This window comes from Micrococcus luteus (assembly GCF_014138885.1).
GTDB lineage: Bacteria > Actinomycetota > Actinomycetes > Actinomycetales > Micrococcaceae > Micrococcus > Micrococcus luteus.
On record NZ_JACJIK010000001.1, the window covers coordinates 401,178 to 514,560 of the forward strand.

Annotated in this window: 100 protein-coding genes, 6 tRNA genes and 1 pseudogene (2 of these 107 only partly in view); 27 read left to right on the forward strand and 80 right to left on the reverse strand. The window is 71.9% G+C overall.

Features of this window, described 5'->3' with window-relative positions; genetic code table 11:
* The 4 genes from HDA34_RS01740 to HDA34_RS01755 all read right to left on the reverse strand — a co-directional run.
* A protein-coding gene (locus HDA34_RS01740) for an HIT family protein (RefSeq protein ID WP_044659662.1) crosses the window boundary here: on the reverse strand, nt 1–331 show its beginning. It extends 350 nt beyond the left edge of the window; only the first 331 of its 681 coding nucleotides appear in the window; its start codon is at nt 329–331; its stop codon lies off the left edge, out of view.
* A complete protein-coding gene (gene thrS, locus HDA34_RS01745) occupies nt 328–2,346 on the reverse strand; it encodes a threonine--tRNA ligase (RefSeq protein ID WP_044659661.1) in 2,019 nt (672 codons plus the stop codon). The genes HDA34_RS01740 and thrS overlap by 4 nt, the downstream gene beginning before the upstream one ends.
* A 109-nt stretch (nt 2,347–2,455) precedes the next feature.
* A complete protein-coding gene (locus HDA34_RS01750; RefSeq protein WP_044659660.1) occupies nt 2,456–6,154 on the reverse strand; it encodes a DNA polymerase III subunit alpha in 3,699 nt (1,232 codons plus the stop codon).
* The gene (locus HDA34_RS01755) at nt 6,151–6,477 is read right to left on the reverse strand and encodes a DUF6504 family protein (RefSeq protein ID WP_036338972.1); all 327 of its coding nucleotides are present in this window, start codon (nt 6,475–6,477) and stop codon (nt 6,151–6,153) included. Before HDA34_RS01755 ends, HDA34_RS01750 begins: the two co-directional genes overlap by 4 nt.
* A 444-nt stretch (nt 6,478–6,921) precedes the next feature.
* Here HDA34_RS01755 and HDA34_RS01760 point away from each other — a divergent pair, with 444 nt between their 5' ends.
* Entirely contained in the window at nt 6,922–7,641 is a 720-nt protein-coding gene (locus tag HDA34_RS01760) for a DUF6318 family protein (RefSeq protein ID WP_082067620.1), read from the forward strand.
* A 215-nt stretch (nt 7,642–7,856) separates the two neighbouring features.
* Entirely contained in the window at nt 7,857–8,576 is a 720-nt protein-coding gene (locus HDA34_RS11900; RefSeq protein ID WP_230278125.1) for a PKD domain-containing protein, read from the forward strand.
* A gap of 68 nt (nt 8,577–8,644) precedes the next feature.
* Here HDA34_RS11900 and HDA34_RS11905 read toward each other — a convergent pair whose 3' ends face one another.
* From HDA34_RS11905 to HDA34_RS01780, 3 genes are all read right to left on the reverse strand, one after another.
* Nucleotides 8,645–9,361: a hypothetical protein gene (locus HDA34_RS11905; protein WP_230278124.1), complete on the reverse strand. Its 717-nt coding sequence runs from the start codon at nt 9,359–9,361 to the stop codon at nt 8,645–8,647.
* 213 nt (nt 9,362–9,574) lie between these two features.
* Nucleotides 9,575–10,426, reverse strand: coding sequence for an SOS response-associated peptidase (locus HDA34_RS01775; protein WP_044659658.1), 852 nt, complete (start codon nt 10,424–10,426; stop codon nt 9,575–9,577).
* Nucleotide 10,427: 1 nt separating this feature from the next.
* A complete protein-coding gene (locus tag HDA34_RS01780; protein WP_044659657.1) occupies nt 10,428–10,697 on the reverse strand; it encodes a hypothetical protein in 270 nt (89 codons plus the stop codon).
* A gap of 205 nt (nt 10,698–10,902) precedes the next feature.
* On the opposite strand from HDA34_RS01780, the gene HDA34_RS01785 reads away from it, so the two are divergent.
* The 3 genes from HDA34_RS01785 to HDA34_RS01795 are packed head-to-tail and all read left to right on the forward strand — an operon-like array spanning nt 10,903 to nt 13,306.
* Complete coding sequence (locus tag HDA34_RS01785) at nt 10,903–11,997, forward strand: S-(hydroxymethyl)mycothiol dehydrogenase (RefSeq protein ID WP_044659656.1); 1,095 nt, start codon at nt 10,903–10,905, stop codon at nt 11,995–11,997.
* Complete coding sequence (locus HDA34_RS01790) at nt 11,997–12,653, forward strand: MBL fold metallo-hydrolase (RefSeq protein WP_004167600.1); 657 nt, start codon at nt 11,997–11,999, stop codon at nt 12,651–12,653. Before HDA34_RS01785 ends, HDA34_RS01790 begins: the two co-directional genes overlap by 1 nt.
* 32 nt (nt 12,654–12,685) lie before the next feature.
* Complete coding sequence (locus tag HDA34_RS01795) at nt 12,686–13,306, forward strand: uridine kinase family protein (protein WP_020628074.1); 621 nt, start codon at nt 12,686–12,688, stop codon at nt 13,304–13,306.
* A 31-nt stretch (nt 13,307–13,337) separates the two neighbouring features.
* Here the strand turns inward: HDA34_RS01795 and HDA34_RS01800 are convergent, their stop codons facing one another.
* From HDA34_RS01800 to nrdH, 9 genes are all read right to left on the reverse strand, one after another.
* A complete protein-coding gene (locus HDA34_RS01800) occupies nt 13,338–14,108 on the reverse strand; it encodes a lipoate--protein ligase family protein (protein ID WP_044659655.1) in 771 nt (256 codons plus the stop codon).
* Nucleotides 14,105–14,971 (reverse strand): thioesterase family protein, encoded by an 867-nt coding sequence (locus tag HDA34_RS01805; protein ID WP_134377148.1) that lies wholly within the window; start codon nt 14,969–14,971, stop codon nt 14,105–14,107. Before HDA34_RS01805 ends, HDA34_RS01800 begins: the two co-directional genes overlap by 4 nt.
* An 85-nt stretch (nt 14,972–15,056) precedes the next feature.
* Nucleotides 15,057–15,734: a methionine ABC transporter permease gene (locus tag HDA34_RS01810; RefSeq protein WP_134377147.1), complete on the reverse strand. Its 678-nt coding sequence runs from the start codon at nt 15,732–15,734 to the stop codon at nt 15,057–15,059.
* On the reverse strand, nt 15,731–16,825 hold the full coding sequence (locus tag HDA34_RS01815) for a methionine ABC transporter ATP-binding protein (RefSeq protein WP_134377146.1): 1,095 nt from the start codon (nt 16,823–16,825) through the stop codon (nt 15,731–15,733). The genes HDA34_RS01810 and HDA34_RS01815 overlap by 4 nt, the downstream gene beginning before the upstream one ends.
* 3 nt (nt 16,826–16,828) lie before the next feature.
* The gene (locus tag HDA34_RS01820; protein ID WP_123244148.1) at nt 16,829–17,734 is read right to left on the reverse strand and encodes a MetQ/NlpA family ABC transporter substrate-binding protein; all 906 of its coding nucleotides are present in this window, start codon (nt 17,732–17,734) and stop codon (nt 16,829–16,831) included.
* Nucleotides 17,735–18,241: 507 nt separating this feature from the next.
* The gene (gene nrdF / locus HDA34_RS01825) at nt 18,242–19,225 is read right to left on the reverse strand and encodes a class 1b ribonucleoside-diphosphate reductase subunit beta (RefSeq protein ID WP_152743901.1); all 984 of its coding nucleotides are present in this window, start codon (nt 19,223–19,225) and stop codon (nt 18,242–18,244) included.
* Between the two features lie 249 nt (nt 19,226–19,474).
* Complete coding sequence (nrdE, locus tag HDA34_RS01830; protein ID WP_180537555.1) at nt 19,475–21,601, reverse strand: class 1b ribonucleoside-diphosphate reductase subunit alpha; 2,127 nt, start codon at nt 21,599–21,601, stop codon at nt 19,475–19,477.
* Nucleotides 21,602–21,648: 47 nt separating this feature from the next.
* Nucleotides 21,649–22,116, reverse strand: coding sequence for a class Ib ribonucleoside-diphosphate reductase assembly flavoprotein NrdI (nrdI, locus tag HDA34_RS01835; RefSeq protein WP_004167610.1), 468 nt, complete (start codon nt 22,114–22,116; stop codon nt 21,649–21,651).
* An 11-nt stretch (nt 22,117–22,127) separates the two neighbouring features.
* On the reverse strand, nt 22,128–22,373 hold the full coding sequence (gene nrdH, locus HDA34_RS01840) for a glutaredoxin-like protein NrdH (RefSeq protein ID WP_036313172.1): 246 nt from the start codon (nt 22,371–22,373) through the stop codon (nt 22,128–22,130).
* 411 nt (nt 22,374–22,784) lie between these two features.
* Here nrdH and HDA34_RS01845 point away from each other — a divergent pair, with 411 nt between their 5' ends.
* A complete protein-coding gene (locus HDA34_RS01845) occupies nt 22,785–23,090 on the forward strand; it encodes a GNAT family N-acetyltransferase (protein ID WP_095354181.1) in 306 nt (101 codons plus the stop codon).
* Between the two features lie 9 nt (nt 23,091–23,099).
* Here the strand turns inward: HDA34_RS01845 and HDA34_RS01850 are convergent, their stop codons facing one another.
* The 5 genes from HDA34_RS01850 to HDA34_RS01870 form a co-directional block, all read right to left on the reverse strand.
* Nucleotides 23,100–24,143, reverse strand: a complete 1,044-nt coding sequence (locus HDA34_RS01850; RefSeq protein WP_036338930.1) for a hypothetical protein — start codon at nt 24,141–24,143, stop codon at nt 23,100–23,102.
* Nucleotides 24,144–24,348: 205 nt separating this feature from the next.
* A complete protein-coding gene (locus HDA34_RS01855) occupies nt 24,349–25,419 on the reverse strand; it encodes a DUF305 domain-containing protein (RefSeq protein ID WP_036338927.1) in 1,071 nt (356 codons plus the stop codon).
* 122 nt (nt 25,420–25,541) lie between these two features.
* The gene (locus HDA34_RS01860; protein WP_134377145.1) at nt 25,542–26,447 is read right to left on the reverse strand and encodes a class F sortase; all 906 of its coding nucleotides are present in this window, start codon (nt 26,445–26,447) and stop codon (nt 25,542–25,544) included.
* A 289-nt stretch (nt 26,448–26,736) separates the two neighbouring features.
* Nucleotides 26,737–27,660 carry an Ig-like domain-containing protein gene (locus tag HDA34_RS01865; RefSeq protein ID WP_127435148.1) on the reverse strand — a complete coding sequence of 308 codons (924 nt, stop codon included), beginning with the start codon at nt 27,658–27,660 and terminating at the stop codon, nt 26,737–26,739.
* Nucleotides 27,661–27,791: 131 nt separating this feature from the next.
* The gene (locus tag HDA34_RS01870; protein ID WP_127435147.1) at nt 27,792–28,700 is read right to left on the reverse strand and encodes a LysR family transcriptional regulator; all 909 of its coding nucleotides are present in this window, start codon (nt 28,698–28,700) and stop codon (nt 27,792–27,794) included.
* A 145-nt stretch (nt 28,701–28,845) separates the two neighbouring features.
* On the opposite strand from HDA34_RS01870, the gene gabT reads away from it, so the two are divergent.
* Complete coding sequence (gene gabT / locus HDA34_RS01875; protein WP_127435146.1) at nt 28,846–30,168, forward strand: 4-aminobutyrate--2-oxoglutarate transaminase; 1,323 nt, start codon at nt 28,846–28,848, stop codon at nt 30,166–30,168.
* 81 nt (nt 30,169–30,249) lie between these two features.
* On the opposite strand, the gene HDA34_RS01880 is transcribed toward gabT, so the two are convergent.
* Nucleotides 30,250–30,561 carry a hypothetical protein gene (locus HDA34_RS01880; RefSeq protein WP_127435145.1) on the reverse strand — a complete coding sequence of 104 codons (312 nt, stop codon included), beginning with the start codon at nt 30,559–30,561 and terminating at the stop codon, nt 30,250–30,252.
* 311 nt (nt 30,562–30,872) lie between these two features.
* Here HDA34_RS01880 and HDA34_RS01885 point away from each other — a divergent pair, with 311 nt between their 5' ends.
* On the forward strand, nt 30,873–32,186 hold the full coding sequence (locus HDA34_RS01885; RefSeq protein WP_233437073.1) for an APC family permease: 1,314 nt from the start codon (nt 30,873–30,875) through the stop codon (nt 32,184–32,186).
* Between the two features lie 81 nt (nt 32,187–32,267).
* Here HDA34_RS01885 and HDA34_RS01890 read toward each other — a convergent pair whose 3' ends face one another.
* The 3 genes from HDA34_RS01890 to HDA34_RS01900 are packed head-to-tail and all read right to left on the reverse strand — an operon-like array spanning nt 32,268 to nt 36,870.
* Nucleotides 32,268–33,653, reverse strand: coding sequence for an NAD-dependent succinate-semialdehyde dehydrogenase (locus tag HDA34_RS01890; protein WP_134377144.1), 1,386 nt, complete (start codon nt 33,651–33,653; stop codon nt 32,268–32,270).
* Nucleotides 33,650–35,311 carry an APC family permease gene (locus tag HDA34_RS01895; RefSeq protein ID WP_036316957.1) on the reverse strand — a complete coding sequence of 554 codons (1,662 nt, stop codon included), beginning with the start codon at nt 35,309–35,311 and terminating at the stop codon, nt 33,650–33,652. Before HDA34_RS01895 ends, HDA34_RS01890 begins: the two co-directional genes overlap by 4 nt.
* Nucleotides 35,312–35,337: 26 nt before the next feature.
* Nucleotides 35,338–36,870, reverse strand: coding sequence for a flavin monoamine oxidase family protein (locus tag HDA34_RS01900; protein WP_041103003.1), 1,533 nt, complete (start codon nt 36,868–36,870; stop codon nt 35,338–35,340).
* A 161-nt stretch (nt 36,871–37,031) separates the two neighbouring features.
* Between HDA34_RS01900 and HDA34_RS01905 the strand changes: the two genes are divergently transcribed.
* Nucleotides 37,032–37,724: a TetR/AcrR family transcriptional regulator gene (locus tag HDA34_RS01905; RefSeq protein ID WP_036381598.1), complete on the forward strand. Its 693-nt coding sequence runs from the start codon at nt 37,032–37,034 to the stop codon at nt 37,722–37,724.
* 96 nt (nt 37,725–37,820) lie between these two features.
* Here the strand turns inward: HDA34_RS01905 and HDA34_RS01910 are convergent, their stop codons facing one another.
* Nucleotides 37,821–38,900 carry a hypothetical protein gene (locus tag HDA34_RS01910; protein ID WP_036340945.1) on the reverse strand — a complete coding sequence of 360 codons (1,080 nt, stop codon included), beginning with the start codon at nt 38,898–38,900 and terminating at the stop codon, nt 37,821–37,823.
* Nucleotides 38,901–39,143: 243 nt separating this feature from the next.
* Nucleotides 39,144–39,219, reverse strand: a tRNA-Ala gene (locus HDA34_RS01915).
* Nucleotides 39,220–39,390: 171 nt separating this feature from the next.
* Here HDA34_RS01915 and HDA34_RS01920 point away from each other — a divergent pair.
* On the forward strand, nt 39,391–40,521 hold the full coding sequence (locus tag HDA34_RS01920) for an oxidoreductase (protein ID WP_127434962.1): 1,131 nt from the start codon (nt 39,391–39,393) through the stop codon (nt 40,519–40,521).
* 86 nt (nt 40,522–40,607) lie between these two features.
* Here the strand turns inward: HDA34_RS01920 and HDA34_RS01925 are convergent.
* The 11 genes from HDA34_RS01925 to HDA34_RS01975 all read right to left on the reverse strand — a co-directional run bounded on the left by HDA34_RS01925 (nt 40,608) and on the right by HDA34_RS01975 (nt 51,304).
* Nucleotides 40,608–40,683, reverse strand: a tRNA-Ala gene (locus tag HDA34_RS01925).
* A 121-nt stretch (nt 40,684–40,804) separates the two neighbouring features.
* A complete protein-coding gene (locus HDA34_RS01930; RefSeq protein ID WP_123244144.1) occupies nt 40,805–41,470 on the reverse strand; it encodes a histidine phosphatase family protein in 666 nt (221 codons plus the stop codon).
* Nucleotides 41,471–41,483: 13 nt separating this feature from the next.
* A complete protein-coding gene (gene rsfS / locus HDA34_RS01935) occupies nt 41,484–41,909 on the reverse strand; it encodes a ribosome silencing factor (protein WP_002853902.1) in 426 nt (141 codons plus the stop codon).
* On the reverse strand, nt 41,906–42,553 hold the full coding sequence (gene nadD / locus HDA34_RS01940; protein ID WP_123244143.1) for a nicotinate-nucleotide adenylyltransferase: 648 nt from the start codon (nt 42,551–42,553) through the stop codon (nt 41,906–41,908). Before nadD ends, rsfS begins: the two co-directional genes overlap by 4 nt.
* A 74-nt stretch (nt 42,554–42,627) precedes the next feature.
* A complete protein-coding gene (locus HDA34_RS01945) occupies nt 42,628–42,852 on the reverse strand; it encodes a hypothetical protein (RefSeq protein WP_036316935.1) in 225 nt (74 codons plus the stop codon).
* A gap of 79 nt (nt 42,853–42,931) precedes the next feature.
* Nucleotides 42,932–44,281: a glutamate-5-semialdehyde dehydrogenase gene (locus HDA34_RS01950; protein WP_134377143.1), complete on the reverse strand. Its 1,350-nt coding sequence runs from the start codon at nt 44,279–44,281 to the stop codon at nt 42,932–42,934.
* 73 nt (nt 44,282–44,354) lie between these two features.
* Complete coding sequence (gene proB, locus HDA34_RS01955; protein WP_020622078.1) at nt 44,355–45,560, reverse strand: glutamate 5-kinase; 1,206 nt, start codon at nt 45,558–45,560, stop codon at nt 44,355–44,357.
* 3 nt (nt 45,561–45,563) lie between these two features.
* Nucleotides 45,564–47,111 carry a GTPase ObgE gene (gene obgE, locus HDA34_RS01960; RefSeq protein WP_020622077.1) on the reverse strand — a complete coding sequence of 516 codons (1,548 nt, stop codon included), beginning with the start codon at nt 47,109–47,111 and terminating at the stop codon, nt 45,564–45,566.
* 169 nt (nt 47,112–47,280) lie between these two features.
* A complete protein-coding gene (gene rpmA, locus HDA34_RS01965) occupies nt 47,281–47,538 on the reverse strand; it encodes a 50S ribosomal protein L27 (protein WP_002853915.1) in 258 nt (85 codons plus the stop codon).
* A gap of 51 nt (nt 47,539–47,589) precedes the next feature.
* Entirely contained in the window at nt 47,590–47,895 is a 306-nt protein-coding gene (gene rplU / locus HDA34_RS01970; protein ID WP_002853919.1) for a 50S ribosomal protein L21, read from the reverse strand.
* Nucleotides 47,896–48,127: 232 nt separating this feature from the next.
* Nucleotides 48,128–51,304 (reverse strand): Rne/Rng family ribonuclease, encoded by a 3,177-nt coding sequence (locus HDA34_RS01975; RefSeq protein ID WP_233437072.1) that lies wholly within the window; start codon nt 51,302–51,304, stop codon nt 48,128–48,130.
* Between the two features lie 397 nt (nt 51,305–51,701).
* Between HDA34_RS01975 and HDA34_RS01980 the strand changes: the two genes are divergently transcribed.
* Nucleotides 51,702–52,361: a vitamin K epoxide reductase family protein gene (locus tag HDA34_RS01980; protein WP_134377141.1), complete on the forward strand. Its 660-nt coding sequence runs from the start codon at nt 51,702–51,704 to the stop codon at nt 52,359–52,361.
* A gap of 86 nt (nt 52,362–52,447) precedes the next feature.
* Here the strand turns inward: HDA34_RS01980 and ndk are convergent, their stop codons facing one another.
* From ndk to HDA34_RS02055, 15 genes are all read right to left on the reverse strand, one after another.
* A complete protein-coding gene (ndk, locus tag HDA34_RS01985) occupies nt 52,448–52,870 on the reverse strand; it encodes a nucleoside-diphosphate kinase (RefSeq protein ID WP_012750845.1) in 423 nt (140 codons plus the stop codon).
* Nucleotides 52,871–52,945: 75 nt separating this feature from the next.
* Nucleotides 52,946–53,446: a DUF4233 domain-containing protein gene (locus HDA34_RS01990; protein WP_036316917.1), complete on the reverse strand. Its 501-nt coding sequence runs from the start codon at nt 53,444–53,446 to the stop codon at nt 52,946–52,948.
* Nucleotides 53,443–54,996 carry a bifunctional folylpolyglutamate synthase/dihydrofolate synthase gene (locus HDA34_RS01995; protein ID WP_098092957.1) on the reverse strand — a complete coding sequence of 518 codons (1,554 nt, stop codon included), beginning with the start codon at nt 54,994–54,996 and terminating at the stop codon, nt 53,443–53,445. The genes HDA34_RS01990 and HDA34_RS01995 overlap by 4 nt, the downstream gene beginning before the upstream one ends.
* Nucleotides 54,996–58,412, reverse strand: coding sequence for an isoleucine--tRNA ligase (gene ileS, locus HDA34_RS02000; RefSeq protein ID WP_095695639.1), 3,417 nt, complete (start codon nt 58,410–58,412; stop codon nt 54,996–54,998). Before ileS ends, HDA34_RS01995 begins: the two co-directional genes overlap by 1 nt.
* A gap of 278 nt (nt 58,413–58,690) precedes the next feature.
* Nucleotides 58,691–59,326: a TIGR03085 family metal-binding protein gene (locus tag HDA34_RS02005; protein WP_134377140.1), complete on the reverse strand. Its 636-nt coding sequence runs from the start codon at nt 59,324–59,326 to the stop codon at nt 58,691–58,693.
* Nucleotides 59,327–59,387: 61 nt separating this feature from the next.
* Nucleotides 59,388–60,821, reverse strand: coding sequence for an FAD-dependent oxidoreductase (locus HDA34_RS02010; RefSeq protein WP_134377139.1), 1,434 nt, complete (start codon nt 60,819–60,821; stop codon nt 59,388–59,390).
* Entirely contained in the window at nt 60,818–62,086 is a 1,269-nt protein-coding gene (gene cobA, locus HDA34_RS02015) for a uroporphyrinogen-III C-methyltransferase (protein ID WP_101967219.1), read from the reverse strand. Before cobA ends, HDA34_RS02010 begins: the two co-directional genes overlap by 4 nt.
* The gene (locus tag HDA34_RS02020; protein ID WP_044659090.1) at nt 62,083–63,006 is read right to left on the reverse strand and encodes an ABC transporter permease; all 924 of its coding nucleotides are present in this window, start codon (nt 63,004–63,006) and stop codon (nt 62,083–62,085) included. Before HDA34_RS02020 ends, cobA begins: the two co-directional genes overlap by 4 nt.
* Entirely contained in the window at nt 62,996–63,721 is a 726-nt protein-coding gene (locus HDA34_RS02025; RefSeq protein WP_010078844.1) for an ABC transporter ATP-binding protein, read from the reverse strand. Before HDA34_RS02025 ends, HDA34_RS02020 begins: the two co-directional genes overlap by 11 nt.
* Nucleotides 63,722–63,752: 31 nt before the next feature.
* Nucleotides 63,753–65,093 carry a sulfate adenylyltransferase subunit CysN gene (locus HDA34_RS02030; RefSeq protein WP_041104782.1) on the reverse strand — a complete coding sequence of 447 codons (1,341 nt, stop codon included), beginning with the start codon at nt 65,091–65,093 and terminating at the stop codon, nt 63,753–63,755.
* On the reverse strand, nt 65,093–66,028 hold the full coding sequence (gene cysD, locus HDA34_RS02035; RefSeq protein ID WP_060974121.1) for a sulfate adenylyltransferase subunit CysD: 936 nt from the start codon (nt 66,026–66,028) through the stop codon (nt 65,093–65,095). The genes HDA34_RS02030 and cysD overlap by 1 nt, the downstream gene beginning before the upstream one ends.
* Before the next feature lie 32 nt (nt 66,029–66,060).
* On the reverse strand, nt 66,061–66,786 hold the full coding sequence (locus HDA34_RS02040) for a phosphoadenylyl-sulfate reductase (RefSeq protein WP_041104785.1): 726 nt from the start codon (nt 66,784–66,786) through the stop codon (nt 66,061–66,063).
* Nucleotides 66,783–68,498, reverse strand: a complete 1,716-nt coding sequence (locus HDA34_RS02045; protein WP_101967217.1) for a nitrite/sulfite reductase — start codon at nt 68,496–68,498, stop codon at nt 66,783–66,785. Before HDA34_RS02045 ends, HDA34_RS02040 begins: the two co-directional genes overlap by 4 nt.
* Before the next feature lie 117 nt (nt 68,499–68,615).
* Complete coding sequence (locus HDA34_RS02050; RefSeq protein ID WP_060973643.1) at nt 68,616–69,365, reverse strand: sirohydrochlorin chelatase; 750 nt, start codon at nt 69,363–69,365, stop codon at nt 68,616–68,618.
* A 43-nt stretch (nt 69,366–69,408) separates the two neighbouring features.
* Entirely contained in the window at nt 69,409–70,203 is a 795-nt protein-coding gene (locus HDA34_RS02055) for an SDR family oxidoreductase (protein WP_044659094.1), read from the reverse strand.
* Nucleotides 70,204–70,342: 139 nt separating this feature from the next.
* Here HDA34_RS02055 and valS point away from each other — a divergent pair, with 139 nt between their 5' ends.
* Nucleotides 70,343–73,027 (forward strand): valine--tRNA ligase, encoded by a 2,685-nt coding sequence (gene valS / locus HDA34_RS02060; protein WP_049146115.1) that lies wholly within the window; start codon nt 70,343–70,345, stop codon nt 73,025–73,027.
* 360 nt (nt 73,028–73,387) lie between these two features.
* Nucleotides 73,388–73,723, forward strand: a complete 336-nt coding sequence (locus HDA34_RS02065) for a DoxX family protein (protein WP_036316984.1) — start codon at nt 73,388–73,390, stop codon at nt 73,721–73,723.
* 83 nt (nt 73,724–73,806) lie between these two features.
* On the opposite strand, the gene HDA34_RS02070 is transcribed toward HDA34_RS02065, so the two are convergent.
* The 7 genes from HDA34_RS02070 to HDA34_RS02100 form a co-directional block, all read right to left on the reverse strand.
* Nucleotides 73,807–74,424: a mycothiol-dependent nitroreductase Rv2466c family protein gene (locus HDA34_RS02070; protein WP_036316880.1), complete on the reverse strand. Its 618-nt coding sequence runs from the start codon at nt 74,422–74,424 to the stop codon at nt 73,807–73,809.
* A gap of 62 nt (nt 74,425–74,486) precedes the next feature.
* Nucleotides 74,487–75,785, reverse strand: a complete 1,299-nt coding sequence (gene clpX / locus HDA34_RS02075) for an ATP-dependent Clp protease ATP-binding subunit ClpX (RefSeq protein ID WP_036316877.1) — start codon at nt 75,783–75,785, stop codon at nt 74,487–74,489.
* Between the two features lie 167 nt (nt 75,786–75,952).
* The gene (locus HDA34_RS02080) at nt 75,953–76,618 is read right to left on the reverse strand and encodes an ATP-dependent Clp protease proteolytic subunit (RefSeq protein ID WP_041104792.1); all 666 of its coding nucleotides are present in this window, start codon (nt 76,616–76,618) and stop codon (nt 75,953–75,955) included.
* A gap of 41 nt (nt 76,619–76,659) precedes the next feature.
* Nucleotides 76,660–77,274 (reverse strand): ClpP family protease, encoded by a 615-nt coding sequence (locus tag HDA34_RS02085; RefSeq protein ID WP_169577765.1) that lies wholly within the window; start codon nt 77,272–77,274, stop codon nt 76,660–76,662.
* A gap of 267 nt (nt 77,275–77,541) precedes the next feature.
* Nucleotides 77,542–78,996, reverse strand: a complete 1,455-nt coding sequence (gene tig / locus HDA34_RS02090; RefSeq protein WP_036316981.1) for a trigger factor — start codon at nt 78,994–78,996, stop codon at nt 77,542–77,544.
* Between the two features lie 42 nt (nt 78,997–79,038).
* Nucleotides 79,039–79,112: transfer RNA gene (locus HDA34_RS02095), tRNA-Pro, on the reverse strand.
* Nucleotides 79,113–79,195: 83 nt separating this feature from the next.
* Nucleotides 79,196–80,089, reverse strand: a complete 894-nt coding sequence (locus HDA34_RS02100) for an SDR family oxidoreductase (protein WP_036316872.1) — start codon at nt 80,087–80,089, stop codon at nt 79,196–79,198.
* Nucleotides 80,090–80,165: 76 nt separating this feature from the next.
* On the opposite strand from HDA34_RS02100, the gene HDA34_RS02105 reads away from it, so the two are divergent.
* Nucleotides 80,166–80,236 (forward strand) — tRNA-Gly (locus HDA34_RS02105).
* A gap of 122 nt (nt 80,237–80,358) precedes the next feature.
* Here the strand turns inward: HDA34_RS02105 and HDA34_RS02110 are convergent.
* The 4 genes from HDA34_RS02110 to HDA34_RS02125 form a co-directional block, all read right to left on the reverse strand.
* Entirely contained in the window at nt 80,359–81,270 is a 912-nt protein-coding gene (locus HDA34_RS02110; RefSeq protein WP_041104798.1) for an Fpg/Nei family DNA glycosylase, read from the reverse strand.
* Nucleotides 81,271–81,744: a ribose-5-phosphate isomerase gene (locus tag HDA34_RS02115; protein ID WP_060974239.1), complete on the reverse strand. Its 474-nt coding sequence runs from the start codon at nt 81,742–81,744 to the stop codon at nt 81,271–81,273.
* A gap of 86 nt (nt 81,745–81,830) precedes the next feature.
* Entirely contained in the window at nt 81,831–83,396 is a 1,566-nt protein-coding gene (locus HDA34_RS02120; RefSeq protein WP_049146108.1) for a flavin-containing monooxygenase, read from the reverse strand.
* Nucleotides 83,397–83,410: 14 nt separating this feature from the next.
* Nucleotides 83,411–84,265, reverse strand: a complete 855-nt coding sequence (locus tag HDA34_RS02125) for an alpha/beta fold hydrolase (RefSeq protein WP_060974240.1) — start codon at nt 84,263–84,265, stop codon at nt 83,411–83,413.
* Between the two features lie 183 nt (nt 84,266–84,448).
* Here HDA34_RS02125 and HDA34_RS02130 point away from each other — a divergent pair, with 183 nt between their 5' ends.
* The 4 genes and pseudogenes from HDA34_RS02130 to HDA34_RS11855 all read left to right on the forward strand — a co-directional run bounded on the left by HDA34_RS02130 (nt 84,449) and on the right by HDA34_RS11855 (nt 89,205).
* Nucleotides 84,449–85,219, forward strand: a complete 771-nt coding sequence (locus HDA34_RS02130) for an IclR family transcriptional regulator (RefSeq protein WP_060974241.1) — start codon at nt 84,449–84,451, stop codon at nt 85,217–85,219.
* A gap of 155 nt (nt 85,220–85,374) precedes the next feature.
* Entirely contained in the window at nt 85,375–87,996 is a 2,622-nt protein-coding gene (pepN, locus tag HDA34_RS02135) for an aminopeptidase N (RefSeq protein WP_220482185.1), read from the forward strand.
* A 135-nt stretch (nt 87,997–88,131) separates the two neighbouring features.
* A pseudogene (locus HDA34_RS11850) lies at nt 88,132–88,563 on the forward strand (OsmC family protein); the annotation flags it as partial.
* A 168-nt stretch (nt 88,564–88,731) separates the two neighbouring features.
* Entirely contained in the window at nt 88,732–89,205 is a 474-nt protein-coding gene (locus HDA34_RS11855) for a globin (protein ID WP_158184944.1), read from the forward strand.
* A gap of 37 nt (nt 89,206–89,242) precedes the next feature.
* On the opposite strand, the gene HDA34_RS02145 is transcribed toward HDA34_RS11855, so the two are convergent.
* Nucleotides 89,243–89,953, reverse strand: a complete 711-nt coding sequence (locus HDA34_RS02145; RefSeq protein WP_044659098.1) for a DUF8185 domain-containing protein — start codon at nt 89,951–89,953, stop codon at nt 89,243–89,245.
* 77 nt (nt 89,954–90,030) lie between these two features.
* Here HDA34_RS02145 and HDA34_RS02150 point away from each other — a divergent pair, with 77 nt between their 5' ends.
* Entirely contained in the window at nt 90,031–91,050 is a 1,020-nt protein-coding gene (locus HDA34_RS02150; RefSeq protein WP_036316850.1) for an acyl-CoA thioesterase, read from the forward strand.
* A gap of 188 nt (nt 91,051–91,238) precedes the next feature.
* On the opposite strand, the gene ettA is transcribed toward HDA34_RS02150, so the two are convergent.
* Both ettA and HDA34_RS02160 read right to left on the reverse strand, forming a co-directional pair.
* Entirely contained in the window at nt 91,239–92,921 is a 1,683-nt protein-coding gene (gene ettA, locus HDA34_RS02155) for an energy-dependent translational throttle protein EttA (RefSeq protein ID WP_060974242.1), read from the reverse strand.
* Nucleotides 92,922–93,012: 91 nt separating this feature from the next.
* Nucleotides 93,013–93,561 (reverse strand): single-stranded DNA-binding protein, encoded by a 549-nt coding sequence (locus tag HDA34_RS02160; RefSeq protein ID WP_036316845.1) that lies wholly within the window; start codon nt 93,559–93,561, stop codon nt 93,013–93,015.
* Between the two features lie 198 nt (nt 93,562–93,759).
* On the opposite strand from HDA34_RS02160, the gene HDA34_RS02165 reads away from it, so the two are divergent.
* Nucleotides 93,760–93,833 (forward strand) — tRNA-Arg (locus HDA34_RS02165).
* Nucleotides 93,834–93,948: 115 nt separating this feature from the next.
* Nucleotides 93,949–95,394 carry a DUF2079 domain-containing protein gene (locus HDA34_RS02170; protein WP_060974243.1) on the forward strand — a complete coding sequence of 482 codons (1,446 nt, stop codon included), beginning with the start codon at nt 93,949–93,951 and terminating at the stop codon, nt 95,392–95,394.
* Nucleotides 95,395–95,430: 36 nt separating this feature from the next.
* On the opposite strand, the gene HDA34_RS02175 is transcribed toward HDA34_RS02170, so the two are convergent.
* From HDA34_RS02175 to mptB (HDA34_RS02185), 3 genes are read right to left on the reverse strand one after another with little or no spacing between them, the layout of a single operon-like run.
* Nucleotides 95,431–96,816, reverse strand: a complete 1,386-nt coding sequence (locus HDA34_RS02175) for a glycosyltransferase family 87 protein (RefSeq protein ID WP_095353774.1) — start codon at nt 96,814–96,816, stop codon at nt 95,431–95,433.
* Nucleotides 96,813–98,486, reverse strand: a complete 1,674-nt coding sequence (mptB, locus tag HDA34_RS02180; protein ID WP_083325332.1) for a polyprenol phosphomannose-dependent alpha 1,6 mannosyltransferase MptB — start codon at nt 98,484–98,486, stop codon at nt 96,813–96,815. The genes HDA34_RS02175 and mptB (HDA34_RS02180) overlap by 4 nt, the downstream gene beginning before the upstream one ends.
* A gap of 50 nt (nt 98,487–98,536) precedes the next feature.
* Nucleotides 98,537–100,192, reverse strand: coding sequence for a polyprenol phosphomannose-dependent alpha 1,6 mannosyltransferase MptB (gene mptB, locus HDA34_RS02185; RefSeq protein WP_134377137.1), 1,656 nt, complete (start codon nt 100,190–100,192; stop codon nt 98,537–98,539).
* 90 nt (nt 100,193–100,282) lie between these two features.
* Between mptB (HDA34_RS02185) and orn the strand changes: the two genes are divergently transcribed.
* The 3 genes from orn to HDA34_RS02200 all read left to right on the forward strand — a co-directional run bounded on the left by orn (nt 100,283) and on the right by HDA34_RS02200 (nt 102,398).
* A complete protein-coding gene (gene orn, locus HDA34_RS02190; protein ID WP_036340216.1) occupies nt 100,283–100,909 on the forward strand; it encodes an oligoribonuclease in 627 nt (208 codons plus the stop codon).
* Nucleotides 100,910–101,012: 103 nt separating this feature from the next.
* Nucleotides 101,013–101,088, forward strand: a tRNA-His gene (locus tag HDA34_RS02195).
* Between the two features lie 119 nt (nt 101,089–101,207).
* Complete coding sequence (locus tag HDA34_RS02200) at nt 101,208–102,398, forward strand: tyrosine-type recombinase/integrase (protein ID WP_134377136.1); 1,191 nt, start codon at nt 101,208–101,210, stop codon at nt 102,396–102,398.
* 144 nt (nt 102,399–102,542) lie between these two features.
* Here the strand turns inward: HDA34_RS02200 and HDA34_RS02205 are convergent, their stop codons facing one another.
* On the reverse strand, nt 102,543–103,805 hold the full coding sequence (locus HDA34_RS02205) for an IS110 family RNA-guided transposase (RefSeq protein WP_220482113.1): 1,263 nt from the start codon (nt 103,803–103,805) through the stop codon (nt 102,543–102,545).
* A gap of 269 nt (nt 103,806–104,074) precedes the next feature.
* Complete coding sequence (locus HDA34_RS02210) at nt 104,075–105,322, reverse strand: IS256 family transposase (RefSeq protein ID WP_036337348.1); 1,248 nt, start codon at nt 105,320–105,322, stop codon at nt 104,075–104,077.
* A 335-nt stretch (nt 105,323–105,657) separates the two neighbouring features.
* Between HDA34_RS02210 and HDA34_RS02215 the strand changes: the two genes are divergently transcribed.
* On the forward strand, nt 105,658–106,920 hold the full coding sequence (locus tag HDA34_RS02215; protein ID WP_220482113.1) for an IS110 family RNA-guided transposase: 1,263 nt from the start codon (nt 105,658–105,660) through the stop codon (nt 106,918–106,920).
* A gap of 51 nt (nt 106,921–106,971) precedes the next feature.
* Here HDA34_RS02215 and HDA34_RS02220 read toward each other — a convergent pair whose 3' ends face one another.
* From HDA34_RS02220 to HDA34_RS02255, 8 genes are all read right to left on the reverse strand, one after another.
* Nucleotides 106,972–107,280 carry a hypothetical protein gene (locus tag HDA34_RS02220; RefSeq protein WP_119217353.1) on the reverse strand — a complete coding sequence of 103 codons (309 nt, stop codon included), beginning with the start codon at nt 107,278–107,280 and terminating at the stop codon, nt 106,972–106,974.
* 271 nt (nt 107,281–107,551) lie between these two features.
* Nucleotides 107,552–107,830 carry a DUF3263 domain-containing protein gene (locus tag HDA34_RS02225; protein WP_134376843.1) on the reverse strand — a complete coding sequence of 93 codons (279 nt, stop codon included), beginning with the start codon at nt 107,828–107,830 and terminating at the stop codon, nt 107,552–107,554.
* A gap of 30 nt (nt 107,831–107,860) precedes the next feature.
* Nucleotides 107,861–108,058, reverse strand: a complete 198-nt coding sequence (locus tag HDA34_RS11910) for a hypothetical protein (RefSeq protein WP_134376847.1) — start codon at nt 108,056–108,058, stop codon at nt 107,861–107,863.
* 244 nt (nt 108,059–108,302) lie between these two features.
* The gene (locus HDA34_RS02235) at nt 108,303–108,755 is read right to left on the reverse strand and encodes a PIN-like domain-containing protein (RefSeq protein ID WP_134376849.1); all 453 of its coding nucleotides are present in this window, start codon (nt 108,753–108,755) and stop codon (nt 108,303–108,305) included.
* Nucleotides 108,752–109,375 carry a DUF433 domain-containing protein gene (locus HDA34_RS02240; RefSeq protein WP_134376851.1) on the reverse strand — a complete coding sequence of 208 codons (624 nt, stop codon included), beginning with the start codon at nt 109,373–109,375 and terminating at the stop codon, nt 108,752–108,754. Before HDA34_RS02240 ends, HDA34_RS02235 begins: the two co-directional genes overlap by 4 nt.
* Before the next feature lie 82 nt (nt 109,376–109,457).
* Nucleotides 109,458–110,873, reverse strand: coding sequence for an HIRAN domain-containing protein (locus HDA34_RS02245; protein WP_134376853.1), 1,416 nt, complete (start codon nt 110,871–110,873; stop codon nt 109,458–109,460).
* Nucleotides 110,863–111,471, reverse strand: a complete 609-nt coding sequence (locus HDA34_RS02250) for a hypothetical protein (RefSeq protein ID WP_119217360.1) — start codon at nt 111,469–111,471, stop codon at nt 110,863–110,865. Before HDA34_RS02250 ends, HDA34_RS02245 begins: the two co-directional genes overlap by 11 nt.
* A gap of 256 nt (nt 111,472–111,727) precedes the next feature.
* Complete coding sequence (locus tag HDA34_RS02255) at nt 111,728–112,327, reverse strand: MFS transporter (protein ID WP_259392672.1); 600 nt, start codon at nt 112,325–112,327, stop codon at nt 111,728–111,730.
* Nucleotides 112,328–112,514: 187 nt separating this feature from the next.
* Here HDA34_RS02255 and HDA34_RS02260 point away from each other — a divergent pair, with 187 nt between their 5' ends.
* Nucleotides 112,515–112,820: an antibiotic biosynthesis monooxygenase family protein gene (locus HDA34_RS02260; protein ID WP_010078879.1), complete on the forward strand. Its 306-nt coding sequence runs from the start codon at nt 112,515–112,517 to the stop codon at nt 112,818–112,820.
* A 94-nt stretch (nt 112,821–112,914) separates the two neighbouring features.
* Nucleotides 112,915–113,383, forward strand: the 5' portion of a protein-coding gene (def, locus tag HDA34_RS02265; protein ID WP_049147971.1) for a peptide deformylase. 173 nt of this gene lie beyond the right edge of the window; the window shows 469 of its 642 coding nt (coding positions 1–469); it begins with the start codon at nt 112,915–112,917; its stop codon lies off the right edge, out of view.

Sequence of the window (113,383 nt, forward strand, 5' to 3'; positions counted from 1 at the left end):
TGTCCGTGTACAGGGGCACGTGGCGGTAGGGGCAGACGAGCAGATGACCGGGGTTGTACGGGTACAGGTTCAGCACCACGTAGGCGGTGCGGCCGCGGTGGACGATGAGGGAGTCCTCATCGTCGCGCTGCGGGGCCGCACAGAACGGGCAGGTGTGCTCGTCCTTGACCTGGCCCGTCCCCTTGGACACGTACGCCATGCGGTGGGCGTTCCAGAACCGCTCGAAGGCGTCCGGGGCGCCGGGCAGCTCGAAGCCGTCCGTGGCGGCGGCGTCCGCCGACGCGCGGGCCTGCGCCCGCGCGTCGGATCCGCCGGTGCCGGGGCTGGTCATGGGGTGACCTCGCGCTCGCGCACCGCCTTCACGATGCGTTCGATCGCCTCCTCCACCGGCACGCCGTTGTCCTGGGTGCCGTCGCGGAAGCGGAAGGACACGGCGTTCGCCTCCCTGTCCTCGCCGCCGGCGATCAGCACGAACGGCGCCTTCTCCTTGGCCGCGGTGCGGATCTTCTTCGGGAAGCGGTCCGAGGAGTCGTCCAGGCGCGCCCGGATCCCCTCGGCACGCAGCTTCGCGACGACGTCGTCCAGGTAGTCGTTGAATGCCTCGGCCACCGGGATGGCCACGACCTGCTCCGGGGCAAGCCAGGCCGGGAACGCGCCGGCGTAGTGCTCGGTGAGGACGCCCAGGAAGCGCTCGATGGAGCCGAAGAGGGCGCGGTGGATCATCACGGGGCGCTGACGGGTGCCGTCGGCGGCCTGGTACTCGAGGTCGAAGCGCTCGGGCAGGTTGAAGTCCAGCTGGATGGTGGACATCTGCCACGTGCGGCCGATGGCGTCCCGGGCCTGGACCGAGATCTTCGGGCCGTAGAACGCGGCGCCGCCCGGATCCGGGACGAGCTGCAGACCGGAGGCCTCCGCGACCTCGGCGAGGGTGCGGGTGGCCTCCTCCCAGATCTCGTCGGAGCCGACGAACTTCTCCGGGTCCTTCGTGGAGAGCTCGAGGTAGAAGTCGTTGAGGCCGTAGTCCTTGAGCAGGTCGAGGACGAAGTTGAGCGTGGTGGTCAGCTCCTCCTTCATCTGCTCGCGGGTGCAGTAGATGTGGGCGTCGTCCTGGGTCATGCCGCGCACGCGCGTGAGCCCGTGGACCACGCCGGACTTCTCGTACCGGTACACGGAGCCGAACTCGAACAGCCGCAGCGGCAGCTCACGGTAGGACCGGCCGCGGGAGCGGTAGATCAGGTTGTGCATGGGGCAGTTCATCGGCTTGAGGTAGTAGTTCTGCCCCTGGCGCGTGATCTCGCCGGTCTCGGGATCACGGACCTCGTCGATGTGCATGGGCGGGAACATGCCGTCCGCGTACCAGTCGAGGTGGCCGGACACCTCGTAGAGGTGCTGCTTGGTGATGTGCGGGGTGTAGACGAACTCGTAGCCGGCCTCGGTGTGGCGCCGACGGGAGTAGTCCTCCATCTCCTTGCGGATGATGCCGCCGCGCGGGTGGAACACGGGCAGGCCGGAGCCGAGCTCGTCCGGGAAGGAGAAGAGATCCAGCTCGGCGCCGAGCTTGCGGTGGTCGCGGCGCTCGGCCTCGGCGAGGCGCTCCTGGTAGGCCTTGAGGTCGTCCTTGCTGGCCCAGGCGGTGCCGTAGATGCGCTGCAGCTGCTTGTTCTTCTCGTTGCCGAGCCAGTAGGCGGCGGCGGAGCGGGTGAGCGCGAAGCCGTTGCCGATGAGCTTGGTGGAGGGCAGGTGCGGGCCGCGGCAGAGGTCGCACCACACGGCGTCGCCGGTCTTGCGGTCCACGTTGTCGTAGATGGTGATCTCCCCGGCCCCGACCTCCACGGAGGCGCCCTCGCCGGCGGTGTCCGCGGCATCCTTCTTGCCGAGCAGCTCGAGCTTGTAGGGCTCGTCCGCCATCTCGGCGCGGGCGGTCTCCTCGTCCACGACGCGGCGGCGGAAGGTCTGGCCGGACTTCACGATCTTCTGCATGAGCGAGGAGATCTGCTTGAGGTCCTCGGGGGTGAAGGGCTCGTCGACGTCGAAGTCGAAGTAGAAGCCGTCCGTGATGTACGGGCCGATGCCGAGCTTGGCGCCCGGGCGCAGCTGCTGCACGGCCTGGGCCATCACGTGGGCGGTGGAGTGCCGCAGCACCTCGAGGCCCTCGGGCTCCGTGATGTCCACCGCTTCGACGGACGCGCCGGCAGGGATCTCCCGGGCCAGGTCCCAGAGCAGGCCGTCCACCCGCATGACGGCGGTGGTCGGCTTCTCGCGGAAGAGGTCGAGGCCGGTGGTGCCGTGCGTCACCTCCCGCAGCTCTCCGTCCACGGTCAGCAGGATGTTCTTCGGCTCCGACACGGTGCTCCTTCGAGGTCTGGCTTCGGGATCGGTGGCGTACGGGGGCCACCGTCGGCCGCGTCCCATTCTAGGGGCGCGGCCGGACGGCGGGGCACGGAGGCGGACGGTCTCATCTGTCCGGGGTGGGCAGCAGCTCCCACGTCTCCGGGTGGGGCACCGGGATCGGGGTGTGCTCCGGAGCGGGCCGATCGGGTGCCGTGCGGCCGGGGCGGGCCCCGCCGGCCGGCCCGACGTCGGTGCGCACCTTCACGGGCCAGCCGCCCGTGCCGTGGTGCGGGATGTCCGGCAGGGGCTGCGCTCCGGTGCCCGCCCGGCCGCTGCGGCGCGCGGCGGCGGCTCGGCGGTCCGCCGCGAGCCAGTCCCGCCACTGCTGCCGGGTGGCGTCCAGGTAGTCGGGGTCCGGGAGCGTCTCGGGCCGGTGCAGGTCCCAGGCGCGCACGGCCTGGACGGACACGGCCCGGTCGCCGGTGCGCCGGACGGTGCCCTCGATCAGCAGGAGGCGGGCGGAGAAGAGCATCTCCCCGGAGGCGTGCTGGGCCTCGGTGAAGAAGGAGGCGTCCACGCAGCCGGTGCCGTCGTCCACGGAGAGGAACACCACCCGCTTGCCGCTGCGCATGGGCGGGGTCTGGGTGGCCACGCGCACCCCTGCCACGAGCACCCGGGACTGCGTGCGCAGCCCGAGCAGGTCCTTCGCCCGGGTGACGCCGAGCGCGTCCAGGTACGGGGCGTGGGAGTCCATGAGGTGGGCGGTGACGTCCAGGGCGGTGAGCTCCAGCTCGGTGCGGACCCGGGCGGCCGGGCCCGGGTCCGGGAAGAGCGGGGCGAGGGCGGTGAGCTCGGTGTCCGGCAGGTCCAGGGCCAGCTGGCCCTCCACCTGCCGTGGACGGGCGGACCGCGAGCGCGGGGCGGTGCGGCCGGGGGCGGTGCCGCGGGTGGTGGAGTGCTGGAGTTCGAGGTGGTGGACGAGGTCGGTGCGGGAGGCGCCGCCGGGTGGGAGGAGGCAGTCGAGGGCGCCGAGCTGGGCGAGGCGTTCGAGGTTGCGGGCGGTGGGGCGGGCGCGGTCGCGGACGTCGGCGAGGGAGCGGTAGGGACGGCCGGCGTCGAGGCGGTCGGTCTCGGCTTCGCTGAGTCCGGAGAGGCTGGTGAGGGGCAGGCGGATGCCCCAGCGGCCGGGGGCGCCGTCGTCGATCTCGGGGTGGGCGGGGACCCACTCGACGTGGACGTGGCGGGAGGAGGCGTTGACGTCCACGGGGAGGACGGGGATGCCCATGCGGCGGGCCTCGGCGACCATGAGGCGGGCGGGGTACATGCCGGGGTCGTGTTCGAGGATGGCGGCCATGAAGGCGGCGGGGTGGTGGGTCTTGAGCCAGGCGGAGTGGTAGGTGGGGACGGCGAAGGCGGCGCCGTGGGCCTTGCAGAAGCCGAAGGAGCCGAAGGCGGAGAGGGTGGCCCAGACCTCGTCGATGACTTCGAGGGAGTAGCCGCGGGCGAGGGCGCCGGTGCGGAAGGCCTCTTCGACGAGGTGTTCCTGCGGGCCGCCGAGGAGGCGGCGGTGCTCGTCGGCGCGGGCCAGTCCGCAGCCGGTCATGACGTCCATGGTGCGTAGGACCTGTTCGTGGAAGACGGTGACCCCGTGGGTCTCGGCGAGGACGGGCCGCAGGTCGGGGTGCGGGTAGTGGGCGGGTGCCCAGCCGTGCCGCTGTTCGAGGAAGGGTCGGACCATGTCGGACTGCATGGGGCCGGGGCGGAAGAGGGAGATGTCCACGGTGAGGTCGTTGAACTCGCGGGGGGCGAGTTTGCCGACGAGTTCGCGCTGGCCCGGGGACTCGATCTGGAAGCAGCCGAGGGTGTGGGTGGTGCGGATCATCGCGTAGGTGGCGGGGTCGTCGAGGGGCACCTGTTCGAGGTCGATGCGCTCGCCCGTGGTGCGTTCGACCTCGGCGATCGTGTAGGCGATGGCGGACTGCATGCGCACGCCGAGGATGTCGAGCTTGAGGAAGCCCATGGGGTCCATGTCGTGCTTGTCGAACTGGCTCATGGGCAGGCCCATGCCGGAGGGCTGGACGGGGGTGCGGTGCAGCAGGGTGGCGTCGCCGAGGATGACGCCGCAGGGGTGCATGGAGATGTGGCGGGGCAGGCGGTCGAGGCGTTCGGTGAGGTCGACGAGCAGGTCCAGCTGGCGGTCGCCCTCGGCGCGGCCGGACTCGATGCGGCGGGAGAGGCCGCCGAGTTCGGGCATGCGCTGGAGTGCCTCGCGGAAGTTCGAGGCGGAGAAGCGCCAGAGCTGCTTGGCGATGGCGTCCACCTCGGGTTCGGGCATGCCGAGGGCGAGGCCGGCGTCGCGGACGGCGCCGCGGGCCCGGTAGGCGTTCTGCATGCTCATGAGGGTGGTGCGCTCGGCGCCGAAGCGATCGACGACGGCGCGGTAGATCTCGTGGCGGCGGGCGGACTCCACGTCGATGTCGATGTCCGGGAGGGTGGAGCGGTCGGTGGAGAGGAAGCGCTCCATGATCAGGCCGTTGGCCATGGGGTCGACATGGGAGATGCGCAGGGCGTGGTTGACGAGGGAGGAGGCGCCGGAGCCGCGGGCGGCCACGCGGATGCCCATGCCCTCGATGAGGTCGACGACGGCGGCCACGGTGAGGAAGTAGGAGGAGAAGCCGAGTCGGGTGATGATGCCGAGCTCGTGCTCGGCGCGGTCCTGCAGGTCTCGGGCCGCCTGGCTGGTGCCGGGGAGGCCTCCCCCGGTGTGGAGGTGGGGGTAGCGGGCGAGGAGGCCGGTGCGGGTGCGCTCGCGCAGCACGTGCTCCGGGGGGCCGTCGATGCCGATGACGGCGGCCTCGGGGACGCGGGGCACGCCCCAGCCGAGGTCGGTCTCGGGGTCGAGTGCGCAGGCCTCGGCGAGGCGGCGGGTGGCCTCGAGCAGGGGGGCGGGGCGGTCGTCGGCGGCGAAGGCGACCTCGTGGGCGATGCGGTGCATGGCGGCGGTGGACTTGAGCCAGCCCTGTCCGTTGGGCTGCAGGTCGTGGAGGGCGTCGAGGGAGCTGAGGGCACGGACGGCGTCGAGGACGTCCGCGGTGGCGGCACCGTCCGGGGCCGCGTAGCGCACGGCGTTGGTCAGGACGGCGGGGATGCGGGCCTGGCGGGCGGCGCGGAGGGTCTTCACGGCGTGCCCGGTGTCGAGGCGGCGGCCGGGGGCGGAGAGGTGGGTGACGACGTCGGCGTGGGGGCTGCCTGCGGGCAGGGCCGCCTTCCAGCGGCGCAGGGCGGCGAGGCCGGCCGCGTACCGGCGGCGGGCCAGGTGGCGGCCGACGTCCGAGTCCGGGCCGAGGAGGACGAACAGCTCGGGGGTGGGCGGGTTGTCTCGGTTGGCGGCGGTGGGGACCCGGCCGGCCGCCGCGGCGGCGAGCTCGGCGACGCTGGCCCACGGGCTGCCGCCTGCCGCTCCCCCGGTGGTGCGGGCGTGGGCGGCGGAGACGAGCTCGCACAGGGAGCGGTAGCCGGAGCCATGACAGCCTCCTCGGGCGAGCACGACCACGCGGCCGGCGTTCTCGTCCTCGCTCCACCGGACGGCCAGGTCCACGCCCACGATCGGGGTGATGCCGTGGCGCAGGCAGGCGCCCACGTGCTTGGCCATGCCGTAGAGCCCGTCCCGGTCGGTGCAGGCCAGCAGGTCCATGTCCGCGGCCGCGGCGGCGGCCACGAGGTCCTCGGGCCAGCTGACCCCGTAGTGGGCGCTGAACGCGGAGGCGACGTGCAGGTGGGCGAAGGGTGCGGCGGTGCGTCCGGCCGCGGTGGCCCGGCTCATGCCGACCGCCTCAGGTCCTGGGCGTGCTCGTGGACGCGCACGAGCCGCCACCGGCCGGAGTCCAGGTGGTGGGCGACGTCGAGGGTCTGCAGGGGCGCGGCGCCGGCCCGGGCCAGGCGGACCTGCAGCCGCCACATCTCGTGGTCGACGAGACCGGCGCCGCGGCCCTTCTCCGCGCGGACCTCCTCCGCCCACCAGCGGCGCCGCTCGAACCAGCGCACGGGGCGCTCTGCGAGGACGTAGTCCCGCCCGTTCCAGCGCAGCCCCTGCGGGGTGCCGTCTGCCCCGCACTCCACCGCCACCGACTGTGTGAGGACTCCCATTCTGCTTCTCTCCCTGTGCACTGCTGACCGGACCGACGACGGGGTGCCGTCGGGCGATGGGAGCGCGGCCCGTCCGGCGGACCGGACGCGGGGAAGAAGTGGGAAGGTGGGGCCGCACCCCCGATCGTACTCGAATATGTGTTCGAATGCGATGGAGGCGAACGTAGGGCGGCCGCCGGACACGTTAAGGACGCATGGCCCCCGGGATGGGAGGGACCGAGTCCTGACCGCGGACCTCGACCCGACCCTGGGGCGCACATGCACGAGAAAATCGTCTCTTGGGCCGGAAGAAGTGCGCCGGCACGGTCCTGTGGACAATGCGAGCAGGACCACAATCCGCCTGCGTATACTCCGAACCAACCGGGCCTCGCATGCCACGGGCACCGCGCTGCGGGATCAGCGCGGGAGGCGCGGACACACGACGGACGTCCAGTTGGAGGGGAAATGTCTCTCACCGCACCCGGGCGCGCCCTGCGCCGCCACCGATTCGCCCAGGCCGGCACGCTCAGCGTGGCCTTGGCGCTCGCACTGACCGCCTGTGGCGGGCAGTCCGAGCCCGCCGAGTCGTCGACGACGTCACCCTCGTCCGCCAAGCCCGCCGTCGAGACGTCCGCGCCCGCGAGCACGAGCGAGACCGCGGGCGTCAGCTCATCCCCCACGGCCACGGAGAGCAGGTCCGGCGAATACGTGCCCGCATCTGCCGACGGTCCCGCTCAGAACGTGCCCAAGCCGGAGATGCCCGCCGCCATGAAGGAAGAGACCAAGGAGGGCGCCGAGGCGGCGATTCGCTATTTCTGGGAGGCGACTTATTTCCTGCAGCAGACGGGTGAGCCCCAACCTCTGCAAGAGGTATCAGGCAAGACTTGCAAATTTTGCGAGCAGTACAAGCAGTCAATGACAGGTCTATATGAGAACGACGGATGGATGTCTGGCGACGGCCCAAGCATCACCTCCATGGCGACCCAGCCATCTACAGACGGATATATAGCAACACTTCTCATCGATCTGAGCCCTGAGACTGCCCGTGACTCCAAGGGAAAAATTCTTCCCGGCGGAGAGGTTTCAGCCTCACCTGAAAGTCCGTGGATTGCAGAACTTTCCTACTCAAGTGACCTTGGACATTGGGTCGTAGACAGCATGACGCTCGAGTCTCCAGCCGGATGACCAGCATGAAACCTAGGCTTTTCCTGTGCGGTTTCGCTCTTACCTCCCTGCTCCTTACTGCACAGCCCGCCGCCTCCGAAGAACCCGTAGTCAAATGTGGCACCCAGGGAAATTCCTATGGAATAGGCGACAACGCCGTGAAGTCTGAAGTAAATTGCACCGATCCGTCGGAGATTTCTTCACCTGGAACAGACGGTGCAAACTCGTCGGCTCCCGTGGCATCCCACCTAGAGCACAAGACGGTCAGTGCGTGCATCCCAGGGCAGCTCGGCAACTCGGATTTCGAGAGCTGCCGAGAGCAGGAGGACAACTTCTGCCCCGAGGGTTCATGGATCCGGGCGCAGACCATAGACACCCGTCAACCTGATGCGAATCCCGTCTATGGCGCCCCCAAATGTTGGACGGCCAAGGCCTCCAGCAACGGCGCCCCGCCCGTCTCCATCGACGAGGTCCGCACGCTCCTCGTGCTGGAGCCTGAGATCCGGTCGGACAATGGCGGACGCGGGATCCGCAATGCGGAGACGAACTTCTACGCAGACGCCGAGACGCGCACGCTCGTCACCACCCTCAACGGGGTCGAGGTCGAACTCCGCGCCACGCCGGTGAGCTTCCACTGGGATTACGGGGACGGGTCCCCCACCAAGACCACCTCGGTCGCAGGCCAGAGCCAGCCGGAGTTCAACGTCCCCACCCCCACGAGCCACGTGTACGAGGACACCGGGCAGTACACGGTCCGCCTCACCACCGTGTACATCGGCGAATACCGGGAGGCCGGGGGCGAGTGGGTGCTCATCCCGGGCACCATCAGCCTCGACTCGGCCCCTGTCACCGCGAATATCTGGCGCACCATCACCCGCAATGTCGCCGATGACTGCAGCGTCGACTCCTCAGCCTGGGGCTGCACCGGCCCCATCGAATCCGCTCCGGCCGGCTGAGCACAGACCGCGGGGCGGCCGACGGTCTCCCGTCCACCGCCCCGCGGCCCCCTCGTCGGCCGGGTGTGTCAGACCCGGCGCACCCGCCCCCGGGCCATGAGCACGAGTCCCGCGCCGAGGGCCGCGAGCGCTCCGAGCGCGCCCGCCGGAACCTCACGCCCGGTCTCGACCGTGTCCGGGGTCGTGTGGGTCTCCTCCCCGCCCGTTCCCTCCCCCGGTTCCTCCCCGGCCACGGGAGCCGGAGTGTCGACGGGCTCCTGCTCGGCGGGCGGCACCGGGTCCGCCTCGCCGGGAGACGGGGCGTCCTCCCCCGCCGGCACGTTCAGGGCCCAAGGCTTCTGCCCGTCCGCGAGCAACTCGACGAGTGCGAAGACGGCGGACCGCTCCGCGTCCTGGGTGATGATGACGTCCTCACCCTCGGTCACCCCGTCCAGCGACCAGTCGAGGACGAGGCGGTCGTCGGTCGGGTATGTCGCGTCGGCGAGGTAGTGAAACCCGGTGAAGGAGTCCACCGTGGTGTCGCGCCAGAGGGCACCCCAGCGCGGACCCCACGAGAGTTCCGCAACCGCCGCGTCGTCGCCCAGGCCTTCGGACCGGAACGGCAGCAGCACGCCCGGCTCGGCGTGCTCCAGCGTGAGGAACCGCTCGGGGTAGTCCCCGAACACGGGGTCGGCCAGGCTGTGCTCGCCCCACGCGTAGACGAGCCCGGCAGAGGGGCCTATGTTGCCCTCCGGAGTGCCGGCAGCCTCATCGTAGAGAGCGGCGGCCACCGGGGTGCCGTCCACGGACAGGGTGAACAGGAGATGACCGTCTCCGGCCTCACCGTGGCACCCCGCCGAAAGATGCGGCGCTCGCGCCGGCCCGGTGACACCCACGCTACGCAGAGCCCATTCTCAGGGGGAGTTCAGGACGGTCTCGGATCCGTCTCGATCCGATCACGATGCCGCGGCGTCGCATTTCCGCGCCTCACGGGCAGGTCATCCCCGTCGCCCCGTCCCTCAGAGCAGCGTTCCCTGCTGCTCTCTCATCTCCTGGGTCAGCTCCGGCCCGTTGTTCCGGACATTCCCCACAGCGCCCCCCACGGGCCGCAGCGACCAGCCCGCCGCGACGTCGTACGCGCCGGCGCACACCTCGCCCACGAGGGCGTCGGCTTCTTCGGCGGACCCGAGCGTGTCCGGGGCGAGCCACCGGTCCATCGTCTCGGCGTCCATGGGCACGGGCAGCCGGTCGTGCAGCTGGCCGAGTGCGGCGAGCACCGGATCGTCGTCGTCCGCGTCGGGCCCGGCCATGGTGAGGATCGTCGTCGAGAGGACCCAGGCGTCCTCCCCCGCCGCCTTGGCCTCGGGGTCCTGCCACCACTCGTACAGGCCGGCGAACCAGATGACCGGCCCCTCGCCGTCCCCGGCCCCGGCCGGGTGCACGTAGTAGGGCTGCTTCTTCGCGGCCCGCCCGTCGGGACCCTTGGCGCCAGGCTCCGGCGTCTTCCACTCGTAGTAGCCCTCCACCGGCACGGCGCAGCGGCGGGCGCGGACGGCGGCCCGGAACGTCGGCTTGCAGGCCACGGTCTCCGAGCGCGCGTTGAACGCACGGGACCCCACGGACAGCTCCTTCGCCCACGGCGGCACCAGGCCCCAGCGGGCCACGTGGATCCGCCGGGTCACCCCGGCACCGCCGTCGCCCCCACGGGTGCCTCCGGCACCGCCGTCGTCCGCGTGCGCCACGAGGATCGGCACCTCGGCTGTCGGCGCCACGTTCCAGCTCTGGCGCAGCACCAGCTCCTCATTCGTCTCGGCATCGCCCAGGGCCACCAGGTCGCTCGTGGCGCGGGCCATCACGTAGCGGCCGCACACGTCAGCGGTCCCTCCCGTCCCGGCCACGCTCGACATACATCCACGCGATGCCGAGGGCGAAGCCCATCATCGCGCAGCCGAGCACAGTGCCCCAGGGCCTCTCGGTGCCCAGTCCGAACACCACCCCCAGGCCGACGCCGATCAGCAGCCCCACCAGTGGGATGCGCCACTGAGCGAGCGCCCCGGTGCCGTTCCGGGCACCGGCCGGAGCCCCGGCTGGAGCCTCCGGAGCTTCGTACGCCTCGTCCTCGTCTCTGCCATGTCCTGCCACGGTTCGCCCCTCCGTTCACATCGGTGCTGCGGGTCAGGTTGCAGTCTCCCCCGGCCGCCGCGGCGACACCACACACCAGGCCCCCCGGCTGCTCACCGATGCGTCGCACAGACACCTGTGATGGGATGGGCAGAACGAGCCCGCACGTCGCGCCGCCCCACGCATGCGCGGCATCGGGCAGATCCCCACCACCAGGAGGAACAACGTGTCCCAGAAGGTCCGCGGCGTCGTCGCCATGGCGAAGGACGCCCCCGTCACCATCGAGACCATCGTCATCCCCGATCCGGGACCCGGCGAGGCCGTCGTCGACATCAAGACCTGCGGCGTCTGCCACACGGATCTGCACTACCAGCAGGGCGGGATCGGCGACGAGTACCCGTACCTGCTCGGCCACGAGGCCACGGGTGTGGTCTCCGCGATCGGCGAGGGCGTCGACCACGTCAAGGTCGGCGACACCGTGATCCTCAACTGGCGCGCCGTGTGCGGCGAGTGCCGCGCGTGCCGGAAGGGCGAACCGAAGTACTGCTTCAACACCCACAACGCGACCCAGAAGATGACCCTGGAGGACGGCACGGAGCTGTCCCCGGCCCTGGGCATCGGGGCGTTCGCGGACAAGACGCTCGTCCACGCCAAGCAGTGCACCCAGGTCGACGGCGTCGACACGCCCGAGGAACAGGCCGCGGTCGGCCTGCTCGGCTGCGGGATCATGGCCGGCATCGGCGCGGCCATCAACACCGGCGAGGTCAAGCGCGGCGAGTCCGTGGCCGTGATCGGCTGCGGCGGCGTCGGCGTGGCCTCGATCGCCGGGGCGAAGCTCGCCGGCGCCACCACGATCACCGCGGTGGACATCGACGCCAAGAAGCTCGCCAAGGCTGAGGAGCTCGGCGCCACCCACACCGTGAACTCGAAGGACGAGGACCCCGTGGAGGCCATCCGCGCGGCGACCGGCGGCTTCGGCGCCGACGTGGTCATCGATGCGGTCGGCCGCCCGGAGACCTACGAGCAGGCGTTCTACGCCCGGGACCTGGCCGGCCGCGTCGTCCTGGTGGGCGTGCCCACCCCCGGCATGGAGCTGAAGCTGCCCCTGCCGGAGGTGTTCGGCCGCGGCGGCGCGCTGAAGTCCTCGTGGTACGGCGACTGCCTGCCGGAGCGCGACTTCCCCATGCTCGTGGACCAGTACCGCCTGGGCCGCCTGCCGCTGGACGAGTTCGTCACGGAGACCATCGCCCTGGACGAGGTGAACGAGGCCTTCGAGACGATGAAGTCCGGCGACGTCCTGCGCTCGGTGGTGGTGCTCTGATGGCGCGCATCGATCACCTGGTCACCTCCGGCACGTTCTCCCTGGACGGGGAGACGTTCGACGTGGACAACAACGTGTGGATCGTCGGCGGCGCGGAGCAGTGCGTCGTCATCGACCCGGCCCATGACGCCTCGGCCGTCTGGAAGAAGGTGAACGGCCGCCAGGTGCTGGCCATCGTCCTCACCCACGGCCACGACGACCACATCCGCCAGGTCCAGGAGTTCCGCCAGATGGTGGACGCCCCCGTGCTGCTCCACCCAGCAGACCGCATGCTCTGGGACGACGTCTTCCCCGACGAGGAGCCCGACGGCGCGCTCGCCGAGGGCGACGTCCTGCGCGTGGCCGGCGTCGAGCTGCGGGTGCTGCACACCCCCGGCCACTCCCCCGGCTCGGTCTGCCTGTACGCCCCCGCGCTGGGCGAGGCCGGCGACGACGGCGCCCCGACCGGCGTCGTGTTCTCCGGCGACACCCTGTTCCAGGGCGGGCCCGGCGCCACCGGCCGCTCGTACTCGGACTTCGACACGATCATCGAGTCCATCCGCGAGCGCCTGTTCCCGCTGCCGGAGGCCACCGTGGTCCACACCGGCCACGGCGACTCCACCACAATCGGCACGGAGAAGCCGCACCTGCAGGAGTGGATCGACCGCGGCCACTGAGGACGCGCCGAGGTGGGGAAGAATGGTCCCCCGTGACCATCCTCCCCGCCTCGCCCCCTCCCTCCGTGATCCTGCTCGGCGGCGCGTCGGGCTCCGGCAAGTCCTACCTGGCCCGGCGGCACGGCCGGCCCCACCTCTCGCTCGATGCGTTCTACCGTCCGCAGTCCGACGACGGCGCCGCGGGCGGGCCCGGCCCCGTGTTCCCGCGCACCCCCTACGGTGAGATCGACTGGGACCACCCCGGAACGTGGGATGAGCAGGCGGCCGTGGACGCCGTCGTCGAACTGCTCGAGGAGGGCGCCACGCGCGTGCCCGACTACGACATCTCCACGTCCTCCGTCCGCGGGCACAGCACCGTCGCGCTCGAGCCGGGCGGGGTGATCGTGGCGGAGGGCATCTTCGCCGAGCGCATGCCCGCCGCCCTGGACCGGGCCAGGGTCCGCTACGCGGCCTGGTACATCGACCAGGCGCGGACCACGACGGCGGCCCGCCGGTTCGTGCGCGATGTCGCCGAGCGTCGCAAGCCCGTGCCGTTCCTCGTGCAGCGGGGCTGGTCCCTGTACCGGACGGACGCGGCGCGCCGGGCGGCGGCCGTGGCGGCCGGCTTCACCCCGCGACGCAAGCGGGAGATCATCGCGGATCTCACGGCCTGACGGGCCGCCCGCAGCCGGGCCGCCCGTGCCCTCAGCCGGCGGTGCCCGCGCCGAGGACGGCGAGCTGCTCGTCCACGACCTCGAGCCCGGCGGCGGCGGCCCACGCCGTGTACTCCTCCCGCAGGGCCACGGCGAACGCGGGGACGCTCACCCCGGGACGCACGTCCTCGGCCGCGCCCGCCGTGCGGGGGTCCATGTCCAGGCCGAGCTCCCGGTAGACGTCGACGAGCACGGCCCGCAGCGGGGCGGGGTCGGACACCACCACGTGGGTGGAGAACAGGAACGCCCCCTTCACCACGCGCTGCGCGGAGCCGGCCAGCTTCACCGGGTAGGTCGGCGCAGGACCCTGCACGGAGAACTCACCCGGGCAGTACTCCCCCGGGATCTCGCCCACGGAGGCGGGCACGTCCATGCGCGCGAACGCCCGCACGAACAGGTCGGCGAACTCGGCGAACCGGGCCTGCTGGGTGAGTGCCGCGTCCTCCTGCTGGCTCAGGTGGTCCACCACCAGGCAGCCGTGATGGTAGGCCGCCGCCCGCCCGCCGGCCCGGCGCACCACCGGCGCGAAGCCGTGGGCCCGGGCCGCCGCAGCCGCGGCCGCGAAACCGGGCAGCCGCGCGTCGCGCTGGCCGAACGCGACCGTCGGTTCGGGCACGTAGACGCGGATCAGATCGTCGAGGGCCCTTCCCTCGGCCGCGGCGGCGCGGAAGACGGCCAGCTCGCCCATGGCCCAGTCGAGGTCTTCAGCGGCCCCGAGGGTCCGCTCCTGCACGGCCCAGCGCAGCCGGGGAGCTGGGCTCACAGGCCGCCCTCGACCGGCCAGGAGCGCAGGGTGAGGGTCTGCTCGACGTGGGCGAAGGGGCCGTCGTCGTCGTGGAGGACGGTGCTGGTCAGGCCCACGCCGTCCGGGCCCACCGTGACCTGCCCCGCGAGGCCGAGCCAGTGGCCGGTGGGCTCGCGGTACAGGTGGATCTGCAGGTCCACGTTGGGGAAGAACCACCCGCCCGGCTTCGCCGGCAGGGCGGGGGCGATCCCGTTGGCCGCATCGGTGAGGCTGATCAGGCGCACCAGGTCGCTCGTGCTCTCCCCCGCCACCATCTCGCGGTCCGTGGTGAGCCACACCCGGCCGTGGCCCGGCCCGTGGCCGGGCAGGACGACGCCGTCGAGGGAGGCGATGTACCCGCCTCCCCATCCGTGGAGCGCGTTGTGCGACTGCGCCTGCGAGCGCGGCGGGAGGGGCTCGTCCGGCAGCTGGGCGACGGCGGAGGTGTCCGAGGTGGACAGCAGCCAGGCCCGCAGGGTCAGCACGGTGCGGCCCCGGGCGTGGAGCACGGACTCGACGAGCTCGATGGTGCGGCCCGGACGCAGGGTGCGCGTGACCACCTCGAGCTCGCCCGACCAGAGCGTGCCCAGGATGTCGTAGGAGAGCCGTCCCACCCGCAGCCCGGGGGTGGTCTCGTGCGCAGCCACCTCGTGCAGCAGCAGGCCCGAGACGGCGGCCATGTGCATCTCCTCCTGCCGCCATGCGCCCTGGGCGTGCACGGTGGAGCGCACGCGGGAGGTGCGGACGCCGTCGGCGTCCACGGTGGGCTCACCGAGGCGGACGTAGAAGGCCAGGGGATCGTCGGCGACGGAGGTCGCGGGGGTGGAGGTGATGTCGGTCATGGGCCGAAGTCTGCCAGAACGACGACGGCCGGTGACGTCCCCGCGGGGATGTCACCGGCCGTCTTCGTGCGGACCGAGCCGGGGTTCAGCGGCGCATGACCTTGCGGGCGATGCCGTTGCCGATCAGCTGCAGCGCCTGGACGAACACGATCACCACGATCACGGCCAGCCAGGTGACCTCCGGACGGAACCGGTTGTAGCCCTCCACGATGGCGAAGTTGCCGACGCCACCGCCGCCGATGATGCCCGCCATGGCGGACATGTCCACGAGCGAGATGATCACGAACGTGAAGCCGAGGATCAGCGGGCCGAGGGCCTCGGGCAGCACCACGGTGCGCACGATCCGCATGCGGGAGGCGCCCATCGCGCGGGCGGCCTCGATCACGCCGGGGTCGAGGGAGACGAGGTTCTGCTCCACGATGCGGGCGATGCCGAACGTGGACGCCCAGATCATGCAGAACACCACGGCGGTGTTGCCGATGCCGGTGCCGAGCGTCGCGATGGTCAGCGGCTGCAGGGCGGCGATGAGGATGACGAACGGGATGGGCCGGATGAGGTTCACGATGAAGTTCGTGACCAGGTAGACGGCGCGGTTGGCGAAGATGCCGCCCGGGCGCGTGGTGTAGAGGACGAGCCCGACCAGCAGGCCGAGGACGCCGCCGATGACGAACGCCCAGCCGACCATGTAGAGGGTGTCCCCCACGGCGGTCAGGAGCTCGGGGCCGTAGTACCCCCAGTCGAGGTTCTGGAAACGGTCGATCACTGCTGCACCTCCTGCACGTCCCCGGCGCCGGCCAGGTCCGCGACGAACGCGTCCACCGCGGCGGGCTCACCCGTGAGCGCCACGGTGAGCAGGCCGTACGCGGAGTCCTTGGTGGCGGACATGCCGCCGTGGGCGATCTCGAAGCTGACGCCGCGCGTCGACGCGGTGCCGAGCACGGCCGACACCGCGGCGGCGTCCTTGAGCGAGACCATGATCAGCCGGCCCTCGGTGCGCGCCCGGATGCGGGCCACCTCCTCGGCATTCGGCCGATCCTTGAGCGCCGTGGCCACGAAGGACGCGGCGTCGGCGGAGTGGGCGGGCCGGGAGAAGAGGTCGTAGACCTTGCCGGACTCCACCACGCGGCCGGTGTCCATCACGGCGACGCGGTCGGCGATCGAGCGGATGACCTCCATCTCGTGGGTGATGGCCACGATCGTGACCCCGAGCTCCTCGTTGACGCGGCGCAGCACGGAGAGCACCTCGTGCGTCGTCGAGGGATCCAGGGCGCTGGTGGCCTCGTCCGCGAGCAGGATCTCCGGCTCGGCGGCCAGGGCGCGGGCGATGCCGACGCGCTGCTTCTGGCCGCCCGAGAGCTGCTCCGGGTAGTGCTTGGCCTTGTCCGCCAGGCCGACGAACTCGAGCAGCTCCGCCACGCGAGCGCGGCGCTTGGAGCGTGGCCAGCCGGCCGTGTCCAGGGCGAACTCGATGTTCCCGGCCACCGTGCGGGAGGTCAGCAGGTTGAACTGCTGGAACACCATGCCGATGCGGGTGCGCAGCGGACGCAGCTTCGCCTCGGACAGGTGGGAGACCTGCTGGCCCAGCACCGTGACGGTGCCCGACGTCGGCTTCTCCAGCCCGTTGATCATGCGGATCAGGGTGGACTTGCCGGCGCCGGAGAAGCCGATCACGCCGAAGACCTCGCCGCGTCGCACGGAGAGCGAGACGTCGTCCACGGCCGTGACGCCGCGGCCCTTCTTGGCGGCGTAGACGCGGCTGACGTGGTCGAAGACGATGACCGGCTCCCCCGGGGCGCCCTCAGAGTGGCGCCCCGGGGTGACCGCGTCACGGTCGGACGTATGGGAACCTGCCATGGATCAGGCGTCCTGCTTCGCGATCGCGTCCTGGTACTGCTTCAGGGTCTCGTCGATCTGGGCGGCGTCGAGCTGCACCGGCACGCTCGTGTCGGAGGAGAGCTTCGCGGACTCGTCCAGCACGGCCTGCTCGTGGTACAGGGCCGCGACCTTCTTGTAGGTCTCGTTCTCGCGGTCCGCGCGGCGCACGGCGAAGCCGTTGACGAACGGCTTGGCGGAGTCGGCCTGGGGGTCGTCCTTGAACAGGGCGGTGTTCGTGTCGATGCCGGCGTCGGCCGAGAACGTGTTGTTGATGACCGCGCCCTGCACGGACTCGAGCGCGTTCACGGTCTGCTGCGCGGCCACGGGCTGCACCGTCACGGTGGAGGCGGCCTCGTCGATGTCGCGGACCTCCGGGCGGATGGTCTCGTTGGACAGCTTCAACAGGCCGGCGGCGACGAGCACGTTGATGGCGCGGGCCTGGTTCACGGTGTCGTTCGGGATGGCGACGGTGTCGCCCTTCTTGAACTCGGAGACGTCTTTGTACTTCTTGGAGTACAGGGGCAGCGGGATGATCTCGGTGGTCCCGATCAGCGTCAGGTCCTTGCCGGAGGCCTGGTTGTAGTCGGCCAGGTAGGCGATGTGCTGGAACCAGTTCATGTCGATGTCGCCGTTGTCCAGCGCCGGGTTCGGCTGCGTGTACTCGGTGAAGTTGCGGATCTCGACGTCGATGCCGTGCTTCTCCTTGGCGAGCTTCACCAGGGCGCGGTGCGTCTCGTTCTCGGACACGACGCCGATGCGCACGGTCTGGGCGCCGTCGTCGCCCTTCTTCTCGGCCTGCGAGTTGCAGGCGGTCAGGGCGAACGCGCCGACGGCGGCCAAGGACAGGCCGGCGAAGGAGCGGCGGGAGATGTTCGAGGGGGTCGTCATGGGGTTCTCCTTGGAGGACGGTGCGACGTCGCCGGCGCGGGTGGGCACGGCGGGTGCGGAACGGTGCGGGGTGGGCCGTGCGGTGGGTGATTCCCCGCGGGGCACAGCACGGCGGGCGGGGGGCGAGAGACGCCCCGAGCCGGAGGCCGGGATCCTTTCGAACGCTGCTCTTGCCCGTCCCCCAGTCACCGCGGGCTCCCCTCGAGGGGTCTGCACGCAGCGGAGGCGGGCCGCTTCTCGGTCCGTTGCCACCCGTGAACATGGGGTTGGCGAGCGGCTCGTCGTGGGACCACGTGGACCCGCCGAGGCGGGGTCCACAGCCGCTTCTCCTGAAGCTGGGCCCAAGCCTATCGCAGCGTGTGCGCTCCATCGGGCAGGGCGGTGACGCGCAGCGTCATACTGCGGGGCCCGGGGCCGACGTGTGATGCCCCCGCGAGACGACGACGGCCGGGCGCCTCCGCGGGGAGGCGACCGGCCGTCGTCGGGACGGGGCTCAGGCGGACGGGATCAGAAGTCCCAGTCCTCGTCCTCGGTGTTCTCGGCCTTGCCGATCACGTAGGAGGAGCCGGAGCCGGAGAAGAAGTCGTGGTTCTCGTCCGAGTTCGGGGAGAGCGCGGAGAGGATGGCGGGGTTCACGTTCGTGGTCTCGGCCGGGAACATGGGCTCGTAGCCCAGGTTCATCAGCGCCTTGTTCGCGTTGTAGTGCAGGAACTTCTTCACGTCCTCGGCCAGACCGACGGCGTCGTAGAGGTCATGGGTGTACTCGACCTCGTTCTCGTACAGCTCGAACAGCAGCTCGAAGGTGAACGCCTTGAGCTCCTCCCGCTTCTCCTCCGGCAGGGTCTCGATGCTCCGCTGGTACTTGTAGCCGATGTAGTACCCGTGCACCGCCTCGTCGCGGATGATCAGGCGGATCAGGTCGGCGGTGTTGGTGAGGCGGGCGTGCCCGGAGAGGTACATGGGCCAGTAGAAGCCCGAGTAGAAGAGGAAGGACTCGAGCAGGGTGGAGGCGATCTTCTTCTTGTACGGGTCCTGGCCGTCATAGCGCTCCACGATCAGGCGGGCCTTGGCCTGCAGGTTCCGGTTCTCACGGGACCAGCGGAACGCCTCGTCGATCTCCGGGGTGGAGGCCAGCGTGGAGAAGATCGAGGAGTACGACTTCGCGTGCACCGACTCCATGAACGCGATGTTCGTGAGGACGGCCTCCTCGTGCGGGGTCATGGCGTCCGGGATGAGGGAGACGGCGCCCACGGTGCCCTGGATCGTGTCCAGCAGGGTCAGGCCCGTGAACACGCGCATGGAGAGCAGCCGCTCCTCATCCGTGAGGTGGGACCAGGACTGGACGTCGTTGGACAGCGGCACCTTCTCCGGCAGCCAGAAGTTGTTGACGAGGCGGTTCCACACCTCCACGTCCTTCTCGTCCTGAATGCGGTTCCAGTTGATCGCCTCGACGAGGTGGGACTGCTGGGTCTCGGTCACGGCAGGGCACATCCTTCAGAAGAATTCGTTGAGAATCCGCGGATTCCGGGGGCTCTCGAGAGCACGGTCAGCGGGGCGCGGGTCCGGGACAGTCTAGGCCCGCAGGGGCAGCGGCAGCCACTCGGGCAGGTCCGGGCTCACGACGTCGTGGGCCCGCCCCGCCCGGCCAGGCGCGCCGCTCCACTTCGCGGCGGGAAATCGAGCGCACCTGCGCTCAGAAGCGCGGAATACGCCGGATTTCCCGCCTCGAAGGGCTGGCTGTCAGAGCATGCAGCTGACGCAGCCCTCGACCTCGGTGCCCTCCAGCGCGAGCTGGCGCAGGCGGATGTAGTAGATCGTCTTGATGCCCTTCGTCCACGCGTAGATCTGCGCGCGGTTCAGGTCACGGGTGGTGGCCGTGTCCTTGAAGAACAGCGTCAGGGACAGGCCCTGGTCCACGTGCTGCGTCGCCGCGGCGTACGTGTCGATGATCTTCTCGTAGCCGATCTCGTACGCGTCCTCGTAGTACTCGAGGTTCTCGTTGGTGAGGTACGGCGCCGGGTAGTACACGCGGCCGAGCTTGCCCTCCTTGCGGATCTCGATCTTCGAGGCCACCGGGTGGATCGAGGAGGTCGAGTTGTTGATGTAGGAGATCGAGCCCGTCGGCGGGACGGCCTGCAGGTTGCGGTTGAAGATGCCGTGCTCCATGACGGAGGCCTTCAGCTCACGCCAGTCGTCCTGCGTGGGCAGGGCGATGCCGGCCTCGGCGAACAGCTCGGCGACGCGCTCGGTGGCGGGCGCCCACTCCTGGTCCGTGTACTTGTCGAAGAACTCCCCCGAGGCGTACTTCGAGTCCTCGAACCCGCCGAACCGCTGGCCGGTCTCGATGGCGATCCGGTTCGAGGCCCGCAGCGCGTGGAACAGCACCGCGTAGAAGTACATGTTCGTGAAGTCGATGCCCTCCTCCGAGCCGTAGTGGACGCGCTCGCGCGCCAGGTAGCCGTGGAGGTTCATCTGCCCCAGGCCGATGGCGTGGGAGGCCGCGTTGCCCTTGGCGATGGACGGCACCGACTGGATGTCGGACATGACCGACACGGCCGTCAGCGCACGGATCGCGGTCTCCACGGACCGGCCGAAGTCCGGCGAGTCCATGGTCTTGGCGATGTTCATCGAGCCGAGGTTGCAGGAGATGTCCTGGCCCACGTGGGCGTAGCTCAGGTCCTCGTTGTACTCGGAGGCCTCGGAGACCTGCAGGATCTCGGAGCACAGGTTGGACATGGTGATGCGGCCCTTGATCGGGTTCGCGGCGTTCACGGTGTCCTCGAACACGACGTACGGGTAGCCGGACTCGAACTGGATCTCGGCGATGGTCTGGAAGAACTCGCGCGCGTTGATCTTGGTCTTCTTGATCCGCGCGTCGTCGACCATCTCGTAGTACTTCTCGGTCACGGAGATCTCGGAGAACGGCACCCCGTAGACGCGCTCGACGTCGTACGGCGAGAACAGGTACATGTCCTCGTTCTTCTTCGCCAGCTGGAACGTGATGTCCGGGATCACGACGCCGAGGGAGAGGGTCTTGATGCGGATCTTCTCGTCCGCGTTCTCGCGCTTGGTGTCGAGGAAGCGGTGGATGTCCGGGTGGTGCGCGTTGAGGTACACCGCGCCGGCGCCCTGGCGCGCGCCGAGCTGGTTGGCGTAGGAGAAGGAGTCCTCGAGGAGCTTCATCACGGGGATGACGCCGGAGGACTGGTTCTCGATCTGCTTGATGGGCGCGCCGTGCTCGCGGATGTTGGTCAGCGAGAGGGCCACGCCGCCGCCGCGCTTGGACAGCTGCAGGGCGGAGTTGATGCCGCGGGCGATCGACTCCATGTTGTCCTCGATGCGCAGCAGGAAGCAGGAGACGAGCTCGCCGCGCTGCTTCTTGCCCGAGTTGAGGAAGGTGGGGGTGGCCGGCTGGAAGCGGCCGGCGATCATCTCGTCCACCAGGTGGGTGGCCAGCTCCTGGTCGCCCCGGGCCAGGTGGAGGGCGACGACGGCGACGCGGTCCTCGTAGCGCTCGAGGTAGCGCTTGCCGTCGAAGGTCTTCAGGGCGTACGAGGTGTAGAACTTGAACGCGCCGAGGAAGGTCGGGAAGCGGAACTTGGCCTTGTAGGCACGATCGAACAGGCCCCGGATGAACTCGAAGGGGTACTGCTCGAACGTCTCGGTCTCGTAGTAGTCGTTCTTCTGCAGGTAGTCGAGCTTCTCCTCCAGGTCGTGGAAGAACACCGTGTTGGTGTTGACGTGCTGCAGGAAGTACTGGCGCGCGGCCGCGTGGTCGGCCTCGAACTGGATGCGACCGTCGGCGCCGTAGAGGTTCAGCATGGCGTTGAGCTCGTGGTAGCCGAGGTTCTGCCACTCGGCGGGCATGTTCTTCGCCTGGCGGATGAGGTCCGCCTCGGTGGGTGCGGTGGTGGTCATGTCCACAGTCCTTCCAGGCCGCCGCGGACGCGTTCGACGTCGTCGGGCGTGCCCATCAGCTCGAATTTGTACATGAGGGGCACCTGGCACTTGCGGGAGATGATGTAGCCGGCCAGGCAGTAGCCCTCATGGAAGTTGGTGTTCCCGGACGCGATCACACCCCGAATCCAGTGACGGTTCTCCGGGACGTTGAGGAACTTGATCACCTGCTTCGGGACCGCGCCCGGCCCGCTGCCCCCGCCGTAGGTGGGGGTCATCAGGACGTACGGGGCGGTGGCCCCGAGGGTGGGCTCCCGGGTGATCAACGGCAGTCGAGCCACCCGGTCCTCGGGCAGCTCGAGCTTCTCGACGAAGCGGTGCGTGTAGTTGGAGGCGGAGGAGAAGTAGATCAGTCCCGCGTCGGTGGGGACGAGCCCCTGCGCCTCGGCCGAGCGGATGTGGCTCGGGTCCGCGGCGACGGTCATGTCGACTCCGGTCAGGCCACCGATGCCGCGGCGGACTCGGCGAGCTCGGCGATCTTGTCCGGGCGGAAGCCGGACCAGGAGTCGGTCTCGGTGACGACAACGGGGGCCTGCATGAAGCCGAGGGCACGGACGCGCTCGAGGGCGGCGGGGTCCTGGGACATGTCCACGACCTCGTAGGCGATGCCCTTCTTGTCCAGTGCACGGTAGGTGGCGTTGCACTGCACGCAGGCCGGCTTGGTGTACACGGTGACGGTCATGGCGATCCCTGTTCCTTCGTGGTCTCTGGTGGTCTGCGGGTGTCGGCGCGGCGCCCGCGAGGTGAATCACGGGGCGTGCCGAACATCTGCGTCGATACTACATCTAGTGATCACAGCCGGGAACCATCCCTACATGTAGTAGTCACACCGCTGTAGTTACGTATCCCCACCCTCTGCCCATCCTGTCCACACCCTGCTGTGCGAGACGATCCGCGCGGACATGCGGGACACGCCGGGACCGAGGTCGACTGTCCACAGCCGGTGGAGATCTCGGGGCCGGGTTCCCACAGCCGGAAAGTCGGGTTCGCCACGTCCGCGAGCGGCGTGTCCGGCCCCCGCGGACCACTACATGTAGGAGCCCGCCGCCGGCCGGCGTCGGAATACCCCGTGACCACCGGGGGTTGCCCCGGCATGAGCACCTCCCCCACCGTCACCCGCAATGACGCCGAGTCCCGCTACGAGCTCCACGACGGCGGCACACTGCTCGCCGTCCTCGACTTCCGGGACAACGGCGCGGCCGTCTCCCTGAACCGCGCGTTCACCATCCCGGTGCACCGCGGCCGGGGCCACGCCGCCGCGCTGACCGCGGGCGCCGTCGAGGACATCGCGACGAACGGCGGCCCCGCAGGGGGCCGCCGCATCGTGCCGATGTGCTGGTACGTCGCCCAGTGGTTCGACGAGCACCCGGAGAAGAGCGCGCTGCTCGCGCCCCACTGACCGGCGCGGTCAGGCCGCGACGCGGTGCCGGCGCACCACGGCCAGGACGCCCGCGGCCAGCACCGCGACGGCGACGGGCCACGCCGCCGGACCACGCCCGGTCTCGACCGTGTCCGGCACCGTGTGCTCGCCGTCGGCCGGATCCGCAGGGGTCTCGGGCTCCGCCGGCGAGGTGGGAGTGTCGGGATCGGCCGGCTGGCCCGGAGCGTCGTCGAACGGGCCGGCCACGGGGAAGGTCACGAACCCCGGGATCCGCCCGTTCTCCCAGTCGTAGAGGTCCACGCGGGGATCGCCGAACCGCACGGTCACCGTCCGCGTCGTCGTCACGCCGTCCCTCGTGGCCCGCAGGGTGACGGTGTCGGATCCGGTGAAGCCCTCGGGCGCCTGGTACACGTAGCCGCGCGGCCCGCCGGTCTCCTCCTCCGTCACCTCGACGACCCGACCCTCGGCCGGGCCCGCGACGAGCGTCAGCGGCGCCGCCTCATCGCCCGTGTACGAGGAGATGAACACGTGTCGCTCCCCCGGCGCCGCGAGCAGGGTGGTGTCCCAGGCGGTGGGGAGCATGTGGAAGCCGAGCTCATGACGCTGGTCGGCGCGCAGCGGCTCGCCCGGGTCAGCGTCGGTGAGGTCGGCGTCCGGACCGTAGGTGAGGGCGGCCACCTCGCCGCCCAGGACGTAGAGGGTGTAGACGACGGGACCGGTCCCCGACTCGCCCAGGCTCCGCCGGGCCGCGGCGACGTCGAAGTCACCGCGCTCCAACTCGTCGTCGTACGTGAACGGGACCTCGGTCTCGGCGCCGCGGGCCTCCCCCTCCAGCACCGGAGCCACCGTCAGGCGGACGTCGGACTCGTCCACCTCGAACTCGGTGCCGAAGGAGGCACCGGTCTCACCCTCCGCGCCGGCCACGAGGAAGGATCCGCCGGGCAGGCCGTGCTCGGCGGTCCATCCAGCGGGGTGGGCGGGTGAGGCGAGGGCAGGGGTCGCCCCCAGGCCGGTGAGAAGGACGCCGGCGCCCAGGGCGGCGGCAAGGCGGGTCGGTCGGGCGGTGCGCATCGTGCTCCTCCAGGGGTGCGGTGCTGCGACGGGCCGAAGGGTTCTCCGGCTCGGACGCCCGAGGTCGACCGGATGCCGCACTCGCCGCGTCGGCACGAATCTACGCCGCACGGACGTGAGGCGGGTCACCATCCGGTGACGAAGCGCTATCGACTCGGTCACGGCGACGCGCGATGCGGATCGGGCCGCCCGGCCGGCCGGTGTGTCAGCGGGATGCGCTGGGCGAGGGGCTTGCCCCGGAGGAGGGGCGCGGGGTGGCCTGCGCCGTGTCGGCCGGGCTGGGCGACGGGCTCGCCGATGCGGTGTCCCGCCCCCGCTGGTCCTCGGCGTCCCGGCCGGACGCGCTGGCGGAGCCCGACGCGCTGGAGGAACTGGGCGAGCTCGACGACGGCAGCACCGGCTTCTGGGTGGCGCGGAAGTTGCGCACCCGCTGCAGCGGCTCCGGGACGAAGTCCGAGGGGACGGAGCCGCCGTCGGCGCCGGTGCCCTCGATCTTGATGGGGCCGGTGAACCCGGACGGTTCCGCCGTGCGCGCCCCGCTCGACCCGATCACGCCCATCTCCGCGAGCGTCGCGGCCAAGCTCTCCAGCTCCTTGCGGTGGCCCTCGACCACGCTGGAGGCCAGCTCCTTCGCCGCGTCGTCCGAGCCGTCCTCCGCCTCCGTGGCGGAGATCGTCAGCGCGCCCTGATAGAGGCGGCGCATCTGGAGCAGGTAGATCCGTCCTGCCTCCTCCGGCTCGGCGGCGGCCAGCACGTTCTTCTCCCGGTCGGACAGGAGTCCGGCGCGCAGCTCGTCGCCCACGATCTCCGCCGGCTCCGCGTCCTCCGTGGACTCGGGCTGCGCAGACGGGGTCGCCTCGGCACCCGCACCGCGCACGTCATCCGAGGGGACGCCCCAGCCCTCGAGCATCGACTCGAGCCGGCCCGCCCGCTCCTCGTGCTCGGACTTCATCCGTTCGGCGGTGGCCCGGATCTCCTGGTCCACGCCGTCCTTGCCCAGCACCTGATCGGACTGCTGGATCGCGTCGCGGTGGTTGCGCAGCAGCAGACCCGCGAACTGGATGTCCGCCGCGAGCGGGTCGGCGGACGTCTGGCTGGGGCTGGCCAGCACGCCCTCCAGGTAGGTGTTCCCCGCCTCCGTGCCACCGGTCTGTCCGGGCTCCTCGGCGACGCTGCAGCCGCCGGTGGCCAGGGTGATGCTCAGGAGCGCCCCTCCGACGGCCACGCTCCAGCGGCGGGGGTGCACGCGGGCGGGGGCGATGTCGGCTCGGCTCATGGGCGCAGGTCCTCTCGGCGGTCGTCACCCGGTCACGGGGTCAAGGGCGGTCCGACGCGGTCGGCCGCCCCGGCCTCCCCAGGGTACCCCTCCGGCCTCCCGGCCCCGGGGTCGCCGCGGCCTCAGGCGACGCGGGTGGCCTGCACCACCCAGTTGTTGAAGGCGTTCCCGGCCATCCCGGTGCCCGGCACGAGGTCGCACGTGATCAGCGTGACCTTCGCGTCGTCGCCCCCGGGCTCCCATGCCCAGCGGTGCGACGGATCCTGGGTGAGCGCCTCCTTCTCCATCGAGACCGCGTCCGCGTCCGCCTCGAAGGCGGCCTGCGTGCCGTCGTCGTATGTCACCACGACGACGGCACCCGCGCGCACGTCGCCCAGGTTCCAGAACACGTCCCGCACGCCGTGGTAGACGACGTGCCCGGCCAGGACCCCCGCGTACCGGGACCGCTCCCCCGGCGTGGTGCCCCACTGCGGCGGGCCGTACCAGCCGACCGTCTGTGGCTCCGGGTCCAGGTCGCCGCCCTCATCCAACTGCGTGAGGTCGATCCCCGCTCCGACGATCTGCTCGCCGTCCTGGTGGACGTCCACGTGCACGGGCGTCGCCGTGACCTCGTCCCACGGGGCGGCGGGGCCGGAGAGGTGGGCGGCCGCGGCGGGGGTCGGCTCCTCGGACGGTGCCGGCTCCTCGGACGGCGCCGGCTCCTCGGTGGGGGTCGGCTCCTCGGACGGCGTGGGTGTGCCGGCGAGCTCCTGGGTCTCGACGGGAACCGCCGCCTCCCGCGTGGGTGACGCCGAGGACGGGCTCGGCGTCGGGGTCGGGGTGGCCGTCGTTGCGGGGCTGGGCGTGAAGCGTGCCGAGGACGGCGACGGCGACGGCGACGGGGTCGCGGACGCCGTGGCGCTGAGGGTGGGGGCGGCGCTGATCGGCACGGCGCCGACCGCCAGCACCCCGCGCAGCGCGAGGAACACGAGTCCCAGGCACAGCAGCACCAGGACCACCCACAGGGCGCGTCGGACGGTGGTGTTCATCCGGGTTCTCCCCTCGTGTGCATCGACGCGGCCCGCCCGGGGCCGCGTCCGACGACGGCATGGTCTCACGCGCTCCGGCCTCGGCCCGGCGCGTCGTCCGTTCGGGATGGCCGAGGCGACCGGGACGCGGGTGCGCCCCGGCCGCCTCGGTGCGGGCTCAGGCCAGGCCGAAGGTGCGGCGCAGGCGCACCAGAACGCCGGCGGCCAGGGCGCCGATGGCGGCCAGGCCCCACGCGGAGCCGTTGCCGGTCTCGACCGTGTCCGGGACGGTGTGGCCGTCCTCGGCCGGCTACTCGGGAGCCGGGGCCGCGGGCTCGCCCTCGTCGACGACCGGTTCGGCCGGCTGCTCGGGCTCGGCGGGCTCCTCGGGGGCGGGGGCCGGATCGACCGGCTCCTCCGGGGCGGGCTCGGGTTCCGGAGCCGGCTCGGGGGCGGGCTCGGGTTCCGGAGCCGGCTCCGGCTCCGGCTGCGGCTCGGGGGCCGGCGCCGGGTCGATCGGGGTGGGCGTGGAGTCGCCCGGCAGGTCGAGCACCTCCACGGTGAACTCGACCGTCCGGGTGACGCCGTTCGCGGTCATCACCACGGTGAAGGTGTCGGTCCCGAGGAAGTCCTTCTCCGGGGTGTAGCCGAAGGAGGTCCCGCCGATCTCGACGGTCCCGTGCTTCGGCGCCACGGTGAGCTCGGCGTCGATCGGGCTCGGCACGCCGCCGTCCTCGGTCACGAGGGACTCGACGACGGTCGCGTTCTGGTCCGTGTAGACCCGCCACGTGGCGACCTCGGCCCAGTCCTCGAACGGGATGAACTCCTCGGCCTCGATCGGGGTCATGGTGCCGTCGGCGGCGAAGGCCGCGCCGAAGGCGAGCTGGCCGGCGCCGTAGACGTGCACCTCGTAGGGCTGCGCCAGGTCGCCGCCGAGGACCTGCTCGATGTCGTGCATGAACACGGCGCCCATGTCGTCCTCGGTGATGAAGTCGACCTGGATCTCGGTCTCCTCCCCCGACGCGGTGACGACGACGGCACGGATGTCCTCGGTCGCGAAGTTGTCGTAGAGGACGAACTCCATCAGGTCGTCGTCCGCGCTGACGAACGTGCCGGACGGGGTGCCGTGCTCGGGCGTCCAGGTGGCGGCGTGGGCCGGGGCGGCGGCGACGCCGACGAGGACGGCTGCACCGAGGGCGGCGGCGGACAGGCGGGCGGGGAACTGCAGGGACATGGGGTCCTCCGGTTCGGCGGTGCGGGCGTGGTGTCACCCCGAGTGAGTGCAGGTGACGTGGGTCACGGACACGTCGATCCTATCTGCCACATGTGCATCTGGTGAGCGCCGCCTGGCCGCAGCCGCAGAATTCACTCACTCTTCATGTGGGACGCCGCATCCCCGGGCTCGGCATAGCGGTCCCAGACGAAGGCCTGCAGCCGACGGGCGATCGCCTCCAGCGTCGCGGCGGCGAAGTGATCCTCCCGCCATGCCGCGTGCAGTCGCACCGCGAGCGCCCGCCCCTGCGCGATGACCCGCACCGGCGTCAGCTCGAAGGCCGGGTCCTCGGTGACGACGGCGACGCCCGCCCCCGTCGCGACCAGGGCCTGGGCCACCCGCCCGGAGTTCGCCTCGACGAGGGCCGGTGGCGTGAGGCCCGCCACGGCCACGGCGCCGTCGAGGACGCGCCGCGCCATGAAGGTGCGGGCGGGCGCGACGACGGGCTGGGCCACGAGGTCGTCGAGGGACACCCGCGTCCGGCCTGCCCAGGGGTGGCCCGGGGCGACGTACGCCCAGACCGGCAGGTCCATCAGCGGCAGCGACGCGACGGAGGGAGGCGGCACCGTCGGCATCACCACGAGGTCGTGCCGCGCGACGGCGTCGAGCAGCGAGTCGTCGAGCTGGGTCTCCGCCACGCGCGGGCGCGGGTCCTCCTCGCCGAAGGTGGCCACGAACGGCAGCACGACGTCGATGAGGGTGGTGCCCGGTGCGGCCACGGCCACGTCCGTGAGCCGCCCGGAGGCGAGCGCGCGGGCCGCCTGCTCCGCCCGTCGATGGGCGACGAGAACCTCGCGCGCCACCGGGAGGAACGCCTCGCCGGCCGTCGTCAGCTCGAGCCGGCCGCTGACCCGGGCGAACAGGGGCAGGCGCAGCTCACGCTGCAGCCGCTGCAGCTGCCGACTGAGCGCGGACTGCACGAGATCCAGGCGGATCGCCGCCCCCGAGACCGTGCCGACCTCGGCCACCGTGACGAAGGCCCGGAGCAGTTTCTCCTCCATGCCGGATGAGCATAGCCGCCATGCCAGATGATCACTGGACGGCATGGACTCAACGCCCCACCATGGGAGGACGCGGCCCGACGCGTCGTTGTCGTGCCCACCCGTCGTCCCCGCTCCCCGTGAGCCGTCCCCAGGAGGCACCCCCATGACCGCCACCCCCGACCTCGAGCAGACCCGCCATCTGGCCACCGAGCTGCCCGGCCCTCGCTCCCGTGAGCTCGCCGAGCGCCAGCAGCGTGCCGTCCCGGCCGGCGTGGCCACCACCATGCCGGTGTACGCGGCCCGCGCCGCGGGCGGCATCCTCGAGGACGTGGACGGCAACCGGCTGATCGACCTGGCCTCCGGCATCGCCGTGACCTCCGTGGGCGCCTCCCACCCGCGCGTCGTGGCCGCCGTCCAGGAGCAGGTCGCGCGGTTCACCCACACCTCGTTCATGATCACGCCCTACGAGGGCTACGTGGCCGTGGCCGAGCAGCTGGACCGCACCAGCCCGATCCCCGGCGAGACCCGCACCGCCCTGTTCAACTCCGGCGCCGAGGCCGTGGAGAACGCCGTCAAGGTGGCCCGCGCCTACACCGGCAAGCAGGCCGTGGCCGCGTTCGACCACGCCTATCACGGCCGCACCACCCTGACGATGGCGCTCACCGCCAAGTCCATGCCCTACAAGCACAGCTTCGGACCGTTCGCCCCCGAGATCTACCGCGTGCCCGGCTCCTACCCGCTGCGCGACGGCCTGTCCGGCGCCGAGGCCGCGCAGCGTGCCATCTCCGCGCTGGAGAAGCAGATCGGCGCCGACAACCTGGCCGCCGTGATCATGGAGCCGGTCCAGGGCGAGGGCGGCTTCATCGTCCCGGCCGAGGGCTTCCTGCCGGCCGTGGTCGAGTGGTGCAAGGCCAACGGCGTCCTGTTCATCGCGGATGAGGTCCAGTCCGGCATCGCCCGCACCGGCACCTGGTTCGCCTCCGAGACCGAGGGCATCGAGCCGGACCTGATGGCGACCGCCAAGGGCATCGCCGGCGGCATGCCGCTCTCCGGCGTCACCGGCCGCGCCGAGGTGATGGACTCCGTGCACCCGGGCGGCCTCGGGGGCACCTACGGGGGCAACCCCGTCGCCACGGCGGCGGCGCTCGCCGTGTTCGAGGCCGTCGAGGAGGGCGGTCTCCTGGAGAAGGCCCGCCGGATCGAGCAGGTCATCCGCGAGCACTTCGAGCAGAACGCCGACGACCGCATCGCCGAGGTCCGCGGCCGCGGCGCGATGATGGCGATCGAGTTCGTGGACCCCGCCACCGGCGAGCCGGACGCGACGCTGACCGCCACCGTGGCCGCGGCCGTGCGCGCCACCGGCGTCATCCTGCTCACGTGCGGCACCTACGGCAACGTCATCCGCTTCCTGCCGCCGCTGACCATCGGTGAGGACCTCCTCAAGGAGGGCCTGAGCGAGGTCACGAAGGCGCTGCGGTCCGCCTGAGCCCCCGCCACCGGCGGACCGACGACGACGGCCCCGCATCCCCGTCCGGGATGCGGGGCCGTCCGCCTGTCGGCAGAGGACTCAGATGTCGTCCTCGTAGGCGGGGCCGCCTTCGTTCTCCATGGCCTCGAGGCGCCGGGACTTCTCGGCGGTGAAGATCCGGCGGACCCCCGTGCCGCCGAACTCGTCCTCCGGGACCAGCCCGACGCCGTACTTCCGCAGGGCCTTCTCCAGACGCAGACGCTCGTCCACCCGCAGGTCGGCCAGCCCCTTCTCGAAGCGGCGCAGCTGCTCCTTCTCGAGGCCGGCCGCGGTGGCCAGGGTGCGGACACTGACCTGGGCGAGAGCGCGGCCGGCACGCGCCACGTCGAAGGTCATCGGGGTGGGGTACATCAGACATTCTCGATTCTGCAGTTCTCGACGGGGATCCGATCCATGATGGCCACGCCCCGGATGAAGGGACAAGGGCGCGCCAGCCTAGAACCCGCTGTGCGGTAGGCACCCAGCCGACGGAGACGACCCTGGCCGACGATCGGGGAGAATATGGCGGTCATCACTCCCCCACCCCCGAGAAAGGGGGCTCCATGAGCCACGTGACCTCTTCCCCGCCCGAGACAGGGCCGGGTCTCAAGAAGACCCTCTCGTCGCTCGACGCCTACGCCATGGGCTTCGGCGCCATGATCGGCTTCGGCTGAGTCGTCCTCGTGGGCGGCTGGCTCAAGAACGCCGGCACCTTGGGCTCGATCATCGCGATCGTCTCCGGCGGCCTGATCATGACCGTCGTCGCGCTGGTGTACGCCGAGCTCGTCGCAGCGATCCCGAAGGCCGGAGGCGAGCATCACTTCCTGCTGCGTGGCATGGGCGCGCGGTGGAGCTTCCTCGGTTCGTGGGGCATCACGGGCGGCTACATCTCGATCGTCGCGTTCGAGGCCGTCGCCCTCCCCCGCACCGCCGCGTACATCTGGCCCGAGATCGAGTCGATCCCGCTGTGGAACGCCTTCGGCTCGGACGTCTACCTCGTCTGGGCGCTGGTCGGCGCCGGGGCCGCCGTGGTCATCACCTGGATCAACTACATCGGCGTCAAACTGGCCGGCATCGTGCAGACGATCGTCGTCGCCACGCTGCTCGTCATCGGCGCTCTCCTGGTGTTCGGGGCCGGAACGGGTGGCTCCGTCGCGAACTTCGAGCCCCTCTTCACGGACGCCCGGGGCCTCTTCACGGTGATGGTCGTCGTGCCGTTCCTCTTCGTGGGCTTCGACGTCATCCCGCAGTCGGCCGAGGAGCTCAACATGCCCCCTCGCCGCATGGGCGTGATGATCATCGTCTCGGTGGCCGCCGCGACCCTCTGGTACATCATGGTGATCCTGACGAACGCGTCCTCGATGCCCCGTGAGCAGCTCGTGAACTCCGACCTCGTGACGGCTGACGCCATGGCGGCCCTGTTCCACAGCCCGGCCATGGCCAACGTGCTGCTCGTGGGCGGCATGGCCGGCATCCTCACCTCCTGGATCGCCCTGCTCATGGGCGCGGCTCGCCTGCTCTACGCGATGGGCGTCTCGGGCATGCTGCCCCGCTGGTTCGGACACATCCACCCGAAGTACCGGACCCCGTCGAACGCGGTGCTGTTCATCGGCGTGCTCTCCATCGCGGCGCCGTTCTTCGGCGCGGGCGCCCTGGGCTGGTTCGTCGACTCCGGATCCCCGTCCATCGTGTTCACCTACATGATGGTCTGCGTCGTGTTCCTGCTCCTGCGCCGCCGCGAGCCGGAGATGGACCGCCCCTTCCGCGCGGGCGGCGCGACCGCCGGGCGAGTGCTGGGCGTGACCGGTGTGATCCTCACTGCGGGGCTGCTCAGCCTCTACATTCCGGGGATGCCCGCCTCCATCGCCCCGATGGCCTATGCCTTCTTCGGCCTGTGGTGGCTGCTCGGCTTCGTTTTCCTGTTCCGCATCCCGCGCGGGATCACCCCGGGCGAGGACGCAGAGGAGCGTCTGCTGGAACGTCTGGCGCGTCGCTGACCCACTGCTCCCGCCTCGCCGGGGGACGCGGACGGGCCCGCCTCCGGTCACCGGAGGCGGGCCCGTCGTCGTCGTGGGGTGTCAGTCCTGGACGAAGTACGTCTGCTTGTTGACGAACTCGTCCATGCCGAGCGGGCCGAGCTCGCGGCCGAAGCCGGAGCGCTTGACGCCGCCGAAGGGGATCTCCGCCCCCTCGCCCGCCGGCGTGTTGACGTTGGCCATGCCGACCTCGAGCTGCCGGGCGATCCGCTCGGCCTTGGCCTCGTCCTGGGAGAACACGGCGCCGCCCAGGCCGTACTGGGAGTCGTTGGCGAGGGCGAGCGCCTCGTCCGCGGACTCCACCTTGTAGACGACTGCGACGGGGCCGAAGAGCTCCTCGCGGTAGGCGTCCATCTCGGAGGTGACGCCCGTGATCACGGCCGGGGCGAAGCGGGCGCCCGCCTCGTCCGTGACGGTCCCGCCGACGTGGACGGTCGCCCCCTGCTGCCGGGCCCGCTCCACCTGCTCGGCCAGGCGCTCGGCGGCACCGCGCGAGGACAGCGGGGTGAACACCGTCGGGTCCTCGTCGGCGGCCTCCCCGGGCTTCATGGCCTCGGCCAGGGACACCAGCTCGGCCACGAAGGCGTCGTGGATGTCCGCCGTGACGATCATGCGCTTGTTGGAGTTGCAGGCCTGGCCCATGTTGTACATGCGGGTCGCCCACGCGGTGCGGGCGGCCTCGGCCGGGTCCTCGGCGTCGAGCACGATGTACGGGTCCGACCCGCCGAGCTCGAGGACGGCCTTCTTGAGGTGCTGGCCCGCGAGCGCGCCGATCACGGAGCCGGCCCGCTCGGAGCCGGTCAGGGACACGCCGGCCACGCGCGGGTCGGCGATGAACTCGGCGATCTGGTCGTGCGTGGCGAAGACGTTGGTGTACACGCCGGCCGGCACGCCGGCGTCGTCCATGATCTGCTGCACGGCCAGGGCCGAGCGGGGGCAGATCTCGGCGTGCTTGAGCACGATCGCGTTGCCGAGCATGAGGTTCGGCGCGGCGAAACGGGCGATCTGGTAGTACGGGAAGTTCCACGGCATGACGCCCAGCAGCACACCCAGGGGCAGGTGGCGGATCATGGCGCGGCCGCCCCCGTAGGTCTCGATGGGGCGGTCCGCGGCGAGGGTGGGGCCCTTGTCCGCGAAGTAGCCGAAGATGGCCGAGCTGAACTCCGCCTCCTCGACGCCCTCGGTCACGCGCTTGCCCATCTCGGTGGCGATGATCTGCGCGAGCTCGTCTTTGCGCTCCTCGAAGAGGTCCGCGACCTTCTGCACGATGGTGGCGCGTTCCTCGATGGGGCGGGCGGCCCATGCGCGCTGGGCGGTCTCGGCGGCGGCCAGCACCTGGTCGACCTCACCGTCGGCGAGGGCGGGGAAGGTCTCCACGACCTGGTCGGTGCTGGGGTCCTGCACGCGATAGCCGGTGGGGGTGCTCATGAGTGGGTCCTCTCGTTGGGGTCCCGGACCACGGCAGTGCCGTCGTCGTCCGGACGGATGATCGGGATGGGTCGGGTCGAGTCCGTCTGCGGCAGGGTCTCGCCACGGAAGTAGGCCGGGTGGCGCAGCCGCGTCCACATCATCAGTACCACGCCGATGGCCAGCACGCCCATGCCCAGGATGAACACGGTGCCGACACCGAACACGGAGGAGCCGGAGCCGTAGTCGGGGTCGGTGGAGTCCATCGCGGTCACGCAGAACATCACCAGCAGCACGAGGCCGCCGATCAGCGGGAACAGGAAGGTGGTGAGGGCGTTGCCCACCGAGGTGAACCACTCGCGGCGGAAGTACCAGACGCAGGCCAGGGCGGTGATGCCGTAGTAGAAGCAGATCATCAGGCCCAGAGCGGTGATGGTGTCCCACAGGGCGTTCTCGGAGAGCAGCCGCGTGACGACGTAGAAGAGGCCGGCGAAGCCCGCGCACACCCAGGTCGCGAAGGCCGGGCTGTTGAACCGGGGGCTCAGCTCGGCGAAGCGCGCGGGTACGGCCCGGTAGAAGCCCATCGCCAGCAGGGTGCGGGCCGGGGAGACCATGGTGGACTGCAGGGAGGCCAGGGAGCTGACGAGGATCGCGCTGGACATGATCACGGCAAAGGGGCCCAGGATCGGGCCGGCGAGGACCGCGAAGATCGACTCCTGGTTGTCCGGGTTGCCCGCGCCCAGGCCCTCGGAGCCGATGCCCGCCCAGGAGATCACGGCCAGGGCGGACAGGATGTAGACGGCGATGATGACGAACACGGTGACGGCGGCGGCCCGGCCGGGGGTGCGCTCGGGGTCCTTGGTCTCCTCGTTCATCGTGAGGGTCACGTCCCAGCCCCAGAACAGGAAGATGGACAGGGAGACGCCGGCCGCGACCACACTGAAGTCGCCCGCGGTGAACGGGTTGAACCAGTCCAGCTGCACCGGGGTGGGGTCGAAGCCCGCGCCACGGGAGGACTGCGTCAGGGCGGCGACCGCGAACGCACCGAGGGCCAGGATCTGGAAGGCCACCAGGATGTACTGCAGGTGCTTGGTGGTCTCCATGCCGCGGTGCGAGATCCATCCGGCCAGGGCCAGGTACACCAGGGTCAGGGGGATGTTGACCCACAGGTTGCCGGCCAGGTCCGCGATGGCCTGGCTCCCGGTGATCTGGGCGAGCAGCAGGAACGTGAAGTCGACGGCGACGGCCGCCAGGTTGGACAGCACGATCACGGAGGCGGCGATGAGCCCCCAGCCGCCCATCCACCCGACATACGGCCCGAAGGCGTGCGTGGCCCAGGTGAACGACGTGCCGGAGTCCGGCACCCGCGTGTTCAGCGCCCGGTAGCCGAGGGCCACCAGGAGCATCGGGATGAAGCCGAGCAGCAGGATCGCGGGCACGTGGGTGCCGACGGTGCTGATGGTCGGCCCGAGGCCCGAGGTCAACGTGTAGGCGGGGGCGACGACGGAGACGCCGATCACCACCGCCCCGAGCAGGCCGACCTTGCCGGCCTGGAGCCCCTTGTTGCTCACCCCGCCCGGGTTGAGCAGGTTGACCTGCTCGATGGCGGAGGTGGTCGGGTACACGTGCTCGTGTCCCTCATTGTCGACGACGCGGCGTCGTGGGGTGGATGCGCTCATGAGGATGTCCTTGTCCGTCGGGCCGGTCAGCCGGTGGGCTGCCCCGCGTCGGTGGCTTCCCGCTCGGCGATGGCCAGGGCGGCGGCCTCGCCCATGCGGATCGCGCCGTCCACGTGCTGGTAGCCCTCGGCTGCGATGTCCGAGCACGCGTAGTGGATGGGACCGGTCGGGCGGTTCTGGAGGTGGCCCCAGCGGGAGAGCCCGCCGAGGTCGTAGCTGGTGGCGTAGGCGCCTCGGGTCCACTCCTCGGCGGCCATGTCCGAGAGGAAGAACGCGATCGGCTCGAGGGTCCGGGGGCCGAGGTACTCGGCCATGGCGCCGAGGATCGCGGCCTTGCGCTCCTCCTCCGGCAGGGCCCACATCTGCTCCGCGTACACGTCGGACACGAAGCCGACGAGGGTGCCGTGCGGGTCCTCCTTGCCCGGGGCGCCACCGGCCAGGTTCTCGCCGCGGTTGGTGTTGTCATAGATCTCCTGGACGAGACGGCCCCCACCGAAGCACGTGCCGGACAGGCCCTCCTCGCGCCAGAACGGGGTCTCGTACACGGCGTGCACCTTGATGACCAGGCCCATGGAGATGTGCTGGTGCGCGATCTGCTGCTCGCGCGGCATCGGCGGCTCGAAGGAGATGCGGCTGTAGAGGTTCGGCGGGACGGCCAGGACCGCGTAGCGGGCGTGCACCTCGTAGTCGTCAGTGAGCGCCACGACGTCGCCGGCGGCGCCGTCGTGCGCCACGCCGTTGCGCACGTCCGCGGCCACCCCGTTCTTCTCGTCCGCGGTGGACGGGTCCGGCTCGGCCCAGCGCAGGGTGCGCACCGGCTGGCCGAGGACGACGTCGTCGCCCAGCTCGGCGGCCATGGCCAGGGACACGGACTGCATGCCGCCCTCGACGCGCTTGTCCAGGATGAAGTCCTCGTCCACCAGGTTGCGGAACGACCCGGCCGAGGCGGACATGAGCAGCGCCTGGAGCAGGGAGAAGGTGTGGGAGGGCTTGGTCAGCATGCCGGAGGCGATGTAGATGGAGACGTTGTCGATGGCCTCCGGGTCGTCGGACTGCTGCTCCAGCCAGTGCCGGAAGGAGATCTTGTCCAGCTCGGCGGCCCGCGGGTGCTCCCACGGGGCGGCGGCGTCGATCTCGGCGGTCAGTTCGTCGATCTTGGCGATCAGGCGATCCATCTCCCGGTCCGTCTTCTCGGCCACCGGGAAGTCGAGGCCGTCGTAGACGTGGCGTTCTCCGCGCGGGTCCACGTAGACGTTGCGACCGTCGCGGAAGCGGGAGAACGTCGGCAGGCCGAGCTCCTCCACCAGGGAGATGAGGCGGGTCTGGTCCGGGGAGATCCACTGGCCGCCGATCTCGATGAAGTGGTCCTTGCCGTCGGCGCCCTCGACCAGGCCGTTCCAGGTGCGGCCGCCGACGCGCCGGCGAGCCTCCAGGACGGTGACGGACAGGCCCTGGGCCTTCGCGGTGCGGGCGGCCATGAGGCCGGCCGGGCCGGCGCCGATCACGACGACGTCGCTCGTCCGGCGCTCGCGGCCGGCGGTGGCGGGGGCGGTGGTCATGGGGTGCTCCTCTGGCGGGGACGGGGCATCGGGCGGGGCCCGGGTGAATGCCGTTCATTTAGAGTGTCGGCGCTCACTGTACGGGCCGCGCGCCGGGAAGGGAAGGCTGGTCCGTAGCCGGCCTGACACCTCCTGCCCGTCCGACGGGTCAGAATGGCCGGATGGACGAGACCACTGAACCGCCCCGGGCGCGCCGCCGCCGCGGACGACCTCTCTCCCCCGCTCTGAGCCGCGAAGCGATCGCGGACGCGGCGCTCGCGGTCGCCCGCACCGAGGGATACGAAGGGCTCACCATGGCGGCGGTCGGCCGTCGCCTGGGCGTGGCGCCGAGCGCGCTCTACAACCACATCAGCGGCAAGCATGAGCTGCTCGTCCTGCTGCAGGACGCCGTGATGGGCGAGGTCTCGCTCGTCGAGCTGGAGGCCGCGATCCGGGGCGAGGTGCCCGTCGTCGCCGCCCTGCGGGCGTGGGCGCGCTCCTACCGCGACGTCTTCGCGGCCCATCCGCCGCTGATCCCGCTCATCGCGACCCTGCCGATCGAGGGAGCCCCGTCGACGCAGCGGGTCTACGAGACGGTGTGCGCGGTGTTGGCCCGGACCGGTCTGGCGCCGGAGCAGGTGCTGGCCCGGGTGATCGCGCTCGAGTCGTTCATCTACGGGTCTGCGTACGACGTCGACGCTCCGGCCGACATCTTCGAGGTGGCGGGGGCGCAGGAGCGCCTGCCCGCGCTTGGCGCGGCCGCCGAGGCCTTCCGGGCGGGCGGGGGCACGCGCGCGACGGGGGCGCGGAACCCCTATGCGGACGCACCCTTCGAGGAGGGACTGGACCTGCTGCTCGCGGGCCTCGGCGACTGACCCGCGGACTGCCGGCCGCGTGTCAGGCCGGCACGGACGCGCCGCCCCTGTGTGTGAGAGGGGCGGCGCGTCGACGGGGCCGTGTGCGGCGGGCCGTCAGCGGGTCAGGCCGAGACGACGACGCGCCGCGACCAGCACCCCCGCGGCGGCGGCGCCGAGGCCGGCCAGCCACCAGCCGGTGGACTGCCCCGTCTCGACGGTGTCCGGGGTCGTGTGCTGCTCGTCGGCGTCGCCCTCGACCGGAGCGGTCTGCTCCTCCTCATCCTCCGGAGCCGGGGCGGCCTCGTCGCCCCGGAACGCGGCGAGCGCCGCTGCGGTGTCCGGGTCGGTCAGGTCGAGCGGCTTCCCGTTGAGGACGCCGTCCTCGGCATCGAGGAAGCCGTCGTACGCGGCGGAGATCTCCTCGCCGACATGCACGGTGACGGTCTGGACGTGGGCGACGTGGTCGCTGTGGAAGTCGACGGTGAAGGTGTCCGTACCGACGAAGCCCTCGTCGGGGATGTACCAGGCACGGAGCTCGGAGTGCTCCGAGTCACGGAACGCGAAGACCTCACCGTGGGCCGGTTCGGCCACGACCGTCGCGTAGGTGTTCTCCATCGTCGGCGCGGCGACCAGGTGGACGATCTCGGCGCCCGCCACCCCGGGTGCCAACTGCACGGCCGAGTCCCAGGCCAGGGGCCGGTCCCCGAGGTGGGCCATCTGCGGGCCGTCGACGGCGTGCACGGCCGCCCCCTGATCGTCGGCGAGGTCGGCGTCCGCCTGGAGCGTGATGCCCATGTTCAGCATCTGCCCGTCGGCCACGACGTCGTACCGCACGAGGCCTTCACCGGCCGCGCCGAGCGCGCGGCGGGTCTCCAGGACGTCCACCGCGCCGCCGTCGATGACGTCCAGGCCGGTGAACTCCACCTCCTGGCCGCCCTCCAGGCGGGTGCCGTCCTCGGCCACCGGGGTGAGCGTGAGCGTGAGGTCCTCCGGGTCGTAGCCGTCGTAGGTCTGGAAGAAGGCGGCGGTGACGTTCTCGTGGTCGACGGCCTGGAAGTAGCCGGCCTGGGGGCCATGGGCGTCGTCCCAGGCCGCGGCGGGGCCGGCGAGGGCGACGGTGGTGATGAGGCCGGCGGCGGCGACGGCGGCGGGCAGGTGACGGAGGGAGGGACGACGGGTACGGATGACGGACATGGCAGCTCCTCACTGAGTCAACCGGACAGGGCCGGCGGCCCCCGCCTCTGCAGCACCGGTGGTCCGGGCTCCACGGGTGGAGACGCCTCGAGTCTGTCCGCCGAGAGCCTGCCGTGAAAGGGCTGTGCGACGTCGATGCGTGATCGACGCTGGACCGCAACCCGGTCGTGACCGGTGGTTCTCGACGGCGAGCTGGCCGTCACGACGACGAAGGCCCGGTCCGCACGGACCGGGCCTTCTGACTGGTGGAGGTAAGGGGATTCGAACCCCTGACCTTCTGCATGCCATGCAGACGCGCTACCAACTGCGCCATACCCCCAGGTGGGTGGTGACTCCGTTTCCGGCGGACCGGCCGGAGCACCTGAACAGAATACCCGGCCTGCGGCAACCGCGCAAACCGGCCGGGCGGCGTCGATGGACCGCCGCGACGCCACGGCCTAGCGTGCAGGAGACGCCCCCATGCCCCCCCCGCCAGCCCAGGAGGTCCTGCATGTCCCGCACTGACGCACCGATCCGCACCGCCCTGATCGGCTACGGGTTCGCCGGGAAGACGTTCCACGTCCCCCTGCTCCACGCCACGGAGGGACTCGCTCTCACCCATGTCGTCTCGAGCCGCCCGGACGCGGTGCACGCGGACCTGCCGGACGTCGTCGTGGTGCCTGACGTGGACAAGCTCCTGGCTCGCCACGACGTGGACCTCGTGGTGATCGCCGCCCCGAACGACCAACACGCGCCGCTCGCGCGCACGGCCCTGAGGGCGGGTAGGCACGTGGTGGTGGACAAGCCCTTCACGCTGAGTCTCGCCGAGGCGCGGGAGCTTCGCGACCTCGCGGTCGAGACCGGGCGGGTGCTGCGGGTGTTCCAGAACCGCCGCTTCGACAGCGACTTCCTGGGCATCGCCGAGCTGGTCCGCTCCGGCCGGCTCGGGGACGTCGTCCACCTCGAGTCCCGGATCGACCGCTTCCGCCCGACCGTCCGGGACCGCTGGCGGGAAGCCGCGGTGCCCGGGGGCGGCATCTGGTTCGACCTCGGACCGCACCTGGTCGACCAGGCGCTCCTGCTCTTCGGTGTCCCCGAACGCGTAGACGCCGACCTCGCGGCCCTGCGTCCGGGCGCCCCGGTCGAGGACTGGGCGCACTGCGTGCTGCAGTACCCGGGCCGGCGCGTGGTCCTGCAGGCGTCGATGCTCGTGGCCGGCGGCAGCCCGCGCTTCGCGGTCCACGGCACGCGTGGCTCCGCGGTGAAGAAACTGCCGGATCGGCAGGAGGTTCAGCTGCGCGCTGGTCTGCTCCCCGGCGCCGAGGGCTGGGGCGTCGATCCGGACCCGATCCTCCTGCACGACGGGGAGGGGAACACCGAGCGCGTCCCCGCGCCGATCGGAGCCCAGCAGCGGTCCTACGCGGGCGTGCGCGACGCGATCCTGGGCCGCGCGAGCAGCGACGCCGCCACCCCCGACCAGGCCGTCGCCGTGATGGCGGTGCTCGAGGCCGCCGTCGCCTCGGCGCGGGAGGGCCGTGCGGTGGAACCCGCACTCACGGCGGCGGAGCGCGCAGCGTACCCCGGCGTGTCCCCCGCACCGACCGCGGCGGAGCGACATCACCGCAGTGCAGAACCGCGGTGATGTCGCGGGGCGGCGGTCGCCTCCCGGCCCCGCACGGGAGTCCGACGACGACGAAGGCCCGGTCCGTGTGGACCGGGCCTTCTGACTGGTGGAGGTAAGGGGATTCGAACCCCTGACCTTCTGCATGCCATGCAGACGCGCTACCAACTGCGCCATACCCCCAGATGTGGGCGCCACCCGCGATCTTCACGCGCCGTTTCCGGCCCGTTCGCCTCGCTGGCAACTCGACCAGCGTACACGGTCCCCGTGCGGGCGCCAAATCGGCGTCCAGGCCGGGGCGCCCTCAGATGCCGTAACCCTCGAGGGTCCAATCGCCCCAGCCCTCGGCCCCGGTGTCGGCAGTGAACGCGCCCTGCAGCACGGCGGCGCGGGCGTTGCCGATCCGTTCCATCGCCGCGAAGGCCTCGCCCTCGTGACGCAGGAGCAGCCCCGTGGCCGCGCGGATCAGCGCACCGTGGGCCACGACGAGCAGGGTGTGGGCACCACCGTCGCGCGGGGTGTCCGCCCAGTGCGGGGGAACGTGTCCGCGCAGCGCACGCAGGGCCCGCTCGCCGCCCCCGCGCAGGGTCTCCCCGCCCACGGGGCCGGCGTCGAGCGCCGGCTCGGCCCGCCAAAGGCGGTGCTCGTCCGGCCAGCGTTCCGCGATGGCACTGAGCTCCAGGCCCTCCCACTCTCCCCCGGCCAGCTCCATCAGCTCCGGGTCGACGGCCACGGACGCCGCGCCCACCCGGGCCTGGAGGACGATCTCGGCCGTGCGCCGCGCCCGGGCCAGCGGGGAGCAGACGGCCACGAGCTCCTCCGCGACCTCGATCAGGTCGCCCACGGGGCCGCCGGCGGCGCGGCGCGCCTGGCGCTCCCCCTCGGCGTTCAGCTCGATGTCCGTGTGCCCCTGGTAGCGGTCCAGGGCGTTCCAGTCGGTCTCGCCGTGACGCAGCAGGATCAGGCGCATCTCGCGACCGCGCTCAGGAGGCGTGCGAGGCGGAGGCGCCGTCGTCCTGGGCGGCCGCGTCCGGTCGGGTGCTCTCCTCCGGCAGGCCGAGGTCGATCGCCGGGGTGTCCTTCCACAGGCGGTCCAGCGCGTAGAACTCGCGGTCCTCGCGATGCTGGACGTGCACCACGAAGTGCCCGTAGTCGAGCAGCACCCAGTGGCCGTCAGACCGGCCCTCGCGACGCAGCGGCTTGAGCTGCTCGTCCTTCAGCAGCGCCTCCTCGACGCCGTCGACGATCGCGTTGACCTGACGCTCCGAGGCGCCGGAGGCGATCAGGAAGGCGTCGGTCAGGCCGAGCCGCTCGGCGACGTCGAACGCGACGATGTGCGTGCCGAGCTTGTCCGCGGCGGCGGCCGCGGCGGTGGTGAGGGCGTCCAGGGTGGTCTGGGGAACGGTCACGAGGTCTCCTCTTCCGAGACGTAGAGGTGGTGCTTGGCGATGTACTGGACGACGCCGTCCGGGACGAGATACCAGACGGGCCGGCCCCGGCGGACGCGCTCCCGGCAGTCCGTGGAGGAGATCGCCATGGCGGGGATCTCCATCAGGGACACGTCATCGCCCAGGCCCATGTCCGAGAGGTCGTGGCCGGGACGGGTGACACCGACGAAGTGCGCCAGGCCCCAGAGTTCGTCCACGTCCTTCCACGTGAGGATCTGGCCCATGGCGTCCGCGCCGGTGATGAAGAACAGCTCGGCGTCCGGGTGCAGGCGGCGCAGGTCCCGCAGCGTGTCCACGGTGTAGGTGGCGCCGGGGCGGTCGATGTCCACCCGGGAGACGGTGAACCGGGGGTTGGAGGCGGTGGCCACCACGGTCATGAGGTAGCGGTCCTCGGCCGGGGAGACCTGCCGGTCCGACTTCTGCCACGGCTGACCCGTGGGGACGAAGATGACCTCGTCCAGCGCGAACTCGGCGGCCACCTCAGAGGCGGCCACGAGGTGCCCGTGGTGGATCGGGTCGAAGGTGCCGCCCATGATGCCGAGGCGACGACGGCGCACGCCCCCGGCGGTGGGCTCGGGGACGGGGGTGCGGGAGGCGACGGTCATGCGCTCAGGAGACGAACGGACGGCCCGCCGCGTCGCCCCCGGCGGAGGCGGCGACGCGGCGGGCCGGTGAGACGTCAGTGACCGGAGGTGTGCGAGCCGCGGCCGGTGCCGTGGTGCTGGACCGCGGTGGTGGGCTCGGGCAGGCGCAGCGCGCGGGAGCGCATGGACATGGTGGCGGCCAGGGCGGCCATCAGCAGCGCGAAGACGAGCAGGCCGTACCAGATGGGGTCCATCGGCAGCTCGTTGACGACGTGGTGGCCCTCCTCGGCGGCGGCCAGGATCAGGGAGGTGTTCAGCATGGATGCTCCTCGGTGCAGCGGGTCAGACGGCCGGGCCGGGGCCGGGCCGAAGGGGTCCTGGTGTCCATCGTAGCCCGGCTCAGCGGCGGATCTGCCCGTCGCCGCGCAGGATCCACTTGGTGGTCGTGAGCTCCTCCAGGCCCATGGGCCCGCGGGCGTGCATCTTCTGGGTGGAGATGCCCACTTCGGCGCCGAGGCCGAGCTCGCCGCCGTCGGTGAAGCGCGTGGACGCGTTCACGATGACGGCCGCGGCGTCCACCTCGGTGATGAACCGCTCGGCCGCGGCCAGGTCGTTCGTGACGATGGCCTCGGTGTGGCCCGTGGACCACCGGCCGATGTGCTCGATCGCCTGGTCGAGGGAGTCCACGACGCGCACGGCCATCTCCATGTCCAGGTACTCGGTGCCCCAGTCCTCCTCGGTGGCGTCCACGGCGTCCCGGGCGTGGTCGCCGCGGTCGGCGAGCGTGGGCAGCCAGGCCCGCGCGGCCTCGTCCACGTGCAGCAGCACGCCGGCACGGGTGAGGGCGCGCAGCACTTCTCGGCCCACCTCCTCCGCGTCCCGGTGGAGCAGCAGGGTCTCGGCCGCATTGCACACGGAGGTGCGGTGGGTCTTCGAGTTGAGCACGATGTCCACCGCCATCTGCTTGGGTGCGGAGGCGTCCACGTACAGGTGCACGTTGCCCTCACCCGTCTCGATCACGGGCACCCGGGCCTCACGGACCACGCGCTGGATCAGCTCACGGCCGCCGCGCGGGACGAGGACGTCCACCGCGCCACGGGCGGCCATCAGGGCGGCGACGCCGGGACGTCCGAGGTCGTCGATGCCCTGGATGATGTTGGGGTCGAAGCCCTGGTCCACGAGCGCCTCCCGCAGCACCTGGATCAGGACCGCATTGGTGGACTCCGCGGCCGAGCCGCCGCGCAGGATCACGCCGTTGCCCGACTTCAGGGCGATGCCGGCGATGTCCACCGTGACGTTCGGACGGGCCTCGTACACGGCGCCCACGACGCCCAGGGGCACCCGCACCTGGCTCATCCGCACGCCGTTGGGCAGCGGGCCGCCGCGGACCACGGTGCCCACGGGGTCCGGCAGGCCGGCCAGGGTCTCCAGGGCGAGGGCCAGCGCCTCGACGCGCGCCTCGTCCAGCTTGAGGCGGTCCAGCATGGCCGCCGAGGTGCCGGCCTCGCGGCCGCGGCTGCGGTCCTCGCGGTTGGCCGTGATGATCGCGGCCGCGTTGGCGCGCAGGGCCTCGGCCATGTGGCGCAGGACGGCGTCCTTGCGGACGCGGTCGGCGGTGGCCAGCTCGGGCACGGCCTGACGCGCCCACTCGGCCCGTTGGCGGACGGCCTCCTCGACCTCGGGCGTCGGCGCCTCGGCGTCCTGGCGGCCGGACTGATCCTGGGGTGCGGTGCTCTCGGTGGTCTGCATGCCCCCAGCCTATCGAGCGCCCCGGACGAGGCACGAGGCCCCGGTCCGTCGCCGCGGCCGGAGCCCGTGCCGGTCAGCGCTGCGGCGGAGCCAGGCGCACCCAGTCGTCGGCGTGCACGACGACGCCGTCGTAGCCCGCGCCCAGGTCCTCGCGGAGGTCGGCGGTCGTCCGCCCGAGCATGGCGGGCAGCTGCGACGAGGAGTACTGCACGAGGCCGCGCGCCCGCACCCGGCCGTGCGCGTCCACGATCTCGACGACGTCGCCCGGCGTGAAGTCGCCCGTGCAACCGGTGATGCCCGCGGCCAGCAGGGAGCGGCCGCGGTCGATCGCCCCGGCCACCGCGCCGTCGTCGATGACGAGCCGGCCCCGGACCTCCGCGGTGAGGCCGAGCCACGCCGCGCGTGCGGACCGGCGGCGGCCGGTGGCGGAGAACCATGTGCCCACGTCCTGACCCGCGAACGCGGCGCCCGCGTTCGCGGCCGAGGTGAGCAGGGTCGGGATGCCGGTGGTGGCCGCGATGCCGGCCGCGTCCACCTTGGTCACCATGCCGCCCGTGCCCACGCCCGCGGAACCGGGCACACGCACGTCGACGCCGGCCAGATCGTCGTCCGAGGCGACCTCCGGGATGCGCCGCGCGTCCGGGTGGGAGGGGTGGCCCGTGTAGAGGGCGTCCACGTCCGAGAGCAGGACCAGCAGGTCCGCCTTGCAGAGGTTGGCGGTGAGGGCCGCGAGGCGGTCGTTGTCGCCGAAGCGGATCTCGCGCGTGGCCACGGCGTCGTTCTCGTTCACGATCGGCATCACGTCGAGCGTGAGCAGCCGCGACAGGGCGCGGTGCGCGTTCGTGTACTGGGTGCGCCGCATGAGCTCCTCGGCGGTCAGGAGCACCTGGGCCACCTCGGTGTCGTGCCGGCCGAAGCTCGTGGTGTAGTGCGCCATGAGCTTGCTCTGGCCGACCGCCGCCGAGGCCTGCTGGGTGGCGGTGTCCTTGGGGCGTCGGCCCAGCCCGAGGTGGGGGAAGCCGGCCGCGACGGCACCGGAGGACACGAGCACCACCTGGGTGCCCTTCTGCCGCTCGGCGGCGAGGACGTCCACGAGCCGGTCGATGGCCGCCACGTCCAGGCCGTCCGGGGTGGTCAACGAGGACGAGCCGATCTTCACGACCACTCGGCGTGCGGCCTGCATCGTCTCCCGCGAGGTCACGGGGTTGGCCTGCGGGTCCTCAGAGCCGCGCGTGGCGGGGGTCGGATAGCGGGTGACGACGGTGCGCCGCACGGACATGGATCATCCCTCTCGATCGTCGGTGTCGGTCCACAGGCCGGAGCGTCGCTCGGCCTCCATCTCGGCCCGGGTCGCCGCACGGGCGGCCCGGCGGGCATCCTGCTCGGCGCGCTTCTCCGCGCGGGTCGCGCGGGTGCGCTCGTCGAGCCGCAGGTCGGTGCCACGGGGCCCGGCGAGCAGCTCGGCTCCCGCGGACAGCGTGGGCTCCCAGTCGAAGACGACGCCCGTGACGTCGTCGCCGATCACGACGGCGTCGCCCGGCCTCGCACCGGCCTTGAACAGGCCGTCCTCGACGCCGGCCCGCTGGAGCCGGTCCGCAAGGTAGCCGATCGCCTCGTCGTTCTGGAAGTCCGTCTGGGCGACCCACCGCTCGGGCTTCTCGCCGCGCACGCGGAACAGCGGCTCGAGGTTGCGCTCCTCGCGGCGGATCGTGAATTCGGCCCGCTCGCCACGGCGGCGATGCCGGCGCGGCACCTCGACGGGCGCGGCCGGCGCGGGCTCGACCACCCGGGAACGGGCCTCCGCCACGAGCTCGGCCATGGCGTACTTGAGGGCGTCCAGGCCCTCGCGGGCCAGCGCGGAGATGTCGAAGACCCGTAGGCCACGGCCCTCGAGCTCGTCGCGGACCATGTCCGCCATCGCGGCGCCGTCGGGCAGGTCGGTCTTGTTCAGGGCGATGAGGCGGGGCCGCTCGTTCAGCGGTACGACGCCCTCCCCGCCCTGGGAGAAGACGGGCTCCACCGCGTAGGCCTCGAGCTCGGCCTCGATGGCCTCGAAGTCGGCGATCGGGTCGCGGTCGGACTCGAGGCTGCCGCAGTCGAGGACGTGCACGAGCGCGGCGCAGCGCTCGACGTGGCGCAGGAACTCCAGGCCGAGGCCGCGGCCCTCCGAGGCACCGGGGATCAGGCCCGGGACGTCGGCCACGGTGAAGCGCACGTCGCCGGCCTGCACGACCCCGAGGTTGGGCACGAGCGTGGTGAACGGGTAGTCCGCGATCTTGGGACGGGCCGCAGACAGGGCAGCGATGAGGGAGGACTTGCCGGCCGAGGGGAAGCCCACGAGCGCGACGTCCGCCACGGTCTTGATCTCGAGCGTCAGGTCCCGGCTCTCCCCCGGCAGGCCGAGCAGCGCGAAGCCGGGCGCCTTGCGCTTCACGGAGGCCAGAGCCGCGTTGCCGAGGCCGCCCTGACCGCCGGCGGCGGCGACGTAGGTCGCGCCCTCCCCCACGAGATCGGCCACGATGTTGCCCTGCTCATCCTTGACCACCGTGCCGTCCGGCACGGGCAGCACGAGCGACTGGCCGTTCTTGCCCTCGCGGTGGTCGCCCATGCCCGGCTGGCCGTTCTCAGCGGACCGGTGCGGGGCGTGGTGGTAGTCCAGCAGCGTGGTGGTCTGCGAGTCCACCACGAGGGTGATGTCGCCGCCGTCGCCCCCGTCGCCGCCGTCGGGGCCACCCAGGGGCTTGAACTTCTCGCGATGCACGGAGACGCACCCGTGCCCGCCGTTGCCGGCGGTGAGGTGGAGGACCACGCGGTCCACGAAGGCTGCCATGGGAGTGCTCCTAGGGGCTGGAGGGATCGGACTCAGACGGCCCAGGGGCCGGAGACGCCGACGGCGGGGGCGGGTCCGGTGGATGCCGGGCCCGCCCCCGCCGGGGCGTCAGGGGGTGCGGGTGTCCTCGCCGGGCGAGGGTCCGCACGCAGACCGCACGAGTGTCAGATCACTCCGCGGCGGGGACGATGTCCACGACCTTGCGGCCGCGGCGCTGGCCGAAGGCCACGGAGCCCGCGGACAGCGCGAAGAGGGTGTCGTCCTTGCCGCGGCCGACGTTGCGGCCCGGGTGGAACTTGGTGCCACGCTGGCGGACGATGATCTCGCCGGCGTTGACGTCCTCGCCGCCGTAGCGCTTGACGCCGAGGTACTGCGGGTTCGAGTCGCGGCCGTTCTTCGAGGAACTGCCGGCCTTCTTATGTGCCATTGCTGTTGCCTAACCTCTCGGATGCTCGGTTTCGCCGGTGCCGGTGACGGCTCAGGCGATCCCGGTGATCTTGACCGTGGACAGCTCAGAGCGGTGGCCCTGGCGCTTCTTGTAGCCGGTCTTGTTCTTGTACTTCATGATGACGACCTTCTTGCCACGGGAGTGGGAGACGACCTCGGCGGTCACCTTCACACCGGCGGCATCGGCGCCAGCCTTGACCTCGTCCCCGTCCACCAGCATCAGAGCGGGCAGCTCGACGGAGCCACCGGTCTCAGCGGGAACGCGGTCAAGGGTAACGAGGTCTCCGACGGAAACCTTCTCCTGGCGGCCGCCAGCGCGGACAATCGCGTACACCACTTGGGACTCACTTCTCTCGACGTTTCAATGGATCAGATCGGGTTCTGCTCGCCCGCACCTCGACCGCGGCTGCGTCCGGGTCCGGCGGTCCCTCACCGGGACATGCGGGAGCGTGCGGGCGGTGAACACCGATGGTCCAGCATACTCGCTGCCGGGCATCCGGACCAAACAGAGGCGTGTCGGCGCGTCGCCGCCGCCCGGGGCAGGCCCGGGGCGGCGGCACCGACGACGGTCAGCGGCCGCGACGGGCCAGGTCGGCGGCCTTCACGCCGACGCCGAGCATCACCGGGGCGGCACCCTGCGGCTCGGCGGGGGTGGACGCCTCGGCCACGGCCGCCGTGAAGCGGCCGCCCTGGGCGCCGCCGGGCGCGGCCTGGACCTGGACGTGGACGCCGTCGGACGACACGGCACGACGCGAGCGCCGGCGCGGCGATCCGGGCGCCGGGGCCGCCTGGGCCTCGGTCGGGGCGTCCGCGGCGGACGCCTGGTCCGCGTCCGCCGTGGGCTCCGCCGTCGGCTCGGTCGCCGCAGGCTCCACCATCACGGCCTCCTCGACGGCGGCCGGGGCGGCGGGCTGCTCGTGGACCTCGGTGGCGTCCGTGGACTCCTCGGGCGAGGGCTCGGTGGCCTCCACCGGAGCCGCGTCCGTGCGGTCGGCCGTCCGCTCGGCGGACGCGTCCGCACCGGCGGCCGGACGGACGACGCCGTCGCTCGAGGCCCGGCGGGACCGGCGGCGCCGGGGCGCCAGGGCATCCTCGGCGGGCACGGGCGCCGAGGCATCCTCGACCGGCTCCGATGCGTCCTCCGCGGGCGCGGCCGCCGAGGACTCGGCGTCCGCGGCGTCGTGCCGCGACGGCGTCGCGCGCTCCGCGCCCTGGTCCTCGGCGTCGGTCTCGGTCGAGGCCGCCTCGCCGTCCCGCCGGGACCGCCCACGGCCACCCCGACGACGCCGGGACCGGCGGGGACGGTCGTCCTGCGCGTCCGCGTCCTCCGGGGACTCGGCCTCCTCGGCCTGCGCGACCGGGTCCTGGTGCTCGGGGGCCTCGGCGGCGGCCGGCTCGGCCTCCTCCTCCGTCTGACGGGGCTGATCGGCGGACTCGGCGGGGCCGTCGTCGTGTGACCGCGCGGCATCCTCAGAGCCCGCGACCTCGGCGCCGGTGTCCCCCGACTCCTCGGTGCGGCCCCGGCCGCGGCGGCGGCCCCGACGGCGCCGGCGACGCGGCGTCTCCTCCTCGTCCGCCCCGGCCGGCTGCCCGGCCTTCGCGGGCCCGGCCGACGCAGCCTCGACGGCCTCGGCCACTGAGTCCTCGGCGGCGTCCGCCGCCTGCTCGGCGGGGGCGGGCTCCTGCGCGGGGGTCTCGTCCTCGGCCACCTTGCCGGAGGCCTTCGCGATCGAGTGCAGGGCGACCCGGGCGGCCTCGGCCCGCTCACGGCGCTGCCGCTCGTCCTCGGAGTCGACGTGCTCGGCGCCCGTCGTCGTGGCCGCGGCGGCGTGGGCGTGCTCGCCCTCGCCGTTGCCCCGGCGCCGGCGACGACGGCGGCCCTCCGCTTCGCCGCGCTGCTCACCGCCGGAGCGGCCCCGCTCGACGGGGGTGTCCTTGATGATGATGCCGCGGCCGGCGCAGTGCTCGCAGGTCTCCGAGAACACCTCCACGAGCCCGGTGCCCATGCGCTTGCGCGTCATCTGGACCAGGCCGAGCGAGGTCACCTCGGCGACCTGGTGCTTCGTGCGGTCCCGGCCCAGGCACTCCACGAGACGGCGCAGCACGAGGTCGCGGTTGGCCTCGAGCACCATGTCGATGAAGTCGATGACGATGATGCCGCCGATGTCCCGCAGGCGCAGCTGCCGGACGATCTCCTCGGCGGCCTCGAGGTTGTTCTTGGTGACGGTCTCCTCGAGGTTGCCGCCGGAGCCCGTGAACTTGCCGGTGTTCACGTCCACCACGGTCATGGCCTCGGTGCGGTCGATCACGAGCGAGCCGCCGGAGGGCAGGTACACCTTGCGCTCGAGCGCCTTGTGGAGCTGCTCGTCCACGCGGTGGGTGGCGTACAGGTCCTCGCCGTCGTGGTCCTCCGGCACCCAGTGGTGCAACCGGTCCAGCAGGTGCGGGGCCACGTAGGTCACGTAGGCCTCGATGTTGTCCCACGTGGCCTCGCCCTGCACGAGCATGGCGGAGAAGTCCTCGTTGAAGACGTCGCGGACCGTCTTGATGGTCAGGTCCGGCTCGGCGTAGAGCAGCTCGGGGGCGAGCACCTTGGTGCCGGACGCCTTCTCCTGGATGCCCTCCCACTGGGCGCGCAGACGGTTGATGTCGTTCTGCAGCTCCTGCTCGGAGGTGCCCTCGGCCGCGGTGCGCACGATCACGCCGGCGTCCTGCGGCAGGTGGTCCTTGAGGATCTTCTTCAGACGCGAGCGCTCCACGTCCGGCAGCTTGCGGGAGATGCCGGTCATCGAGCCTCCCGGCACGTACACGAGGTAGCGGCCGGGCAGGGAGACCTGGCTGGTCAGACGGGCGCCCTTGTGGCCCACCGGGTCCTTGGTGACCTGGACGAGCACGGTGTCGCCGGACTTGAGCGCGTTCTCGATCTTCCTCGGCTTGCCGTCCAGCTGGGCGGCGTCCCAGTTGACCTCGCCCGCGTAGAGCACGGCGTTGCGTCCGCGGCCGATGTCCACGAACGCGGCCTCCATGGACGGCAGCACGTTCTGGACCTTGCCCAGGTACACGTTGCCGATCATCGAGTCCTGCGTGGTGTGCGAGACGAAGTGCTCGGCCAGCACGCCGTCCTCGAGCACGGCGATCTGGATGCGCTGGTCGCGCTGGCGCACCAGCATCTTGCGGTCCACGGCCTCGCGGCGGGCCAGGAACTCGGCCTCGGTGATCACGGTGCGGCGACGCCCGCCCGAGCGGGAGTCGCGGCGGCGCTGGCGCTTCGCCTCGAGCCGGGTGGAGCCCTTGACGCTCTGGACGGTGTCCGAGGCGGTGCTCACGGCCTGGCGCGGCGCGCGCACGCGGGTGACGGTGTGCTCGGGATCGCCGGCCTCGCCGCCGTCGAGCTCCATGTCCACCTCGCCGCGGCGGCGTCGGCGGCGCCGGCGGGAGACCACGGCGCCCTCGGCCCGGTCCTCGGACTCTCCGGCGTCCTCGTCCTCGGAGCGCTGCCGGGACGTGGTCTCGGTGCGCAGGACCTCGATCAGGTTCGCCGGCACGGCGAACGGGTCGGTCGGGTCGACCTGCAGCGTCGGCGCGCTCGGCTCCTCGGGCGCGTCCGCGGCGTCGTCGGACGCGGGGGTCCGCTCCGGCTGAACCGCCCCGGCGGCGGTGTCCGCCGCGGTCTGCGTCACGGCCTGCTCGGCCGTCTCCTCCACGCGTTCGTCTGCGCGGGTCGTGTCCTCGTTGTTGGCCGCCATGGCAGCACCTCCCGCCGACCGACGACGCCACACTCGCCGCCGCCCGGCGTGTCCGCGTCCGCCGCCGGCCGCGTTGCCCCGGGCGCCGTGCGCCACGGGTGCGCCGGGAGGCGGACTCCGAGAAGTCATCGGGTGGACCGCGTCGACCGTCAGGGCCCGGCGCGGAACCGCTGCGCCCTCGAGATCGGGGCCTGGGCGTCACGTGCCGTCCGCCGGCCGGCGCACGGACGCACACGGGCGAGGCCCGGCGTCCACCTCCCGCACGATGCTCGACGCGGGGGCGCCTCGGCGGCGGCCCGACGTCGGGCGCGCAGCGGGCTGCCCCGCGGTGTGGCCACGGGACGGCCAGGGCCGATTCTCTCACATCCGCCCCGGGCACGCGCCTAGAATCGTGTCCATGCCTGCGACCCCGCTGACGGACGACATCCGCCTCTCCCCCGCCGACGACATCCCCGCCGAGGAGGCCCGGCTCACCTGGTACGCCCGGCCCGCGGGGACGGCGGCGCTGCTCCTGATCACCTCGCTCGTGGCGCTGACGGCGACGATCGTCATCATCGTCGAGCGCGCCCTCCTCACCGCGGACCCGACGCACCGCACGTCCTGCGACCTCAACCCGTGGGTGTCCTGCGGCCAGGTGATGCAGTCGTGGCAGGCCCACACCTTCGGCTTCCCGAACACGTACATCGGCGTGGTCGCGTTCTCCGTGCTCATCACCGTGGGGATGTCCCTGCTCGCCGGCGCCCGCTTCGCCCGCTGGTACTGGCTGCTGATGAACGCGGGGATCCTGGCGGGCTTCGCGTTCTGCGTGTGGCTCTGGTACTCGGCCGTCTACAGCATCGGCACGCTCTGCCTCTACTGCATGATCGTGTGGGCCATGGTCATCGCCCAGCTCGTGCTCGTGACGTCCCGGAACCTGCAGACCGGCACGCTGCCGGCCCCGGCCGGTCTCGTCCGCCTCGCCCGGGAGCTGGCCTGGCCCGTGATCGTGCTCCTCTACGTCCTGGTGTTCGCCTCGATCCTGCTGGAACTGGGCCTCGGGGTCATCGGGATCGACTGAGCCCGCGCTCCCCCACCGGGCACGACGACGGCGGCCGGTCACCCCACCAGGGTGACCGGCCGCCGTCGTGCGGGCCCGGAACGGGCTCAGCCGAACCAGATCGCGAGCTCGCGCTCGGCCGAAAGGGTCGAGTCCGAACCGTGGACGAGGTTCTTCTGGACGGCCTCGCCCCAGTCCCGGCCCAGGTCGCCGCGGATGGTGCCCGGGGCGGCCACGGTGGGGTCGGTCTTGCCGGCCAGCGAGCGGAACCCCTCAATCACCGAATCGCCCGTGACGCGCGCGGCCACCACGGGGCCGGAGGCCATGAACGCCACCAGCGGCTCGAAGAACGGCTTGCCCTGGTGCTCCTCGTAGTGGCGCTCCAACATGGCGCGGGTGGGCGTGAGCATCTTCAGATCGGCGATCACGTAGCCCTTGCGCTCGATGCGCGCGAGGATCTCGCCGACCAGGTTGCGGGCCACCCCGTCCGGCTTGATGAGGACGAGGGTCTCTTCGGTGTGGTGCGTCATGGGGTGTGCTCCTAGCGTCGTCGGACGGCCGCGAGCGCGGTCCGGTTCCCGCCCCACCCTAGTGGGGCCCGGGTCTCAGCGTCCGTGCTCGGCCTCCCAGGCGGCCTCGAGGCGGTCCCGGTGGGCGTTCTCGACGTCCATGGCACCGCCCTTGATCACGGCGTACGCCCACGTCAGCGCGAAGAGGGCCCCCACCACGAACATCGAGTACTCCCAGAAGCCGGAGGCCAGCAGGACGGCCTGGATCGCCCAGCCGATCGCGATGCCGACGGGCTTGCGCACCAGGGCGCAGGTCAGCACCGCGACGACGGCCAGCGCGGAGTAGCCCGCCACGAACCACCAGGCGCCCGGCTCGTCCCGGTGCATGCCGAACAGCATGAGCCCGAGGAAGAAGATGAGCACCGCCTCGAGCATGAGGATCGTGGAGGTGAACAGGGCGCGCACGGAGCGGCGGCGCCGACGAGTGCCGGGGCGCCACTGCCGCTGGGCTCGCGTCTCACGCGCGGGGCGCCAGGACTCGTCGCCGAAGCGCCCCTGCTCCGTGGCGCCTCCGGTCTCCGGCTGGTCGGGGGTCATCGGTCCTCCTCCGGCCGGCGGCGGGCGCCGGCGTCGTCGCGGTCCTCGAGCAGCTCGAGGATCTCCGGGTCCAGATCGTCTTCGTCGGCGTCCGCCAGCCCGACGGCGTCGAGCAGGTCGGCGGGGTCGAGGCCGCGGGCGGCCACGGTGACAGGGCCGGCATGCCGGGGTTCGCCCACGAGGGTGCGGACCTCGGCGGCCAGGGTGATCGAGCCGAGCACGAGCACACCGCCGCCGGTGCCGGAGGCCAGTTCGTCCGCGCTCGTCTCGAGGGCCTCCGCGCGGCCGACCGCCCACTCGAGGGCGTCCGGCACGGACTCGGTGGCGTACACGTCGTCCTCGGGCCAGCCGGCGTCGACGGCCATGCGGGCCAGCTCCCCCGCCGGGATGGCGCGGGCCGAGGAGGACTGCGTCACCGCGAGGTCCTCCACGTCGTCGCCGAACGCCCGGTAGAGCGCCGCCAGCATGGCCGGCGCGTCCTTCTCCTGGAGGATCCCGACGACCAGCGAGAGGCGGGTGAAGCCGAACGCCTCCTGCACCGCGCGGGCCGTGGCCCGCACGCCGTCCGGGTTGTGGGCGGCGTCCACGATGAGCGTGGGGGCGGTGCGCAGCACCTCGAGCCGGCCGGGCGAGGTGACCTGGGACAGCCCCTCGCGCAGCAGCTCCTCGTCCAGCGGCCGCTCGCCGCCGCCCAGGAACATCTCCAGGGCCGCCACGGCCACCGCGAGGTTCTGCGCCTGGTGCTCCCCGAGCAGCGGCAGGAACAGGTCCCGGTACTCGGCCGCGAGGCCGCGCACGGACACCTGCTGGCCGCCCACGGCCAGGGAGCGCTCGAGCACGCCGAACTCGACGCCCTCGAAGCGGAACGGCACGTCGGCCGCCCGCGCCGCCTCGAGCAGCGCCTGGGCGGCGTCGCGCTCCTGGGCGGCGGAGACGAGGGCGCCGCCGGGCTTGATGATGCCGGCCTTCTCCTCGGCGATCTCGGCCTCGGTCTCCCCCAGCAGATCTGTGTGGTCCAGGGAGATGGGGGTGACCACGGAGACGACGGCGTCCGCGACGTTGGTCGCGTCCGTCACACCCCCGAGGCCCACCTCCAGGACGACGACCTCGACGGGCTCGTCCGCGAACACCGCGAAGCCCAGCGTGGTGACCGCCTCGAAGTACGTCAGCGGGACCTCGCCCGCGGCCTCGAGCTCCGCGTCCACGGTCTGCACGATCGGGAGGATCTCCCCCCACACGCGCACGAAGGTCTCGTCGGCCACCGGGGCGCCGTCGATGCTGATCCGCTCCGTGACGCGCTGCAGGTGCGGCGAGGTGTAGCGCCCGGTGCGCAGCCCGTAGGCACGCAGGACGGCCTCGACCATCCGCGCCGTGGACGTCTTGCCGTTGGTGCCGGTCAGGTGGATCACCGGGGCCGCGTGCTGCGGGTCGCCGAGCAGCGCGAGCACGCGCCGCATCGGCTCGAGCCGCGGCTGCATCTTGTTCTCCGGAGCGCGGGCGAGCAGGTCCCGGTAGACCTCCTCGACCGTGCCCGGGACGTCCCCGCGCATCACGCGTCCGCCTTCGCGACGGTGACGGCCACGGTCTTCATGGCGTCGTCGGCCGGGTCCTTGCGCGGGTCGGCCGCGCCGGAGTCCACGAGCTCCAGGTCCACCGTGAGGGTCTCCTCCGCCACGAGGCCGCGGTGGGCCTCGAGCGCCGCCACCACGGCGGTGGGGCCCTCGATCCGCGTGCGCACGCGGTCGGAGACGTCCAGGCCGGCGTCCTTGCGGGCCGCCTGGACGGCGCGGACCACGTCCCGGGCGGTGCCCTCGGCGGCCAGCTCCGCGGTGACCTGCGTGTCCAGGACGAGGAAGCCGGCGGTGCCGGGCAGCACGCCCACCGTGGTCCCCTCGGGGGCACCGGTGGAGACGGTGCGCAGCTCGTAGAGCGCGGGGGCCAGGGTCACGGTCTCGCCGTCGGCGAGCGTGACCGCCAGGCCCTCGGCCGTCTCCTCGTAGGCGCCGGCGTCGACCGCCTGCTTCACGAGCGGCACCTGCCTGCCGAACGCCTTGCCGAGCTCGCGGAAGTTCAGCTTCAGCTCCGTGCCGATGCCGTAGCGGGCGATCGCCTCCTCCGAGAGCTCGGTGAGCTCGACGTCCTTGAGGTTCAGCTCGTCCGCCACGATGCGGGCGTAGGTGCCCTCGAGGCCCGCCGCGTCCGGGACGACGACGGACAGGCGGGGCAGCGGCAGGCGCACCCGGCGCCCGGCCCCCTTGCGAAGGGCCGAGCCGGCCGAGCTGATGCGGCGCACGGCGTCCATGCGGGCCACGAGGGAGTCCGCCTCGGGCCCGTGGGGGAACAGGTCGGCGTCCGGGTAGTCGGTCAGGTGGACCGAGCGGCCGCCCGTGAGACCGCGCCAGATCTCCTCGGCGATCAGCGGCATCAGCGGCGCGGCGGCCCGGGTGAAGGCCTCGAGAACGGTGTAGAGGACGTCGAAGGCGACGGTGTCCTCGTCGAAGAACCGCTCACGGGACCGGCGGATGTACCAGTTGGTCAGCGTGTCCATGAAGCCGCGCAGCGCGTCCGTGGCGTCCGAGACCTCGTAGGCGTCCAGGCCGGTCTTGACCTCCCGCAGCATGCGGCCCGTGGCGGCCAGGATGTACTGGTCCAGGGGGTCCTCGGCGGTGTGCCGCTCCTGCGCGCGGTACCCCTCGGGGCGGGCGCCGCCGTCGTGCGCGGTGTTCGCGTACAGGGTGAAGAAGTGGTAGGCGTTCCACGCCGGCAGCAGCACCTGGCGGACGCCCTCGCGGATGCCCTCCTCCGTGACGATCAGGTTGCCGCCGCGCAGGATGGGGCTGGCCATGAGGAACCAGCGCATGGCGTCCGCGCCGTCGCGGTCCAGGACCTCCGTGACGTCTGGGTAGTTGCGCAGCGACTTGGACATCTTCTGTCCGTCCGAGCCGAGCACGATGCCGTGCGAGATCACGTGGGAGAAGGCCGGCCGGTCGAACAGGGCGGTCGCCAGGATGTGCATGGTGTAGAACCAGCCGCGCGTCTGGCCGATGTACTCCACGATGAAGTCCGCCGGGTTGTGCGTGGGGAACCAGTCCGCGCGCTCGAACGGGTAGTGCACCTGGGCGTACGGCATGGAGCCGGAGTCGAACCAGACGTCCAGCACGTCCTCGACCCGGCGCATGACCGCACCGGCCGCGGCGGCCTCGGGGTCCGGGTGGGGGCGGGTGAGGTCGTCCACCCACGGGCGGTGCAGGTCCACCTCGCCCTGGGCGTTGCGCGGCAGGCGGCCGAAGGCCTCCTCGATCTCCGCGAGCGAGCCGTAGACCTCCTGGCGGGGGAAGTCGGGGTGGTCGGACTCCCACACCGGGATGGGCGAGCCCCAGTACCGGTTGCGGGAGATGGACCAGTCGCGCGCGTTGGCGACCCACGTGCCGAACTGCCCGTGCTTCACGTTGCCGGGGATCCAGGTGATCTCCTCGTTCAGCTCGAGCATGCGCTCCTTGATCTGGGTGACCTTGACGTACCAGGACGTCACCGCGCGGTAGATCAGGGGCGTGCGGCACCGCCAGCAGTGCGGGTAGGAGTGCTCGTAGGAGGCTTCGCGGGCCACGCGGCCCAGGGCGCGCAGGGCGCGGATGATCGTGCGGTTGGCCTCGAAGACCTGCACGCCGGCGATCTCGCGCAGGTCGCCGCGCCCGACGTCCTCGCGGGCGAACAGCGGCAGGAACCGGGCACCGGAGTCCACGGAGAGCAGCACGGGGATGCCGTTGGCCTCGCACACGCGCTGATCGTCCTCACCGTAGGCCGGCGCCTGGTGGACCACGCCGGTGCCGTCCTCGGTGGAGACGTAGTCGTCCACGAGGATGCGGTGGGCGCCCTCGACGCCGAGGTCACGGCCGTTGACGGTGAAGGTCTCCCCGCGGTGGGCGTCGAACACGTCCGTGAACAGCGGCGCGTAGGCCAGGCCGCCGAGGCGGGCGCCGGGGATCGTCTCGGTGACCGCGGCGCGGGCGGCGTCGGCATCGGCGTAGCCGAGCTCCCTGGCGTGGGCGCCCACCAGGTCCACGGCCAGGAGGAAGCGGTCCCCGTCCGCGGTCGCGCCCTCGGGGCCGGCCGGCACCACGGCGTACTGGATCTGGGGGCCGACGGCGAGGGCCGCGTTGGTCGGCAGCGTCCAGGGCGTGGTGGTCCAGGCCAGGACGTGGACGCCGGCCAGGTGCGCGGCGAGCGCCGCGTCGGCGCCGCCGTCGGGCACGAGGGCGGGGTCCGCCGGGAGGCCGGTGATCGGGAACGTGACGGTGACCGAGGGGTCCTGGCGCATCTTGTAGACGTCGTCGTCCATGCGCAGCTCGTGGTTGGACAGCGGGGTCTCGTCGTTCCAGCAGTAGGGCAGGACGCGGAAGCCGCGGTAGGTCAGGCCCTTGCGGTGCAGCTCGGAGAAGGCCCAGATCACGGACTCCATGAAGTCCGGGGTGAGGGTCTTGTAGTCGTTCTCGAAGTCGACCCAGCGGGCCTGGCGGGTCACGTAGTCCTGCCACTGGTCCGTGTACTTCAGGACCGAGGAGCGGCAGGCGTCGTTGAACGTGTCGATGCCCATGGCCTCGATCTCGGACTTGTCCGTCATGCCCAGCTGCTTCATCGCCTCGAGCTCGGCGGGCAGGCCGTGGGTGTCCCAGCCGAAGCGGCGCTCCACGCGGCGGCCCTGCTGCGTCTGGTAGCGGGCCACGAGGTCCTTGACGTACCCGGTGAGCAGGTGGCCGTAGTGCGGCAGGCCGTTGGCGAAGGGCGGGCCGTCGTAGAAGACGAACTCGTTCTGCGAGCCGTCCTCGTTCCGGGTGGGACGCTGGTCGATCGAGGCCTGGAAGGTGCCGTCCTCGTCCCAGTACGCCAGGATGCGGCGCTCGATCTCCGGGAAGCGCGGGGAGGCGGGGGTGCGGCCGTCAGGGGCGGAGGAGGCGAGGGGGTACACGGGGGTCCTTTGCGTCCGGGGCGTCGGTTCCGTGCAAGGACGCCCGAGGGCCCGACCCTCCGGCCGGCCGCGGACGCGGTACCACCTTGCTTGCCGGCGTCGGGAGGTCCCCGGGGTGCCGGCCGCTTGATGACTGCTGTGACGGGCTTACCCGTCCGGTTCTACTGGGGCCGTGCGGCCCGTTCTTCCGGAGGCTCGCCGGTGATGGCCGGGTCGACGCCTATGCCCGCCAGTGTAGTGGACGCTGCGCCGGCCCGTGGTCGCGGGGCCGGAGCGCGTCAGAGGGCGGTGCGCACGGCCGCCGACGCGTCGCCGTCGATCTCCACGTGCACGGCGTCCCGGCCCGAGGCCCAGAGGAGGAGCTCCCCGACCTCGCCGGTCACCGTGACGGGCGCCCGCAGCGCCACGGCCCCACGGGTGACGGTGACCGGGGCGCGACCCGGGCCCTGGAGGACCACCGGCGCCGCGGACTTACGCAGGAACAGCGGGGCCATGCGGCGCAGCGAGCGGTAGAGGGCGTCCTCCTCGTCCGGGGAGAACGAGCGCGGGGCGGGCAGCGAGCCGCTGGCCGCGGACTCGCCGCGCCGGACGTCCTCGAGGTGGATGAAGTGCTCGGCCGCGTTCACGTGCCTATCCGCCGCCCGCATGGGGTTCAGCGCCGACGGGCCCGCGGCCCACTCCCGCACGACCTCGGCGTAGTCGCGGCGCGTGGTGTCCGCGGTCAGGCGGTCGAGGTGGCGGGACAGCGGCGGGATGAACAGGGCGGCGAAGGCGTCGGGCCGGCTCTCCCGCAGCCAGAGGTGGGCGGCGAGGTCGCGGGTGCTCCAGCCGCCGCACAGGGTGGGCGCGTCGGGGCCCTTCTCGAGCAGGAGGTCAGCGAGGCGGGCACGTTCGGCTGCGGCGAAGGTGGTCATGGGCACCACGGTAGGGAGCGGGCCGCGGCGCGGGCGAGGGGTGGGCCGCGCCCGGCCCGGATCAGGCGGTCGGGACGGACGCCCCGTCGCGGGAGATGCGGGTCATCTCCTCCCGGTCCACGACCTTCACCCGCTCCCGCGCCACCGGCCCGGCCTCCGTCGCCTGCGCACCCAAGGACTTCTCATGCTCATCCAGAGCATGCCAACCAGCCCACGTCGTGTACGGGACGCCGCGGGACTCGAGCAGCTCGATCACCGACTCCTCCGAGGGCTCCTGGGCCGTCCACAGCCCCGGCTCGTCCTCGATCAGATGCTTGATCGTCTCCAGAGAGTCACCCTTGGTGTGCCCGATCAACCCCACCGGGCCCCGCTTGATCCACCCCGAGGCATACAGACCCGGCACCGGGGCACCGTCCGCGTCCAGCACCCGGCCTTCCGCATTCGGGATCACACCGCGCACCTCATCGAACTCCACCCCCTCCACCGGGGACCCGAAGTAACCCACGGCCCGGTAGACCGCCTGCACCGGGTAGTCCACGGTCTCGTCGGTCGGGCGGACCCCACCGGAGCCGTCGAGCTCCATCCGACGCATCCGCAGACCGTCCACCCGGCCGTCCCCGTCCTCGTCCAGGAACTCCTCGGGGGCCTGGAGGAAATGCAGGTGCAGCCGGCGGGAAGCGCTCTGCTGACGGTCCTCCTGCTCCATGAGCCAGTTCGTCAACGTGCCCACCATGGTGCGGACCTGGTTGTTCTCCTCGATCGCCTGCTCCGAGGCCTCATCGAAGTCGAAGTCCTCCTCGTACAGCACGATGTCCACATCCCGGGAATGGGCGAGCTCCCGCAGCTCCAACGGGGTGAACTTCACCTGCGCCGGCCCGCGACGACCGAACACGTGCACGTCCGTGACCGGGGACGCGGCCAGGTCCCGGTACACGTTGTCCGGGATCTCGGTGGGCAACAGGTCCTCGGCATGCTTGGACAGGATCCGGGCCACATCCAGGGCCACGTTCCCGTTGCCGATCACCGCCACCTGCGTGGCCTCCAACGGCCAGTGCCGCGGCACGTCCGGGTGCCCGTCGTACCAGGCGGCGAAGTCCGCGCCACCGAATGAGCCGGCCAGCTCGACGCCGGGCACGTCCAGGGCCGCGTCGCGCACAGCCCCGGTGGAGAACACGATCGCGTCGTAGTGCCGACGCAGGTCCGCCAGGCTCAGGTCCGTGCCGTAGTCCACATTCCCCAGGAAACGGATGTCGCCCCGGTCCATGACCTTGTGCAGGGCGTTCACGATGCCCTTGATGCGCGGATGGTCCGGGGCCACCCCGTAGCGGATCAGGCCGAACGGGGCCGGGTACCGGTCGAACAGGTCGATGCTGACGCGGAAGTCCCGCTCCTCCTTGGTCAGGATGTCCGCCGTGTACACCCCGGCGGGTCCGGCACCGATGATGGCGATGCGCAACGGGCGGTCAGGCCTCGAGGCCGAGGGGGTCAGGGTCATGCTCGTGCTCCTTCGGAGGTCGGGTTCAGGGTCAAGATCGGGGCAGGGGCGGCGGCCGCAGGCGCGCCGGTGGCGTAGGGGCTCAAGCGCACGACGTCGCCCACGACGATCACGGCGGGGTTCTCCACACCGACGGCGGCCGCCTGCGCGGCGATGGTCTCCACCGTGCCCACGGTGACCCGCTGGTCCGGCATCCAGCCACGCTCGATGATCGCCACGGGCGTCGCACCGTCGAGGCCGCGCTCCGTCAGTCGGCGCGCGGTGTCCGCGAGCCGACGCACGCCCATCAGCAGGACGAGCGTGTGGTCGGCCCGGGTGGGCACTTCGGCCAGCTCTTCGTGGCCGGTCACCAGCGTGAAGCCGGTGGCGACGCCGCGATGGGTGACCGGGATCCCCGCGGCGGCGGGCACCGAGACGGCGCTCGTGACACCGGGGACCACCTCGACGTCGACGCCATGGGCGCGGCAGTGCGCTGCCTCCTCGCCGCCGCGGCCGAGCACGTACGGGTCGCCGCCCTTGAGCCGGACGACGAGGCGGCCGGCCCGGGCCTCCCGGACCAGGACGGCGTTGATCTCGTCCTGCGTGGCCAGGTGGTTCCCGGGGGCCTTGCCGACCTCGATCACGGGCACCGCCGGGTCCAGCTCGGCCAGGAGGGCGCGCGGGCCCAGCCGGTCGGCGACCACCACGTCGGCCTCCGCGAGCAGCTGTCGGCCGCGCACGGTGATGAGCCCGGAGTCGCCGGGGCCGCCGCCGACGAGGGCCACGCGGCCGGGCTCGGCGGACGCGCGCCGCCGGCGCAGCGGCAGCCGCCCCGTCGACAGGGCGAGGGTGATCGCATCCTTCAGGGCGCGGGCGCGGCGAGGGTCTCCCCCGGCGTTGACGGCCACGGTCACGTCCCCGGCCCGGACGACGGCGGGCGTCCAGGCGGCGGAGGACTCGGCATCGGAGGCGTCGACGCACCAGACGCGGCGGGCCTCGGCGTCGGAGGCCACGGCCCCGTCCACGGCCCGGTCGCCGGTGGCGGTCTGGGCGAACCAGACCCCGTCGAGGTCGGACGGGCGGTAGGGGCGGCGGTGCAGGGTGATCAGGCCGGCCGCCGCGAGCCGCTCCACCTCCTCCCCCGGCTCCGGGGCCACCACGGTGACGAGCGCGCCGGCGTCGAGGAGGGCGCCCATGCGGCGGCCGGCCACGCGCCCGCCGCCCACGACCAGGACGGGCCGGCCGAGCAGACGCAGGGAGGTGGGGTACAGATCGGACGCGGTCATCGCGTGCTCCCTTCCAGCAGCCCGCGGCGGCGCAGCATGCGCCGCTCGACGGGGCCGAATGCGGCCAGTTCGACGAGGACGCCGACGGCCAGGATGGTCAGGACGGCGCAGAGGACGACGGCGAGGTCGGACGCGGCACGTCCCTCGTGGAGCAGGGTCCCGAGTCCCACGCCCATGGGCCCGCCGACGGCGATGATCTCGGCGGCCATGAGGCCTCGCCACGCGAAGGCCCAGCCCTGGCGCAGGCCGGAGACGAAGGCGGGCAGGGCGGCCGGGAGGACCACCAGCAGGGCGGTCTCGAGACGCGAGGCGCCCAGCACCCGGGCCGCGCGACGCAGCTGCGGCGGCACCTGGTCCGTGCCGGTGGTAAGGCCGGCGACCACGGCGGGGACGGCGCCGGTGAGCATCACGAAGTACGCGGTGGCGTCGCTGAGGCCGAACCACAGCACCGCGAGCGGCACCCAGGCCACGTTGGGCAGCACCATCAGGGCCGTGAGCAGCGGGCCGAACGCCCGCCGCAGGACGCCGACCTGTCCGAGCACGAGGCCCAGCCCGACGCCGACGACCACGGCGAGTGCGAAGCCCACGACGGCGCGGCCCACCGACGTCGCCACTGCCTGCTGGACGAGGCCCTGCGCCCACAGCGTCCCGAAGGCCCCGACGACGTCACCGGGACCGGTGATCGGCTCACCGCGCGCACCGGCCAGCCACGCGAAGGCCTGCCAGATCGCCACGAGCAGGACGACGGCGGCCACCGGGAGCAGGACCCGGCTCCAGTCCCACCCGGCCAGACCCGTCCGACGGGTCGAGTCGACGGCCTGGAGCGCGTCGAGGCCGCTGTCGAGCTCGCGCAGCTCGTCGTCGGTGGCGGCCCCCGGCGCGCGGCCGGGGGCGTCGAGGGTGGGGGTGTCAGTGCGCATGGCGACGGATCTCCTGACCGAGTCGGGCGGTGATGGCGGCCGTGAGGGCGGCCGCGGCGGGCGCGTCGTGGCGGGCGGCCGCGGGCACGTCCCATTCGGCGACGACGCGACCCGGACGTGAGGACAGCAGCAGCACCCGCTGGCCGAGGCGGACGGCCTCGGCCACGTTGTGGGTGACGAACACGACCGTCCGACCGGTCTGCCGCCACACGCGCTCGAGCTCCCCATGCAGCAGGTCGCGGGTGATCGCGTCCAAGGCCGCGAACGGCTCGTCCATGAGCAGCAGGGGGCGGTCCTGGGCGAGGGCCCGGGCCAGGGCGACGCGCTGGCGCATGCCGCCGGAGAGCTGGTGGGGTCGCAGGTCGGCGGCGTCGTCCAGGTGGACGAGGCGCAGCAGCTCCCCGGCACGCTCCCGACGCTCCCCCGCGGCCACACCGGCGAAGCGGAGGGCGAGCTCGATGTTGCCGCGGGCGGTGAGCCACGGGAAGAGGGCGGCGTCCTGGAACATGAACGCGGCCCCCTCCCGGGGGGTCTTGACGACGCCCGCGGTGGGCGCCTCGAGCCGGGCGATGATGTTCAGCAGGGTGGACTTGCCGCATCCGGACGCGCCGAGCAGGCAGACGAACTCGCCCGGCTCGATCCGCACGGAGACGTCCTCCAGCACGGGCGTGGGCCCGCCGAAGCTCTTGCCCACGTCCTCCATCACCACTGTCATGACCGCTCCCGTCCCGCCGTCGTCATCCGTCTCAGGCCTCGTCGCCGCCGCGCACCATGCCGGCGGCGAGCGTGGCCCCGTCGTGGGGGTCGATCACGAGGAACGCCCCGGTGCGCCGATGCACGGCGTAGGGCTCCACGGGCAGCGGCGCGGCCAGGTGCAGGCGCACCTGTCCGATGTCGTTGAGCCCGAGGGTCTCGGCCGGGTCGAGCCGCAGGGTGTCGAGGTCGAGCCGGCCGGCCACCTCCTGGACGAGCGCCCGGACGACGGCGGTGCCGTGCTTGACGAGGACCTGCTGCCCGACGCGCAGCGGCGCGGCGGAGAGCCAGCACAGCGCGGCGGCCACCTCCGCGGTGGGGCGCGGGGCGGTGTCCGCGGCGGCGATCGTGTCCCCGCGGGCCACGTCCACCTCGTCGGCCAGGCGCAGGACCACCGACTGCGGGGAGGAGGCCTCCTCGAGGGACTCGCCGGCGGCGTCCACGCCCACCACGGTGGTGGTGCGCACCGGCTGCCCCGGGGTGAGGACGGCGACGGCGTCCCCGGGCCGGACGGTGCCCGCCACCACCTGCCCGGCGTAGCCGCGGTAGTCGCGGAAGACCTCGGGGTCGAGGCCGGGGGCCAGGGCGCCCTGGGGGCGCACCACGAGCTGCACCGGGAAGCGGAAGGAGGCCGCGGCGTCGTCCTCGGCGTCCGCCCCGGGCAGGGACTCGAGCAGCTCCATGAGCGTGGGGCCGGTGTACCAGTCCGTCCGCTCGGAGCGGGTGACCACGTTGTCGCCCTGCAGGGCGGACACCGGGACGCTCACCGCGTCGGAGAGGCCGAGCTCCCGGGCCACGCGCCGCACGTCCTCGGCGATCGCGGTGAAGACCTCCTCGGCGTAGTCCACGAGATCGATCTTGTTGACCGCGACGATCACGTGCGGCACCCGCAGCAGGGCCACCACGCTGAGGTGGCGTCGGGTCTGCTCCACCACGCCCTTGCGGGCGTCCACGAGCAGCACGACGGCGTCGGCCGTCGAGGCGCCCGTGACGGTGTTCCGGGTGTACTGCACGTGCCCGGGGCAGTCGGCCAGCACGAAGGTGCGCCGGTCCGTGGCGAAGTACCGGTACGCGACGTCGATCGTGATCCCCTGCTCCCGCTCGGCGCGCAGGCCGTCGGTCAGCAGCGCCAGGTCCAGCCCGCCCTCGGCGCCGCCGAAGCCCCGCTCGGCGGAAGTGCGGGCCACGGCCTCGAGCTGGTCGGCCAGGACGGCCTTGGAGTCGTGCAGGAGGCGGCCCACGAGGGTGGACTTGCCGTCGTCGACCGAGCCGGCCGTGGCCAGGCGGAACAGGGTCCCGGCGGGGGCGCGCCGGTCCAGCAGTGCGGTGCTCATCAGAAGTACCCGTCCTTCTTGCGATCTTCCATGGCCGCCTCGGAGATGCGGTCGTCGGCGCGGGTGGCCCCGCGTTCGGTCAGGGTGGAGGCGGCGACCTCGAGCACGACGTCCTCGACGGTGGCGGCCTCCGAGAGGACGGCGCCGGTGCAGGACATGTCGCCCACCGTGCGGTAGCGCACCGTCCGCGTGGTGACCTCCTCGTTCTCGGCCGGGCGGGAGTGCTCCCCCACGGCGCGCCACATGCCGTCGCGGCGGAAGACCTCCCGCTCGTGCGCGTAGTAGATGGAGGGCAGCTCGATGCCCTCGCGGGCGATGTACCGCCACACGTCCAGCTCGGTCCAGTTGCTGATGGGGAACGCGCGGACGTGCTGGCCGGGGGTGTGACGGCCGTTGTAGAGGTTCCACAGCTCGGGGCGCTGGTTGCGCGGGTCCCACTGGCCGAACGCGTCCCGCAGGCTGATGATCCGCTCCTTGGCCCGCGCCTTGTCCTCGTCACGGCGGCCTCCCCCGAAGACGGCGTCGAACCGGTTGGTCCGGATCGTGTCCAGCAGGGGGGTGGTCTGCAGGGTGTTGCGGGTGCCGTCGGCGCGCTCACGCAGCTCGCCGCGGTCGATGTACTCCTGCACGGAGCCCACCACGAGCCGCAGGCCGAGCCGCTCCACCGTGCGGTCGCGGAACTCGAGGACCTCGGGAAAGTTGTGGCCGGTGTCCACGTGGACCACCGGGAAGGGGATCCTGCCCGGCCAGAAGGCCTTCGCGGCCAGGTGGAGCATCACCACCGAGTCCTTGCCGCCCGAGAAGAGCATGGCGGGGCGCTCGAACTCGGCCACCACCTCGCGGATGATGTGGATCGCCTCGGCCTCCAGGGCGTCCTGGACGTCGGGCCCGGCGGGGCTCACGGTCCCCGGGTCGGGGGCATGGGTGAGGGTCATCGTGTCTCCTTGGTCTGTCTCGGGTGCGGCGCTCAGACGTGGATGCCGCACTCGGTCTTCGCGGTCCCGGCCCAGCGCCCGGCTCGGGGGTCCTCCCCGGGGGCGACGGGGCGGGTGCAGGGACGGCAGCCGATCGACGGGTAGCCGTTCTGCAGGAGCAGGTTCACGGGCACGTCGTGGTCCGTGGCGTAGCCGACCAGGTCGTCGAAGCTCCACGGGGCGACGGGGTTGACCTTGACCATGCCGTGGGCCTCGTCCCAGCCCACCAGCGGGGTGTTCGTGCGCGTCGGCGCCTCGTCCCGGCGGACGCCGGTGAACCACAGGTCGTATCCGGCCAGCGCCCGGTTGAGGGGCTCGACCTTGCGCATCGCGCAGCACAGCCCCGGGTCACGGGCGAACAGGTCCTTGCCGTGGCGCTCGTCCTGCTCGGCCACGGTCAGCTCCGGCAGCACGTCCACCACGGTGACGTCGAGGCGGCGGGCCACCTCGTCGCGCGTCGCGAGGGTCTCGGTGAAGTGATAGCCGGTCTCCAGGAAGAGGACGTCCACGCCGGGCATCCGCTGCGCCACCAGGTGCGGCAGGACGGCGTCGGCCATGGAGCAGGCGACGGCGGCCCGGCGGAGGTCCACATGGCGGGCGGCCCAGTCGACCACCGCCGCGGCGGGGGCGTCCCAGCCGAGCTCGGCGGCGCCGGACTCCGCGAGTGCCTGCAGGCGCTCGAGGTCCTCGGTCGGACGGGTGGGGGGAACGGTGCTCATCGGAGGGCCTCCTCGTCGACTCGGTGCGCCCACCGGGCGAAGGTCTCGCCCGGCTCGCGCTGCTCGTCGTACCGGCGGACGAGGCGCTCGACGTAGTCGACCAGCCCGTCCGCGCGGACCTTCAGGCCGCGGACGCTGCGTCCGAGGCCGGCCTCGGCGCGGTCCACGGAGGCCAGCCCGCCGCCCAGGTGCACCTGGAAGCCGGGCGTCTGGCCGCCGTCGTCGTCCGGGAGCAGCTGCCCCTTCAGACCGATGTCCGCGGTCTGGATGCGGGCGCAGGAGTTGGGGCAGCCGTTCACATGCAGGCTCAGCCGCTCGGGGAGGCGGTCGGCGAGGTCGGCCAGGCGCTCCTCCAGCTGGGCGATCGCGGCGGTGGCGGTGTCCTTCGTGTCCACGATGGCGAGCTTGCAGAACTCCAGGCCCGTGCAGGCGATGGTGGAGCGGCGGAACACGGACGGCTCCGGGTTCAGTCCCAGCTCCTTCAAGCCGGCCACGACGGCGTCCACCCGGTCCCGCTCCACGTCCAGCACCACGATCTTCTGGTGGGGGGTGGTCCGCAGCCGCGTGGAGCCGTGGGCCTCGAGCAGGTCCGCGAGGGCGGTGAGGGTGGTGCCGCTGGAGCGGCCGACGACGGGGGCGGCACCGATGTAGAAGCGGCCGTCCTTCTGCTCGTGGACCCCCACGTGGTCGCCGGGGCGGGTGGGCGGGGCCGGGGCGGGCCCGTCGGGAAGGGCGTAGCCGAGGTACTCCTCCTCCAGCACGGTGCGGAACCTCTCCGGCCCCCAGTCCTCGAGCAGGTACTTCATGCGGGCCTTGTTGCGCAGGCGCCGGTAGCCGTAGTCGCGGAAGATGCTCACGACGGCGTGCCACACCTCCGGGGCGCGCTCGGCCGAGACGAACGCGCCGATCCGGTCGGCCAGGCGGGCCTTCGTGGACAGGCCGCCGCCGACCCACAGGTCGTAGCCGGGGCCCAGCTCGGGGTGCACCACGCCGATCAGGGAGATGTCGTTGATCTCGTGGACCACGTCCTGGGAGGGGTGTCCGGTGATGGCGGTCTTGAACTTGCGGGGCAGGTTGGAGACCTCGAGGTCGCCGATCCAGCGGTCCGCGATCTCCCGGATCACGGGCGTGGGGTCGATGATCTCGTCCGCGGCGATCCCGGCCACCGGTGAGCCGAGGATCACGCGCGGCACGTCGCCGCAGGCCTCGGTGGTGGACAGGCCCACGGACTCCAGGCGCCGCCAGATCTCGGGGACGTCCTCGACGCGGATCCAGTGCAGCTGGACGTTCTGCCGGTCGGTGATGTCCGCGGTGTCACGGCCGAAGTCGGTGGAGATCCCGCCGATCACGCGCAGCTGCTCGGTGGTGAGGTCGCCGCCGTCGATGCGCACGCGCAGCATGAAGTAGCGGTCCTCGAGTTCGTGGGGCTCCAGGGTGGCGGTCTTGCCGCCGTCGATCCCCTGCCGGCGCTGGGTGTACAGGCCCCACCAGCGGAAGCGGCCGTGCAGGTCGTCCGAGGGGATCGAGTCGAAGCCCTCCCGGGCGTAGACCTGCTCGATGCGCTCGCGGACGTTCAGGCCGTCGTCCTGCTGCTTGAACTCCTCGTTGTGGTTCAGGGGGGCGGTCCCGTCCACCTTCCACTGGCCGTGCGGCTTGGCGGAGGGACGGCGCGGAGTGCGCGCCGGCCTCGACGTCTCGTTCACCTGGGTCATGGCCGCCACGCTAGGAACCCGGCATGCCGACCCCAAGATCGTCGACGCGGTTCGTCACGTTCCCGGGGCCGGCCCGCGGTCGGGGCCCGGCCCAGCACCGGCCGTGTGACGAGCGGCTCAGCGGCCTCCGGCGGCTCCCCTCGGGGCCTCGGCGAGGGCGGACCGCAACCGGTCCAGGGCGATCCGCGCCACCAGCGGATGCGGCAGCAGGGGGTCGGTGACCGCGTCCGCGCCGCTCTCGCCGAGTCGGTCGTGGAAGTACCCGGGGGCCAAGAGGTGGGCGGCCACCACGGCGCGACGGCCGGCGGCGCGCACCCGGGAGACGGCGTCGGGCACACGGGGGGTGGCCGCCGCCCCGAACGCCGCGGTCACGGGCAGTCCCGTGGCCCGGGCCAGGGCCCCGGCCAGGGCGTGCACCTGGGCCTGGCCGTCCGCGGCGCGGGTGCCGGCCGCCGCCAGGATGATGTCCGATGTCGCGGCCTCACCGGCCGGCACCGCCCGGGCCACCCGCTCGGCCAGAACGGTCACCAGGCGCGGCTCGACGTCGTCCCCGGCCCCGGCCAGCGGTGCGGCGGCGATCGTGCCGGGTCGGGCGGCTGCGGCGTGGTGGATGTCGTGGTGGACGTGATGGCCCAGGGACAGCAGCAGCGGCACGATCACGGCCGGCTCCCCCGGGGGCAGGGCCGCCACGACCTCGTCGAGGGAGGGGCTCTGCACGTCCACGTAGGCCTCGTGGACCTGGGCGCCCGGCCCCTCGGCGGCCAGGAGGGCCGCCAGGTCGGCACGGAGGCCGTCGATCACGTCGCGGCCGGCCGCGTCGTGCGTGCCGTGGGCGCAGGCGATCACGTGCAGCACGGGCGCGCTCATGCCGAGCCCACCGCGTCGGCCCACACGTTCTGCGGCCCGCCGTTCACCGGCGGATCACCTTGTGCTGGGCGGCCTGGGCGACCGGCCGCATCACGATCTGATCCAGGTTCACGTGGTGGGGCAGCTCGACGGCGTGGACGCACACCTCGGCGACGTCCTCGGCGGTGAGCGGCTTCTCCACGCCCGCATACACGGCGTCCGCGGCGGACTGGTCGCCGCCCAGGCGGTTGCGGGAGAACTCCTCGGTGTGGACCATGCCCGGGAGCACCTCGATCACCCGCACGTTGTGCTCGGCCTCCTCCAGGCGCAGCGCGCCGGTGAGCCCGTGCTGGCCCATCTTCGCGGCGTTGTAGCCGGCGCCGCCCTCGTAGGCGGTGACGGCGGCGGTCGAGGTCAGGTTGAGCACGGTGCCCTCGCCGTGGGCGCGGAGCATGGGCAGGAACGCCTGGCACATCGTCAGGGTGCCGAGCACGTTGACGCGGTACATCCACTCCCAGTCGGCGCGGTCGCCCACGCCCACCGCGTCCGTGCCGAGCGCTCCGCCGGCGATGTTGACGAGGGTGTCGGCGCCGCCGTCGGCCTCGACGCGCGAGGCCAGCGCGGCGACGGCGGCCTCGTCCGTGACGTCCAGGGCGGCGGGGACGACGTCGCCGCTCACGCCCTCGGCCCGGGCGTCGGCAGCGAGGGTCTCGAGGCGCTCGGCCCGGCGGCCGACGGCGTACACGCGCCAGCCGCGGCGGGCGAGCTCGAGGGCCGTGGCGCGGCCGATGCCGCTCGTGGCCCCCGTCACGACGGCGGCGCGGGCGGGGTTCTTCGCAGGTTCATGGGTGTGGCTCACGCCTCCGACCGTAGCCGAGCCGTGCCGTTCGGAGCACCGCCCGGATCACCTCCGCCAGGTCGAGCGGCTGAAAGGGCGGGACGTCCCGGGCGTCGTCGCAGGCCCGGCCCGCCGCCCCGGTCATGGGAGGATGGCGGGCATGGCTGAGAACACGCAGGGCACAGACACGCCCATCGACGCATCGACCCCGTCCACCCCCGCCGCCGGCGCCGTGGCCGTGCCGGACAAGCCGGCCCTCGAGGGCCTCGAGGAGAAGCTGACCGCCCGCTGGGCCGACGAGCGCACGTACGCGTTCGACACGCAGACCACCCGCGAGCAGGTCTACTCGATCGACACTCCCCCGCCGACCGCCTCCGGCTCCCTGCATGTGGGCCACGTCTTCTCCTACACGCAGACCGACGTGCTCGCCCGGTACCAGCGCATGAACGGCAAGAACGTGTTCTACCCGATGGGCTGGGACGACAACGGCCTGCCCACCGAGCGCCGTGTGCAGAACTACTACGGCGTCCGCTGCGACCCCGCCAAGCCGTACGTGGAGGGCTACCGCCCGCCGGAGAAGCCGGCGAAGAACCAGCGCGACTGGGACGTGATCTCCCGCAAGAACTTCATCGAGCTCTGCGAGGAGCTCGCCGTCGAGGACGAGAAGGTCTTCGAGGACCTCTTCACCCGCCTCGGCCTGTCCGTCGACTGGGACATGACCTACCGGACCATCGACGACGTCTCCCGCGCCGTCTCCCAGCGCGCCTTCCTGGCCGGCATCGCCTCGGGCGACGCCTACCTGGCCGAGGCCCCCACCATGTGGGACGTGACCTTCCGCACCGCCGTGGCCCAGGCCGAGCTCGAGGACCGCGAGGTCCCCGGCGCCTACCACCGCTACGCCTTCACCGCTGCGGACGGCGAGCAGGTCTTCATCGAGACCACCCGCCCCGAGCTGCTGGCCTCCTGCTCCGGCCTGGTCGCCCACCCGGACGACGAGCGCTACCAGCACCTGTTCGGCACGACCGTCACCTCCCCGCTGTACGGCGTGGAGGTCGAGGTCTTCCCGCACCCGCTGGCCAAGCCGGACAAGGGCTCCGGCATCGCCATGGTCTGCACCTTCGGCGACCTCAACGACGTCACCTGGTGGCGCGAGCTGCAGCTGCCGACCCGCACCCTGATCGGCCGTGACGGCCGCTTCGCCGCCGACACCCCCGAGTGGATCACCACGGACGCCGGCCGACAGGCCTATGCGGACACCGTGGCCGGCAAGACCGTGTTCTCCGCCAAGCAGGGTGTGGTGGACGCCCTCACCGCGGCCGGCCTGCTGGACGGAGAGCCGAAGAAGATCATGCACGCCGTGAACTTCTACGAGAAGGGCGACAAGCCGCTCGAGGTCGTCACCTCCCGCCAGTGGTACATCCGCAACGGCGGCCGCGACGCCGACCGCCGCGCGGAGCTGATCGAGCGCGGCCGCGAGCTCTCCTGGCACCCGGAGCACATGCGCCACCGCTACGAGAACTGGGTCGAGGGCCTCAACGGTGACTGGCTCGTCTCCCGCCAGCGCTTCTTCGGGGTGCCGATCCCGGTCTGGTACCCGCTGGACGCGGAGGGTGAGCCCGACTATGAGAACCCGATCCTCCCGGCCGACGAGCAGCTCCCCGTGGACCCGGCCGCCGAGGCCGCCCCGGGCTACTCCGAGGACCAGCGCGACGTCCCCGGCGGCTTCACCGGCGACCCGGACGTCCTGGACACCTGGGCCACCTCCTCGCTGACCCCGCAGATCGTGGGCCGCTGGTCCCGTGACGAGGCGTTCTTCAACAACGTCTTCCCGTTCGATCTGCGCCCGCAGGGCCACGACATCATCCGCACCTGGCTGTTCTCCACCGTGGTGCGCGCCCACGCCCTCAACGGCTCCGTGCCGTGGACGGACACCGCGCTCTCCGGCTGGATCCTCGACCCGGACCGCAAGAAGATGTCCAAGTCCAAGGGCAACGTGGTGGTCCCGACCGACATCCTGGACCAGTTCGGCTCGGACGCCGTCCGCTACTGGGCCGCCTCGGCCCGCCTCGGCGCGGACACCGCCTACGAGGTGGCGCAGATGAAGATCGGCCGCCGCCTGGCCATCAAGCTGCTCAACGCCGCCAAGTTCGTGCTGAACCTGGGCGCCACGCAGGACGCCGTCATCCGCACGGCCGACGACGCCGCGGCCGTCACCAACCCGCTGGACGCCTCCCTGCTGACGCGCCTCGCGGCCACCGTGGAGCAGGCGACCCGCGCGTTCGAGGCCTACGACTACGCACGCGCCCTCAACGTGACCGAGCAGTTCTTCTGGGCCTTCACGGACGACTACGTGGAGCTCGTGAAGGACCGTGCCTACGGTGGCCACGGCGAGGCCGAGCAGGCCTCGGTGGTGACCACGCTGGCCACCACCCTGGACGCCCTGCTGCGTCTGCTGGCCCCGTTCCAGCCGTTCGCCACCGAGGAGGTGTGGAGCTGGTGGCGCGCCGGCTCCGTGCACACCGCCGCGTGGCCGGGCGCCGCGGACGAGGTGGCGTCCCTGTCCTTCGCCGCCTCCGCCGGCGACGCCGAGGTCCTGCCCACCGTGGCGCAGGTCCTGGGCGGCATCCGCAAGGCGAAGTCCGAGGCCAAGGTGAAGCAGCGCACCGAGGTGCGCTCCGCCGTGGTGACCGGACCGGCCGACTGGCTCGAGAAGCTGCGCGGCGGCCTGGCGGACCTCAAGGCGGCCGGCAACATCGCGGACCTGTCCCTCACGCAGGGCGAGGCCGGCGAGTCCGCGCCCCTGACCGTCTCCGACGTGCAGCTCGCACCGGTCGACGACGACTGACCCGCGCCGCGCGTTCCCGGACGGTGTCTCGGGAGCGCACGCGGCACGACGACGGCCCCGTCGCCCATCACGGGCGGCGGGGCCGTCGTCGCGCCCGTGCTGCAAACCCGAGTCTGCCGTCAGCGTGGGATGTTCGTGGCCCGGATCCGGTAGGGCACAGCACGCGTCGGACAGTCCGCCGCCGGATCGGAGTTCGTCGGGAGGCGGCCCTCCCGGGGGTGTCGTGGTGCACCTCCCGGTCGTGCTCCTGCCGCATGTCGCAGTGCGGTCACCGCGGCAGGGGTGGACACTGAGAGGATGAGACCGACACCCGATCCCGCCCCGGCCGGCCGCCGCGCCTGCGACTCCTCCGCCCGGCGGATGTCCGCCGCCCTCGCCGCCATGGGCGTGCTCCACTTCGTCCGACCTGAGCCCTTCGACGGGCTGATCCCGCCGTTCCTGCCCGGCTCGGCCCGCGCGTGGACCCACGGCTCCGGCGTGGCCGAGCTGGCCGTGGCGGGTCTGCTGGCCGTCCCGCGCACCCGGCGCGCGGGCGGACGCGCCGCGCAGGCGCTCTTCCTCGGCGTGTGGCCCGGCAATGCGTGGATGGCCTGGCGGTGGCGACGCCGGCCCTGGCCGGCGCAACTGGTCTCCCTCGGGCGGCTGCCCCTGCAGGTCCCCCTGATCCGCGCGGCCGGCAGAGTGGCGCGCAGCTGACCCCCGCCGCCCCGCACCCCGACGACGCCGGCCCCACACCTTCGCGCTGAAGGTGTGGGGCCGGTCTCGTGCGAGCCGGGGGCTCAGTCGAACTGCGGATCCGTGGTGCGGGCCCGCTTGATCTCGTAGAAGTACGGGAAGTCGGCCAGGGCGACGGCGCCGTCGAAGATGCGGCCCGCCTCCTCGCCGCGCGGGATGCGGGTCATCACGGGACCGAAGAAGGCCGTGCCGTTGAACGCCACGACGGGCGTGCCGACGTCGTTGCCCACGAGGTCCTCCGCCTCCTTCTGGCTGGCGCGCAGCTGCTCGTCGGCCACGTCGGTGCGGGCGGCGTCCAGGATGTCCGCGTCGTGGCCCAGCTCCTCGAGGGCCTCGGCCACCACGGCCTCGTAGTCCGTGCGGCCCTGCTCGTGGATGCGGGTGCCGACCGCGGTGTACCACGGGCCGAGCGCCTCGGCACCGTGCCGCTCGCGCACCTGCACGGCGGCGCGGGCCGGCAGCCAGGCCTTCTCGAGGCGGGCCAGGTAGTCGGGGTCCAGGTCGCGGCCCTCGTTCAGGACGGCGAGCGACATGATCTTGAAGACCACCCGCACGTCGCGCACCTTCTGGACCTCCAGGATCCACCGGGAGGTGATCCAGGCGAACGGGCACGTGGCGTCGAAGTAGAAGTCGACGGTGGGCTGCTGCGTGGTGTCGGTCATGCTGTGCTCCTTGCGGTCAGGGAGCCGTCTCGGCTCCGGTCGGTCCTGCTGGGCGACGGCGGTCAGGCGCTCCGGCCGCGTCGACGTCGTTCCACCTCGGCCGGGATGAGCGTGGGCTCGGCCTCGCCGCGCACCACGTCCCCGGAGATGACGACCGTGCCCACATCCGAACGGGAGGGCAGCTCGAACATCACGGGCTTGAGGACGTTCTCCATGATGGAGCGCAGGCCGCGGGCGCCGGTGCCGCGGGCCTCGGCCTGGGCGACGACGGCGTCCAGGGCGTCCTGCTCGAACTCGAGCTCCACGCCGTCCATGAGGAACATCTTCTGGTACTGCTTGAGCAGGGCGTTCCTCGGTTCGGTCAGCACCCGCACGAGCTGTTCGTGCGTGAGGTCCTCGACAGTGGTGATCACGGGCAGGCGGCCGATGAACTCGGGGATGAGGCCGAACTTCAGCAGGTCCTCCGGCCGCACGTCCGCGTAGGTGACGTCCCCCGCGCCCAGGTGGTTCAGGGGCGCGCCGAACCCGATGCCCTTGCGTCCGGCACGGGAACCGATGATCTCGTCCAGGCCCGCGAACGCGCCCGCCACGATGAACAGCACGTTGGACGTGTCGATCTGCAGGAACTCCTGGTGGGGGTGCTTGCGCCCGCCCTGCGGCGGCACCGACGCCACCGTGCCCTCGAGGATCTTCAGCAGGGCCTGCTGCACCCCCTCGCCGGAGACGTCCCGGGTGATGGAGGGGTTCTCGGACTTCCGCGAGATCTTGTCGATCTCGTCGATGTAGATGATGCCCTGCTCGGCCTTCTTCACGTCGTAGTCCGCGGCCTGGATGAGCTTGAGGAGGATGTTCTCCACGTCCTCGCCCACATAGCCGGCCTCGGTGAGGCTGGTGGCGTCCGCGACCGCGAACGGGACGTTGAGCCGCCGGGCGAGGGTCTGCGCGAGATACGTCTTGCCGGAGCCGGTGGGGCCGACCATGAGGATGTTCGACTTGCCGACCTCGACGTCCGCGAGGTCGTCCCGCTCGGTGAGGCGGTCGGCCAGGTCACCGCCCCGCGCCTGCGGCCCACGCACGCGCTTGTAGTGGTTGTACACGGCGACGGCGAGGGAACGCTTGGCCGCCTCCTGACCGATCACGAAGCTCTCGAGGTGGTCGAAGATCTCCTGCGGGGTGGGCAGGACGGTCTCGTCCGCCTCCGCCGCCTCGCCGAGCTCCTCCTCGATGATCTCGTTGCACAGCTCGATGCACTCGTCGCAGATGTAGACACCCGGGCCGGCGATGAGCTTGCGCACCTGCTTCTGGCTCTTCCCGCAGAACGAGCATTTCAGCAGGTCAGCGCTCTCTCCGATACGCGCCATGGTGGTACTCCTCGAAGGCCGGGCGGAGACGTCCGCCCCGCGCGGGCGTCGTCGCTGTCAGATTCCGTCCAGCATACGGCCGTGGACGGACACGTTAAGGGACCGGGTCCCCGGTCGGCGCCGAGGGGCCCGGCCGCGCGGCCGGACCCCTCGGCGGGCGTCGTCGGTCAGGCAGACGGGCGGGTGATCTTGCGGGAGGCGAGGACCTCGTCCACGAGGCCGTACTCGAGGGCCTGCTCGGCCGAGAGGAACTTGTCCCGGTCGATGTCCTGCGAGACCTCCTCGGGCGTGCGGTTGGTGAGGGAGGCCAGCGTCTCCTCCATCCACACGCGCATCCGGTTGATCTCCTGGGCGTGGATCTGCAGGTCCGTGGCGGTGCCGCGGTCGCCCTGCATCGCCGGCTGGTGGATCAGCACGCGCGCGTTGGGCAGCGCCAGACGCTTGCCGGGGGCGCCCGCGGCCAGCAGCACGGCCGCGGCGGAGGCGGCCTGGCCCAGGCACACGGTCTGCACCTCGGGGCGGATGAACTGCATGGTGTCGTAGATCGCCGTCATGGCCGTGAACGAGCCGCCCGGCGAGTTGATGTACAGGGTGATGTCACGTTCGGAGTCCATCGCCTCGAGCACGAGCAGCTGGGCCATCACGTCGTCGGCCGACGCGTCGTCCACCTGCGCGCCGAGGAAGACGATGCGGTCCTCGAAGAGCTTGGCGTAGGGGTCCTGACGCTTGAAGCCGTAGGGGGTGCGCTCCTCGAACTGCGGGAGGATGTAGCGCGCGTCCGGCGTGGGCAGGGAGGGCATCCCGGTGGGGAGCCCGGCGGGGAACTGGGTCATTCTTGGTCTCCTGGAGAGGGTCGGGACGGTCCGGGCCGGGCTCAGCCCCGGACGCCGCCGCCGCCGGTCACGGACGCGGCACGGTCGGCGATGTGGTCGATGAAGCCGTACTCGAGGGCCTCCTGCGCGGTGAACCACTTGTCACGCGCGTTGTCCTCGAGGATGGTCTCCACGGACTGGCCGGTCTGCTCGGCGGTCAGCTCCGCCATCACCTGCTTCATGTGCAGGATCAGCTGGGCCTGGATGCGGATGTCCGACTCGGTGCCGCCGATGCCGCCGGAGGGCTGGTGCATCAGCACGCGGGCGTGGGGGGTGGCGTAGCGCTTGCCCTTGGTGCCGGAGGCGAGCAGGAACTGGCCCATGGACGCGGCGAGGCCGGTGGCCACCGTCACGACGTCGTTGGGGATGTACTGCATCGTGTCGTAGATCGCCATGCCCGCGGTGACGGAGCCGCCCGGGGAGTTGATGTACAGGTAGATGTCCTTCTCCGGGTCCTCGGCCGAGAGCAGGAGCAGCTGGGAGCAGATCGCGTTGGCGTTGTCGTCACGGACGTCCTCGCCCAGCCAGACGATGCGCGACTTCAGCAGCTGGGTGTAGAGGAAATCCTCGCGCTGCGCCGGGTCCACCGAACGCATGCTGGGGGTGATGTCGGTCATCACTTCCGCCTTCCTGTCGAGATGTGCACGGGCCTCCCGAACGGCGGCCGCTCGCGCGGACGGACGGGTCCCTGATCGAGTCCGACACTAGCCGGGCGTCCGGGCCAGCGCGCGGGACGCCGTCGGCGTTTCGCTGTTGGCGCAGGTTGTCGCGGACCCCGCCCGGGGCCGCCCACCGGGGCCCCGGGACGACGACGGCGCCCCCACCGGCGTGGGCGGGGGCGCCGTCGTCGTGGCTCGGCGGGGGTGCGTCCCCACCGGCCGGGATCAGGCCTGCTCGGCCGCCTCGGCGTCGTCGGCCTGCTCGGCCGGGGCCTTCTTGGCCGTCGACTTCTTCTTGGCCGGGGCCTTCTCGGCGGGCTTCTCCTCCGCCTCGTCGGCGCCCTCGGCCTCGGCGCCCTCGGCCTCAGCGTCGAGGGCCTCCTGGCCGCCCGGGGTCACGAACGCCGTCAGGTCCACGGCCTTGCCGTCGGTGTCGGTGACCTCGGCGTACTCGAGGACCTTGGCCAGGGCCTTGCGGCGGCGGACCTCGCCCATGATCATCGGGATCTGCCCGCCCTGGTCGAGCATCATGGCGAACTGGTTCGGGTCCATGCCGTACTCGGAGGAGGTGGCGATGATGTACTCGATCAGCTCACCCTGGTCGACCGTGACCTCCTCGGCCTCGGCGACCTCGTCCAGGATGACCTCGTTGGCGAACGCCTCGCGGGTGTTCTGCTCGAGCTCGGCACGGTGCTCGGCGGTGTCGTGGTCGTCGCCCGCGGTGTGGCCGCCGGCGGAGAAGTGCTGCTCGACCTGCTCGGCGATGACGCCGTCCGGCACCGGGACCTCGACGAGCTTGGCCAGCTCCTCGAGGACCTTGTCGCGGGCCTCGACGCCCTGGCGGTTCACGGCCTCCTCGGCGGCCTGCTTCTTCAGGTCCTCCTTGAGCTCGGCGATGGTGTCGAACTCGGAGGCCAGCTGGGCGAACTCGTCGTCGGCCTCGGGCAGCTCGCGCTCCTTGACGGCCGTCAGCTCCAGCTTGACCACGGCGGTCTCGCCGTCGTGCTCGCCGCCGTTGAGCGTGGTCTCGAAGGTGGCGTCCTCGCCGGCGGACAGGCCGTCGAGGGCCTCGTCGATGCCCTCGAGCATGGTGCCGGCGCCCACCTGGTAGGACAGGCCCTCGGCCTGGTCGACCTGCTCGCCGTCGACCGTGGCGGTCAGGTTCATCGTGACGAAGTCGTCCTGGGCGGCCGGGCGGTCCACATCCTTGAGGGAGCCGAAGCGCGAGCGCAGGGCGTCGAGGGCCTTCTGCTCGTCCTCCTCGGTGGCCTGGGCGGGCTCCACCGTCACCTTGAGGCCCTTGTAGTCGGGCAGCTCGATGGTCGGGCGCACGTCGAACTCGGCGGTGAAGGCCACCGGGCCCTCGGCGTTCTCCGCGTCCGGGGTGGCGGTCACGTCGACCTCGGGGCGGGAGATCGGCGTGACCTCGGCCTCGGCGATGGCGGCGGAGAACCAGGTGTTCAGGCCCTCGTTGACGGCCTGGTCCACGACGATCTCGCGGCCGAAGCGCTGCTCGATCAGGCGCGCCGGGATCTTGCCCTTGCGGAAGCCCGGGATCTGGACCTGGTTGGCGATGTCCTTGAACGCCTTGTCCAGGGCGGGCTTCACCTCCTCGAACGGCACCTCGACGGTCAGCTTGACGCGGGTCGGGCTGAGGTTCTCTGCGGTGGACTTGACCACGGATGACTCCTGTTGGTGGTGGTGGATGGTCTTGACGTCGAGTCGGGGTGACAGGATTTGAACCTGCGGCCTCACGCTCCCAAAGCGCGCGCTCTACCAAGCTGAGCTACACCCCGCCGTCGTCCCCGACGCCGGCGGGCTCACGCGGTGGAGGCTCGCCGGACACCCGAGGGACTGCCCGAGGGCAGACTGTGGAATCCTAGCGCGCCGTCTCGCGCCCCGCGAAAAGCCGCGACCGCCGGCCCGTGAAGCCGTCCATCGTGGCGTTGACCCCGAGGACGTCCATCGCGCGGTCGAAGACGGGCGCCGGCAGGGCGCGCAGGGGCGCGATCAGACCGACGGCGCGCGGCAGCAGCAGGCGGGTGCGGCCGGCCTCGACGGCGTCCAGCACCTCCTGCGCCACGTGGCGCGGATCCAGCACGGGCAGCAGCCAGGGCACCCGGCTGCGCACGCCCGCGAACATCCCGGTGTCGATGTAGAAGGGGCAGACGGCGAGGGAGGTGACGCGGCTGCCGTCCTTGCGCAGCTCCGCGGCGAGGGACTCGGCGAAGCCGACCGCGGCGTGCTTGGTGGCGGAATAGTCCGTCTGGCGCGCGACGCCGACCAACCCCGCGGCCGAGGCCACCGTGACCACGGCCCCGCGGTCCCGGGCCCGCATTCCGGGCAGGACCGCCCGGGTCAGCCAGTACGGCGCGAGTGCGTTCACCTCGAAGGTGCGGCGGATGCCCTCCTCCGTGGCGTCCTCGAGGCGCACGCCCGTCACGACGCCCGCGTTGTTCACGGCGACGTCCACCTCTCCGGCGCGGGCGGCGGCGGCCTCGACGGCGGCCGCGTCCGTCACGTCCACGCGCTCGGCCTGGGCGTCCGCGCCCTGAGACCGGATCTCGGCGGCGACGGCCTCAGCCCCCTGCAGGTCGAGGTCCCAGACGACGACGCGGCCCGCGCCGCGGCGGGCGGCCCCCAGGGCGATCAGTCGACCGATGCCGGACGCGCCGCCCGTCACGAGGACGGTGGCGCCGCGCAGGGACAGGGGACGACGGCCGGCGAGGGCGGACGCGGCCCTGCGGAGGGCGGGACGGGAGCCGTGCATCATGCCTCTTCCCCCACGGCCGACGCGGGCCCGCCGTGATACGGTGTCAGCCGCTGGTCCGCGCCGAGCGCGGCCCCGCGGGGATGTAGCTCAATGGTAGAGCCCCAGTCTTCCAAACTGGCTACGCGGGTTCGATTCCCGTCATCCCCTCCGGACCTCATGAGCCGGGTCATCGTGTGCACACGATGGCCCGGCTCATGGCTTTCTCGGGTGCGTCGTCGTCCGCGCCGGTGCCTTGACCGCTGTGCCCGGTCGGGCCTGCTACAGGCCCCTCAGCTCTGACAGGTGAGGCACCGGTAGAGCTTCCGGGCCGCCATCTCCTCCACCACGATCGTCTCGCGCCCGCACACGAGGCAGGCCAGGCCCTGCCGCTGGTACACGTAGTTCGCGTGCTCGGGCCAGGCCGATTCGGCAGGGATCCCCGGCCGGTGCTCGGGCCGCGTGGTGACGATCCGCCCGAGCCGCACGCCCTCCCGCATGAGCGCGGCGTTGTCCGCCCAGAGGAATGCCAGGTCCGACGCGGAGACCTCCCGGGCCGGCCGCCACGGGTCGATGCCGGCGCGGAACAGCGCCTCGGCCCGGAAGATGTTGCCGATCCCGCTGACGGCCGCCTGGTCCATCAGCACGACGCCGATCGGCCGCCGTGTCCGCCGGGCGAGGTCGTAGAACGGCGCGGGATCGTCGTCGCTCAGCGGATCCGGGCCCAGGCCGGCGACGACGTCGGCAGCCTCGGCCGGAGTGAGCGCGCGGCACCGGCTCGCGCCGATCAGGTCGGCCCAGCCGTGCTCGGCGCGCAGTCGCAGCCGGACCGTGGCGGCCGGCGGCGGGGGCTGGACCCAGCCGTCGGCGTCGCGAGCGGGCTCGGCGGCCGGGGCGCCGTCGTCGTGGACCTCCCGCTCGCCGATCCGGCGGGGTGCGCCGATCGAGGACGCGGCCGCGAAGTCCTGATCCCCGCCGAAGGTCCACGCCCCGTACATGCCCAGGTGGACGTGGAGCACGTGGCCGCCGGAGACGTCGGCGAAGAAGTGCTTGCCGTGGGCCCGGGCGCGCTTCAGGACCTGGCCGTCGAGCAGGGCGGCCCCCTCGGCGAAGCGGCCCTGCGGACTCGTGGCGCGGATCCGGCGGCCGCCGAAGACGTCGGTGAACTGGCGCGCGAGACGGTGGACGGAGTGGCCCTCAGGCACTCACATCAGCACCTCTCCGGTGGTCTCGTAGTGCGCGATCTTCCCGATGCGGCGCACGTGGCGCTCGTCCTGGGAGAACGGTTCGGCCAGGAACGCCTCGATGAGCTCGGTGGCCTCCTCGAGCGAGTGCTGTCGACCGCCGACGGCCACGACGTTCGCGTCGTTGTGCGCGCGGGCCAGCCGCGCCGTGTCCAGGTTCCAGGCCAGGGCGGCTCGGACGCCGGCCACCTTGTTGGCGGCGATCTGCTCGCCGTTGCCGGAGCCGCCCAGCACGATGCCGAGCGAGTCCAGTCCCTGCTCGCGGTCGGCGACGACGGCGCGGGCGGCGTTGATGCAGAAGCCCGGGTAGTCGTCCTGCGCGTCGTACTCGGTGGGTCCGTGGTCCACCATCTCGTAGCCAGCGGTGGTGAGGTGCTCCACCAGGTGGGCGGACAGCTCCATGCCGGCGTGGTCGGTGGCGATGTGGACGCGCATGCGCAGACTCCTCCAGAAGGACGACGGTCGGGTGGGGTCAGTCTACTGACGGCCCCACCCGACCCCCTGCCCCGGGGCGGGCCGGCTCAGATCAGCGCGACCGATCGCTCGGGCTCGCGCACCGGCATGGGCTCGGGCTCCCCACTCGCCGAGGAGAGGAAGCCCTCCCCGGTGAAGTGGCCGTTGCGGGCGCGGAAGTCGTAGGCGTAGTCGGGCCAGATCAGCGTCAACTTGCCCGAGCGGGGGTCGACGTACCAGGAGTGGCAGCCGCCGTCCACGAGCCACACCGAGGTGGCGGCCCGCTCCTGGAGACGGTCCACGTACTCCTCCTGGGCGAGTGTCTCGGGGACCATCGTCCTAATTCCCTCGTGCTCCACCCGGTCCAGGGCCTCCAAGATGTACGCGATCTGCGACTCGATGATGTAGACGATCGAGTTGTGCCCCAGCGAGGTGTTCGGCCCGTTGATGGCGAACAGATTCGGGAATCCCGCCACGGCCGTGGAGTCGAACGCCGCCATGCCGCTGCTCCAGTGATCGGCCAGGGAACGGCCCTCACCGTCGTGGACGCGCTCGGCGAACGGCGGCTGGGCCGCCTCGAAGCCGGTGCAGAGGACGACGACGTCGACCTCGTACCCGTGACCGCTCACGCCGAACAGCCGGCTCCCCTCGACGCGGTCCAGCGCGCTGTCCTCCAGGGTGACGTTGTCCCGGGCCATGGCCGGGTAGTAGTCGTTGGAGACGAGCACACGCTTGCAGCCCGGCAGGTACCGCGGCGTGAGGCGCTCGCGGAGCTCGGGGTCAGAGACCGCGGCGGCCAGGTGCCCGAGGGCCTGGGCCCGGACCTGGTCCAGTGCGGCCGGCACACCGCGGCGCTGGGCATAGTTCGACTCGGCGAACCAGAAGATGTCGTCGCGCTCGCGCTGCATGGTGTGCGGGGCGCGCTCGAACATGCGGCGCACGGCCGCGGAGTACGGCTTGACCACGCGCGGGGTGACCCACGCGGGGGTGCGCTGGAAGACGACGAGCTCGGCCGCCGTCGCCGCCAGCTCGGGGATGACCTGGATCGCGGAGGCGCCGGTGCCGACGACGGCGACACGCTTGCCCTTCAGGTCCACCGTGTGGTCCCAGCGGGCGGAATGGATGACCTCGCCCTCGAAGGCGTCGAGACCCGGGACGTCCGGCAGGCGGGGGTCGGCGAGGTGCCCGGTGCCCATGATGAGCCAGCGTCCCGTGTAGGTCCCGCGCGGCGTCCGCACCGTCCACCGCTCCGTCTCGGGGTCCCAGTGCGCTTCGAGCATGTCCGCCCCGAGACGCAGGTGCGGGGTGAGGCCCTCGTCCTCGGAGAAGCGCACGAGGTAGTCCTGGATCTCCGGACCCGGTGTGTAGAAGCCCGACCACTGCGGGTTCGGCGCGAAGGAGAAGCTGTAGAGGTGGCTCGGGACGTCGCACGCGGCACCCGGGTAGGTGTTGTCCCTCCAGGTCCCGCCGACCTGCTGGGCGCGGTCCAGGATGAGGAAGTCCTCGCGGCCGTGACGCCGCAGCTGGGCGCCCATGCCGAGGCCGGCGAATCCGGAGCCGATGATGAGGATCTCGGCGGACTCGTCGCGCGGTGCGGGGCGCACGTCGGTGGTGGTGGTCATGGCGGTGGTCATGGCTGGCCCCTCTCTCAGGCGTGGGTCTCGGGGATGATCGCGCCGGCCGGGTGGCGGTCGGGCTCGCGCAGGTACAGGTCGACGATCTGCATGAGTTCGGCCGGGCGCTCGAGGAAGAAGGCGTGGCCGCTCGTCATGGTCGTCAGCCGCGCGTCGTCGATGATGCCGAGCAGCTCGTACTGGTGATGGGGCGGGACCATGATGTCCTCGGCACAGGAGACGATCAGTGTCCGCGCGGTGACGGCGGAGAGACGGTCGGCGACGTCCACGCGGGCGTTCAGGTCCATCTGCCGGGCGGTGAACTCGTCCGCGGTCAGGGAGGCGAGCGCCCCGTCGAGCATGGCCGGGGTCAGGGAGCGCAGGGCCAGCGGGGACAGGCCGCAGAAGGCCGTGTAACGGGCCAGGGCATCAGGGCTCGTGGCGTACAGGTGCCGCCAGACCTCGTTGCGCAGGCGCTGGTGGACATCCGTCGTCGCCCAGCCGGCCACGAGCACGAGGTTCTCCACACGGCGACCGAGGTCGGCGGCCAGCTGCCCGGCCACGACGGCGCCGAGCGAGTAGCCCAGCAGGTCGAACGCGGCGTCGGGGCCGAGGAGCTCGTCGACGGCGGCCCGCACCTGGCCGACCAGCAGGTCGACGGTCAGGTCCGCGGCGGGGTCGGCCGGCGGTGCCCAGTCGACGGCGAAGACGCGCGTCCGCGTGGCCATCATGGGGAACAGGTGGCCGAAGTGCGAGGCGGTCGTCCCGCCCGTGCCGTGAACCAGCACGAGAGGCCGGTCGAGCTCCCCGGGTGTCACCGAGTCGTGGCAGGTGACGGAGGCACCGTCCACGCTGACGGTGCGCGTGACGGTCGATGCGGTCAGTGGCATGAGGCTCCTCCTGGAAACCGATATGTGGACTATGGGGCCCGACACCTGCGATGTGACGCGCCCTACATTTCCCAGCATGGCGTGTGCATTTCTCAGAATGCAAGCAGGCGCGTCAGTCATTTAGTCCATCAGATGGAACTGGCTCCGACGCCGGAGCTGCGGCACGATGGACCGGTGACCCCTATGACCCCGCCCACCGGCGTCCTGCCCCGTGCCGCCCTCGTGATGCGTCTGCTGCACGAGGCCGGACCCGCCGGCCTGCGGCTGAGCCAGCTCGTCCAGCGGACGGGTCTGCCCCAGCCCACCGCCCATCGGCTGCTGGCCGACCTGGCGGAGCAGGGTGCTGTGACCCGGCGCGGGGCCGCCTATGCACTCGGTGATCGGTGGGGCCCGGTCGGGTTCGAACCGGTGACGCCGCGGTGCCTGATCGAACGCGAGGCCAGCCGGGCCGTGGTCCAGGCCGCCGCGGACGAGCTGGGGGACACGGTCTACCTGGCGGCACGGGCTGCGGGCGGAGTGGCCTACCTCCTGCGATGCGACGGCGACTCCCCCGTGCGCGTCTTCACCGTGGAGGTCGGCGAGGTCAAGCGGCTTGCCGCCGGGTACGCCGGCATCGCGCTCCTGGCCGCCCTGCCGCCCGAGCGCCGGCGAGCGGAGGTGGACGCGGTCGTCGCCCGGCCTCCCCGCCGCTGGAACCTGACGGATGACGGGGCCCTGCACGACCTGCTGGACACCCTGCTGCGTCAGATGGACGAGCAGGGATGGTGCGGCGGTGTGCCGGTCGTGCCCGGGGTGGCCGGAGTCGCCTGTGGCGTCCCGGCGCGGACGGGAAGCATCCCCCAGGTGTCCCTCACGGCCTCGGCGGCCGAGCAGCGGATGCCACCGGCACGCGTGCCCGAGGTGGCTGAGGTGCTGCGTGCGGCGGCGACCCGACTGGCCGAGATCGGGGGCTGAGCACGCCGGCCGGCCCGCCCTTCCGCGGCCGTCCACGACGCCCGGGCCAGGTGGCACACTGGGGAGCACCGTGCCATGGCCCCCATCACAGGCGCCCGGCCGTGCCGCATCCACCCGACCCCAGGAGGAGTCCGACCGTGACCACCGCCGCCGCCATGAACATCACCCGCGAAGAGGCCGCCGCGCGCGCGGCCGCCCTCACCGTGGACGCGTACGAGGTGAGCCTGGACCTCACCCGCGGAGCGGAGCACTTCCGCACGGCCACCACCGTGACGTTCGCGGCCACGCAGGACGCGGTGGGCACCCACACGTGGATCGACTTCGTGGCGGAGCAGGCTCCCACGGTGACCCTCAACGGCGAGGCGCTGGACGTGGCGGACTTCGACGGCGCCCGACTGCGGATCGGCCCGCTGGCGGCGCAGAACACCCTCGTGGTCGACGGGCTCGGGGACTACAGCAACACCGGCGAGGGCCTGCACCGGTTCGTGGACCCCGTGGACCAGGAGGTCTACCTCTACACCCAGTTCGAGGTGCCGGACTCCCGCCGCATGTTCGCGGTGTTCGAGCAGCCCGACCTCAAGGCCGCGTTCCGCTTCACGGTGACCGCGCCGGCGCACTGGGCCGTGGTGTCCAACCAGCCGGAGGCCTCCCGCCGCACCCTCGGCGTCGTGGCGAACGAGGAGAACCCGCAGGGGGTGGACGCCGCGGTCTGGGAGTTCAAGCCCACCCCGCGCATCCCCTCCTACATCACCGCGCTCGTCGCCGGCCCGTACGCCTCCGTGCACTCGGAGCTGACCAGCGCCGACGGCCGCACGATCCCCCTCGGCGTCTACTGCCGCGCGTCGCTGGTGGAGCACCTGGATGCGGAGAACGTCTTCGAGCTCACCCGCCAGGGATTCGAGTTCTTCGAGGCCCAGTACGGCCACGCCTACCCGTTCGAGAAGTACGACCAGCTGTTCGTGCCCGAGTTCAACGCCGGCGCGATGGAGAACGCCGGTTGTGTGACCTTCCTCGAGTCGTACGTCTTCCGCGGGACCGTGCCGGAGGCGCTGATCGAGCGCCGCGCCATCACGATCCTCCACGAGCTCGCCCACATGTGGTTCGGCGACCTGGTCACCATGCGCTGGTGGAACGACCTGTGGCTCAACGAGTCGTTCGCCGAGTTCATGTCCACGCTCGCCGCCGCTGAGAACACGCAGTACACCGGCGCCTGGACCACCTTCTCCTCCATGGAGAAGAACTGGGCCTACCGCCAGGACCAGCTCTCCTCCACGCACCCCATCAAGGCCCGGATCCGCGACCTCGACGACGTGCTCGTCAACTTCGACGGCATCACCTACGCCAAGGGCGCCTCGGTGCTCCGCCAGCTCGTGGCCTGGGTGGGCCAGGAGAACTTCATGGTCGGCGTCCGCGCGTACATCGCCAAGCACGCGTGGCAGAACACGGAGCTGCCGGACCTCATGACCGAGCTCGAGGCCGCGTCCGGCCGCGACCTGTCCGAATGGACCCGCGTGTGGCTCGAGACCTCGGGCGTGAACACGCTGCGCACCGAGGTGGAGACGGATGAGGCCGGCACCATCACCGCGCTGCGTCTGCGCCAGAGCGCCCCGGACGGCTCACCGTCGGCGCCTGGCGACGACGTGCTCCGCCCCCACCGCCTGGCTGTGGGCTTCTACGACGTGGACGAGGCCACCGGCCGCCTGACCCGCACCGAGCGCTTCGAACTCGACGTGGCCGGGGAGGTGACCGAGGTCGCTGAGGCCGCCGGTCGCCGTCGTCCCGCCGTGATCCTGCCCAACGACGACGACCTGGCCTACGCCAAGCTGCGCCTCGACGACGCCTCGTGGGAGGCCGCGTCCACCCGTCTGAAGGATGTGGACGGCTCGCTGGCGCGCACGCTGCTGTGGGGGGCGGCCTGGGACACCGTGCGCGACGGCGAGGCCTCCGCCGCCTGGTTCGTCGACCTCGTCCTCGCCAACGTCGGCCACGAGCGGGACTCGTCCGTGGTGCAGACGCTGCTGCGCCAGCTCGCGACGGCGATCGGCCTGTACCTGCCCGAGGACCAGGCCGAGGCCGTGCGGGTCGCGGCGGCCGACCGTCTGTGGGGCCTCGTCGCGGAGGCCGAGGACGGCTCGGACAACCAGCTGCAGTTCGTCAAGGCGTTCGCCCTGCACGCGCGCACCACGGCGCAGCTGGACCGCCTGGCGGCCCTCGTGGACGGCACCCGCACCGTGCCCGGGCTGGACCTCACCACGGACCTGCGCTGGGAGCTGCTCACTGCGCTGGTGGCGGCCAGCCGTGCCGGGGAGGCCGAGATCGCCGAGGCCGAGCGCGCCGACGCGACCGCCACGGGCGCGCTCGCCGCGATCCAGGCCCGGGCCGCCGTGCCGACGGCCGAGGCCAAGCGCGCGGCCTGGGACCGAGTGATGGCCGGCGAGCTGTCCAACACGGAGCAGCGCCAGGCCCTGATCGGGTTCGCGCGGGTCCACGACGCCGCGCTGATCGCGCCCTTCGCGGACTCCTATTTCGAAGGCGTCGAGGCGATGTGGGACTCCCGTTCTCACGAGATGGCCGAGACCGCCGCGACGCTGGGCTACCCGACCGCCCAGGTCACCCGGGAGATCGCCGACCGCGCCACCGCCCTGTCCGAGCGGCTGGCCGGCACCCGCGCGGGGCTGTCCCGCGTCCTCGCCGAGGGCCGGGACGAGACCGTCCGCGCCCTGGCCGCGCGCGAGCACGCGACGGCGCACGTGCATCAGGTCCACGCCGGGGCCTGAGCCGGACGGCGGCGGCAGCCGCGGCTGACGCCTCTGCTGGCGCCTGCGGGGCGGTGCTGGTGGGCATTCCACGGAAGATGCCCTCCAGCACCGCCCCGGCCGCCGTCGAGGCGCGGGCTGGCTAGGCTGGAACCCATGAAGCACACCTTCTCCCTGCGCACCGAGTGGACGGGCGACCGCGGCTCGGGCACCTCCGGCGTCCGCGACTACGACCGCTCCGTGGTGATCCAGGACGCCGCCGTCGGCGAGATCCAGGCCTCGGCCGCCCGCCCCTTCCGCGGCGACGACTCGAAGTGGAACCCGGAGACCCTCCTGCTCGGCGCGCTCGCCGAGTGCCACGTGCTCTCGTACCTCCATGTCGCGGCGACCTCCGGGGTCGTGGTCACGGGGATGACGTGCGGGGTCGAGGGCGAGCTCGAGGTGGACGGCGACGGCGCCGGGCGGTTCATCGCGATCACGCTGCGGCCCGAGGTCACGCTGCAGGACGAGGCCGACCGGGAGCGGGCCGAGGCCCTCCACGCCGAGGCGCACCGGCTGTGCTTCATCGCGAACTCGCTCTCGGCCCCGGTCACCGTCGAGCCGGTCCGCCCCGAGGCCCTGCCCACCGGCACGCCGACGCTGCCGGACCACTCCGCGCGCCTGGGCGCCCCCCTGGCGGTGCTGCGGCCGCGCGTCGCCAAGGGCCCGTCCCGTGTGACGGGCCTGGCGGAGCGGCCCACCGAGGTCGAGCCGGTGATGCAGGAGGGCACGCCCGCCCCGGTGGAGCAGGTGCGCGCCCGCGACGCCGCGGCGGGCCCCGCCGGTGCGACCCCGGGGACCCCGGCCGCGCCCGGTCAGGCCACCAGCTTCTACGACGCCGTCGGCGGCCGCCCGACCTTCGACCGGCTGACCGCCGAGTTCTACGCCCGCGTGCGCGAAGACGAGATCCTCGCCCCGATGTATCCGCAGGACGACTTCGAGGGCGCCCAGCGCCGGCTGCTGATGTTCCTGGAGCAGTACTGGGGCGGACCGCGGACGTACTCCGAGGAGCGCGGCCACCCCCGCCTGCGCATGCGCCACGCCTCGTATCGGATCGACCCGGCCGCGCGCGACGCGTGGCTGCGGCACATGCGCGCCGCCGTGGACACGCTGGAGCTGTCACCGCTGCACGAGGCCGAACTCTGGGACTACCTGGAGCGGGCCGCCCACTCCCTGCAGAACTCGGCCTGACCGGCCCGCGGTCCGCGCCCCGACATGGGGCGCGGGCTCACACCGCCATGGCGGGGCGGCCCAGTACGAAGCCGCCGGGGGCGTCCAGGCGCGTCCATGGCCCCGCCGTGCTGAGCCGGGCGCGGCCGCCGGGCCGCAGGAAGCCCAGCGCGTGCGCGCCGAAGGCCATGCCGGCCGGGAACTGCAGAGCGTCGCCCCCGAGCAGGGGTCCCCACATCTGCGCCCGGATCTTGCGGACCAGCGCCTCCCCCGGGTTCTCGGGCAGGGCGTCCCGCACGGCGTCGGCGCCGCGCGTGGCCACTTCGGCCAGCTCCTCGTCGGCGACCTCGGCCACGGGCGTCCAGCCGCCGCGGGGCGGGGTCAGCGCGGTCCAGGTGACGTGCTCGCGGCCCGGCGGCACGGCGAACGCCAGGTCGACGGGGTCCTGGCCGCGCATCCGGGCGGTGCGCTCGGTGACGGAGCCCAGGGCGACGACGGCGTCCAGGTCCGCCACGCCGTCGGCGGTCGCCAGGGGCACGGTGCGCAGCCCCAGGACGACGGGCACCCCGTCTCCGAGCCCGGCCGGCTGCAGCACGGAGACCCACTGGGCGAGCATCGGGGTGCGGGAGCGCCCTGCCTCAGGCACGACGTGCAGGCGCATCCCCGTGTCGGCGACGCGACGGGCGCGGGTGGCCAGCTGCTCGAGGTCCCGCACAGCGCGGTCGTCGACGAAGCGGAGGACTGGTGCGGCGGCGGAGTGCTCGGTCATGCAAGCATTGTCCCAGGTCCGTCGCGTCCCGGGCCGCCCCGCCGTCGCGGGGTCCATCCACGTCGAAGGAGCCGTTCGTGCCGCAGCGCCATCCCCGTCCCCGCCCCAGTCGCGCACCGGGCCGTCCGGCCTCGGCCCCGAAGGACCCCACCGACGTGCTGCGCGGGATCCTGGAGCTGACGCCGGCCGCGCCGGACCCGGTGACGGGTCAGGTCCGCTTCACGGGCACGACTCCCCGGCAGACGCGCGGCCGGGTGTTCGGCGGCCAGGTGCTCGCCCAGTCGCTGGCGGCCGCCTCCCGCACGGTGCCGGGCGCCCGCCCCGCCCACTCGCTCCACGGCTACTTCATCCGCCCCGGGGACGCGCTGCAGCCCATCACGTTCACCGTCGAGACGCTGCGGGACGGCCGCTCCTTCTCCGTCCGCCGGGTGCTGGCCTCTCAGAACGAGAAGGCCATCCTCGCCCTGACCTGCTCCTTCCAGGAACCCGCCGGCAGCGCGCTGGACCACCAGGTGGCCATGCCCGAGGGCGTGCCCCGGCCCGAGGACCTGCCCACGACAGCGGACGTGCTGGGCGGCATCAACCACCCCGTGGCTCAGGAGTGGGCGTGGGCCCGGCCGTTCGACATCCGTCACGTCACCCCGGCCCTCTACGTGGACCCGGCCCCGGAGACCGAGAACCGCAACATGGTGTGGATGAAGACGTTCACGCCGCTGGCCGACGACCCCGCGCTGCACCGGGCGGCGCTCACCTACGCCTCGGACTACACGCTTCTCGAGCCGATCCTGCGGCAGCACGGCGTCGCCTGGATCCAGCCCGGCATGTCCGTGGCGTCCCTGGACCACGCGATGTGGTTCCACCGGCCCGCCCGCGTCGACCAGTGGCTGCTCTACGTCCAGGACTCCCCCAGCGCCCAGGGCGCGCGCGGCCTCGGCACGGGCGCCGTGTTCACCGAGGACGGGACGCTCGTGGCCACGGTCGCCCAGGAGGGCATGATCCGCCTGCCCGAGGGGGCCGCCGCCCGGCGGGCGCGCGTGCGTGGCGCGGCCCAGCGCATGGCCCTGCGGACGGTGCTGCGCCGCAGCTGGCGGCGCTGACCCGGCGGTTCCGCAGGGGGTGAGGCTGCCCATCGGGCCCTGCCACGGGTGAGGCGGCTCGCCGTCCGCGCCGCGGGCGCACCGTTCGTGGCGGTCGACGTGGACCCGGCCCCGGCACGACGACGGCCCGTCGCGATCACGTGATCGCGGCGGGCCGTCGTCGGCGCGGCGCCCGGGGGCGCGTCGGCTCAGTCGCGCGTGAGCTTGCGGTGCGTCATGCGGTGCGGGCGGGCGGCCTCGGGGCCGAGCCGATCGACCTTGTTGGCCTCGTAGGACTCGAAGTTGCCCTCGTACCAGTACCAGTTGGCCGGGTCCTCCGCGGTGCCCTCGTAGGCCAGCATGTGGGTGGCGACGCGGTCCAGGAACCAGCGGTCGTGGGAGACGACCACCGCGCAGCCCGGGAACTCGAGCAGCGCGTTCTCGAGGGAGGTCAGGGTCTCCACGTCGAGGTCGTTGGTGGGCTCATCGAGGAGCAGCAGGTTGCCGCCCTCCTTGAGGGTCAGGGCCAGGTTCAGGCGGTTGCGCTCACCGCCGGAGAGCACGCCGGCCTTCTTCTGCTGGTCCGGGCCCTTGAAGCCGAACGCGGACACGTAGGCGCGCGAGGGCATCTCGACGTTGCCGACCTTGATGTAGTCCAGGCCGTCCGAGACGACCTCCCACAGCGACTTCTCGGGGTCGATGTTGGAGCGGGACTGGTCCACGTACGAGATCTTCACGGTCTCGCCGATCTTCAGCTCGCCGCCGTCCAGGGGCTCGAGACCGACGATGGTCTTGAACAGGGTGGTCTTGCCGACGCCGTTCGGGCCGATCACGCCGACGATGCCGTTGCGGGGCAGGGAGAAGGACAGGCCGTCGATGAGGACGCGGTCCCCGAAGCCCTTCTTCAGGTCCTTGGCCTCGATCACGACGGTGCCCAGGCGCGGGCCCGGCGGGATCTGGATCTCCTCGAAGTCCAGCTTGCGGGTCTTCTCGGCCTCGGCCGCCATCTCCTCGTAGCGGGCCAGGCGGGCCTTGGACTTCGCCTGGCGGCCCTTCGTGTTGGAGCGGACCCAGTCGAGCTCATCGGCCAGGCGCTTGGCGAGCTTGGCGTCCTTCTTGCCCTGCACCTCGAGGCGGGCGCGCTTGGTCTCCAGGTAGGTGGAGTAGTTGCCCTCGTACGGGTAGAGGCGGCCGCGGTCGACCTCCGCGATCCACTCCGCGACGTGGTCGAGGAAGTACCGGTCGTGGGTGACGGCGATGACGGCGCCCGGGTAGGAGGCCAGGTGCTGCTCGAGCCACAGCACGGACTCGGCGTCCAGGTGGTTGGTGGGCTCGTCGAGCAGGAGGAGGTCCGGCTTCTCCAACAGCAGCTTGCACAGCGCGACGCGGCGCTTCTCGCCACCGGAGAGGTTTGTGACCGGCTCGTCCCCCGGGGGCGTGCGCAGGGCGTCCATCGCCTGCTCGAGCTGGGAGTCGATGTCCCACGCGTCCGCGGCGTCGATGGCGGACTGCAGTTCGCCCATCTCCTCCATGAGGGCGTCGAAGTCCGCGTCCGGGTTCGCCATCTCCTCGGAGATCTGGTTGTAGCGCTGGATCTTGCCGTAGATCTCGCCGACGCCCTCCTGGACGTTCTCGAGCACGGTCTTGGACTCGTCCAGCTTGGGCTCCTGCATCAGGATGCCCACCGAGTAGCCGGGAGAGAGCCGCGCCTCGCCGTTCGAGGGCTCGTCCAGCCCGGCCATGATCTTCAGGATCGTCGACTTGCCGGCGCCGTTGGGGCCGACCATGCCGATCTTCGCCCCGGGGTAGAACGACATGGTGACGTCGTCCAGGATCAGTTTGTCGCCCACCTTCTTGCGGGCCTTGACCATCGTGTAGATGAATTCCGCCATGCGGCCCAGGCTAGTCGGTGGCCGCGGGATTCCACTCATCGTGCCGATCCCGCGACCACCGAGCCCGCTCCCCCTCCGTGCCGCCCCGTGGTCAGGCGACGCCGGCCGCCGCCGGCTCGCGCTCGGGGGCGCCCGCGTCCGACTCGTCCGGGCCGGGCGAGGCCGGGGCGTCGCCACCCTGGAACCCGTCCGGCAGGCCCGCGCTGAACCCGTCGCCGACCGCGCCGGCCCGTCCGCCCGACGCGTCGTCGCGCGGGGCCGACTCGGGGCGCGGCACGGCCGCGCGCTGGCTGCGCTGGAACGCCGCCGAGCCGAAGCCCAGGTCCAGCCCGACGGCGTCCGCCACCACGTCCACGGACGTGCCGGAGCGATCGCCCGAGGACCAGTCGCGGACCCGGAGTCGACCGGTGACGATCACGGGGTTGCCCTTCTTCACGGACTGGGCGGTGTTCGAGCCGAGCTGGCCGAACGCCGAGATGCTGTACCAGTTGGTGTGGGCGTCCACCCACTCGGCGGTCTCGCGGTCGAAGCGCCGCTCGGTGGTGGCCAGGCGGAAGCCGGTCACGGCGGCCCCCGATGCGGTGTGGCGGGTGGCGGGGTCCGTGGCCACGAAGCCGCGCACGGTGATGAGGTCCTGCATGGTGTGCCTCCTGGGCTGGGCCCCGGTGGGCGCCGGGGCGGGTCGTCGGCGCATCGGCTGATCCGCCATGGCCAGACAACCCCACCGCGGGGCACCCCGGCAGGATCGGGGCCGGTCTGGGGACGCGCGGAGGTCCCCGGGCGACTGTGCAGGAGCCGACGGCGCCGCGGCCGGCGGCCGTTAGACTGACACGGCCCAGCCCCAGTAGCTCAGCTGGACAGAGCAGCGGCCTTCTAATCCGCCGGTCGGGGGTTCGAATCCCTCCTGGGGCACCCAGACCAGGGGCGGAGCCGTCCGAGCACGCCCGACGACCGCCCGAAGGAGACCGTCCTGGACCGTCTGCGCTCCTGGCTCCGCGCCCCGCGACCCGCCGTCCCCGAGGTCCGTGTGACCCGTCGCGAGGGCGTCCAGCTGGCCGCCCTGCTCGTCGCGGCCGCGGCCCTGTACGTGACGCACTCCTTCCTGCGGTACGCCACCTACGAGGCCAAGGGCTACGACCTGGGCATCTTCGACCAGGTGGTGCGGCAGTACGCGCTGTTCAACGCCCCCCTCAGCTCCGTCAAGGGCGTGGACTTCCACATCCTCGGCGATCACTTCCACCCGATCCTCGCGCTGCTGGCCCCCTTCTACTGGGTGTGGCCGGACCCCCGCATGCTCGGCGTGGTCATGGCGCTGGCCCTCGCCGCGTCCGCCGTGCCGGTGTACCTGTTCGCCCGTCGTCGCACGGGACACGGGGTGGCCCTGGCCGCCGTCGCCGCCCTGCTGCTCTCCTGGCCCTTCCAGGCGATGGTGAACTGGGACTTCCACGAGGTCACCCTCGGCGTGCCGATCCTCGCCTGGCTCGTGTGGGCCCTGGACGGGCAGCGGGCGTGGCTCGCCACCGGCCTGGCGGCGCTGCTGCTCACGGTCCGAGAGGACATGGGCGTGACCCTGCTGGCCGTGGCCCTGGTGATGGCGATCCGGCGCTTCTGGCCGCAGGCCGCGGTCACCGCCGTGCTGGGTGTGCTCGGCTACTGGTTCGCCACGTCCGTGGTGATCCCCCACTACTCCCCCACCGGGGCGTTCGGCTACTGGCAGTTCACCGCCCTGGGCCCGGACATGCGCAGTTCGGTCCTGTTCCTGCTGACCCAACCGTGGAACGCCGTCGCGGTGCTGTTCGACCACCCGCTGAAGGTGGCCCTCTGGCTCCTGCACTTCGTCCCGCTGCTGTTCCTGCCGGTCCTGAGCCCGCTCACGCTGATGGCCCTGCCGATCCTGCTCTCGCGGCTGTTCAACGACCGCCTCAACGTGTGGGCCCCCGTGTACCAGTACGACGCGATCCTCGCCCCGCTGCTGCTCATGGCCGCGCTCGAGGCGGCCCACCGGCTGGCCGGACGCCGGGACACGCTGCGCCGGCTGCCCGCCGTCCTCGTCTCCACGGCGCTGGCCGCCGGTCTGATCGGCACCGCGTTCTTCCCGCAGGTGTACCCGCTGCACCGCACGATCGTCGGCGACATGACGATGACGCAGCACGCCCGCGACCTCGACCACGCGGTCGCGCTGATCCCGGACGGGGTGTGCGTCGAGGCCGCCGACAACGCCGTGCCGCACCTGACGGCCCGCACCCACGTCGGGCTGCACGGGGACATCGGAGACGAACTGGCCACGTGGATGATCGTGGACACCTCGGTGCCCGAGCTCGGCGGCTGGGACCCCCTCACCCCGGAGCAGGCACTGGCCCGCGCCGAGCGGCTCGGCTTCGAGCGGGTCTGGTCCGCGGGCGACGTCGTCGTCCTGCACCACCCGGACCGCGCGGTCTCGCCCACCTGCACGACGTACCTCGAACACCGCTGAGCCGCGCCCCACGGCGTCGGCGGACCCGCCCCGCCGTCAGCGGTCCGCGGACCCGCCGAGCGGCTGCAGGCCGCGTCCGGCCGGGGGCAGGAGCAGTCGGTCAGGTGCACCGGTGAAGACGCCGGCGTGTGGGTCCTCCGCCACCCCCGGGGCGATCTCGGGGGCGCCCTGGTCGAGGGCGGTGCGGCGCACCGGGTCACGGGCGGGGTCCAGGACGTCCTTGACCACCGTGGTCATGAGCCACACGAGGGCGACGATGTGCGCCACGATCCCCGAGGCGTACCAGGCGGTGATCCACCAGGCGCCGCCGGCGAACGCCCCGTCCGAGGTGATGCGGGCCGACTCCATCCACACCCCGCCCCAGTGGTAGACCTCCACGGCCTGCCAGATCCAGAACGCGCGCCACCGCGGCGTCGCGAGGACCACGAGCGGGATCAGCCACATCACGAACTGCGGCGAGTACACCTTCCCCCACAGGATGAAGGACGCCACGATCAGGAAGCACAGCTGGGCCATGCGCGGACGGTGCCGCGCCGCGAGGGCGAGGTAGGCGATCCCCGCGCAGCACACCAGGAACAGGCCGTTCTGGAGCGTCGTGAACGTCTCCCCGGACCATCCTGTCCAGGCCAGCGCCAGCCAGGTCGAGGAGAAGGAGACCGCGCGGTCCCCCGAGAACGTGTAGAAGCGGGACCACTGGTCGAACGCCGTCAGCATGAACGGGAGGTTCACGGCGAGCCAGGCCGCCGCCCCGGCCACGGCCGCCTTCACGAACCCGGCCCAGCGGCCCGTGCGCAGCGCCAGCACGAAGATCGCGCCGAAGAAGAACAGTGGGTACAGCTTCGTGGCGGTGCCGAGTCCGATGAGCATGCCGGCGAGGGTCGGACGGCCCGCCGTCCACGCCCACAGGGCCAGGGCGGCCAGCATCACGGCCCACAGGTCCCAGTTGAGCATCGAGGTGAGGATGATCCCCGGGGCCAGGGCCACGAGGAGGGCGTCCCGGGAGCGACCGCGGGCGGTGTACGCGGTCGCGACGACCAGCACGATCCAGCACAGCACCACGCCGATCGCGTTCACGTCGAAGTAGGTCACGGTGCGCTCGTGCAGGTCGCCGGAGACGGGCACGAACCACATGGTCACACCCGCGACCACGGCCAGCAACGCCGGGTACTCCATCCACTGCTCGGGCGGCAGCGGCGTGTAGAAGGGGAAGTGGCCGTCGGAGAGGCCACGCGTGGGGAACAGCTGGGCGAAGTCCGAATAGCACATGTGCGCGTGCACGCCGGGGGCCGCCCAGCCGTTCACGCGGCACCACTGCTTGGTCAGCACGCCGACGGCGGCAGCCACCACGGTCAGGCCGACGAGCAGGCCGACCCAGCGGGCGCTCGGGCGGGTCGGGGCGGGACTGCGGGGGTGGGAGGTCACGGTCTCTCCTGGGGGATGCGGGTGGACGAGGAGGCGGAGTGCGAGGCGGTCGACGGCGGCCCGTCGGGCGGTGCGTCCGGCGGCACGCCCGCCTCCGGAGGCGTCGACGACGCCGCCTCGGCCCGCGGCTCGACCACCTCCAGGGGAGGACGCCGCCGCCCGGGGAACAGGGGCGCGGTGACGGGATCGCGGTGGATGATCCATCCGATCCCCGCGAGCATCAGGACGAGGGTGAACACGCGGACGGCCAGGACCGGCAGCCACTGTGCCACCGAGAGCTGGTCCACCACGCCGACGCCGGTGAGCAGCAGCACCGCGAGCGCGGTGACCCACCCGAGCCAGCGGGGATGGTCGGCGCCCCACGGCAGCGGGCGGAGGGCGCACGCCAGCAGCGGCAGGACCCAGAGCAGGTACCACGGCTGGATGATCGGGGCGGTGGCGACGGCCACCACGAGCACGGCCGCCGCGCTGAACACCGGGTCCAGGGGGCGGCGGCGCAGGGCCAGCCACGCCGTGAAGCCGAGGGCCGCCACCGTCATCACGGTGTAGAAGGCCGCGGCCACGTCGCGCGCCCCCAGGGGCGTCACGGCTTCGACGACCGCGCCGAGCAGCAGGCCGAGCAGGCCCACGGGAGCGTACGGGAACGCCGCGTCCCCGCTCGTGAGCATGGCCGGCACCCAGCCGAACCAGAGGCCGGAGCCGGCGCCGAGGATCGTGAGGACGGCCAGGGAGATCACCGCCGTCGTGAACCACGGGCCGAGCCGGTCCCGCCGGCGCAGGCGCGGATCGGCCGCGCGGAACCGGGCCCAGCCGGTGGGCAGGAGCAGGGCCACGAAGGGCAGCACCAAAGCTGTCAGGGGCTTGATCGCGACGGACAGGGCGATCAGCACGATCCCCCACAGCGCATGCACGCGGCGGCGGGGCGGGCGGACCATGAGCAGGATGCCCGCGAGCATCAGCCCCGACATCAGCGCGTCATTGTGCGCGCCGGCGATCATGTAGAGCAGGAACAACGGGTTCGCCACGGCCACCCACGTGGCCCACGGCCCGCACCGGCCCGCGACGGCGGCCAGCCGCGGCACCGCCCACAGGCACAGTGCCAGGCCCGCCAGGGCGAGGAGGCGGAACGCCGTGACGGACAGTTCGATGCTGCCGCCCGTGGCCCGCCACGTCGTCTCGGCGAACAGCAGGAACAGCGGCCCGTAGGGGGACGGGGACTCGGCCCAGATGGAGTCCGCCCCCTGCATGAACCAGCCGGGCAGGGCGGACACGCCCTGGGAGTACGGGTCGAGACCCGACGCGAGGAGCCGGCCCTGCTGGAGGTAGGAGAACACATCGCGGGAGAAGATCGGCAGCGCGAGCATCAGCGGGGCGGACCACCACCAGGCGGCGTGGGCCACCAGCCGGCCGTGCTCCTCCCAGCGGCCCCGCAGCGCGCGGCCCAGCTCGAGCCAGGATCGGACGAGGAGCAGCGAGCCGGCGGCCAGCAGCACGGTGCTGAGCAGCACGCCGGGAAGGTAGACCCGCAGCGGGTTGAGCAGGGTGGTGCCGGAGAACACCGAGTCGGGCGTCATCGGCAGCCACCCCACGCCCCAGGAGCCCACCGTGATGAGCACGGACGCCCACGTGCCCCGGCGGACGGCCGCCTCCGGCTCGGGCTGCGCCGCCACGCGGCTCGGACGGGGCCCTCGGGCGCCGGTCGTCGCGGGGGCGGCGGGCCTCACTCCCCCGGCTCCACGGGTCGAGGGGCGCCACGGAGCCGGGCCAGGCCGGCGCGCACGGCGGGGCGCACGTGCCAGTGGTCCTTCACGAACCGGCTGGTGCGGCGGTCCACGACGAGGATCCACAGCAGACACACGGCGGAGACGATCAGGGACACGGCCTTGACCTGGTCCGCGATGTCCAGGAACTGCCAGGTGAAGAGCTGGTCCGACGCGCCGAACGCCAGGAAGTAGCCGACCGTGAACACGACCCACTTGATCTGCCAGTTGTCCCGGATGCCGATCACGGCGAAGAACGGGAGCAGCCACAACAGGTACCAGGGCTGGATGATGGGCGAGAGGATCACCAGCGCGGTGAACGCCCAGGTCATGCGCGTCATCACGCGGTCCTGGCGGCCGAGGAACATCAGGGCCAGCACGATGAGCACCGAGAGCGCGCGTCCGGCGGTCTTGTACACGCCTTCGACGGCCTGCACGTCCGCCCCCTGTCCGAGGAGTTCGCTCGCCCCCACCGTGATGAGGGACAGCATGCCGATCGGCCCCCACGGCACGGTGCCCGTGCCCGTGCCGACCATGACGGCCACCCAGCCGAAGCCGAAGCCGTTGAGCACCCCCACCAGGGCCATGAGGCCGAAGGAGATCCCGGCGGTGAGGGCCCAGAAGGCGAACCGGCGCGGCCATCGGGCCGTCGGGCCGGCCCACAGCAGGCCGATGAACGGGAGCAGCACGAGGGTGATGGGCTTGATGCCCAGGGACAGGGTGACCAGCACGACGCCGGCCACCCCCCACGCGACGGACTGCCCGGGTCGCTGGGGGCGGAGCGGATGCCCGGCGCGCAGCGCGCACCACGTGCCGGCCAGGGCGAGGCCGACCATGAGGGCGTCGTTGTGCCCGGACGCGACGAAGCTGATGGTGAAGAGCGGGTTGGCGGCGCTGATCCACTGCGCCCACGCATCGTTGACGCCCAGCCGGCGGGCGAGCAGCGGCACGAAGACCATGATCAGCGCGACGCCGGCCACCGCCACCAGGCGGAACAGGAAGATCGCCAGGTCCGGGTTCATGTCCCCCGAGATCGCGACGACGGCCTGCTCGATCCAGAGGAAGATCGGACCGTACGGGGTCTCGGAGTCCGCCCAGGTGGCGTCCGCTCCGAGCTGGAACCAGTTGGACAGCGAGGAGATCGTGTCCACGTAGGGGTCCTGCCCCGCCTCCATGAGACGGCCCTGTCCCACGTAGGCGAAGATGTCCCGGCTGAAGATCGGCAGGGCCACGACCTGGGGCAGGCACCACAGGACGGTGGCGAGGTTGACCGTGCGCAGGGCGCCGCGGCCGAAGGGGCGGATCGTCTGGCCCAGGCGCAGCCAGGCCCAGAACATCACCCAGCAGCCGAGGGTGAGGAGCACCGTGCCGGCGAGCACGCCGGTCTCCTGGGTGCGCCACGGGATCAGCCACTGCCAGCGGTTGATCGGGGAGGCCGAGGCCAGCCAGCCGACGGAGTACGAGCCCGCCACCAGGAGGAGGGAGCCGAGGGTGCCCACCAGGATGGGCCACCAGTCCGCGCCGGCGACCTGGGGGTCCGCGCGGAGGCCGCCGACGCCGACGTACTCCGGCCGGTGGGCCGTGGACCCGGACGGACGCGGGGTCGACACGCTCATGCGACGGGTCCTTCCGTGCGGTCCTGCGAGGGCGCGCGAGGGCGCGGCTCGCTCGAATCTACCATCGTGACACGCGAGTAGCCTGGGGGCATGAGCGAGACGAGCACCCCCACGCCGGAGAGCGCCCCCCTGGTCTGGATCGACTGCGAGATGACCGGCCTGCACCCCCAGGTCGACGAGCTCGTCGAGGTGGCGGTGCTCATCACGGACGCCGAGCTGAACATCCTGGACGAGGGCATCGACCTGGTGATCCGTCCCTCCGCGGCGGCCCTCGAGCAGATGGACCCGTTCGTCCGGGACATGCACACCACCTCCGGCCTGCTGCCGGAGCTGGCGGAGGGCCTCGAGCTCGACGACGCCGCCGCGCGCGTGCTCGAGTACATCGCCGCCCGCGTGCCTGCCGGCAAGGGCCTGCTGGCCGGCAACACGGTGGGGCAGGACAAGCTGTTCCTCGCCCGCTACATGCCCGCCGTCGTCGACCACCTGCACTACCGGATCGTGGACGTGTCCACCGTGAAGGAGCTGGCCCGGCGCTGGTACCCGCGCGCCTACTACCAGGCCCCCGCCAAGACCGGGGGCCACCGCGCTCTCGGGGACATCAAGGACTCCATCACCGAGCTGCGTTACTACCGGGCCGCCGTCATGGCCCCCGCCCCCGGCCCCACCACGGAGGAGGCCCGCGCCATCGCGGAGGTGGTGTCCGGGGCGCAGGCCTGAGCCGTCACCCCCGGCCTCGCCGCCCCGATTCGGCGCTGCGCGGGATCTCGTGTACTGTGGACCCCGCTGCGCCGCGCGGATCCGTCCGTGTGAGGCAGGCATGGTGGGCGTAGCTCAGTCGGCAGAGCGTCTGGTTGTGGTCCAGAAGGTCGCGGGTTCAATCCCCGTCGCTCACCCCACCGTAAGGCCCGGAATCATGCGGATGATTCCGGGCCTTATCTCGTCTTGGTAGTGCTGTTGGGTAGTGCTCGGTCCCCACGGGGTACGCACATCATCGGAGAGCACCAGGAGAGATGCGTTGGCTACCATCCAGACGCGCACGAACAAGGCCGGCCGGACCACGTACCGGGTCGGCTTCTACGAGGACGGCCGGTTCCAGTGGCTGCCGGCCCTCGCCCACGAGGCCGGCGCCCAGCGCATCAAGGCGATCGTGGAGGACCCACGGCAGGGGCCCACGGTGGCCCGCCGGATCCTCGAGGCCCAGGTGGACAGCGCCCCGGGCATGCCCACGCTCGCCGAGTTCTTCCCGCGGTACATCGAGCACCGCGGGCTCCGCTGCACCCCGGGCACCCTGGCCGGGTACGAGGCAGAGGCCGCGCGCACGTTCCTGCCCCGCCTCGGCGAGCTGCCCGTGGACATGATCGACCGCCGCACGGTGGCCGAGTGGATCCGGTGGCAGCTGCAGCAGCCCACGGCCCGCTGGCGCGCGGCCGCCGCCCGCGCCGCGGCCGCCACTCCCCCGCGGCCCGAGCCGCCGCTGGCCACGGTGTCTCCGAAGACGGTCCGCAACGCGCACGCCCTGCTCTCCGCGGTCCTCGGCCTCGCCGTCCAGGAGGGCATCCTGCCAGCCAACCCCGCGCGCGGCGCCGACCTGCCCGACGACGACGTCGAGGAGGAGCGCGGCATCTTCAGCCGAGCCGAGTGGGCGCGCTTCTACGCAGCCATGTCTGAGTCGTATCAGCCGCTGTTGATCGTCCTGCTCGTCACCGGTGCCCGCTGGGGCGAGGCCACCGCCCTGCAGGTCCGCGACCTCGACGTCGCCGCCCGCGTCATCCACGTGCGCCGGGCCTGGAAGAAGGGCAAGGAGGGCGCCGTCCTCGGCGTCCCCAAGACCGCCCGCGGCCGCCGCACGATCATGCTCCCCGACTGGGCCGTCGAAACGCTCGAGCCCTTGGCCACCGGCCGTGCCGCCGACGAGTTCCTCCTGACCGCTCCCGGCGGTGGCGTCATCCACCGCACGAACTTCGTCGAGCGCCACTGGAAGCCGGCGCTCGCGGCCGCCGGGATCGCCAAGCACCTGACCCCGCACAGCCTGCGGCACACGTTCGCCTCGTGGGCCCTCATGGACGGGGTCCCCGCGCAGGTCGTCCAGCACCGCCTCGGCCACGAGTCACTGCAGACCACCTCCCGCGTGTACGCGCACCTGCTCCTGGACGCCCAGCGCGCCGCGGTCGACGCGATCGGCTGGGAGCCCTCCCCCGGCACCTGACCCCCGGGCGCAGCGAGAGGCCCCGTCCAGCTGGCTGCTGGACGGGGCCTCTCTTGCGCTTCCCTTCGCGACGTCCACGCTCCCCGAGGGGGCGGACGCGTTAAGCGGCGGTCAAGTCCCTGGAAGTGGATGCTCCTATTGCTGTCAAGCGGCCAGTGGCGGGCTGATCTGCTCCAGGATGGCGGTCGCTCGGGCCTCGAGTTCAGGGTCGGCGCGAGTGCCGATCTCGAGTCGTCGGAGCCGCTGGTAGGGGACGCCGAGAGTGGCGGCGAGAACGCTGATCGGGATGCCTTTCGCTTGTCGGCGTGCTCGGAGTTCGCGCCCGACGGGATTGTCGGTGGCGGGATTGAGCAGAGCGGCATAGATCTCGTTCGCGACGTGTCGTTTGAGGCAGCGCATGATGTCACGGTCGGTGAGTTGCTCCGAACGACGCCTCTCGAAGTAGGCCATCGTCCGAGGCTCGCGATGCCGCATGCGCAACAGCACAATCCGGTGCAGCGCGGCGTTCGCGTGCCGGTTCCCGCCGCGAGAGAGTCGATGCCGTGTGCGTTGTCCGGAGGAGGCGGGGATCGGGGCGACACCGGCGAGAGCGGCGAAGCTGGCGCGGGTTCCGAGCCGCTCGGGGTTGTCGCCGGCGGCGACCAGGAGCGTCGCTGCAGTGACAGGACCGACTCCGCTCAGGGACAGCAGCGTGGGGTTGACCTGCCGGACGAGCATCTCCAACTGTTGTTCTATCAGGTCGATCTCGGCTTGCATCGTGAGGTGTCGGACCGCGAACCGTCGCAGTGTCTGCCGGGCGACGACCGCGGGATCGGGGGACGTGATTGTTCCGGGCCGAGTCTTGGCGAGCGTGTTCACCAGACGCTGCCCGCTGAGAGCGCGGAACGCCTGTCGCACGAGCTCGGGTGCGGTGATCAGCAGCGCGTGGATCTGGTTCATCACTTGCGCTCTGGCCTTGGCCGCCGAGCGCCGCTCTGCGAGGAGGATCCGCATCGACTCGACCGCGCCATCACCAGACTTTGGGATCGCGGTGTCCGTTCCTGCGAGGACAGCGACCGCTGCCTGGTGGGCGTCGAGGGGGTCGGACTTGCCGCGACGACGGCGGGCTTGCCGGTCCTGTCGCGCGACTTCGATGACGGTCAGCCCCGCCGTGGTCAGCGCGCGTGCGAGGCCAGCCCCGTACGACCCCGTTCCCTCCACCCCGATACGGACGACATCACCGTGCGCGTGGAGGAACGCGACGATCTGCGCGTAACCGCGACCGTCGGCACGGAACTCTCGGTCCGCGACAGGTCGGCCCACGAGATCGAGGATCGCGACGTGATGCGTTTTCTTGTGCGTGTCGACCCCGGCGACCAACTCGGAGCCTGGTGGCAACGGGTTGGTCAGCGGCGGGTCGAGTGTCATGCTCGTCATTGACGGGATTCCCTTCCAATGGTGATGAACGTCACCGCGGGTCGGGTGAGTGCAGACAGCACAAAGGTGAGACGACTTTCCGGTCAGGCTCCTATCAAGTCATGTGCCCGCCCGGCCCGCAGCGACCCCGGCGTCGACGGACAGATCCACAAAAAGACAGCCGCGAACGGCGTCCGTGTAATTTCGGGTCACGCCGGCGCCGGAGCCGAATCCATCATCTCTGTGTAACCGTCTTCGAGGTTGTAGGGGGCTTGTACCTGTCAGGTCTGCAGGGTCGGCATCACCTCCGTGCTCATCACGGTCTCTTGCTCCGTGGTCAGGGGCTCACGGCACCGGGCGAGCAGTTCCAGGCCGAGATACCGGCGGCCTTCGGCCCATTCATCTGTCTGCTCGGCCAGCACGGCCCCGACCAGGCGCACCACGGCATCCCGGTTCGGGAAGATCCCCACCGAGTCCGTGCGGCGCCGGATCTCCCGGTTCAGCCGCTCGGCGGGGTTGTTCGACCAGATCTGGCACCACACGTCCCTCGGGAACGAGGTGAACGCGAGGATGTCCTGTCGAGCGGCGTCTAAGTGGGCGGCCACCGCGGGCAACCTGTCCTGCACGTAGTCCAACAGGCGCTCGAACTGGGCGTGCACGGCCGGCCCGTCGGGCTGGTCATACACGCTGTGCAGCATGGCCTTCACCGCCGGCCACATGCTCTTCGGGGTCACGGCCATCAGATTCGCCGCGTAATGGGTGCGGCAGCGTTGCCACACGGCCCCGGGCAGGTTCGCCGCCACTGCTTCCACGAGGCCGCGATGGGAGTCCGAGGTCACCAGTGCCACCCCGGCCAGCCCCCGGGCCACCAGATCCGCGAAGAACTCGTTCCACCCCGCCCCGGACTCCGTGGTGGCCACCCTCAGCCCGAGGACCTCGCGGCGCCCGTCCGCGTTGACCCCGGTGGCGACCATGGCCACCGCGTTGACCACACGCCCGCCCTCACGCACCTTCATGGTCAGGGCGTCGGCGGCGAGGAACACGAACGGGCCGGCCTCGCCCAGAGGCCGGTGGCGGAAAGCCTCGATGTGCTCGTCCAACTCCTGTGCCATCCGGCTGACCTGGGACTTCGAGAGCGAGTCGATGCCCAGCTGCCGTACGAGCTTGTCCATGCGCCGGGTCGAGACCCCGGCCAGGTAGCAGTCCGCGACCACGGTGATCAGTGCGGACTCGGCCCGTTTGCGGCGCTCGAGCAGCCATTCGGGGAAGTACGTGCCGGCCCGGAGTTTGGGGATGGCCACATCGATCGTGCCGGCGCGGGTGTCCAGGGGTCGGTGGCGGTAGCCGTTGCGCTGCGCTGTCCGATGTTCGGAGGGCTTGCCGTACTCGGCCCCGCAGACCGCGTCAGCGTCGGCGGAGAGCAGTGCGTTGATCACGGTCTGCAGCAGGTGGCGCAACAGATCGGGAGAGGCCTCCCCGAGAGCTTCGCGCAGCAGCCGTTCAGGGTCGACAATATGAGGAGCGGTCATCGTGGTGATGTCCTTTCGAGAGTGCTGTGGAAGGTTCGCTCGAAGGCTCCCACGGTGACCGCGTCCGTCTCGAAGATGGTCGTGGCCACCGGGGAGGGTTACACAGAGATGATGGATTCGGCTCCGGCGCCGGCGTGACCCGAAATTACACGGACGCCGTTCGCGGCTGTCTTTTTGTGGATCTGTCCGTCGACGCCGGGGTCGCTGCGGGCCGGGCGGGCACATGACTTGATAGGAGCCTGACCGGAAAGTCGTCTCACCTTTGTGCTGTCTGCACTCACCCGACCCGCGGTGACGTTCATCACCATTGGAAGGGAATCCCGTCAATGACGAGCATGACACTCGACCCGCCGCTGACCAACCCGTTGCCACCAGGCTCCGAGTTGGTCGCCGGGGTCGACACGCACAAGAAAACGCATCACGTCGCGATCCTCGATCTCGTGGGCCGACCTGTCGCGGACCGAGAGTTCCGTGCCGACGGTCGCGGTTACGCGCAGATCGTCGCGTTCCTCCACGCGCACGGTGATGTCGTCCGTATCGGGGTGGAGGGAACGGGGTCGTACGGGGCTGGCCTCGCACGCGCGCTGACCACGGCGGGGCTGACCGTCATCGAAGTCGCGCGACAGGACCGGCAAGCCCGCCGTCGTCGCGGCAAGTCCGACCCCCTCGACGCCCACCAGGCAGCGGTCGCTGTCCTCGCAGGAACGGACACCGCGATCCCAAAGTCTGGTGATGGCGCGGTCGAGTCGATGCGGATCCTCCTCGCAGAGCGGCGCTCGGCGGCCAAGGCCAGAGCGCAAGTGATGAACCAGATCCACGCGCTGCTGATCACCGCACCCGAGCTCGTGCGACAGGCGTTCCGCGCTCTCAGCGGGCAGCGTCTGGTGAACACGCTCGCCAAGACTCGGCCCGGAACAATCACGTCCCCCGATCCCGCGGTCGTCGCCCGGCAGACACTGCGACGGTTCGCGGTCCGACACCTCACGATGCAAGCCGAGATCGACCTGATAGAACAACAGTTGGAGATGCTCGTCCGGCAGGTCAACCCCACGCTGCTGTCCCTGAGCGGAGTCGGTCCTGTCACTGCAGCGACGCTCCTGGTCGCCGCCGGCGACAACCCCGAGCGGCTCGGAACCCGCGCCAGCTTCGCCGCTCTCGCCGGTGTCGCCCCGATCCCCGCCTCCTCCGGACAACGCACACGGCATCGACTCTCTCGCGGCGGGAACCGGCACGCGAACGCCGCGCTGCACCGGATTGTGCTGTTGCGCATGCGGCATCGCGAGCCTCGGACGATGGCCTACTTCGAGAGGCGTCGTTCGGAGCAACTCACCGACCGTGACATCATGCGCTGCCTCAAACGACACGTCGCGAACGAGATCTATGCCGCTCTGCTCAATCCCGCCACCGACAATCCCGTCGGGCGCGAACTCCGAGCACGCCGACAAGCGAAAGGCATCCCGATCAGCGTTCTCGCCGCCACTCTCGGCGTCCCCTACCAGCGGCTCCGACGACTCGAGATCGGCACTCGCGCCGACCCTGAACTCGAGGCCCGAGCGACCGCCATCCTGGAGCAGATCAGCCCGCCACTGGCCGCTTGACAGCAATAGGAGCATCCACTATCCGGGACTCAACTTAAGCGGCCGGCGTGGTCACGGGCCCGTCACGATGGCGTCGCACTCCACCGAGGGCAGGTCACCGGTCTCGCTTGTCTCGCGGTCCAGGGGTGTGCGCGCGTTCAGCACGGTCAGGCTGCAGGCCACCCGGCCCTCGCCTAGAGCATCGTCGGCATACGCCGCCACCTGCACCCGGTCGCCCAACTTCGCCTGCGGCACGTCCAGGATCAGCCACTGACCAGGCCCGGCGTGCTTGGACGGGATCCGATCATTCGGCGGCATGGTCATGGTGGCGAGTTCGCCGTTGACTGCGACGCTCGCGCGGACCCTGATCGACCGCGTCACGCTTGGGTCGTCGGGTACCCACTGCAGGAGTGCAGAGACCGACACGGGGCCCTGCGAACGCGCGGGCTGGGCAGCTGCCGCAGCGCGCGAGGTGGATGGGGCAGGGCTGGCCGAGGTGGCCGCTGCACTGGTCGTGGGGCCGGGGGTGGCGGGAACATCAGCTCCGCATCCCGTGAGCGCGAGGCCGAGTGCGGCGCACAGGGCGGCTGCGCGGCAGCGGATGGAGGACATGGACGGCCCCTTCGTTAGGTGAGAGTGCTCACAGCGTAGATCAACCTTCAGAGGCCACCGCCGCCCGCACCGCGCGCTCGCGGGTCAGCCGAGCCTCCCTGGCCCGCCGCGTGATCACCGGGTAGGCGGCGATCGCCACCGGGTCCTCGGACAGCACCGCCACGCGCATCGTCAGCGCCGTCCCCCGCAAGCCGACCAGATGCTCAGCAGCCCGGTCACGCGCGGCCCCGTGCCGCCACCGCCGCCCCCATAGCTGCAGCACCATGTGGTCACGCACGGACAGGCAGCCGGCGCTCGCGGGCGCCTGGGTGGTGGTCATGTCGAGAAGGTACGTCCGGGGTCGGACAGGCTAGACGGTCTCGCGGTGCTCGGGGATCCGGGCGGCGAGGTGCTCCCGCTCGGCCCGGGTCAGCCCGGCGAGCCGGTCGGTGAGCACGAGCGGGGTCACCCACAGCTCGTCGGCGAGCTCGTCCAGGCTCATGGCCCAGGGCAGGGCGTCGGCGAGCTGTTCGAGTGTGATGAGCTGCCGGGCCGCGGCCGCGCGCATGGCGTGCTCGGCGGCTGGCAGCCGCGGTGGCCGTGCTCGAGGTGCACGAGCTCGTGGGTGAGCGCGCACCGCCGCTCGGCCTGTGTCATGCGGGGGTCGAGCCAGACCAGGTCCGCGCCATTCGTGGCGGCCGGGGCGGCCGCATGCGGGCGGAACCACACGACGACGACGTGGCTCAGCGCGCGCAGCGCCCTCCAGGGGTGGAACATGCTGGCATCCTGGCCGTGACGGCGGACACGTTAGATCAAGCGGCCTTCTTGACCAGCCGGTCACGGAACGAGATCAGCGGGCTGCTCTTCACGCGGGGACCGATGCCGATCTGCACGTTCGAAAGCCGCACCTGGAGCGGACTCTCGGTCGATTGGACTAGCTCCAGGACATCGGGCATGGCTGACACGTAGGTGGACGTGGCGATAGCGAGGCTGCGGATGCCGGGCTGATGCGACTGCTTCCGCCCAATCCAGTGGATCCCGTGCTCAAGCAGTGCGTCGAGTTCCTCGAGGTTGTCCATGATCTGTGCCCGGTCCTGGGTCAGGAGCGCGTTGTATCCGCGAGCATGCATGGCGGCAAAGAGCTCGACGTCGAGCAGGCCAGCCAAGCCAACCGCCGAGACGTGCTCGAAGGTGTGAGCTGGGTGGAGCATAGTGAGCGGGGCGCAGATGCCAGCGTGCTCATTCTCGTCGACGAGGAACTTCATGCGGCCTGCCCCCCGCTCTGCCGCACCTGGAGGTCGAACGACAGGGCGTCAGCAGCGGCCTCCGCGGATACCGTCGGGTAGAAGGCGGGCAGGAGATCAGTGGTGAGGTCCCCATCGCGGACGAGGTCGGCCACGACATCGTAGGGGACGCGCGTGTCTTCGATCGTCGGCCAGCCGCCCATGCGGCCGGGAACGACTGCAAGGTGAGGACGCGGGTGCTCGAAGTCGATAACCTCCTTGCCCTGGAGGTTCGTGAAGGGGCGGAAGACCTGGGTCAGGGGGATGAGGGCCCGCTGGCCCTTGCCCTCGACGAGTTCGAGGGCTTCGTCGCCGATGAGCACTTCAACGCTCCGCCCGTCGGTGGCGAAGGTGTACTGCGAGGGATGATCGGTCAGGTCGTACTCGTGACGAAGGGTGTGCATGGCCCGCACGATCCGCTGGTTGGACGTCTGGGCGCGCAGGTAGACAATCGCGCGAAGGGCCACGAGGTCCCGGAACGAGTAGAGCAGCGGCCGGTCGGCATTGCCTTCCGGGACGAGGACGCCGCTTCGTTTCCAGCCATGAAGCTGGGCAGGGCTGGCGCCCGTCAGCGCGGACGTGAGGGCGAGTGGAAAGCTCACGTGAGTTCACCTCCTTCCCGTGAGACACGTTGAGTGTCCCACGTGATCCTGACCCTGTAGCCGCGGCGCGCGGTCCCGGCCCTCACATCTCCTCCCCATCGCCGGGGTCCTGGTTCTCCTCGCCGACGTCGCCCCACTCCCGATCCTGCCAGTCGCGGGAGGGGTGGCCCGTGCCGTGGGGGTCGATGTCGAGCACCTTGGCCTTGCGTAGCTGGTCGGGGCCAGAGATGAGCACCAGGAGGAGCGTGAAGAGTGTCAGGAAGGGGCCGATGCCTGGGACGCCAGACAGGATGAGTCCGAGGACAGTGAGGCCAGCGATCAAGAGCCACGCGGTTCGTCGGGGTTGCTTGCCGGCGCTGGAGCGGTCGCGGTCGTCGACGAAGACCTCCTTGCCCTTGACGGTGTAGTAGATCGGGGTGCGTGGCCCCGTCCCGATGCCGAGCCGGGTGACCTCGTCGCTGAGACGGACGGGAGTCGGGTTGGCAGGGGGCTGGGGCTTGCCCGGCTTCTTCTCCGCGCTTGGGGTGGAGGGGCTCGGCGTCGTGTCTAGCTCGGCTGGAGACGTGGAAGCGAACCGCTGGTCGAGTTGGTCGCGCAGCCGGGCGACGGAGTGACTGCCCATGGCCCGGGATCGGCCCTTCGTCTTGGGCTCGCCCTGGTAGGCGTCAGGCACCTCGTAGGAGTGAGCCTCGGGCACCAGATGAGGGAACAGGGGCATCTCACGCAGCCACTCGTCCGACAGCTCCGTGGACTTCGCGCCCTTGATGGTGAGCTCGGCTGCGAGCCCGGAACCGGTGATGGTCCCCCAGACGCCCACGACTCGCCCCATACCCTCGGCGTGCTCGATCACGGGGAGGTAGTGAGCCGACGTCGCCGCGGTGAGCTCGCCGCCCTTCTCCCCGTCGAGGCGGACCTCCACGGTGCGCCGCACATTCCCGTTGCGCAGCATCGACTCGGCCTTGTGGAGTGTGAGCATCACCGGCCCCTTGCCGGACTTCGGCACGTACTCGAAGAGATGGTCGAAGTACTGGTCTTCCTTCACGACCTGGTACGTCTGCCGCCCATAGGGCAGCGCAGACGTCGTGGCCGGGTATCCCGAATTCAGCGGAGTGAGCCACTCCGGTTCGGGGAGACCCACACGTACGTTGAGCTCCGCCTCTCCGTTGAACCCGACGTAGGCGTAGATCCGCGCGTTCGTGCGCAGAACAGCACCGGAAGCCACCACACGCTTGACCGGCAGGTGGTAGTCGGCAGCAAGTTCCCGTGAGAGATAGCCGATCACACGCCCCTTGGCGCGCACAGACACCGCCCGCCGGTCGTACGGGTTATCCGGCTCGGGCACGACCTCCACAGGCACGGTAGCTTCCACAGGAGCTCCGTCCGCGGGGAGCCGCGGCAACACTCGAAGTATCGCCTCCCGGTATGCGAACTCACCTACGAGCTCCACTCCGTTGTACCCGCCATGCGGCAGTTCGTAGTGTGCCTTCTCAGCCATCATGGCCCCCCTCTACGTCTTGGCTCTCTAAACCGACGTCGCCCCATTCCCGGGCCTGCCGGTCGCGGGTCAGCTCGAAGTCGGGGTGTGCTGCCAGATCGAAGTCGGCCAGCGCGCCGGCCACCGCGGTCTTGTGTTCAACGCCAGGGTCACCGCCGAGCGCTCCCCCACGCTCGGCCGTGCCGCGCTCGCGGTCCTGGTGCTGGTCTGAGTGGTCGTGCTCGTCATATTGGTCCGTCCTACGACGATCGAGCATGACCCGGAGGACTGCGGTGAGCAGCTCCTGGTCATACATCGAGAGGTCAGGGGATTCCTGAACGACGTCGAGGATTGACGGGTGAAGAGCCGAGTCGAGCTCCACTCCCATGGACTCCAGCGCTGCGGTGGCCACGTGGGCCACGGGAACCTTCAGCACGAGCGCGAGCATCGTGATGTTCTCGCCCTTGATCGAGGTGACCGGGGTGGACTTGAGCCGCGCGAAGCTGGTGTGGCTCATGTCGTACCCCGCGTGCTCGGCGCGGGCGGCGAGGTCACGGAGGGACCAGCCGTTCCGCTCCTGGGCTGAGGCGATCAGCCGGCCCAGCGAGTGCACGTCGTTCATGGCGACCAATCTGCGGGGCGACGCCAAGGGGAGCAACCGGCCTCGGACACCCGCTGTTGCGTGGGAGTGGACACCGAAACGGTAGCAACAAAGGGGGTGTTGTGCCGCATGGCAGCGCGGATACGGGGCGATCAGCACGGACCCGGCGAAAGTAGGTGGGCACCTGGGCCGACTCGCTGTGCCGTTTTGCTGGACACCACGTCACGCGAAAGGCGACAGACTTGGCGCAAGTCATTCACCTGCCACCCGGTGAGCTCTACATGAAGTTGCGGGATCGCAAGCGACTCCAGCGCCTGATGACCGTCCAGGACGTCTCGGCGCGGCAGCTGGCACGCGCCGCCGGCTGGAAGTCACACTCGTATATGAACCGCCTGCTCAACGGGCAGGCCGAGACGCTCGCGCCCGAGATCACGGGACCCCACACGCCGAACGCCACCGCCCGGTGCCGGCCGCGGAACACGGCGTTCACGGTGGAGAGCGTGGAGGGCATGATGAACGCCGCGCCCACGGCCTGGACGGCCCGTGCCCCGATCAGCGCGTCCCCGCTGGAGGCGGCCGCCGCGAGCAGGCTGCCGCCGACGAACACCACGAGCCCGGTGAGGAAGAGCCGCTTGCGACCCCATCGGTCCGCGAGATCGCCGGTGGAGAGCAGCAGCGCGGCCAGCAGCACGGCGTAGAGGCTGTTCACCCACTGCGCGTCGGTGAGGTCCAGGTGCAGGTCGGCGATGATGGCGGGCAGGGCGACGCCCACGATCGTGCCGTCGAGCACGATGAGGCCCAGGCCGATCGAGAGGACAGCGAGGCCGATCCAGTCGCGTCTGCTCGGCGCGGGGGCGGAGGTCTCCGTCGATGTCATCGACGACCCTTTCGGCGAGAGGGGGCTGGTCGGGGCCCCCGGCAACCGGTTCCACGACTCAGCGTCGCAGGGGCGACGCCGCCGGACATCAACCGCTCGACGGATCCCCGGTCCACTGCCGGGCGTAGAGTCGGCCGGTGAGGGCGTCGACCCGACGCCGCACCCCCGCCGACGAGGAGGTCTGCCCATGTCCGTCGTGAAGATCAACGCCATCAGCGTCCCCGAGGGCGCCGGCCCGGAACTCGAGAAGCGGTTCGCCGCCCGCAAGCACGCGGTGGACCAGGAGCCGGGCTTCGAGGGCTTCCAGCTGCTCCGGCCCACCGCGGGCGAGGACCGCTACTTCGTGGTCACGACGTGGGCGTCGGAGGAGGACTTCCAGCGCTGGCGGGACGGGCGCATGCCCGCCGCTCACGCCGCCGAGCAGGGCGGCCGCCCGGCGCCGGTCGCCACGGGCGCCGACCTGCTCGAGTTCGAGGTCGTGGACCTGGGCTGAGCGCCGTCGTCGTGGTGTCCCCGGCGGTAGGCTGGGGACTCCCCCGTCCCCCCACCCACGCAGGCCCGCAGCCCGGGCCGGGAAGCGCAGTGCCATGGCCTCCATCCGTCCCATCACCGTCTACGGCGAGCCCGTGCTGCACCGGCGCGCGGCCGAGGTGGAGGTGATCGACGACGAGATCCGCGAGCTGATCGAGGACATGTACGTCACGCAGGACGCCGCGCACGGCGTGGGCCTGGCCGCCCCGCAGGTCGGGGTCGGGCTGCGGATCTTCACGTGGACGTTCCCGGACTCCGGCGACGCGCCGAACGTGGGCCACGTGATCAACCCGGTGCTGACGCACCTGGACAAGGCGCCGCGGGAGGAGCCTCACCCGCACGAGCACACCGAGGGCTGCCTCTCGGTGCCCGGGCTCGGCTTCCCCCTGCAGCGCCCGACCCGCGTGCGCCTGTCCGGCCAGCGCGTGGACGGCGAGATGTTCGAGTTCGAGGCCGAGGGCTGGTTCGCGCGCATCATGCAGCACGAGTACGACCACCTCAACGGCACCCTCTACGTGAACCGGC

Bases quoted from the DNA above. Each gene is read 5' to 3' on its own strand.
- HDA34_RS02025 (WP_010078844.1), bottom strand. From the start codon at position 63,721: ATGACAGTGGTGATGGAGGACGTGGGCAAGAGCTTCGGCGGGCCCACG.
- HDA34_RS02100 (WP_036316872.1), bottom strand. From the start codon at position 80,089: ATGATGCACGGCTCCCGTCCCGCCCTCCGCAGGGCCGCGTCCGCCCTC.
- HDA34_RS01930 (WP_123244144.1), bottom strand. From the start codon at position 41,470: ATGCGCCTGATCCTGCTGCGTCACGGCGAGACCGACTGGAACGCCCTG.
- HDA34_RS01870 (WP_127435147.1), bottom strand. From the start codon at position 28,700: ATGGAGGAGAAACTGCTCCGGGCCTTCGTCACGGTGGCCGAGGTCGGC.
- HDA34_RS01945 (WP_036316935.1), bottom strand. From the start codon at position 42,852: ATGCTGAACACCTCCCTGATCCTGGCCGCCGCCGAGGAGGGCCACCAC.
- HDA34_RS01845 (WP_095354181.1), top strand. From the start codon at position 22,785: ATGAGCACCTCCCCCACCGTCACCCGCAATGACGCCGAGTCCCGCTAC.
- HDA34_RS01820 (WP_123244148.1), bottom strand. From the start codon at position 17,734: ATGACGACCCCCTCGAACATCTCCCGCCGCTCCTTCGCCGGCCTGTCC.
- HDA34_RS01790 (WP_004167600.1), top strand. From the start codon at position 11,997: ATGGCGCGCATCGATCACCTGGTCACCTCCGGCACGTTCTCCCTGGAC.
- pepN (WP_220482185.1), top strand. From the start codon at position 85,375: ATGAACATCACCCGCGAAGAGGCCGCCGCGCGCGCGGCCGCCCTCACC.
- gabT (WP_127435146.1), top strand. From the start codon at position 28,846: ATGACCGCCACCCCCGACCTCGAGCAGACCCGCCATCTGGCCACCGAG.
- HDA34_RS02065 (WP_036316984.1), top strand. From the start codon at position 73,388: ATGTCCGCCGCCCTCGCCGCCATGGGCGTGCTCCACTTCGTCCGACCT.
- HDA34_RS02260 (WP_010078879.1), top strand. From the start codon at position 112,515: ATGTCCGTCGTGAAGATCAACGCCATCAGCGTCCCCGAGGGCGCCGGC.
- HDA34_RS02040 (WP_041104785.1), bottom strand. From the start codon at position 66,786: ATGAGCACCGTTCCCCCCACCCGTCCGACCGAGGACCTCGAGCGCCTG.
- ettA (WP_060974242.1), bottom strand. From the start codon at position 92,921: ATGGCGGAATTCATCTACACGATGGTCAAGGCCCGCAAGAAGGTGGGC.
- HDA34_RS02215 (WP_220482113.1), top strand. From the start codon at position 105,658: ATGACACTCGACCCGCCGCTGACCAACCCGTTGCCACCAGGCTCCGAG.
- HDA34_RS11910 (WP_134376847.1), bottom strand. From the start codon at position 108,058: ATGCGCGCGGCCGCGGCCCGGCAGCTCATCACACTCGAACAGCTCGCC.
- HDA34_RS01980 (WP_134377141.1), top strand. From the start codon at position 51,702: ATGCCTGCGACCCCGCTGACGGACGACATCCGCCTCTCCCCCGCCGAC.
- HDA34_RS02145 (WP_044659098.1), bottom strand. From the start codon at position 89,953: ATGACCGAGCACTCCGCCGCCGCACCAGTCCTCCGCTTCGTCGACGAC.
- HDA34_RS02125 (WP_060974240.1), bottom strand. From the start codon at position 84,265: ATGCCACTGACCGCATCGACCGTCACGCGCACCGTCAGCGTGGACGGT.
- HDA34_RS01950 (WP_134377143.1), bottom strand. From the start codon at position 44,281: ATGCAGACCACCGAGAGCACCGCACCCCAGGATCAGTCCGGCCGCCAG.
- HDA34_RS02080 (WP_041104792.1), bottom strand. From the start codon at position 76,618: ATGACCCAGTTCCCCGCCGGGCTCCCCACCGGGATGCCCTCCCTGCCC.
- HDA34_RS02070 (WP_036316880.1), bottom strand. From the start codon at position 74,424: ATGACCGACACCACGCAGCAGCCCACCGTCGACTTCTACTTCGACGCC.
- HDA34_RS01890 (WP_134377144.1), bottom strand. From the start codon at position 33,653: ATGAGCACCCCCACCGGCTATCGCGTGCAGGACCCCAGCACCGACCAG.
- HDA34_RS02225 (WP_134376843.1), bottom strand. From the start codon at position 107,830: ATGACCACCACCCAGGCGCCCGCGAGCGCCGGCTGCCTGTCCGTGCGT.
- HDA34_RS01895 (WP_036316957.1), bottom strand. From the start codon at position 35,311: ATGAGCGCATCCACCCCACGACGCCGCGTCGTCGACAATGAGGGACAC.
- HDA34_RS02085 (WP_169577765.1), bottom strand. From the start codon at position 77,274: ATGACCGACATCACCCCCAGCATGCGTTCGGTGGACCCGGCGCAGCGC.
- HDA34_RS01755 (WP_036338972.1), bottom strand. From the start codon at position 6,477: ATGGGAGTCCTCACACAGTCGGTGGCGGTGGAGTGCGGGGCAGACGGC.
- valS (WP_049146115.1), top strand. From the start codon at position 70,343: ATGGCTGAGAACACGCAGGGCACAGACACGCCCATCGACGCATCGACC.
- HDA34_RS01805 (WP_134377148.1), bottom strand. From the start codon at position 14,971: ATGACCGACATCACCTCCACCCCCGCGACCTCCGTCGCCGACGATCCC.
- HDA34_RS02255 (WP_259392672.1), bottom strand. From the start codon at position 112,327: ATGACATCGACGGAGACCTCCGCCCCCGCGCCGAGCAGACGCGACTGG.
- cysD (WP_060974121.1), bottom strand. From the start codon at position 66,028: ATGACCCTCACCCATGCCCCCGACCCGGGGACCGTGAGCCCCGCCGGG.
- HDA34_RS01920 (WP_127434962.1), top strand. From the start codon at position 39,391: ATGTCCCGCACTGACGCACCGATCCGCACCGCCCTGATCGGCTACGGG.
- HDA34_RS01855 (WP_036338927.1), bottom strand. From the start codon at position 25,419: ATGAGCCGAGCCGACATCGCCCCCGCCCGCGTGCACCCCCGCCGCTGG.
- HDA34_RS02120 (WP_049146108.1), bottom strand. From the start codon at position 83,396: ATGACCACCGCCATGACCACCACCACCGACGTGCGCCCCGCACCGCGC.
- HDA34_RS01760 (WP_082067620.1), top strand. From the start codon at position 6,922: ATGTCTCTCACCGCACCCGGGCGCGCCCTGCGCCGCCACCGATTCGCC.
- HDA34_RS02210 (WP_036337348.1), bottom strand. From the start codon at position 105,322: ATGACCGCTCCTCATATTGTCGACCCTGAACGGCTGCTGCGCGAAGCT.
- rpmA (WP_002853915.1), bottom strand. From the start codon at position 47,538: ATGGCACATAAGAAGGCCGGCAGTTCCTCGAAGAACGGCCGCGACTCG.
- ndk (WP_012750845.1), bottom strand. From the start codon at position 52,870: ATGACGCACCACACCGAAGAGACCCTCGTCCTCATCAAGCCGGACGGG.
- cobA (WP_101967219.1), bottom strand. From the start codon at position 62,086: ATGACCGCGTCCGATCTGTACCCCACCTCCCTGCGTCTGCTCGGCCGG.
- HDA34_RS01815 (WP_134377146.1), bottom strand. From the start codon at position 16,825: ATGGCAGGTTCCCATACGTCCGACCGTGACGCGGTCACCCCGGGGCGC.
- orn (WP_036340216.1), top strand. From the start codon at position 100,283: ATGAGCGAGACGAGCACCCCCACGCCGGAGAGCGCCCCCCTGGTCTGG.
- HDA34_RS02010 (WP_134377139.1), bottom strand. From the start codon at position 60,821: ATGACCCTGACCCCCTCGGCCTCGAGGCCTGACCGCCCGTTGCGCATC.
- HDA34_RS02160 (WP_036316845.1), bottom strand. From the start codon at position 93,561: ATGCAGGACCTCATCACCGTGCGCGGCTTCGTGGCCACGGACCCCGCC.
- HDA34_RS02050 (WP_060973643.1), bottom strand. From the start codon at position 69,365: ATGAGCGCGCCCGTGCTGCACGTGATCGCCTGCGCCCACGGCACGCAC.
- HDA34_RS02235 (WP_134376849.1), bottom strand. From the start codon at position 108,755: ATGAAGTTCCTCGTCGACGAGAATGAGCACGCTGGCATCTGCGCCCCG.
- HDA34_RS01860 (WP_134377145.1), bottom strand. From the start codon at position 26,447: ATGAACACCACCGTCCGACGCGCCCTGTGGGTGGTCCTGGTGCTGCTG.
- HDA34_RS02250 (WP_119217360.1), bottom strand. From the start codon at position 111,471: ATGAACGACGTGCACTCGCTGGGCCGGCTGATCGCCTCAGCCCAGGAG.
- HDA34_RS02205 (WP_220482113.1), bottom strand. From the start codon at position 103,805: ATGACACTCGACCCGCCGCTGACCAACCCGTTGCCACCAGGCTCCGAG.
- HDA34_RS11855 (WP_158184944.1), top strand. From the start codon at position 88,732: ATGCAGGAGGGCACGCCCGCCCCGGTGGAGCAGGTGCGCGCCCGCGAC.
- HDA34_RS01990 (WP_036316917.1), bottom strand. From the start codon at position 53,446: ATGACCCCCGACCAGCCGGAGACCGGAGGCGCCACGGAGCAGGGGCGC.
- HDA34_RS02045 (WP_101967217.1), bottom strand. From the start codon at position 68,498: ATGACCCAGGTGAACGAGACGTCGAGGCCGGCGCGCACTCCGCGCCGT.
- HDA34_RS01995 (WP_098092957.1), bottom strand. From the start codon at position 54,996: ATGCGCGGGGACGTCCCGGGCACGGTCGAGGAGGTCTACCGGGACCTG.
- HDA34_RS02245 (WP_134376853.1), bottom strand. From the start codon at position 110,873: ATGATGGCTGAGAAGGCACACTACGAACTGCCGCATGGCGGGTACAAC.
- nrdH (WP_036313172.1), bottom strand. From the start codon at position 22,373: ATGACCGTCACCGTGTACACCAAGCCGGCCTGCGTGCAGTGCAACGCC.
- HDA34_RS02020 (WP_044659090.1), bottom strand. From the start codon at position 63,006: ATGCGCACTGACACCCCCACCCTCGACGCCCCCGGCCGCGCGCCGGGG.
- nrdE (WP_180537555.1), bottom strand. From the start codon at position 21,601: ATGCCCGCCGAGTGGCAGAACCTCGGCTACCACGAGCTCAACGCCATG.
- mptB (WP_134377137.1), bottom strand. From the start codon at position 100,192: ATGAGCGTGTCGACCCCGCGTCCGTCCGGGTCCACGGCCCACCGGCCG.
- obgE (WP_020622077.1), bottom strand. From the start codon at position 47,111: ATGGCAGCCTTCGTGGACCGCGTGGTCCTCCACCTCACCGCCGGCAAC.
- nadD (WP_123244143.1), bottom strand. From the start codon at position 42,553: ATGACCGTCGCCTCCCGCACCCCCGTCCCCGAGCCCACCGCCGGGGGC.
- HDA34_RS02130 (WP_060974241.1), top strand. From the start codon at position 84,449: ATGACCCCGCCCACCGGCGTCCTGCCCCGTGCCGCCCTCGTGATGCGT.
- HDA34_RS01850 (WP_036338930.1), bottom strand. From the start codon at position 24,143: ATGCGCACCGCCCGACCGACCCGCCTTGCCGCCGCCCTGGGCGCCGGC.
- HDA34_RS01905 (WP_036381598.1), top strand. From the start codon at position 37,032: ATGGACGAGACCACTGAACCGCCCCGGGCGCGCCGCCGCCGCGGACGA.
- HDA34_RS01750 (WP_044659660.1), bottom strand. From the start codon at position 6,154: ATGAGCCGGGCCACCGCGGCCGGACGCACCGCCGCACCCTTCGCCCAC.
- nrdF (WP_152743901.1), bottom strand. From the start codon at position 19,225: ATGTGCCCTGCCGTGACCGAGACCCAGCAGTCCCACCTCGTCGAGGCG.
- HDA34_RS01910 (WP_036340945.1), bottom strand. From the start codon at position 38,900: ATGTCCGTCATCCGTACCCGTCGTCCCTCCCTCCGTCACCTGCCCGCC.
- HDA34_RS02005 (WP_134377140.1), bottom strand. From the start codon at position 59,326: ATGACCACCTTCGCCGCAGCCGAACGTGCCCGCCTCGCTGACCTCCTG.
- proB (WP_020622078.1), bottom strand. From the start codon at position 45,560: ATGTCCGTGCGGCGCACCGTCGTCACCCGCTATCCGACCCCCGCCACG.
- HDA34_RS02115 (WP_060974239.1), bottom strand. From the start codon at position 81,744: ATGCGCGTCCACATCGCCACCGACCACGCCGGCATGGAGCTGTCCGCC.
- HDA34_RS01865 (WP_127435148.1), bottom strand. From the start codon at position 27,660: ATGTCCCTGCAGTTCCCCGCCCGCCTGTCCGCCGCCGCCCTCGGTGCA.
- HDA34_RS01900 (WP_041103003.1), bottom strand. From the start codon at position 36,870: ATGACCACCGCCCCCGCCACCGCCGGCCGCGAGCGCCGGACGAGCGAC.
- nrdI (WP_004167610.1), bottom strand. From the start codon at position 22,116: ATGACCGTCGCCGCGGACCCGAGCCACATCCGCTCGGCCGAGGCGCAG.
- HDA34_RS01975 (WP_233437072.1), bottom strand. From the start codon at position 51,304: ATGGCGGCCAACAACGAGGACACGACCCGCGCAGACGAACGCGTGGAG.
- HDA34_RS02030 (WP_041104782.1), bottom strand. From the start codon at position 65,093: ATGAGCACCGCACTGCTGGACCGGCGCGCCCCCGCCGGGACCCTGTTC.
- clpX (WP_036316877.1), bottom strand. From the start codon at position 75,785: ATGGCGCGTATCGGAGAGAGCGCTGACCTGCTGAAATGCTCGTTCTGC.
- HDA34_RS01880 (WP_127435145.1), bottom strand. From the start codon at position 30,561: ATGTACCCCACCCCGATGACCTTCGACGTGGCGCGTGCCGGCCGCGCT.